The organism is Allobosea sp. GW821-FHT12C12, assembly GCF_058807355.1.
Genome location: NZ_JBXAQP010000004.1, coordinates 56,687 through 167,063 on the forward strand (window position 1 = coordinate 56,687; position 110,377 = coordinate 167,063).

The 110,377-nt window shown below is 68.4% G+C and carries 111 protein-coding genes (2 of these 111 cut by a window edge); 54 read left to right on the forward strand and 57 right to left on the reverse strand.

Annotated features, from left to right (window positions below):
• The 11 genes in view from AC1RRW_RS06950 to AC1RRW_RS07000 are tightly spaced (at most 40 nt apart) and all read right to left on the reverse strand, a layout consistent with a single transcriptional unit that may run on beyond the window.
• Positions 1-1,461, reverse strand: partial view of a baseplate multidomain protein megatron gene (locus AC1RRW_RS06950; RefSeq protein ID WP_492899905.1) — the 5' portion only. It extends 2,451 nt beyond the left edge of the window; 1,461 of the gene's 3,912 nt are visible here — the first part of the coding sequence; it begins with the start codon at positions 1,459-1,461; its stop codon lies off the left edge, out of view.
• Entirely contained in the window at positions 1,461-1,907 is a 447-nt protein-coding gene (locus AC1RRW_RS06955) for an NlpC/P60 family protein (RefSeq protein ID WP_492899906.1), read from the reverse strand. The genes AC1RRW_RS06950 and AC1RRW_RS06955 overlap by 1 nt, the downstream gene beginning before the upstream one ends.
• Complete coding sequence (locus AC1RRW_RS06960; protein WP_492899907.1) at positions 1,904-2,782, reverse strand: phage/gene transfer agent baseplate hub protein; 879 nt, start codon at positions 2,780-2,782, stop codon at positions 1,904-1,906. Before AC1RRW_RS06960 ends, AC1RRW_RS06955 begins: the two co-directional genes overlap by 4 nt.
• A gap of 10 nt (positions 2,783-2,792) precedes the next feature.
• Entirely contained in the window at positions 2,793-3,434 is a 642-nt protein-coding gene (locus tag AC1RRW_RS06965; protein ID WP_492899908.1) for a phage distal tail protein, Rcc01695 family, read from the reverse strand.
• A 40-nt stretch (positions 3,435-3,474) separates the two neighbouring features.
• A complete protein-coding gene (locus tag AC1RRW_RS06970) occupies positions 3,475-4,104 on the reverse strand; it encodes a phage tail tape measure protein (protein WP_492899909.1) in 630 nt (209 codons plus the stop codon).
• A gap of 37 nt (positions 4,105-4,141) precedes the next feature.
• Positions 4,142-4,348 carry a phage tail assembly chaperone gene (locus AC1RRW_RS06975; RefSeq protein ID WP_492899910.1) on the reverse strand — a complete coding sequence of 69 codons (207 nt, stop codon included), beginning with the start codon at positions 4,346-4,348 and terminating at the stop codon, positions 4,142-4,144.
• Positions 4,345-4,701 (reverse strand): gene transfer agent family protein, encoded by a 357-nt coding sequence (locus AC1RRW_RS06980; RefSeq protein ID WP_492899911.1) that lies wholly within the window; start codon positions 4,699-4,701, stop codon positions 4,345-4,347. The genes AC1RRW_RS06975 and AC1RRW_RS06980 overlap by 4 nt, the downstream gene beginning before the upstream one ends.
• Positions 4,702-4,711: 10 nt before the next feature.
• Positions 4,712-5,122, reverse strand: coding sequence for a phage major tail protein, TP901-1 family (locus AC1RRW_RS06985; protein ID WP_492899912.1), 411 nt, complete (start codon positions 5,120-5,122; stop codon positions 4,712-4,714).
• Positions 5,123-5,152: 30 nt separating this feature from the next.
• The gene (locus AC1RRW_RS06990; protein ID WP_492899913.1) at positions 5,153-5,563 is read right to left on the reverse strand and encodes a DUF3168 domain-containing protein; all 411 of its coding nucleotides are present in this window, start codon (positions 5,561-5,563) and stop codon (positions 5,153-5,155) included.
• A complete protein-coding gene (locus tag AC1RRW_RS06995) occupies positions 5,560-5,904 on the reverse strand; it encodes a phage head closure protein (protein WP_492899914.1) in 345 nt (114 codons plus the stop codon). Before AC1RRW_RS06995 ends, AC1RRW_RS06990 begins: the two co-directional genes overlap by 4 nt.
• 4 nt (positions 5,905-5,908) lie before the next feature.
• A complete protein-coding gene (locus AC1RRW_RS07000; protein WP_492899916.1) occupies positions 5,909-6,478 on the reverse strand; it encodes a head-tail connector protein in 570 nt (189 codons plus the stop codon).
• Positions 6,479-6,552: 74 nt separating this feature from the next.
• Between AC1RRW_RS07000 and AC1RRW_RS07005 the strand changes: the two genes are divergently transcribed.
• Both AC1RRW_RS07005 and AC1RRW_RS07010 read left to right on the forward strand, forming a co-directional pair.
• Positions 6,553-7,347, forward strand: coding sequence for a S1 family peptidase (locus AC1RRW_RS07005; protein WP_492899917.1), 795 nt, complete (start codon positions 6,553-6,555; stop codon positions 7,345-7,347).
• Positions 7,348-7,427: 80 nt separating this feature from the next.
• On the forward strand, positions 7,428-8,267 hold the full coding sequence (locus AC1RRW_RS07010; RefSeq protein ID WP_492899918.1) for a S1 family peptidase: 840 nt from the start codon (positions 7,428-7,430) through the stop codon (positions 8,265-8,267).
• Positions 8,268-8,279: 12 nt separating this feature from the next.
• Here the strand turns inward: AC1RRW_RS07010 and AC1RRW_RS07015 are convergent, their stop codons facing one another.
• The 13 genes from AC1RRW_RS07015 to AC1RRW_RS07075 form a co-directional block, all read right to left on the reverse strand.
• On the reverse strand, positions 8,280-9,518 hold the full coding sequence (locus AC1RRW_RS07015) for a phage major capsid protein (RefSeq protein WP_492899919.1): 1,239 nt from the start codon (positions 9,516-9,518) through the stop codon (positions 8,280-8,282).
• Positions 9,519-9,553: 35 nt separating this feature from the next.
• Entirely contained in the window at positions 9,554-10,075 is a 522-nt protein-coding gene (locus AC1RRW_RS07020; RefSeq protein WP_492899921.1) for an HK97 family phage prohead protease, read from the reverse strand.
• 157 nt (positions 10,076-10,232) lie between these two features.
• A complete protein-coding gene (locus AC1RRW_RS07025; protein WP_492899922.1) occupies positions 10,233-10,454 on the reverse strand; it encodes a hypothetical protein in 222 nt (73 codons plus the stop codon).
• Positions 10,451-11,638, reverse strand: a complete 1,188-nt coding sequence (locus tag AC1RRW_RS07030) for a phage portal protein (RefSeq protein WP_492899923.1) — start codon at positions 11,636-11,638, stop codon at positions 10,451-10,453. The genes AC1RRW_RS07025 and AC1RRW_RS07030 overlap by 4 nt, the downstream gene beginning before the upstream one ends.
• A 63-nt stretch (positions 11,639-11,701) precedes the next feature.
• Complete coding sequence (locus AC1RRW_RS07035; RefSeq protein ID WP_492899924.1) at positions 11,702-12,106, reverse strand: DUF2335 domain-containing protein; 405 nt, start codon at positions 12,104-12,106, stop codon at positions 11,702-11,704.
• A 117-nt stretch (positions 12,107-12,223) separates the two neighbouring features.
• A complete protein-coding gene (locus AC1RRW_RS07040) occupies positions 12,224-12,499 on the reverse strand; it encodes a hypothetical protein (RefSeq protein WP_492899925.1) in 276 nt (91 codons plus the stop codon).
• A 40-nt stretch (positions 12,500-12,539) separates the two neighbouring features.
• Complete coding sequence (locus AC1RRW_RS07045; protein ID WP_492900217.1) at positions 12,540-13,844, reverse strand: DNA-packaging protein; 1,305 nt, start codon at positions 13,842-13,844, stop codon at positions 12,540-12,542.
• Positions 13,786-14,127 carry a hypothetical protein gene (locus tag AC1RRW_RS07050; RefSeq protein ID WP_492899927.1) on the reverse strand — a complete coding sequence of 114 codons (342 nt, stop codon included), beginning with the start codon at positions 14,125-14,127 and terminating at the stop codon, positions 13,786-13,788. The genes AC1RRW_RS07045 and AC1RRW_RS07050 overlap by 59 nt, the downstream gene beginning before the upstream one ends.
• Before the next feature lie 201 nt (positions 14,128-14,328).
• Positions 14,329-14,568 carry a hypothetical protein gene (locus AC1RRW_RS07055; protein WP_492899928.1) on the reverse strand — a complete coding sequence of 80 codons (240 nt, stop codon included), beginning with the start codon at positions 14,566-14,568 and terminating at the stop codon, positions 14,329-14,331.
• A complete protein-coding gene (locus AC1RRW_RS07060) occupies positions 14,568-14,768 on the reverse strand; it encodes a hypothetical protein (protein WP_492899929.1) in 201 nt (66 codons plus the stop codon). The genes AC1RRW_RS07055 and AC1RRW_RS07060 overlap by 1 nt, the downstream gene beginning before the upstream one ends.
• Before the next feature lie 122 nt (positions 14,769-14,890).
• Positions 14,891-15,472, reverse strand: coding sequence for an LOG family protein (locus AC1RRW_RS07065; protein ID WP_492899930.1), 582 nt, complete (start codon positions 15,470-15,472; stop codon positions 14,891-14,893).
• Positions 15,469-16,851: a M20/M25/M40 family metallo-hydrolase gene (locus AC1RRW_RS07070; protein WP_492900219.1), complete on the reverse strand. Its 1,383-nt coding sequence runs from the start codon at positions 16,849-16,851 to the stop codon at positions 15,469-15,471. The genes AC1RRW_RS07065 and AC1RRW_RS07070 overlap by 4 nt, the downstream gene beginning before the upstream one ends.
• A gap of 125 nt (positions 16,852-16,976) precedes the next feature.
• On the reverse strand, positions 16,977-18,545 hold the full coding sequence (locus AC1RRW_RS07075; RefSeq protein WP_492899931.1) for a helicase HerA-like domain-containing protein: 1,569 nt from the start codon (positions 18,543-18,545) through the stop codon (positions 16,977-16,979).
• Positions 18,546-18,679: 134 nt separating this feature from the next.
• Here AC1RRW_RS07075 and AC1RRW_RS07080 point away from each other — a divergent pair, with 134 nt between their 5' ends.
• The 7 genes from AC1RRW_RS07080 to scpA all read left to right on the forward strand — a co-directional run bounded on the left by AC1RRW_RS07080 (position 18,680) and on the right by scpA (position 25,103).
• Positions 18,680-19,066, forward strand: a complete 387-nt coding sequence (locus AC1RRW_RS07080) for a hypothetical protein (RefSeq protein WP_068185236.1) — start codon at positions 18,680-18,682, stop codon at positions 19,064-19,066.
• 175 nt (positions 19,067-19,241) lie between these two features.
• Positions 19,242-21,233 (forward strand): methylmalonyl-CoA mutase family protein, encoded by a 1,992-nt coding sequence (locus tag AC1RRW_RS07085; protein ID WP_492899932.1) that lies wholly within the window; start codon positions 19,242-19,244, stop codon positions 21,231-21,233.
• A 161-nt stretch (positions 21,234-21,394) separates the two neighbouring features.
• The gene (locus AC1RRW_RS07090) at positions 21,395-21,571 is read left to right on the forward strand and encodes a type II toxin-antitoxin system RelE/ParE family toxin (RefSeq protein WP_492899933.1); all 177 of its coding nucleotides are present in this window, start codon (positions 21,395-21,397) and stop codon (positions 21,569-21,571) included.
• A gap of 1 nt (position 21,572) precedes the next feature.
• Positions 21,573-21,857 carry a helix-turn-helix domain-containing protein gene (locus AC1RRW_RS07095; RefSeq protein WP_492899934.1) on the forward strand — a complete coding sequence of 95 codons (285 nt, stop codon included), beginning with the start codon at positions 21,573-21,575 and terminating at the stop codon, positions 21,855-21,857.
• Positions 21,854-22,681 (forward strand): bifunctional hydroxymethylpyrimidine kinase/phosphomethylpyrimidine kinase, encoded by an 828-nt coding sequence (thiD, locus tag AC1RRW_RS07100; RefSeq protein ID WP_492899935.1) that lies wholly within the window; start codon positions 21,854-21,856, stop codon positions 22,679-22,681. Before AC1RRW_RS07095 ends, thiD begins: the two co-directional genes overlap by 4 nt.
• Complete coding sequence (locus AC1RRW_RS07105) at positions 22,678-22,941, forward strand: hypothetical protein (protein ID WP_492899936.1); 264 nt, start codon at positions 22,678-22,680, stop codon at positions 22,939-22,941. The genes thiD and AC1RRW_RS07105 overlap by 4 nt, the downstream gene beginning before the upstream one ends.
• Positions 22,938-25,103: a methylmalonyl-CoA mutase gene (scpA, locus tag AC1RRW_RS07110; RefSeq protein WP_492899937.1), complete on the forward strand. Its 2,166-nt coding sequence runs from the start codon at positions 22,938-22,940 to the stop codon at positions 25,101-25,103. Before AC1RRW_RS07105 ends, scpA begins: the two co-directional genes overlap by 4 nt.
• A 154-nt stretch (positions 25,104-25,257) precedes the next feature.
• Here the strand turns inward: scpA and AC1RRW_RS07115 are convergent, their stop codons facing one another.
• Genes AC1RRW_RS07115 through AC1RRW_RS07130 form a run of 4 tightly spaced genes read right to left on the reverse strand, consistent with a single transcriptional unit; the run spans position 25,258 to position 29,211 of the window.
• Positions 25,258-26,046, reverse strand: coding sequence for an ABC transporter permease (locus AC1RRW_RS07115; RefSeq protein WP_492899938.1), 789 nt, complete (start codon positions 26,044-26,046; stop codon positions 25,258-25,260).
• Complete coding sequence (locus AC1RRW_RS07120; RefSeq protein WP_492899939.1) at positions 26,043-26,936, reverse strand: ABC transporter permease; 894 nt, start codon at positions 26,934-26,936, stop codon at positions 26,043-26,045. Before AC1RRW_RS07120 ends, AC1RRW_RS07115 begins: the two co-directional genes overlap by 4 nt.
• Complete coding sequence (locus AC1RRW_RS07125; RefSeq protein ID WP_492900220.1) at positions 26,933-28,078, reverse strand: ABC transporter ATP-binding protein; 1,146 nt, start codon at positions 28,076-28,078, stop codon at positions 26,933-26,935. The genes AC1RRW_RS07120 and AC1RRW_RS07125 overlap by 4 nt, the downstream gene beginning before the upstream one ends.
• 26 nt (positions 28,079-28,104) lie before the next feature.
• Entirely contained in the window at positions 28,105-29,211 is a 1,107-nt protein-coding gene (locus tag AC1RRW_RS07130; RefSeq protein WP_492899940.1) for a polyamine ABC transporter substrate-binding protein, read from the reverse strand.
• A gap of 156 nt (positions 29,212-29,367) precedes the next feature.
• Here AC1RRW_RS07130 and AC1RRW_RS07135 point away from each other — a divergent pair, with 156 nt between their 5' ends.
• Positions 29,368-30,105, forward strand: a complete 738-nt coding sequence (locus tag AC1RRW_RS07135) for a DUF3750 domain-containing protein (RefSeq protein WP_492899941.1) — start codon at positions 29,368-29,370, stop codon at positions 30,103-30,105.
• Positions 30,106-30,308: 203 nt separating this feature from the next.
• On the opposite strand, the gene AC1RRW_RS07140 is transcribed toward AC1RRW_RS07135, so the two are convergent.
• Both AC1RRW_RS07140 and AC1RRW_RS07145 read right to left on the reverse strand, forming a co-directional pair.
• On the reverse strand, positions 30,309-31,316 hold the full coding sequence (locus AC1RRW_RS07140) for an alpha/beta hydrolase (protein WP_492899942.1): 1,008 nt from the start codon (positions 31,314-31,316) through the stop codon (positions 30,309-30,311).
• A 90-nt stretch (positions 31,317-31,406) separates the two neighbouring features.
• The gene (locus tag AC1RRW_RS07145) at positions 31,407-32,537 is read right to left on the reverse strand and encodes an alpha/beta hydrolase (protein WP_492899944.1); all 1,131 of its coding nucleotides are present in this window, start codon (positions 32,535-32,537) and stop codon (positions 31,407-31,409) included.
• Positions 32,538-32,676: 139 nt separating this feature from the next.
• Between AC1RRW_RS07145 and meaB the strand changes: the two genes are divergently transcribed.
• The 3 genes from meaB to AC1RRW_RS07160 are packed head-to-tail and all read left to right on the forward strand — an operon-like array spanning position 32,677 to position 35,748.
• Positions 32,677-33,663 carry a methylmalonyl Co-A mutase-associated GTPase MeaB gene (meaB, locus tag AC1RRW_RS07150; protein WP_492899945.1) on the forward strand — a complete coding sequence of 329 codons (987 nt, stop codon included), beginning with the start codon at positions 32,677-32,679 and terminating at the stop codon, positions 33,661-33,663.
• Positions 33,664-33,670: 7 nt separating this feature from the next.
• Entirely contained in the window at positions 33,671-34,327 is a 657-nt protein-coding gene (locus AC1RRW_RS07155; protein WP_492899946.1) for a pyroglutamyl-peptidase I family protein, read from the forward strand.
• A gap of 41 nt (positions 34,328-34,368) precedes the next feature.
• On the forward strand, positions 34,369-35,748 hold the full coding sequence (locus AC1RRW_RS07160) for a TIGR03808 family TAT-translocated repetitive protein (protein WP_492899947.1): 1,380 nt from the start codon (positions 34,369-34,371) through the stop codon (positions 35,746-35,748).
• A 3-nt stretch (positions 35,749-35,751) separates the two neighbouring features.
• On the opposite strand, the gene AC1RRW_RS07165 is transcribed toward AC1RRW_RS07160, so the two are convergent.
• Genes AC1RRW_RS07165 through AC1RRW_RS07175 form a run of 3 tightly spaced genes read right to left on the reverse strand, consistent with a single transcriptional unit; the run spans position 35,752 to position 37,341 of the window.
• A complete protein-coding gene (locus AC1RRW_RS07165) occupies positions 35,752-36,051 on the reverse strand; it encodes a type II toxin-antitoxin system PemK/MazF family toxin (protein ID WP_492900221.1) in 300 nt (99 codons plus the stop codon).
• Positions 36,052-36,069: 18 nt separating this feature from the next.
• Positions 36,070-36,297, reverse strand: coding sequence for an antitoxin MazE-like protein (locus AC1RRW_RS07170; protein ID WP_492899948.1), 228 nt, complete (start codon positions 36,295-36,297; stop codon positions 36,070-36,072).
• Positions 36,298-36,342: 45 nt separating this feature from the next.
• Complete coding sequence (locus tag AC1RRW_RS07175) at positions 36,343-37,341, reverse strand: asparaginase (protein WP_492899950.1); 999 nt, start codon at positions 37,339-37,341, stop codon at positions 36,343-36,345.
• A gap of 151 nt (positions 37,342-37,492) precedes the next feature.
• On the opposite strand from AC1RRW_RS07175, the gene AC1RRW_RS07180 reads away from it, so the two are divergent.
• The 8 genes from AC1RRW_RS07180 (at position 37,493) to AC1RRW_RS07215 (ending at position 46,590) form a co-directional block, all read left to right on the forward strand.
• Positions 37,493-38,335 (forward strand): alpha/beta hydrolase, encoded by an 843-nt coding sequence (locus AC1RRW_RS07180; protein ID WP_492899951.1) that lies wholly within the window; start codon positions 37,493-37,495, stop codon positions 38,333-38,335.
• Positions 38,336-38,386: 51 nt separating this feature from the next.
• Positions 38,387-38,623, forward strand: a complete 237-nt coding sequence (locus AC1RRW_RS07185; RefSeq protein WP_492899952.1) for an Lrp/AsnC ligand binding domain-containing protein — start codon at positions 38,387-38,389, stop codon at positions 38,621-38,623.
• A gap of 151 nt (positions 38,624-38,774) precedes the next feature.
• Positions 38,775-41,072, forward strand: coding sequence for an NADP-dependent malic enzyme (locus AC1RRW_RS07190; protein WP_492899954.1), 2,298 nt, complete (start codon positions 38,775-38,777; stop codon positions 41,070-41,072).
• 156 nt (positions 41,073-41,228) lie between these two features.
• The gene (locus tag AC1RRW_RS07195) at positions 41,229-42,827 is read left to right on the forward strand and encodes a peptide ABC transporter substrate-binding protein (RefSeq protein WP_492899955.1); all 1,599 of its coding nucleotides are present in this window, start codon (positions 41,229-41,231) and stop codon (positions 42,825-42,827) included.
• Complete coding sequence (locus tag AC1RRW_RS07200) at positions 42,824-42,949, forward strand: hypothetical protein (protein ID WP_492899956.1); 126 nt, start codon at positions 42,824-42,826, stop codon at positions 42,947-42,949. Before AC1RRW_RS07195 ends, AC1RRW_RS07200 begins: the two co-directional genes overlap by 4 nt.
• Positions 42,949-43,869 (forward strand): ABC transporter permease subunit, encoded by a 921-nt coding sequence (locus tag AC1RRW_RS07205; protein ID WP_492899957.1) that lies wholly within the window; start codon positions 42,949-42,951, stop codon positions 43,867-43,869. The genes AC1RRW_RS07200 and AC1RRW_RS07205 overlap by 1 nt, the downstream gene beginning before the upstream one ends.
• Before the next feature lie 3 nt (positions 43,870-43,872).
• Positions 43,873-44,991, forward strand: a complete 1,119-nt coding sequence (locus tag AC1RRW_RS07210) for an ABC transporter permease (RefSeq protein ID WP_492899958.1) — start codon at positions 43,873-43,875, stop codon at positions 44,989-44,991.
• Positions 44,992-46,590 (forward strand): ABC transporter ATP-binding protein, encoded by a 1,599-nt coding sequence (locus AC1RRW_RS07215; protein ID WP_492899959.1) that lies wholly within the window; start codon positions 44,992-44,994, stop codon positions 46,588-46,590.
• A 36-nt stretch (positions 46,591-46,626) separates the two neighbouring features.
• Here AC1RRW_RS07215 and AC1RRW_RS07220 read toward each other — a convergent pair whose 3' ends face one another.
• Positions 46,627-47,742: a branched-chain amino acid ABC transporter substrate-binding protein gene (locus AC1RRW_RS07220; protein ID WP_492900222.1), complete on the reverse strand. Its 1,116-nt coding sequence runs from the start codon at positions 47,740-47,742 to the stop codon at positions 46,627-46,629.
• 26 nt (positions 47,743-47,768) lie between these two features.
• On the opposite strand from AC1RRW_RS07220, the gene AC1RRW_RS07225 reads away from it, so the two are divergent.
• Positions 47,769-48,470, forward strand: a complete 702-nt coding sequence (locus AC1RRW_RS07225; protein WP_492899960.1) for a CGNR zinc finger domain-containing protein — start codon at positions 47,769-47,771, stop codon at positions 48,468-48,470.
• Between the two features lie 321 nt (positions 48,471-48,791).
• Here the strand turns inward: AC1RRW_RS07225 and AC1RRW_RS07230 are convergent, their stop codons facing one another.
• A complete protein-coding gene (locus AC1RRW_RS07230) occupies positions 48,792-49,355 on the reverse strand; it encodes a carboxymuconolactone decarboxylase family protein (RefSeq protein ID WP_492899961.1) in 564 nt (187 codons plus the stop codon).
• Positions 49,356-49,484: 129 nt separating this feature from the next.
• Between AC1RRW_RS07230 and AC1RRW_RS07235 the strand changes: the two genes are divergently transcribed.
• Complete coding sequence (locus tag AC1RRW_RS07235; protein WP_492899962.1) at positions 49,485-50,342, forward strand: D-amino-acid transaminase; 858 nt, start codon at positions 49,485-49,487, stop codon at positions 50,340-50,342.
• A gap of 59 nt (positions 50,343-50,401) precedes the next feature.
• Here AC1RRW_RS07235 and guaD read toward each other — a convergent pair whose 3' ends face one another.
• Positions 50,402-51,715: a guanine deaminase gene (gene guaD / locus AC1RRW_RS07240; RefSeq protein WP_492899963.1), complete on the reverse strand. Its 1,314-nt coding sequence runs from the start codon at positions 51,713-51,715 to the stop codon at positions 50,402-50,404.
• Positions 51,716-51,992: 277 nt separating this feature from the next.
• Between guaD and xdhA the strand changes: the two genes are divergently transcribed.
• From xdhA to AC1RRW_RS07305, 13 genes are all read left to right on the forward strand, one after another.
• The gene (xdhA, locus tag AC1RRW_RS07245; protein ID WP_492899964.1) at positions 51,993-53,468 is read left to right on the forward strand and encodes a xanthine dehydrogenase small subunit; all 1,476 of its coding nucleotides are present in this window, start codon (positions 51,993-51,995) and stop codon (positions 53,466-53,468) included.
• On the forward strand, positions 53,461-55,809 hold the full coding sequence (gene xdhB / locus AC1RRW_RS07250; RefSeq protein ID WP_492899965.1) for a xanthine dehydrogenase molybdopterin binding subunit: 2,349 nt from the start codon (positions 53,461-53,463) through the stop codon (positions 55,807-55,809). Before xdhA ends, xdhB begins: the two co-directional genes overlap by 8 nt.
• A gap of 220 nt (positions 55,810-56,029) precedes the next feature.
• Positions 56,030-56,887 (forward strand): xanthine dehydrogenase accessory protein XdhC, encoded by an 858-nt coding sequence (gene xdhC, locus AC1RRW_RS07255; protein WP_492899966.1) that lies wholly within the window; start codon positions 56,030-56,032, stop codon positions 56,885-56,887.
• Positions 56,884-58,422 carry an ABC transporter ATP-binding protein gene (locus AC1RRW_RS07260; RefSeq protein ID WP_492899967.1) on the forward strand — a complete coding sequence of 513 codons (1,539 nt, stop codon included), beginning with the start codon at positions 56,884-56,886 and terminating at the stop codon, positions 58,420-58,422. The genes xdhC and AC1RRW_RS07260 overlap by 4 nt, the downstream gene beginning before the upstream one ends.
• A complete protein-coding gene (locus AC1RRW_RS07265) occupies positions 58,415-59,479 on the forward strand; it encodes an ABC transporter permease (RefSeq protein WP_492899968.1) in 1,065 nt (354 codons plus the stop codon). The genes AC1RRW_RS07260 and AC1RRW_RS07265 overlap by 8 nt, the downstream gene beginning before the upstream one ends.
• Positions 59,476-60,399, forward strand: a complete 924-nt coding sequence (locus AC1RRW_RS07270) for an ABC transporter permease (RefSeq protein WP_492899969.1) — start codon at positions 59,476-59,478, stop codon at positions 60,397-60,399. Before AC1RRW_RS07265 ends, AC1RRW_RS07270 begins: the two co-directional genes overlap by 4 nt.
• 31 nt (positions 60,400-60,430) lie before the next feature.
• Positions 60,431-61,513 carry a BMP family ABC transporter substrate-binding protein gene (locus AC1RRW_RS07275; RefSeq protein WP_492899970.1) on the forward strand — a complete coding sequence of 361 codons (1,083 nt, stop codon included), beginning with the start codon at positions 60,431-60,433 and terminating at the stop codon, positions 61,511-61,513.
• Positions 61,514-61,814: 301 nt separating this feature from the next.
• On the forward strand, positions 61,815-62,972 hold the full coding sequence (locus AC1RRW_RS07280; protein ID WP_492900223.1) for an ABC transporter substrate-binding protein: 1,158 nt from the start codon (positions 61,815-61,817) through the stop codon (positions 62,970-62,972).
• A 169-nt stretch (positions 62,973-63,141) separates the two neighbouring features.
• Positions 63,142-64,068, forward strand: coding sequence for a branched-chain amino acid ABC transporter permease (locus tag AC1RRW_RS07285; protein ID WP_492899972.1), 927 nt, complete (start codon positions 63,142-63,144; stop codon positions 64,066-64,068).
• A complete protein-coding gene (locus tag AC1RRW_RS07290) occupies positions 64,065-65,072 on the forward strand; it encodes a branched-chain amino acid ABC transporter permease (protein WP_492899973.1) in 1,008 nt (335 codons plus the stop codon). The genes AC1RRW_RS07285 and AC1RRW_RS07290 overlap by 4 nt, the downstream gene beginning before the upstream one ends.
• Before the next feature lie 7 nt (positions 65,073-65,079).
• A complete protein-coding gene (locus AC1RRW_RS07295) occupies positions 65,080-65,829 on the forward strand; it encodes an ABC transporter ATP-binding protein (protein WP_492899974.1) in 750 nt (249 codons plus the stop codon).
• Positions 65,830-65,988: 159 nt separating this feature from the next.
• The gene (locus tag AC1RRW_RS07300; protein WP_492899975.1) at positions 65,989-66,687 is read left to right on the forward strand and encodes an ABC transporter ATP-binding protein; all 699 of its coding nucleotides are present in this window, start codon (positions 65,989-65,991) and stop codon (positions 66,685-66,687) included.
• 11 nt (positions 66,688-66,698) lie between these two features.
• Positions 66,699-67,157, forward strand: a complete 459-nt coding sequence (locus AC1RRW_RS07305) for a cupin domain-containing protein (protein WP_492899976.1) — start codon at positions 66,699-66,701, stop codon at positions 67,155-67,157.
• A gap of 21 nt (positions 67,158-67,178) precedes the next feature.
• Here AC1RRW_RS07305 and AC1RRW_RS07310 read toward each other — a convergent pair whose 3' ends face one another.
• Positions 67,179-67,541, reverse strand: coding sequence for a tudor domain-containing protein (locus AC1RRW_RS07310; RefSeq protein WP_492899977.1), 363 nt, complete (start codon positions 67,539-67,541; stop codon positions 67,179-67,181).
• Positions 67,542-67,738: 197 nt separating this feature from the next.
• Here AC1RRW_RS07310 and AC1RRW_RS07315 point away from each other — a divergent pair, with 197 nt between their 5' ends.
• Positions 67,739-68,116 (forward strand): PilZ domain-containing protein, encoded by a 378-nt coding sequence (locus tag AC1RRW_RS07315; RefSeq protein WP_492899979.1) that lies wholly within the window; start codon positions 67,739-67,741, stop codon positions 68,114-68,116.
• A 55-nt stretch (positions 68,117-68,171) separates the two neighbouring features.
• Positions 68,172-68,537: a PilZ domain-containing protein gene (locus AC1RRW_RS07320; protein WP_492899980.1), complete on the forward strand. Its 366-nt coding sequence runs from the start codon at positions 68,172-68,174 to the stop codon at positions 68,535-68,537.
• Between the two features lie 4 nt (positions 68,538-68,541).
• On the opposite strand, the gene AC1RRW_RS07325 is transcribed toward AC1RRW_RS07320, so the two are convergent.
• Positions 68,542-69,786, reverse strand: a complete 1,245-nt coding sequence (locus AC1RRW_RS07325; RefSeq protein WP_492899981.1) for a flavin-dependent oxidoreductase — start codon at positions 69,784-69,786, stop codon at positions 68,542-68,544.
• Between the two features lie 206 nt (positions 69,787-69,992).
• Here AC1RRW_RS07325 and AC1RRW_RS07330 point away from each other — a divergent pair, with 206 nt between their 5' ends.
• The 3 genes from AC1RRW_RS07330 (at position 69,993) to AC1RRW_RS07340 (ending at position 72,240) form a co-directional block, all read left to right on the forward strand.
• Positions 69,993-70,349, forward strand: a complete 357-nt coding sequence (locus AC1RRW_RS07330; protein ID WP_492899982.1) for an HU family DNA-binding protein — start codon at positions 69,993-69,995, stop codon at positions 70,347-70,349.
• Between the two features lie 78 nt (positions 70,350-70,427).
• Positions 70,428-71,603: a vWA domain-containing protein gene (locus AC1RRW_RS07335; protein WP_492899983.1), complete on the forward strand. Its 1,176-nt coding sequence runs from the start codon at positions 70,428-70,430 to the stop codon at positions 71,601-71,603.
• A gap of 100 nt (positions 71,604-71,703) precedes the next feature.
• Positions 71,704-72,240, forward strand: a complete 537-nt coding sequence (locus AC1RRW_RS07340; protein WP_492899984.1) for a hypothetical protein — start codon at positions 71,704-71,706, stop codon at positions 72,238-72,240.
• Between the two features lie 3 nt (positions 72,241-72,243).
• Here AC1RRW_RS07340 and AC1RRW_RS07345 read toward each other — a convergent pair whose 3' ends face one another.
• Positions 72,244-72,666, reverse strand: coding sequence for a universal stress protein (locus AC1RRW_RS07345; protein ID WP_492899985.1), 423 nt, complete (start codon positions 72,664-72,666; stop codon positions 72,244-72,246).
• 190 nt (positions 72,667-72,856) lie between these two features.
• On the opposite strand from AC1RRW_RS07345, the gene AC1RRW_RS07350 reads away from it, so the two are divergent.
• Positions 72,857-74,113: an MFS transporter gene (locus tag AC1RRW_RS07350; RefSeq protein WP_492899986.1), complete on the forward strand. Its 1,257-nt coding sequence runs from the start codon at positions 72,857-72,859 to the stop codon at positions 74,111-74,113.
• A gap of 18 nt (positions 74,114-74,131) precedes the next feature.
• Here AC1RRW_RS07350 and AC1RRW_RS07355 read toward each other — a convergent pair whose 3' ends face one another.
• Both AC1RRW_RS07355 and AC1RRW_RS07360 read right to left on the reverse strand, forming a co-directional pair.
• Positions 74,132-74,452 carry a 2Fe-2S iron-sulfur cluster-binding protein gene (locus tag AC1RRW_RS07355; protein ID WP_492899987.1) on the reverse strand — a complete coding sequence of 107 codons (321 nt, stop codon included), beginning with the start codon at positions 74,450-74,452 and terminating at the stop codon, positions 74,132-74,134.
• A 98-nt stretch (positions 74,453-74,550) separates the two neighbouring features.
• A complete protein-coding gene (locus tag AC1RRW_RS07360) occupies positions 74,551-74,889 on the reverse strand; it encodes an Hpt domain-containing protein (RefSeq protein WP_492899988.1) in 339 nt (112 codons plus the stop codon).
• A gap of 259 nt (positions 74,890-75,148) precedes the next feature.
• Here AC1RRW_RS07360 and AC1RRW_RS07365 point away from each other — a divergent pair, with 259 nt between their 5' ends.
• Both AC1RRW_RS07365 and AC1RRW_RS07370 read left to right on the forward strand, forming a co-directional pair.
• Positions 75,149-80,596 (forward strand): apolipoprotein A-IV repeat region-like domain-containing protein, encoded by a 5,448-nt coding sequence (locus tag AC1RRW_RS07365; protein WP_492899989.1) that lies wholly within the window; start codon positions 75,149-75,151, stop codon positions 80,594-80,596.
• A 149-nt stretch (positions 80,597-80,745) separates the two neighbouring features.
• Positions 80,746-81,780 (forward strand): MerR family transcriptional regulator, encoded by a 1,035-nt coding sequence (locus tag AC1RRW_RS07370; protein WP_492899991.1) that lies wholly within the window; start codon positions 80,746-80,748, stop codon positions 81,778-81,780.
• On the opposite strand, the gene AC1RRW_RS07375 is transcribed toward AC1RRW_RS07370, so the two are convergent.
• The 6 genes from AC1RRW_RS07375 to AC1RRW_RS07400 all read right to left on the reverse strand — a co-directional run bounded on the left by AC1RRW_RS07375 (position 81,752) and on the right by AC1RRW_RS07400 (position 87,535).
• Positions 81,752-82,102: an omptin family outer membrane protease gene (locus AC1RRW_RS07375; protein WP_492899992.1), complete on the reverse strand. Its 351-nt coding sequence runs from the start codon at positions 82,100-82,102 to the stop codon at positions 81,752-81,754. The two genes, AC1RRW_RS07370 and AC1RRW_RS07375, sit on opposite strands and share 29 nt — an antisense overlap.
• 168 nt (positions 82,103-82,270) lie before the next feature.
• Positions 82,271-82,867 (reverse strand): ABC-type transport auxiliary lipoprotein family protein, encoded by a 597-nt coding sequence (locus tag AC1RRW_RS07380; protein WP_492899993.1) that lies wholly within the window; start codon positions 82,865-82,867, stop codon positions 82,271-82,273.
• A 3-nt stretch (positions 82,868-82,870) separates the two neighbouring features.
• On the reverse strand, positions 82,871-84,277 hold the full coding sequence (locus AC1RRW_RS07385; RefSeq protein WP_492899994.1) for an MlaD family protein: 1,407 nt from the start codon (positions 84,275-84,277) through the stop codon (positions 82,871-82,873).
• An 18-nt stretch (positions 84,278-84,295) separates the two neighbouring features.
• Positions 84,296-85,105 carry an ABC transporter ATP-binding protein gene (locus tag AC1RRW_RS07390; RefSeq protein WP_492900224.1) on the reverse strand — a complete coding sequence of 270 codons (810 nt, stop codon included), beginning with the start codon at positions 85,103-85,105 and terminating at the stop codon, positions 84,296-84,298.
• Between the two features lie 16 nt (positions 85,106-85,121).
• Entirely contained in the window at positions 85,122-86,267 is a 1,146-nt protein-coding gene (locus AC1RRW_RS07395) for an ABC transporter permease (RefSeq protein ID WP_492899995.1), read from the reverse strand.
• Between the two features lie 86 nt (positions 86,268-86,353).
• A complete protein-coding gene (locus AC1RRW_RS07400) occupies positions 86,354-87,535 on the reverse strand; it encodes an MFS transporter (RefSeq protein WP_492899996.1) in 1,182 nt (393 codons plus the stop codon).
• Between the two features lie 130 nt (positions 87,536-87,665).
• Between AC1RRW_RS07400 and AC1RRW_RS07405 the strand changes: the two genes are divergently transcribed.
• Positions 87,666-88,634, forward strand: coding sequence for a hypothetical protein (locus AC1RRW_RS07405; protein WP_492899997.1), 969 nt, complete (start codon positions 87,666-87,668; stop codon positions 88,632-88,634).
• On the opposite strand, the gene AC1RRW_RS07410 is transcribed toward AC1RRW_RS07405, so the two are convergent.
• The 4 genes from AC1RRW_RS07410 to AC1RRW_RS07425 form a co-directional block, all read right to left on the reverse strand.
• Positions 88,622-90,019 (reverse strand): FAD-binding oxidoreductase, encoded by a 1,398-nt coding sequence (locus AC1RRW_RS07410; RefSeq protein WP_492899998.1) that lies wholly within the window; start codon positions 90,017-90,019, stop codon positions 88,622-88,624. The genes AC1RRW_RS07405 and AC1RRW_RS07410 overlap by 13 nt on opposite strands.
• A gap of 1 nt (position 90,020) precedes the next feature.
• A complete protein-coding gene (locus AC1RRW_RS07415) occupies positions 90,021-90,818 on the reverse strand; it encodes an ABC transporter permease (RefSeq protein WP_492900225.1) in 798 nt (265 codons plus the stop codon).
• A gap of 238 nt (positions 90,819-91,056) precedes the next feature.
• The gene (locus AC1RRW_RS07420) at positions 91,057-91,872 is read right to left on the reverse strand and encodes an ABC transporter ATP-binding protein (protein WP_492899999.1); all 816 of its coding nucleotides are present in this window, start codon (positions 91,870-91,872) and stop codon (positions 91,057-91,059) included.
• A gap of 79 nt (positions 91,873-91,951) precedes the next feature.
• Complete coding sequence (locus AC1RRW_RS07425) at positions 91,952-92,986, reverse strand: ABC transporter substrate-binding protein (protein WP_492900000.1); 1,035 nt, start codon at positions 92,984-92,986, stop codon at positions 91,952-91,954.
• A 236-nt stretch (positions 92,987-93,222) separates the two neighbouring features.
• Between AC1RRW_RS07425 and AC1RRW_RS07430 the strand changes: the two genes are divergently transcribed.
• From AC1RRW_RS07430 to AC1RRW_RS07445, 4 genes are all read left to right on the forward strand, one after another.
• The gene (locus tag AC1RRW_RS07430; protein WP_492900001.1) at positions 93,223-94,629 is read left to right on the forward strand and encodes an FAD-binding oxidoreductase; all 1,407 of its coding nucleotides are present in this window, start codon (positions 93,223-93,225) and stop codon (positions 94,627-94,629) included.
• Positions 94,626-95,594, forward strand: coding sequence for an SDR family oxidoreductase (locus tag AC1RRW_RS07435; RefSeq protein ID WP_492900003.1), 969 nt, complete (start codon positions 94,626-94,628; stop codon positions 95,592-95,594). The genes AC1RRW_RS07430 and AC1RRW_RS07435 overlap by 4 nt, the downstream gene beginning before the upstream one ends.
• A gap of 9 nt (positions 95,595-95,603) precedes the next feature.
• A complete protein-coding gene (locus AC1RRW_RS07440) occupies positions 95,604-96,404 on the forward strand; it encodes a creatininase family protein (RefSeq protein ID WP_492900004.1) in 801 nt (266 codons plus the stop codon).
• A gap of 74 nt (positions 96,405-96,478) precedes the next feature.
• Positions 96,479-97,285 carry an MBL fold metallo-hydrolase gene (locus tag AC1RRW_RS07445; protein ID WP_492900005.1) on the forward strand — a complete coding sequence of 269 codons (807 nt, stop codon included), beginning with the start codon at positions 96,479-96,481 and terminating at the stop codon, positions 97,283-97,285.
• A 43-nt stretch (positions 97,286-97,328) separates the two neighbouring features.
• On the opposite strand, the gene AC1RRW_RS07450 is transcribed toward AC1RRW_RS07445, so the two are convergent.
• The 4 genes from AC1RRW_RS07450 to otnK all read right to left on the reverse strand — a co-directional run bounded on the left by AC1RRW_RS07450 (position 97,329) and on the right by otnK (position 102,322).
• Positions 97,329-97,730 carry a type II toxin-antitoxin system HicB family antitoxin gene (locus tag AC1RRW_RS07450; RefSeq protein WP_492900006.1) on the reverse strand — a complete coding sequence of 134 codons (402 nt, stop codon included), beginning with the start codon at positions 97,728-97,730 and terminating at the stop codon, positions 97,329-97,331.
• 338 nt (positions 97,731-98,068) lie between these two features.
• Positions 98,069-99,616 carry a malonate--CoA ligase gene (locus AC1RRW_RS07455; protein WP_492900008.1) on the reverse strand — a complete coding sequence of 516 codons (1,548 nt, stop codon included), beginning with the start codon at positions 99,614-99,616 and terminating at the stop codon, positions 98,069-98,071.
• Positions 99,617-99,653: 37 nt separating this feature from the next.
• Complete coding sequence (locus AC1RRW_RS07460) at positions 99,654-100,985, reverse strand: malonyl-CoA decarboxylase (protein ID WP_492900009.1); 1,332 nt, start codon at positions 100,983-100,985, stop codon at positions 99,654-99,656.
• A gap of 65 nt (positions 100,986-101,050) precedes the next feature.
• The gene (otnK, locus tag AC1RRW_RS07465; RefSeq protein WP_492900011.1) at positions 101,051-102,322 is read right to left on the reverse strand and encodes a 3-oxo-tetronate kinase; all 1,272 of its coding nucleotides are present in this window, start codon (positions 102,320-102,322) and stop codon (positions 101,051-101,053) included.
• Positions 102,323-102,616: 294 nt separating this feature from the next.
• Here otnK and AC1RRW_RS07470 point away from each other — a divergent pair, with 294 nt between their 5' ends.
• The 5 genes from AC1RRW_RS07470 (at position 102,617) to AC1RRW_RS07490 (ending at position 108,875) form a co-directional block, all read left to right on the forward strand.
• Complete coding sequence (locus AC1RRW_RS07470) at positions 102,617-104,122, forward strand: ABC transporter substrate-binding protein (protein ID WP_492900012.1); 1,506 nt, start codon at positions 102,617-102,619, stop codon at positions 104,120-104,122.
• 187 nt (positions 104,123-104,309) lie between these two features.
• Positions 104,310-105,254: an ABC transporter permease gene (locus AC1RRW_RS07475; RefSeq protein ID WP_492900013.1), complete on the forward strand. Its 945-nt coding sequence runs from the start codon at positions 104,310-104,312 to the stop codon at positions 105,252-105,254.
• A gap of 23 nt (positions 105,255-105,277) precedes the next feature.
• Positions 105,278-106,144 (forward strand): ABC transporter permease, encoded by an 867-nt coding sequence (locus AC1RRW_RS07480; protein WP_492900226.1) that lies wholly within the window; start codon positions 105,278-105,280, stop codon positions 106,142-106,144.
• 189 nt (positions 106,145-106,333) lie between these two features.
• A complete protein-coding gene (locus AC1RRW_RS07485) occupies positions 106,334-108,133 on the forward strand; it encodes a gamma-glutamyltransferase family protein (RefSeq protein ID WP_492900014.1) in 1,800 nt (599 codons plus the stop codon).
• A 13-nt stretch (positions 108,134-108,146) separates the two neighbouring features.
• Positions 108,147-108,875 carry a DUF1028 domain-containing protein gene (locus tag AC1RRW_RS07490; protein ID WP_492900015.1) on the forward strand — a complete coding sequence of 243 codons (729 nt, stop codon included), beginning with the start codon at positions 108,147-108,149 and terminating at the stop codon, positions 108,873-108,875.
• Between the two features lie 9 nt (positions 108,876-108,884).
• Here the strand turns inward: AC1RRW_RS07490 and AC1RRW_RS07495 are convergent, their stop codons facing one another.
• Together AC1RRW_RS07495 and AC1RRW_RS07500 are read right to left on the reverse strand one after the other, a co-directional pair.
• On the reverse strand, positions 108,885-109,976 hold the full coding sequence (locus tag AC1RRW_RS07495) for an alanine racemase (protein ID WP_492900016.1): 1,092 nt from the start codon (positions 109,974-109,976) through the stop codon (positions 108,885-108,887).
• A protein-coding gene (locus AC1RRW_RS07500) for a RidA family protein (RefSeq protein WP_492900017.1) crosses the window boundary here: on the reverse strand, positions 109,973-110,377 show its 3' portion. It continues 54 nt past the right edge of the window; the window shows 405 of its 459 coding nt (coding positions 55-459); its start codon lies beyond the right edge, outside the window; it ends in the stop codon at positions 109,973-109,975. The genes AC1RRW_RS07495 and AC1RRW_RS07500 overlap by 4 nt, the downstream gene beginning before the upstream one ends.

Here is a 110,377-nt window from a genome sequence, read left to right on the forward strand (position 1 = left end):
GGCCAGCGCAATCAGCCCGTCGACCATCGGATAGCCGGCCGCGCCGCGCACCCGCGTCAGCCCGACCATTTCCGAGCCGAGCACGAAGCCGTGGACGCCGCCGGCGGCCTGCGCCAGCGCGGCGCAATGCATCACGAGCCGGCGATAGCTCCATTCGCCCGGCTTGGCGCAGGAGACCTGATCGCCGGCGACGGACATATCGGCGGGCGCGACCGTGCCGAGAAAGGCCGCGACCTGCGCCGCCGCGTCGCTCGCGCCGTCGACGCTGCCGGGGCTTCCGGGCGCGGGATCGCAGGTGATGCGGCCGCGCCAGGGATAGCGCGGCTGGCTCGCGGCTCCGGTCACCGGGTCCGGCAGCGCGTTGTCGACGGGGATGTCCATCATCACGAACGGATAGAGCACGACCTCCAGCCCCATCACGTCGCGCAGGCGGCGGATCAAGCCGATGACGCTTTCGTCCGAGGGCGTGCCGCCGAAGGCCGGGCGGCCCTCGATCTGGCTGACGATCCGCGCCATCGGCCGCGACAGGCCCGCGACCGACCATTCCGCGCCGATCGTGGGTTTGAGCGGGATCTCGACGCGGGGCGCGATCGTGCAGGCGCCGGCGCGCAGATCGTCGCCGAACCAGGAGATCACCAGCGCGACGCGGCGCAGGTTCGGGCAGAGCGCGAGAAGGTGAGCCAGCGAGGTCTCGACGTCGGAGGGGCCGTAGAGCTGATGGCGCGTCAGGCTCTCGGTCGCGCCGGGCTCGGGCTCGTGGCTGACGGCCCGCGTTTCGTAGACGAACTCGCCGGCGCCGGGGATCAGCGTCACGGCGCGCACCATGCTGCCGAGCCCGTCGACCGCGCGCACCACCTCGAAGGAGAATTGCGGCACGCGGTTGCCGTAATCGGCCAGCGGGAAGCGCTCGAACACGACATAGGCCGTGTCGCGGTAGGCCGGCGCGGCGCCCTCCTCCTTGGCCGCGATCAGCGGATCGAGTTCCTCGTTCGGATAGCCGGAATGGACCCGCATCGTCACGGTCGTCACGTCGAGCTCGCGCCCGTCGGCCCAGACGCGGCGGACGAAGGCGATCGGCCCCTCGCACAGCGCGACGGCGAAGTTGGCGTAGTAGCTGTAGGTCGTCTCCCTGGTCTTCTGGCCGCCCATGCTCTTGCCGCCGCCCTTGGCGCGGTTCCTGGTGACGTTGACCTGCTCCTCGAAGCGCGTCGCCCAGATCAGTTGCCCGCCGACCCGGGCACGGCCATAGACGCGCGGGATCGCCGCGCCTTCGGTCGAGGCCAGACCCTCGGCTTCATTCAGGCGCGGGCCCTCGATCGGCTTGCCGCCGCTGTTGAGAAGCGACTGGTCGATCCGCGCCCCGGCGATGCCGCCGATGGCCTGGCCGATGATCGCGCCGATCGGGCCGCCCAGCGCGTTGCCGAGCGCCGCGCCTGCAACCTGGAGAACGAGCGTTGCCATCAGTCGGCGACCTCCGGAAAGGAAAAGGCATGGCTGAGATGGCGTCGCCACCACGGCGTCAGCGCGACCTCGGCGACGCAGGCCCCGTCATGAGCGTGGATGATGCGGCCGTCGTCGCTCAGGATCGCGCAGTGCCTGGCCGGAAGATGCGAGCGCCAGCGGAAGAGCAGCACGTCGCCGGGCCGTCCCGCATCGGGCGGAACCGGCCGCAGATGGCGCAGCGCCGCCGCAGCAAGGCTCTCCTCGCCGAGGCTTTCGGTCCAGAGCGGCGAATAGGCCGGCACGGCTTCGGGCTCGTCGCCAAGCAGCTCGCGCCAGATCCCGCGCACCAGGCCGAGACAATCGCAGCCGACGCCGCGCAGCGAGGCCTGGTGATGATAGGGCGTGCCGAGCCATTGCCGGGCGGTGGCGACGATATCGTCCCGCGTGAGCACGGCAGGACTCATCGGAACAGGCTCCCGCCGTCGAGCGCTCCATCGCCCGGCCCGGCGCCGCCGATGATGAAGTCGTTCCCGGGCATGTGCGGGAAGCCGCGGAAGTTGATCCCGTTGCCGAATTTCGCCTGGCAGGTGAAGAAGCTCTTGTCGCAGCCCGGCGTCACCTGGAAGACGTCTCCCGCCGCGATCGGCGCGGGCGGGGCCTGCCAGAGCTGCAGCGTGCCCAGCCCGTCGGCTGCATGGCGCTTGATCTCGGTGACGAAACCGGCATTGCCGCCGCCGGTGAAGACGAGCCGTCCGCCGCTGAAATGCGCGTCCGGATAAGAGGCGAGCGCCGGCGCGCCCAGCGAGAGACGGCCGTCGCTCGTGGCCACGGCTGCCGTGACCGGCGTCAGCGTCACGCCGCAACGTGCGTCGCCGAGATCGGCCGAGCAGGCGCGGGTGTAGAGCCGGCCGCGCTCCTCGTCGAAGGCCTTGGCCAGGCCCCGGACCTCGGCGCTGAAGGCAAGGTCGCCCCGCCTGATCTCGCCGACGAAGCCGGTTTCGAGCAGCAGCCGCTGCGAGACGGCGGCCCAGTTCACCAGCCAGATCGAGACGCGGGCATCGTCGTAGAGCCCGCGCGCCAGGTCGGCCTCGTTGAGGCCGACAGCCGCGAAGGCGCCGGAAACCTCGCCGCCGCCGACCGCGAAACCGAGTTCGGCCGCGCCTTCGGCAGCCTCCAGCCCGGTCGTCTCGCGAAAGGTGACGCCGTCGAAGGTCAGCGGACGATCATGGTCGGTGAAGCCGAGCACGAGCCCGTCGCGCCGGGTCAGGCTCCAGCATCGGCACAGCGTGGTCGCGGCGCGGGCGAGGTGTCCGGCGAGGGCGGCGGGGATATCTCGCATGGGAACTCCTTCAGGCGATGATCTCGACGACCGGGATGCGCGGGATCTCGCCGGCCTCGAAAGCCGAGAGATCGACCTCGATCGCGTCGATGTCGAAACGCACCGGCACGTCGAACAGGAAGCCGGCGGTGACGAGGCTGCCGGACGGCGGGATATGCCCCGGCGCGAAGGTGACGAGGCCGGTCGCGGCGTTCGTCTCGGCATGGCTCGGCTGCGACTGCACCACCCCGTCGACGGCGAGAAAGACCTCGCCATGCCAGGGTTTGGTGACGGTGCGCCGGTAGGTCGCGATGCCGGCGCCATAGTCCTTGGCGAGCTGGAATGTCGCGGTGACGCCGTCGCCGACGCCGAGCGTCTGGTCGAGCGCGGTCGGCGTCTGCGAGGGCGGGCAGCTTTTCCAGTCGAGCTGGTCGCGCCACCTGAAGCCGTAGAGCCGGCCGCGCCGCTCCTCGAAGAAGGCGACGATGGCCGCGAGCGCATCGAGCGTGCGGACCCCGACGCCGGCGTCGTAGCGCCGGCGCGAATGAGCCCAGCGGGTGTTGCGGACCTCGCGGCCAGAGGCCAGCGTGACGATCTGCGTCAGCCGTTCGGGGCCGCCGCGCGCGCCGCGCGAAATGTCGAGCGGGAAGCGGATATCGTGGAAATCGGTCATGAGCCGGCCCTCTCGCCTGTCGGTTCCATGGCGCGGCGCGTCACAACGCCCGGCTGCCGCGCGCCACGGCGCGTGCGATCGCGGCCGAGACCTGCGCTTCCGAGCGGCGGAAGCTGTCGGCGTCGGGCGTCGAGACCTGAACGGTGACGTTCATCGGGCGCACGCCTGAGCCGCCCGCGCTGACGCCGAGCTTGCCGTCCGGACCGCGCGAGAGCGGAAGGATCGCCTCCGCGCCGGCCTCGCCCATCAGCCCGAGGCCGCGCCCGAGCGGGAAATAGGAGGGCTGGGCGATGACGCCGCCATCGGCGAACGGCGCGACCGAGATGCCCGCGCCCTTGCCGCCGAGCCCCGACAATCCGGTGAGGTTGGACAGTCCGCCGCTGAACAGCCCGGTCAGGCCCTTGACGCCGGTCGTCAGCAGGCTCGACAGGCCGCTGGTCAGCGGCTGCAGCGCCGTCTTCAGCAGACTCTGGGTGATCGATTTGCCGACGCTGCGCAGCACGTCCTCGAAGCGCTTGCCCTCGACGATGCCCTTGGCGAAGGCGTTGGTGATCGCCTTGCCGAAGCCGTCGGCCGACTTGCTCAGGCTCTTGGTCAGCCGATCCATCGAGCGCAGGTCGGAGACGCGGGAGGAGGAACCGGATTCACCGATGAAATCATCGTCGGCCATGGCGATCGAAAGCTCCTGATCGAGGGAAAGCGCGGCGTCATGCGTCCGGAAAAGCCGCCATCAACCGCGCCAATGTCTCGCGGCGCGGCGCATCCATGGACGGCGCGCGCTCATGCGCCCGCAGCGCCGCGGCGATTTCGCGCGGCGTCGCGGCCCAGAAGGCGTCGGGCGTCCAGGCCAGACGGCCAAGTCCGAAAGCCATGATGTCGCGCCATGGAAAGGGCTCGGCCGCCGGCGGGGTCAACTCGCCGGCGGCCGCGGAGGGCGCGGAGCCCGACTGTCCTCGCCTGCGCCTCCGAAGGTCGCGTCGAGCAGCGCGATCGCGGCCTGGATCGCGCCATTCAGCCCGCCCTCGAAGGCGAGCCCCGCGACCTCTTCATCCGCGATCCTGCTGCCGGCTCCGCGCAGGCCTGCGCCGAGAATGCGGGCGATGTCCCGCGCCGAGAGCCGGCCGCCGACGAAGCGCTCGCCCAGCGCCGGCAGGCTGTCGACGGCAAAGGCCTGCTCGAGCTCGGCGAGCGCGCCCAGCGTCAGCCGCATCGGCAGCGCCTGCCCATCGACCATCAGGGCTGTCTCGCCCCGGTAGCGGTTGCTCATGGCTGGCTCCTCACAGCACTGTGAAGGAAAGCGCGCCGGCGGAATCCAGCGACAGCTCGAAGGTCACCTCGGCGGCATGATCGCCGCGATATTCGAGGCTGGTGATCTGGAACGGTCCGGTGATGGCGCCGAAATCGGGCACGATCACCTGCCAGTTGCGAATCGCGCCGTCGAAGAAGATCTGCCGCAGCAGCGCATCCGAGGCCTCGTCCTTGAAGACGCCGGCGCCGCTGATGCTGGCCCGGCGTGCGCCGGCTCCTGCCAGCAATTCGCGCCAGCGTCCGGCCGATTCCGCATGGGTGACGTCGACGCTCTCGGCGTTGAACGCGATCTGGCGGGCGCGCAGCCCCGCGACGGTGACGAAGGCCCCGCCCGCATCCTCCGCCTTGAGCAGCAGATCTTTGCCCTTCTGTGCCGACATCCGGCCTCTCCTTCGTGATGTTCGAGTGAATCAGAGCGTCTCGGTCACGGCCCGCAGCCTGATCGTGACGAAGGCGAGCCCCGTCCTGGGATCGCGGGCGAGCCGGCTCGCCTGCCAGCGGAGATTGATCAGCCGGTGCCCGGACAAGGTCAGCTCCGCCTCGTCGAGCGCGTTCGCGACGCAAGCCGCCGCCTGCAAGGCCTGCTTCGCGGAGGCGCTCTCGTCGGCCCAGACGACGAGCGAGACATTCTGCTCGCAGCCCTTGTCGCTGCCGGTCGACCAGTCGCGCGCATCGGCCTCGCCATGGACGACATAGACGCCACGCGCCGCGCGCGGCGCCTCGTCGTGAATGCGGCCCGCTCCGATCAGTGCGGTCAGCGCCGTGTCGGCCGCCAGCCGCGCCTGCAGCGCGGCGCGCAGCGCCAGGATCGCGTCGCTCATGCCGAAATCTCCTCGACCAGGCAGATGAGCCGCCGCCTGCCGCCATCGGGGTCGGCGACCGCTCGGATGTCGTAGAGGCGCGCGCCGTCGCGCAGGCGCTGGCCGGAATCGACGCCGTCGCGCCAGCGCATGGCGATCCGATGCGTCGCGACCTGTTCGGGCCGGCCCATGCGCCAGCGTTCGCCGCCGCCGAGCCATTCGACCTGCCCCCAGACGGCCGCGACCGTGGCGAAGGCCTGGGTCGTTCCACCGATCCCGTCCGGCGCAGCGACCGGCGCCTCCAGCACGAGCCGTCGACGCAGCGCGCCGACCGGCGTCTTCCCGTTTCCCGAAGCGGACATGGCGTCAGAGCCTCATGCGGCGGAAGGGCGCGACCAGCGCCATGATCTCGGCGGGCAGCGCCGCCGCGTCTCGGCCGACGACATCGCCGCGCTCCTCGAACCAGCGCGCCGCCAGCCTGAGCACGGCCTGGCGCAGCAGCGCCGGCACTGCGGCGGCCGTATCGCCATAGCCGGCGACGACGTCGATCTCGATCGCGCCGCGCTGACGCCCGATCGCCGGCACGCCCGAGGCCACACGGATCACCGGCGGATCGGCGCTGGCATCGAGCCGCAGCGCGCCGCTCGGAACGGTCTGGGCGGTCCCTTGCGCGTCGTAGACGCGGGCGGCCGTGATCGAGCGGACGGGCGACAGCGGCAGGCGGATCTCGCCGCTGTCGGGCCAGCGGTCGAGCACGACCCGCCAGTCCTGGTCGATCAGCATCCGGCCCGACGCCGCCTCGATCATCAGCCTTGCGGCCGTGATCAGCGTGCCGAGCAGGCCGTCCTCCTCGTCCTGGTCGAGCCGCAGGAACAGGCGGGCGTCGGGCAGCGAGACGGGCTCGGCCACGGGTGGGGTCAGCGCGATGGGCGTCATGGTCGCTCCGATTGCGGGTTCAATTCAGGTCTGCGACGCGCTATCCAGCGCTTCCCCTCGCGAGGAGCGCGCCAGTGCATCTCAATTTTCGGCACGTCGGATCTCGGGTCTTTGCCGCGGCGCTGGCTTGCGCCGGCGCGCTCGCGGCGCAGGACGCATCGGCGGTCGTCGGCGGGCGCGAGGGCGGCCCGGCCGCGGCCTCGACCCTTATGGTGCTGAACGCGCGCGGCGGCGTCTGCACCGGCATCGTGCTGTCGTCGCGCGCCATCCTGACCGCGGCGCATTGCGCTGCCGGCGGAATCGACCTGCGCATCCACTGGAAGGATGGCGGCGGCGAGCCGGTTCTGATCCCGCCCGCTGCGATCGCGCTCCATCCCGAATTCGACGCCAAGGCGATCACCGCCCGCCGCCGTTCGATCGATCTCGCCCTGCTGCGCCTGTCCGCGCCGCTGCCGGCGCGCTTCCAGCCGGCCGAACTGGTCGACGGCGCGCTGCCCCGGGCCGGTTCCGGTCTCGCGCTGGCGGGCTATGGCGTCGCCCGCGAGGGCGATGCCCGCAGCACCGGCACCTATCGCTCGGCCGATCTCGTCGCGGTCGAACCCTATGGGCCCGGCCGCATCCTGCTCTGGGCGGCCGATCCGTCGGGACTCGGCAAGCGCCCGGGAGGCAGCGCCTGCCTCGGCGATTCAGGCGGCCCGATGATCGCGGACGACAGCGGCATCGTCGCCGTCACGAGCTGGTCGACAGGCCCGGCCGGCAAGAATTGCGGCCTGCTCAGCCAGGGGGTGCTGGTCGCGCCGCAACGCGACTGGATCGACCGCACCCTCTCGCAATGGGGCGAGAGCGCCGCCTGGACGACGCGTCGCTGACGGAAACATTAGCTGACGGAAACACTGGACTGCGGCGCGCGACGTCATAGACTGATCAGCATCGTCACCTGGTCCCGATCATGCCCGTCCGCGCTCTCACGCTCGCTTTCGTCGCCGCCATCAGCGCCGCCTCGCCCGCTCTCGCGGTCGTCGGCGGCAGCCTCTCCCGCGACATCGACGGTGCGCGCGCCTCGACGCTGCGGGTCGAGACCAGCCGGGGCGAGCTATGCTCCGGGGCGGCGATCGGACCCGAACTCGTCATCACCGCCGCGCATTGCCTGATGGCAGGCGGCGCGGTCAGCGTCGTCAGCCTCGATCCGCGCTTCCGCCCGCGGCGTCACTCGGTCGCGGCGGTGCTGCCGCATCCGAGTTTCGTGCCGGGCACGACGCCGCGCACCCAGCCGGGCGCCGATCTCGCGATCCTGCGGCTTGTGACGCGCCTGCCGGCCGACATCGAGCCTCTCACGCTCGGCGGCGGCCTGTGGCAGGGCGAAACCGTCACCATGGCCGGCTTCGGTCTCGCGATCGAGGACAACAAGGCCACCGCGCGCCGCCTGCGCGAGACGCGGCTGATCAATGCCGGCAGCTACACCACGGCCAACACGGTCAAGGTCGCGGTCGATGTCGAGGCGCGCGGCGAAAGCCCCGGAGCCGGCGCCTGTCGGGGCGATTCGGGCGGACCCGTCCTGCGCGGCGGCTCGTCCTCGCGCGATCTCGTCGGCGTGGTGAGCTGGTCGAGCGGCCCGCTCAACTCGCGAACCCGGCGTATCTGCGGCGGCTTCACCGCGATCACGCCGATCGGCGAGCATCGCCCCTGGATCACCGAGGCGAGCCAGCGTCTCATGGCTTTCGGGGCTGACGGGCGGCAGGGCGAACCCGTGCCGCCACAGGCCGGCTACAGCTGGTGGTTTTCGCGATAGGCCGAGCCCGGCTCAGACCGCGAACTTCAGCCCCTTGATCGCGGCGAAGTCCTGCACGCCGCCGCCGACCCGCTTGGTCGTGTAGAACAGCACATAGGGCTTGGCGGAATAGGGATCGCGCAGGATGCGCACGCCCGCCCGGTCGACCACGAGATAGCCGCGCCGGAAGTCGCCGAACACCACCGAGACCGCGTTGGCGGCGATGTTGGGCATGTCCTCCGCCTCGACCAGCGGGAAGCCGAGCAAAGTCGCCGGCGCGCCGGCCGAAGCCGGGGGCTGCCAGAGGTAATTGCCGTTGGCGTCCTTGAACTTGCGGATGACGGCCTGAGTCTTCCGGTTCATCACGAAGGAGGCGTTCTGGCGATAGCCGGCCTTCAGCGCATAGACCAGGTCGACCAGGATGTCGGAGGGGTTGGAGGCCGCGAACGCGCCGGCGACGCCGGAGTTCAGCACGCCGATATTGCCCCAGCTCCAGCTCGCATCCGCGACGGTCGGATAGGCCAGGAAGCCCTTGGGCTTGTCGACGCCGTCACCGGAGACGAAGGCCGCGCCCTCCTGCTCGGCGAAGGCGGCCTCGACCTCCTCGGCGATCCACTGGTCGATGTTGACGATGGCGTCGTCGAGCAGCGTCTGGGTCGCGGCCGGCATGGCGTAGAGCTCCATCGCCGGAAAGGACAGCTCGGCCAAAGTCGGCGAGTTGCTCTGCGGGCGGGCCGCTGCCTCGGCGACCCAGCCCGAGGCCGGTCCGGTGGTCGAGAACGCCTTCTTGTAGGCGCCGGACGAGATCGTCCTGACCGTGGCGATGGCGCGGATCGGCGAGATGTTGGCCAGGCGGCGCAGGATCTCGCTCTCGACCGTCGAGGGCGCGAGATAGCCGCCATCGGGGCCCGAGCCGGCCGACAAAGCCTTGGCCTCGAGCCGCTTCAGCCCACCGGCCTCGCCGTTGCGGACATAGGCCGTGAAGGCCGTCTTGTGCTCATGGGCGAGCGGGTCGCGCGGCGCATCCTGGCCGAGCGCGGGGCGGGCGCGGTCGAGCGCGACGCGGTCGATCCGGCGCTTTGTCTCGTCGAGCGCCGCGTCGATGCGCGCCACCTTCTCGTCGAGCAGCGGATCGGCCGCGCCCCGGCTCTCGATCTCGGCCAGACGCTCGTCATTGGCGAGGCGGTAGCTCTCGAAGGTGTAGCGCAGATCGTCCTGGGCCGGATCGAACGCGGCGGACTTGGTCTCGGGGGCGTGAAGCAGCGTGGTCATGGTCTCTCCTGCTGTGAAGGTCATGGAAACGATGGTCAGGCGTGACAGAGCGCGGCCGCCCCCGGCAGCGCCTTGACGGCGGAGACGCGGGCCTGCGGCAGCATCGGAAAGGTGACGAGCGAGATCTCCCAGAGATCGATCCGCTCGAGCCGGCGGTAGCCGGTGCGCGGCTCGGTGCGGGCCTTTTCGGGCCGGAAGCCGATCGAGAGCCCGTCGACCGCGCCTTCGCGCATCAGCGCATGGATTTCGCGGGCCCGCGCCACCGCCAGCGACAACTGGCCCCGGACGAAGAGCCCGCGCGGATCCTCGATCAGGCTGATCCAGCGGCCGAGCGGCTCGGCCGGATCATGCTGCCAGAGCAGCTTTACGCCGGCCGGCCCGCGCCGGACCAGGCTTTCGCGAAAGGCGCCGGGCTCGACGATGTCCTTGCAGAGATCGGCGATGCGGAACAGGCTGGCATAGCCCTCGAACAGGCCGTCCGGCCTGATCCGTGCCGGCGGCAGGGCCAGGTATTTCGTCTCGCGGGCGAAGGGGCCGGTCGCAAGAGCGGCCCTCATCGGCTGTCCTCCCCGGCCTTGCCGTTGCGGCGTTCGAGCCTTGCGAGCGTGCCGAGGAAGCGCCCGAAGGTCGCCGCTGGCGTCGTGCCTGGCTTCGGCGTCGGCTCGGATGGCCGCGGCCCCCTTCCGGCCGGGGCCCGCTTGTCGCCGGATCGCGTCATGACTTGTCCTCCAGTTCTTGGCGTGCGTTAAAATCCTGGCGTGCGTTGAAGCGGTTGAGCTCGCGGACGAAAGCGTCGAAGCGCTGGTTGGCGGCGGTCATTTCGCGGAGCATCAGCCAGGCGAGACCCGAGGCAGCCGCCGCCCAGAGCAAGAGGCTGAGATGGCCGACATCGGCCTTGCCGACGAATGCCGTCAGGATCGGGTCGAGCGCGTTCATGTCCGGGTCTCCGTCTCGACGGGACCGGCGCGGCCATAGCCGACGGCCTCGCGCTTCTCGTCGGCGCTGAGGAAATCGGCCGAGCCGACCCGCCGCCACAGCGATTCCCGCTCCTCGGCCAGCGCCTCGATCGCGTCGAGATCGGGCGCGAACGTGAGGGCGTCGCCGAAGGCCGGCCCGAGCCATTGCGCCAGCGACTGCGCCGTGCGCCTGACGAGCGGGATCGCGGTCTGCCTCCAGAAGGCGCGGTTGGCCTCGGCGAAATTGGCGTGGGTGTTGTCGCCCGGCAGGCCGAGCAGCAGCGGCGGCACGCCGAAGGCGAGCGCGATCTCGCGGGCGGCGACGCCCTTGGCGGCGACGAAATCCAGCTCCGCCGGCGTCAGCGAGAGCGGCTTCCAGTCGAGCCCGCCCTCCAGCAGCAGCGGCCGGCCGGCATTGCGGGCGCCCTGGAAGCTCTCCTCCAGCTCGCCCTTGAGCCGCTCGAACTGCGCCTCGGTCAGGCTCGCGCCGTCGGGCCCGTCATAGACCAGCGCGCCCGAGGGTCTCGCCGCATTGTCGAGCAGGGCCTTGTGCCAGTTGCTGGCGGCGTTGTGGATGTCGAGCGAACAGGCCGCCGCCTCGATCGGCGAAAGCCCGTAATGGTCGTCGACCGGATGGAACAGCGTCAGGTGCAGGATCGGCGGCAGAGAGCCCTCGTCCTGCCGGAAGCGCACCGTGTCGCCGCCGACCGTGTAGTCATAGGCCTCGGGCCAGCCGTCACGGCCGGGCACGATCCGCATCCGGTCTGGCCGCAGCGCATAAAGCTCGCGCGGCTCCGCGCCGACGCTGGCCGCCTCGACATAGGCGTTTCCGGCGACGAGCAGATGGCCATAGAGCATCTCGCGAAAGGCGATTCCGCCCTGGCGCGGATTGGGCCGGTCGATCAGCGCGAGCGCCGGGTGGCCAGGCTCTTCCCGCGCCCCGACCCTGGCGACGAGCGGCATCTGCGCCGCCGCCTCGGCGATCAGCCTGACGCAGCGATGCACGACCGGATTGCGCTCATAGCCCTCGCGGGCCAGCGCCGCATAGTCGCGCGGCGTCCAGACCGGCCGCCCGGCCTCGTGCAGCGCGATCAGCGGCCCGACGCGCGAGCGCTTCCGATCCGGCGCGGCGGCGCCGCGCAGGTTGCGTAGGAAATTGAGCATGGGGGCTCCCGAAACAAAAAAGCCGCCCAGTGGGCGGCTTGGACAGTCAGATGGCTGCCGGGGCTATCGCTTCTTGCGTTGCGGCTTCTGCGGCGGAGGTGGCGGCTTCTGTATTTTGCTAAGCAGATATTCTCGTCCGCCGATGAAAATCGAAACGATGCCGAGAAGGGTAGCGCCGCCCAACAATCCGCCCGCCACAGGATAGCCGGAGGTGGCGATCCAACCTGACGTGGCAAGAGCGCCAAGTGTCACGAGCAGCGCACCGATCTGGCCAATCATCCGCTCACGAGTCTCGGATCGCAACGCTTCTCTCTGCATGTCTTGTACATGCGCAAGATCGCTTTCCGCCATATTGACAATACGCTCCGCAAACCCAGGCGAGACGCCTTCGTATTCGGTCAAAACCCGCGGCGAGGGGAGCGGTCCTGAATGATGCTCGATATGCTCTCGAACGACCGATACAACCATCGCACGCTTCTCGCGGGGAAGGTCCGGTATTTTCTGTTGAAGTTCGGCCTCTATCGTTTTCGACGCGAGCGCGTCACATCCGACGTGCCGCCAATGCCCCTGCTTGGTTCAGCGCGATCACGTCTTTCTGTCACGAAGGCGAACCTTCTCGCGATCGACAGCACGGCCTAGACTGTCGCCGACAGATTTCCAGGCTCGGTTGATATTATCTCGCCTCGGCTCTTCGTACCGAGGGAGGCCACCCAAAAATACCAGCGGCGCGGAAAATCCGAGCAACAACCCCGCCTTCAAGCCAGTCGTTTTCGTAAGCGGCTTCACATCGACATCCATGCGGCGCACTCCGTCCCGCTCCATAAGGCGCGCTTGGTGTTTAACGCTGCGTTTGATGCTCATTGAAATGCGTATCCGTAGCTGGAAGTCAATCAGAGCCTGCTCATATTCCCCTCACCCGCGGCCGCCCCTTCGCCGCCAGCATCAGATGCGTCAGCGCCCAGACCAGCGCGTCGAGCCGGTCGGGCGAGCGGCCCGAGCTCAGGCCCGTCGGGCCGAAATCGCACATCTCGTCCTCGAGCTGCGGAAACCGCCCCGCATGGCGGACGCGACCCTGCGCATAGAGCGCCGCCACCGGCTCGGCCCTGAGATACTTGCCGCGCGTCGCCCGAACCGCCGTGACCGGCACGCCAGGATCGACCTCGCGGATAACGGAGGTCGCCATCTCGCCGCCCTGGTTCACCTCGACGACGAGCGCATCGGCCTCGAAGCGACGGTAGAGCGCGATCGCCTTGGCCGCCCATTCATGCGGCCGAGCGCCGGACACGGTGCCGTCCTCCAGCACATGGCCGATGCCGTCGCCATCGATGCCGGCGACGACGAGTCCGCAGGAATCGGCCCGCTGCGAGGACGAGGCCGGCGGATCGACCGCGACGACGATCCGCGCCAATCCGGTCGGCGCGGCCTCGCGGCAATCCTCGATCATCGCCCGCGTCCAGAGCGCGTCCGCGCTTTCCTCGACGATCTCGCCGTCGATCTCCTGCCGGCCGAGCCGCGTTCCGCCATAGGTCTTGGTGATGCCGCGAATGAACTCCGGCGCGAGATTGTAGCGGTTTGCGGCGGTCGCGGCCCGGCTGACCGCCACATGCGGATCGGTCAGAAGCCGCTTGAGCAGCGGCACGGGGCGCGGCGTCGTGGTGACGATCTGGCGTGGCCGGTCGCCGAGGCGCAAGCCGAACTGCAGCATGTCCCAGCACTCCTGAAGATTGGGCCATTTCGCCAGCTCGTCCGACCAGGCGGCGGAAAATTGCGGCCCGCGCAGCCCTTCCGGATCTTCGGCCGAGAACACCTGCGCGATCGCGCCGTTCGGCCATTCCAGCCGCCGGCGCGACGGATACCATGTCGGCCGCTCCCAGCGCGTATGGATCGAGAGCAGCCCGGAGACGCCCTCGATCATCACGTCGCGGACCTGGCCTTGCGTCTCGCCGATCAGTGCGATGCGGCCGGTGGGCGCATCGGCAAAGGGCGGAAGTCCAAGCGCCATGCCCTTGATCCATTCCGCCCCGGTGCGGGTCTTGCCCGCGCCGCGTCCGCCGAGAACCAGCCATATGGACCATTGCGCCGTTTCCGGCGGCAACTGGTCGGGCCGGGCCCAGATCAACCACTCGGCGAAGATGACCTCACATTGATCAGGCGTCGCCTTCGGCAGTAGCCGCCTGAGAAGAGGGATCCGCCTGTTCGGCGGCAAGGACTTCAAGACGTCGTGCAAGCTCCTTTCGAAGCTCTGCAACGTGGCGCAGTCCGGCGGCGGGCGAGAGTTCATCGGTCGATTTGCCCTCCTGGCCCGCGGCCGCGCCGTCCAGCGCGACGAGTTCGCGCACCGTTCGGGCGAGCACCGCCAGCGCCTTGGCGTCTGATTCGGCGGCGGCCGCGCCCTTCGGCGATTCGTCGAGGCGCGCCTCATGCGCCTCCAGTTGCCGCCTGGCAGCCCGCCAGAGCCTGGAGACCACGGCCTTGCGGCCGACGGGCAAGCGCCTGCCCCTCGCGGCCGGCGGAGCCGGCGCGTCGTCGTCTTCGTCGGTCATGGCGGGAACCTCGATGGGCGGGATCGTGAGATGGCCGGACATGCAAAAGCCGCCGGCGGGAGAGCGCGGCGGCCTGGCGTCCGGTCACATTTCGTGAGCGTTCCTGATCTCTACCGGATCAGCGTCACGATGTCAAGGGATATTTTCCTATTCGTCACTTTTCATTGGATAGCGCGTTATTCGCGGAGGGCCGGCCCAAATCCAACGATCGACAAGGATCATGTCGATGACATCGGCATCGAGCCAGCCATCCATCGCATCGGGCAGTGTGAACGGCATGTCGTCGGGAGCAAACCAGCCCGAGCCGTAAGGGTAGCGGTCACCTTCAAACTCGCAGCCGTGCCGCTCCAGGAGCGCAAAAACGTCGGCCTCGCGATAGAACGGCATCAGGCTCGCAGAGCGATGCGTTTATCCACCCGCCGCTTCTCGGCTCGTCTCGCCTGCATCGCTCGCAGCATCGCGACTGCATCTGGCACACTGCGCTCGGCAACCTCGCGATCGACGTGGGCAACATAAAGCCCTGGCACATCTGGCGACGTGAAAACGTGCTGCGTGCCGACAACACGATGCTCGATGCGAATATCCATCGGACTTGCCCGCTTCCTGCGTGCCGGACATTATGCGCGCAACTGCAAGAACACGCAAATATGCTGTCCCTCACTGCAATATGGGCACAGATCATGCGCGAACAAGACAGCATCGCCGGCGATCACACCTCCTCCTTCTCCACCCACTTCATCGTCTGCGCCGGAACGTACTGCTCCATCCGGTCGAGCAGCGTCTCCGGCTGGGTGTCCGTCATCGCCATGGCGCGGTGGGTCTGCTTCAGGAAGCCGGCCTCGACCGTCTGGTCCAGGAATACGGCCAGCGGATCGTAGAAGCCCGCGACGTTCAGCAGGCCGAGTGGCTTGGAATGGATGCCGAGCTGGCCCCAGGTCCAAATCTCGAACAGCTCCTCGAATGTGCCGATGCCGCCAGGCATGGCGACGAAGCCATCCGAAAGCTCGGCCATCCGCGCCTTGCGGATATGCATGGTGTCGACGATCTCGAGCCGGGTCAGGCGATGGTGGCCGACCTCCTTGTCGCGCAGCGCGCGCGGGATCACGCCATGGACCTCGCCGCCGGCCGCCAGCGCCGAATCGGCGACGATGCCCATCAGCCCGACCGCGCCGCCGCCATAGACCAGCACCAGCCCGCGCCGGGCGATCTCGCGCCCCATGGCGCGCGCGCCCTCGGCGTAGACGGGCTCGTTGCCCGGATTGGAGCCGCAGAAGACGCAGACGGATTTCATGAAGCGAGAGCCTGCAAGATGCGCGCCCAGGAGCGCTGGCCCTTGTGAAACGAGGAGAGGTCGTATTTCTCGTTCGGCGAATGGACCCGATCGTCCTCCAGCCCGAAGCCGACGAACAGCGTGTCGAGGCCGAGCGTCTTCTTGAAATCGCCGCCGACCGGGATCGAGCCGCCGGTTCCGATGGTCACGACCCTGCCGCCCCATTCGTCGGCGAGAGCCTGCCGCGCCTTGACCAAGGCCGGCGTGTCCACCGGCACGGCGATGGCGGGCGAGGCGCCGTGCGCGATGAATTCCGCCGTCACGTCGGCCGGCAGCCGCTCGCGCACGAAGGCCTGGAAGGCGGCCGCGACCTTGGACGGATCCTGCTTGCCGACGAGCCGGAACGACACCTTGGCCGAGGCCTGGCTCGCGATCACGGTCTTGGTGCCCTCGCCGATATAACCGCCCCAGATGCCGTTGACGTCGCAGGTGGGACGCGACTGGATCTGCTCGATCAGCATCCGGCCCTTCTCGCCGATCGAGTGCTTGAGCCCGATCCCGCCAAGGAAGTCCTCCTCGGTCAGGTCGAGATCGGCCCAGTCCGCCTTCTGCTGGTTGGTCGGCTCCTCGACGCCGTCATAGAAGCCCGGCAGCGTGATCCGCCCGGTCTCGTCATGCAGCGCCGCCACGATCTTCGCCAGGACGTGGATCGGATTGGCCGCGGCGCCGCCGAACAGGCCAGAATGCAGGTCGCGGTCGGCGCAGGTGATCGTCACCTCCTGATAGACCATGCCGCGCAGCGAGGAGGTGATCGCCGGCGTCTGCCGGTCCCACATGCCGGTGTCGCATACCAGCGCGAAATCGGCCTTCAGCGCCTGCGCATTCTCGCGGATGAAGGGCGGCAGGTTGGCCGAGCCTGATTCCTCTTCCCCCTCGACCAGCACGGTCACGCCGACCGGCAGGTCGCCGGTCTCGGCGAGCGTCGCCCGCATCGCCTCGACGAAGGTCATGATCTGGCCCTTGTCGTCGCAGGCGCCGCGCGCCGCGATGACCCGGCGACCGGGCTCGATCTCCTTGACGACCGGCCTGAACGGCTCGCTCTCCCAGAGATGCAGCGGATCGACCGGCTGCACGTCGTAGTGACCGTAGAACAGCACATGCGGCGCGCCGGGTTTCGGCCGATGCGCCAGCACGATCGGCTGGCCGGGCGTGTCTCGAACCTCGGCGGCAAAACCCAGCGTTTCGAGATCGTCCCGGAGCCACTGCGCGGCGCGGCGGGTCTGCACATTGAAGGCCGGATCGGTGCCGATCGAGGGGATTTCGAGCCAGGCCGACAGCCGCGCCAGCGCGGTTTCGAGATCGGCATCGAGGCGGGAAAGGATCGCGGGAAGCTGTGACATGGCGCTCATGGGGACGTGCGCTCCCGGTCAGGGAGCCGATTCAGGTTGCGTCATCATGACAAGCCTTGACGGTGGCGTCAGCAGCCCGCCACGCATGGCAAGTCTGTCGGCTCTGGCAAAATCTGTCAGCGCCGCCCGCCCATCATGCTGCCGAGCACGCCGCGGAGGATCGCGGTGCCGACCTGCCGGCCGATCGAGGTCGCGGCCGAGCGCGCCGCCGAGGTTATGATCTTCTCTGTCATGCTCTGGGGCATCGCGCCGCCACGGCTGCCGGGGCCGGTCTTGGGACGCGGCGCATTGGAATTGCCGCCGATCCAGCCGCCGATCGTGTCCATGATGCCGCCACCGCCGGCGGTTCCGGCCTCGACCGGCGCGTCCTGCGTCTCGAGGTTCCTGCGCTTGGCAAGCTCCTCATAAGCCGAGTCGCGGTCGACCATGGTGTCGTATTTGCCCTTGTAGCCCGACTCGTTCAGCGCCTGCTGACGGATCTGCGCCGAGCAGGGTCCGACCTGTCCCATCGGCGGGGCGATCAGCGTGCGCTCGACCATGGTCGGCGTGCCCTTGCCCTCCAGCATAGAGGTCAGCGCCTCGCCGACGGCGAGTTGCGTGATCGCCTCCTCGGTCTTGAACTTGGGGTTCTGGCGGAAGGTTTCGGCCGCGGCCTTGACCGCCTTCTGGTCGCGCGGGGTGAAGGCGCGCAGCGCATGCTGGACGCGGTTGCCGAGCTGGGCCAGCACGGTATCGGGGATGTCGAGCGGGTTCTGCGTCACGAAATAGACGCCGACGCCCTTGGAGCGGATCAGCCGCACCACCTGCTCGACCGCCGTCAGAAGCACCTTCGGCGCGCCGTTGAACAGCAGATGCGCCTCGTCGAAGAAGAAGACCAGCTTCGGCTTGTCGAGATCGCCGACCTCTGGAAGCTGCTCGAACAGCTCCGACAGGAGCCAGAGCAGGAAGGTCGCGTAGAGCCGCGGATTGGCCATCAGCTTGTCGGCCGAGAGGATATTGACGATGCCGCGGCCGTAGCGGTCTGTCTTCATCAGGTCGTTGATGTCGAGCGCCGGCTCGCCGAAGAATTTCTCGCCCTTCTGGTTTTCCAGCACCAGCAGCGCGCGCTGGATCGTGCCGACCGTCTGGGCGCTGACATTGCCGTATTTCGTCGTCAGATCCTTGGCGTTGTCGGCGATGAAGGTGAGGATCGCGCGCAGATCCTTGAGGTCGAGCAGCAGCAGCTTCTGCTCGTCCGCGATGCGGAAGGCGATGTTTAGCACGCCTTCCTGGGTGTCGTTGAGATCGAGCAGGCGGGCGAGCAGCAGCGGCCCCATTTCGGAAATCGTCGCGCGGACGGGGTGGCCCTGCTCGCCGAACACGTCCCAGAACACCGTGCTGAACTGGTCCGCCTCGTATTTGACGCCGATCTCCTCGGCGCGCTTGACGAAGGGCGGCCTGGAATCGCCGGGAGCGGCGATTCCCGAGAGGTCGCCCTTGATGTCGGCCGCGAAGACCGGGACGCCGTTGCGCGCGAAACCTTCGGCCATGACCTGCAGCGTCACCGTCTTGCCGGTGCCGGTCGCGCCCGTCACCAGGCCGTGGCGGTTGGCGAGCCTGAGCAGGAGGTTTTCCTCCTTCCAGCTCTTGCCGATCAGGATCGCGCCCGAGTCCGTCTTTGCTTGGCCGGTATCCGCTTGCGCCATGATGTCCGCCTGTCATGTTATCGAAACCAGCAGGGTGTAGCGAAACGCAGGCGACGGCGGAAGCCCGATGCGGGGTTGATTAGATCGTTAATATGTGAACTATCGCGCGACATCTCACCAAAAGGATCAAGACGATGGATGAACTGATCTCCCGCATCATTGCGGTCTCCGGCCTTAACGAGGAGCTCGCGCGCAAGGCGATCGGCATCATCCTCGCTTTCCTGCAGAAGGAGGGCCCCCCGGCCGAGATCGGCCAGCTGATGACCTCGCTTCCCGGAGCGCAGGAACTGGCCGACGCCGAGGGCGGCGCCAAGGGCGGCCTGATGGGCATGGTCGGCGGCATGATGGGTGGCGGCGGCGGGGTCATGGCGCTCGGCGGCCAGCTAATGGGCGCGGGCCTCTCGATGGGCCAGATCCAGTCGGTCTCGAAGGAGATGTTCGCCGTCGGCCGCGAGAAGGCGGGCGAGGACACGATGGGCGCGATCGTCGGCGCGATCCCCGGTCTGGGCCAGTTCGTCTGAACCCGACCATCGCCTGAAAAGAGCTGCGGCGCCGCCCTCTCCGGGCGGCGTTTTGTTTCACATGCCGCCTTTGCACATGCGGCTTGCGACGAAGTAGGCATGGCGGCGAGGCCAGACCCATGGCAATCACCGCTTCGCGGTTGCACAATGGCGGCGAAAGGGAGCATTGGCGCAGATGAACTCGGCCCCGGCATCCGATCTCGGCTTCATGGACGCGTTTCCGACGCCGGCGATCGAGCAGTGGCGCGCGGCCGTCGACAAGGTGCTGAAGGGTTCCGATTTCGAGGAGCGGCTGGTCGGACGCACGGCAGACGGCATCCGCGTCGAGCCGCTCTATCCGGCCGCCACGCCGTCCCTGCGGCCGCTGCGAGCCGAGACAGGGCGCTGGCAGGTCAGCGCCCGCGTCGATCATCCGCGGCCCGAGCAGGCTTGCGCGCTGGCGCTTGCCGATCTGGAGGGCGGGGCCGATACGCTCGTGCTGAGCTTTTCGGGCGCCCGCGCCGCGCGCGGCTACGGCCTCGTCGCGGACGATGTCGCGGCCCTCGACGCGGCGCTCGACGGCGTCCTGCCCGACCTGATCCGCCTGCGCCTCGATCCCGCGCCGCAGGGCCGCGTCAATGCGCTGCTGCTGGCGGCGCTGGTCGAAAGCCGGGGGCTAGATCCGGCAACGACAGCGATCGATTTCGGGCTCGACCCGATCGGCGTGCTGGCGAGCCAGGGCCGCTTCGCCGCCGCCTGGCCGGAGATCGACCGTCGGCTCGCGGACATTATCGCGGCGCTCAAGGCGCGCGGCTTCGCCGGACCGTTCGTCACGGCCGACGCCCGGCCCTATCACGAGGCCGGCGCGAGCGAGGCTCAGGAACTCGGCGGCGCGCTCGCCACGGCGATCGCCTATCTGCGCACGCTCGAAGCGCAAGGCATGCCGCTGACTGATGCGCGCGACGCGATCTCCTTCGTGCTGGTCGCGGACACCGACGAGTTCCTGACCATCGCAAAATTCCGGGCGGCGCGGCTGCTCTGGGATCGCGTCCAGGGCGCCTGCGGCCTGACGCCGAAGCCGATGGTCCTGCATGCGGAAACGGCCTGGCGCTCGCTGACGAAACGCGACCCTTGGGTCAATCTGCTGCGCGCCACCGTCGCGACCTTCTCGGCCGGCGTCGGCGGCGCGCACTCGCTGACGGTCCTGCCCTTCACTGCCGCGCTTGGCTTGCCCGACGGTTTCGCCCGCCGCGTCGCCCGCAACACCCAACTCGTCCTGCTGGAGGAAGCCAGCCTCTGGCGCGTCGCCGATCCGGCTGCCGGCGCCGGCGGTTTCGAGGCGCTGACGCAGGCGCTCTGCGAACAGGCCTGGAGCAAGCTGCAGGATCTGGAGCGCGAAGCCGCCGAGGGCCTGCCCGGCATCATCGCCGCGCTGGCGAACGGCCATATCCAGAAGGGCCTCGCCCGCGAGCGCGAGACACGCGGAAGGGCGATCGCGACGCGGCGCGAACCGATCACCGGCACGAGCGAATATCCCGATCTGGCCGAGGCTGCCGTCAGCGTGCTGGCCGTGGAGCCGACCAAGCAGGCCAAGGCGAAGCTGCCTCTGGCCGAGGCCTCGGACCAGAAGGCGGACGACCTGATCGCACGGCTCGCCGAGGGTGAGCCGCGCTCGCGGGTGCTGCCCGCGCCGGAAGCCGGTTTCGAGGTCGAGCCCCTGCCCTCCGTTCGATGGGCCGAGCCCTTCGAGGCGCTGCGCGATCGCGCCGACGCGGCGCCGGAGCGACCACGCGTCTTCCTCGCGACGCTCGGCAGCGTCGCCGGTTTCACCGCCCGCGCCGGGTTCGCCCGCAACCTGTTCGAGGCGGGCGGCATCGCAGCGCCCGGCCATGACGGCTTCGCGGCCGTTTCAGGGACCGATATCGAAGCGCTGGTCGCGGCCTACCGCGCCTCGGGCGCGCGCCTCGCCTGCCTCTGCGGCTCCGACGCAGCGTATGAGGCCGAAGCGGCCGCAGCGGTGTCGGCCCTTCGTTTGGCCGGTGCGACGGTCTGGCTGGCCGGCAAGCCCGGCGACACCGAAGGAGCACTGCGCAAGGTTGGCGTGGAGTTCTTCGTTTTCGCCGGCTGCGACGCGGTGGCAGGACTGGAGCAGGCGCAGGCAGCCATCCTGCCGGCCTTGCCAAAATAGCGCTTTTTTGCTATGGAAAATAACTCGGGCTGGTCGTTTCAGTTCTTGAACGGCTTAGTGCGCGACGAAGCAGATTCGCTTCCCGCGGACATGAGTTCGAAACTGCTCCGCTACGGATCACTGATCGTCAGAGAAGGGCTTAGCGCGCTACCGCCACAGCAGTGAAATCGTCGGGCGACAAGCTCTGGGAACTGCGTCTGACCGGCCGCGACGGAATTGCCCGCGCAATTTATGTCACAGCAATTGGAAAGCGCGTCTTGGTCGTCAGGATTTTCATCAAGAAGACCGAGACATCGCCACACGAACTGCGTTTGGCACGATACGCGCCAAGGAGATAGCATGATCGATATTATGGAATGGGGACGTGAGAAGCTCAAGAACGACCCCGAATTCAAGCGCGAATACGACGCGCTTGAGGAGGAGTTCGCTCTCCTGACTTCATTGCTTCGCGCCCGCACCCGCGCCGGACTGACGCAGGAAGAACTCGCCCAGCGCATGGGCACGACGCAGTCCGTCGTCGCCCGGCTGGAGAGCGGCCGGGGCAAGCCCTCGACGCGCACGCTGGAGCGCTACGCCAAGGCGACCGGCACGAAGCTGCGCATCACGCTGGAAGTCGCCGGGTGAGCACGGCCTTCCCCATCGCGCTGACCATCGCCGGCTCGGATTCGAGCGGCGGCGCCGGCATCCAGGCCGACCTCAAAACCTTCGCGGCGCATCAGGTCTATGGCGCGAGCGTGATCGTGGCGCTGACGGCGCAGAATACGCGAGGCGTCACTGGCATCCACGCCGTTCCGGCCGATTTCGTCACGGCACAGCTCGACGCGGTCTTCTCCGATCTCGACGTGGCAGCCGTGAAGATCGGCATGCTGGCGACGGCGGAGCTGATCGAGACCGTCGCCGCCGGTCTCCTCCGGCACAAGGCCCGCAACATCGTGCTCGATCCGGTGATGGTCGCGGCCTCGGGTGCGCGGCTGCTCGAAGAGGCCGCGATCGCGGCGATCCGCGAGCATCTCTTTCCGCTTGCCACGCTCGTGACCCCGAACCTGCCCGAGGCGGCCGCCTTGCTCGACGAAGGGCCGGCCGAGACCGACCAGGCGGTCGACGCGCAGGCCGAAAAGCTCGCGGCGCTCGGCGCGGCCAACGTCCTGATCAAGGGTGGGCATGGCGGCGGCGAGGTCAGCAGCGACCTGCTTCGGCTCTCAGGCGGCATGCGTCAGCGCTTCGACGCGCCGCGCGTCGAAACCCGGAACACGCATGGCACCGGCTGCACGCTGTCCTCGGCGATCGCGGCGAACCTCGCCAGGGGGCTGGCGCTTCCCGAAGCAATCGGACATGCCAAGAGCTATATCTCGGCCGCCATCGCCGCCGCCGACCGGGTTCGCGTCGGCCATGGCCACGGGCCGGTGCATCATTTCCACCATTGGTGGGACGGGGCGTCGGTTGAATGACGGCCGATCCCGGCTCCTCCCATCCGCTGCGGATGCGCCGCGAGATCGCGCTGCTCGAGCACATGGACGGCCGGCCCTGGCGCAAGGCCGCGATAGGCGCCGGCGTCGGCATGATCTTCATCGCGCTGCTGATCATGGGCGTGGCAGCCAGGCTCGACTACTTCATGTATCATCCGCTCGCCGTGACCACGGCCGCGCTCGCGATCGCGGCGCTGGCCAGACGCCGCGCGGCGTTGGCCAAACTGGAGAAGCGGGCATGAGCGCTATCCCCGATTTCACGACGCTGGCTTTTAGCGGCGCCGACACGCCGCCATCCGTCTCCGACGCCCAGAGCGAGCCCTGGCTGACACCTGAAGGCATCCCGGTAAAGCCGGCCTATGGTCCAAAGGATCGCGACGGCCTGCCCTTCGTCGATACGCTGCCGGGCATCGCACCCTATCTGCGTGGCCCCTACCCGACGATGTACGTCAACCAGCCCTGGACGATCCGGCAATATGCCGGCTTCTCCACGGCCGAGGACTCCAATGCCTTCTACCGGCGCAATCTCGCCGCCGGCCAGAAGGGGCTGTCGGTCGCCTTCGATCTCGCCACCCATCGCGGCTATGACAGCGACCATCCGCGCGTCGGCGGCGATGTCGGCATGGCCGGCGTCGCGATCGATTCGATCTACGACATGCGCACGCTGTTCTCCGGCATCCCGCTCGACCAGATGAGCGTCTCGATGACGATGAACGGCGCGGTACTGCCGGTGCTGGCGCTCTACATCGTCGCAGCCGAGGAGCAGGGCGTGCCGGCGGCCAAGCTCTCGGGGACGATCCAGAACGACATCCTCAAGGAGTTCATGGTCCGCAACACCTATATCTACCCGCCCTCGCCCTCGATGCGGATCATCGGCGACATCTTCGCCTACACCTCGGCCAACATGCCGAAATTCAACTCGATCTCGATATCCGGCTATCATATGCAGGAGGCTGGAGCGACGCAGGACCTCGAGCTCGGCTACACGCTCGCCGACGGCGTCGAATACATCCGTGCCGGGCAACGGGCAGGCTTAGGCGTCGACGTCTTCGCGCCGCGGCTCTCCTTCTTCTGGGCCATCGGCATGAACTTCTTCATGGAGGTGGCGAAGCTGCGGGCCGCCCGGCTGATCTGGGCCAAGCTGGTCAAGGATTTCGGCGCGCAGAACGAGAAGTCGCTCCCCTTGCGCACCCATTGCCAGACCTCGGGCTGGTCCCTGACGGCGCAGGACGTTTTCAACAACGTCCCGCGCACGATGATCGAGGCGATGGCGGCGACGCAGGGCCACACCCAGTCGCTGCACACCAACGCGCTCGACGAGGCGCTGGCGCTGCCGACCGACTTCTCCGCCCGCATCGCCCGCAACACCCAGATCCTGCTGCAGCAGGAGAGCGGCACGAGCCGGATCATCGATCCCTGGGGCGGCTCCTACTATGTCGAGCGTCTGACCGCCGATCTCGCCGCCAGGGCCTGGAGCCATATCCAGGAGGTCGAGGCGCTGGGCGGCATGGCGAAGGCGATCGAGGCCGGCATTCCAAAGCTGCGCATCGAGGAGGCCGCGGCCAAGACGCAGGCCCGCATCGACGGCGGCCAGCAGGCGATCATCGGCGTCAACTGCTTCAAGCCCGAGAACGAAGCGGCGATCGACGTGCTCAAGGTCGACAACGCCTCGGTCCGCGCCCAGCAGCTCGACAAGCTCCGGCGGCTCAAGGCCGAGCGCAACGAGGCGGAGACGCAAGCCGCGTTGACAGCGCTGACCAATGGCGCGCAAGGCGGCGGCAACCTGCTCGACCTCGCGGTCAAGGCGGCGCGCGCCAAGGCGACCGTCGGCGAGATCTCGATGGCGATGGAGCAGGTGTTCGGGCGCCACCGCGCCGAGATCAAGTCGATCTCGGGCGTCTACAAACGGGAGGTCGGCACGATGAATCCCGCCGTGACGCGCGTGCAGGCGATGTGCGAGGCGTTCGAGGAGGCGGACGGGCGCCGCCCGCGCATCCTCGTCGCGAAGATGGGGCAGGACGGGCACGACCGCGGCCAGAAGGTGATCGCGTCGGCCTTCGCCGATCTCGGCTTCGACGTCGACATCGGGCCGCTCTTCGCCACGCCTGACGAGGCGGCGCGCCAGGGCGTCGAGAACGACGTCCACATCATCGGCGTCTCCTCGCTGGCGGCGGGCCACCTCACGCTGGTGCCGGAGCTGAAGGCCGCGCTCGCTCAGGCCGGCCGGCCGGACATCATGATCGTGGTCGGCGGCGTCATCCCGCCACAGGATTTCGACGCGTTGATGCAGGCGGGCGCCAGCGCGATCTTTCCGCCGGGCACGGTGATCGCCGATGCCGCCGAGAAGCTGCTGGAGGAGCTGAACGATCGTCTGGGCTATGCCCAAAGGGACGCGGCGGAGTGACAACGCATTCGGACAGACTAAATCGCGGCTGACGGCTGCGAGTTTGCGGACCACGGTCCTGTCCCCTGCGACGGGGCGGAATGAGCCCCTCGCCTGATGCGCAATCTCGCGGAAGCGATCCGAACGGCGCCCGAGGCCGGCGTTGACGCGGCATTTATCCGCGCGCGAACCTCTCCCGCTTCATCAGCAGCGAGGCCGCGATCACCACGATCGCGACGCCCGCGATCAGCAGCGTGCAGGCGGCGTTGATCTCGGGCGAGACGCCGAGCCGGACCGCCGAATACAGCCGCATCGGCAGCGTCGTCGCGCCGGGGCCCGTGGTGAAGCTCGCGATGACGAGATCGTCGAGTGAAAGCGTGAAGGCAAGCAGCCAGGCCGCCGCCACGCCGGGCGCGATCAGCGGCAGCGTCACGGTGAAGAAGGTCACGAGCGGCGTCGCGCCGAGATCGCGCGCGGCCTCCTCCAGCGCGGTGTCGAAGCGCGCCAGCCGCGCCCGCACCACGATCGTCGCGAAGCCAAGCCCTGGCGTGGCGTGCGCGATCGTCACCGTCCAGAAGCCGCGCTCGACATCGAGCGAGACGAACAGCAGCATCAGCGCCAGCCCCGTGATCACCTCCGGCATGACCAGCGGGGCCAGCACCATGCCGGAGAACAGCGTGCGTCCGGCAAAGCGGCCATGCCGCGCGAGCGCCAGCGCGGCCAGCGTGCCCAGCACCGTCGCCAGCGTGGCCGAGACGAAGGCGAGCCGCAGGCTGAGCCAGGCGGCGTCCAGCAGAGGCTGGTTCGACAGCAGCGCGCCGTACCATCGCGTCGAGAACCCGCCCCAGACCGTCACCAGCCGCGAAGCGTTGAAGGAATAGGCGACCAGCGCCACGATCGGCAGATAGAGGAAGGCGAAGCCGCCGATCAGCGCCAGTACGAGGCCGGGGCCGAGCCGCCTCATGACGCCTGTCCCCGCGTCCGCTGAAGCAGCATCAGGGGCAGGACCAGCACGACGAGCAGCACAACGGCGACAGCGGATGCCAGCGGCCAGTCGCGGTTGGAGAAGAACTCGGTCCAGAGCGCCTTGCCGATCATGGTGGTGTCGGGGCCGCCGAGCAGGTCGGGAATGACGAACTCGCCGATCGCCGGAATGAAGACCAGCGCAGAGCCCGCGAGGACGCCTGGAAGCGATAAAGGCAGCGTCACCGAGAGAAAGGCGCGCAGCCGCGTCGCGCCGAGATCGGCGGCGGCCTCCAGCAGCGTGGGGTCGAGCTTCTGCAGGCCGGTGAACAACGGCAGCACCATGAATGGCAGGTAGGAATAGACCATGCCGATCAGCACGGCGGCTTCGGTGTTGAGCAGGCGCAGCGGTTCAGTCGTCAGGCCGAGCCAGAGCAGCGCCATATCGAGCAACCCTTCCGGCCGCAGGATGCCGATCCAGGCGTAGACGCGGATCAGGAAGGAGGTCCAGAACGGCAGGATTACCAGCACGATCAGCGCGCTTTGCCAGCGCGCGGGCGCGGCCGCCATCGCGTAGGCGAGCGGATAGCCGATCGCGAGCGCCGCCAGCGTGGTCAGGCCGGCGATGCGCAACGAGGTCAGGTAGCTCCGCCAATAGAGGTCGTCGCTCGCGATCAGCCGGAAATTGTCGAGATCGAGCGCTTCGAGGAAGCTATCCAGCTCGGCGAACCCCTGGAAATGCGGCGCGTAGGGCGGAATCGCGGTGTCGGCGTCCGACAGCGCCATGCGCAGCACGATCGCGAAGGGGATCAGGAAGAACAGCATGAGCCAAAGATAGGGGATCGCCGGCACGAGCCGGCCCAGCCGCCCGCGCGGCGCGCCCGCGCTCACGGCCGCAGCACCATGCCGGCCTCGACATCCCAGGAAAGCCAGACCTCGTCCTCCCAGGCGAAGGGCCGCACGATCCGGCGGCTGCGGTTGGCGAGCGAGACTTTCAGCAGCGCCTCGCCGACCATGACCTGCACCATGGTGATGTCGCCGAGATAGCCGATGTCCCAGATCGCGCCGCAGACCTTGTTGCAGACCTGCGCCGGCTCGTCATGAGACAGCGCGATCTTTTCCGGCCGCAGGCCGACCATGACGTCGTCGCCGGCTGCCAGCGTCGGCGCGTCCTCGTCGAGCTCGACCATGCCGGCGAGCGTCGTCTCGACCGAGACGAGAGCGCCCGCGACGGCCGTGACCCGTCCCTCCAGGATGTTGATATCGCCGACGAACTCCGCGACATCGCGGTTGGCCGGCGCCTCGTAGATCACGTCCGGCGGGCCGATCTGGATCAGCCGGCCATGGTCCATCACCGCCATCCGGTCGGCCATGGTCATGGCCTCGTCCTGGTCGTGCGTCACCACCATGAAGGTGGTGCCGAGCTCGTGCTGGATGTTGACCAGCTCGAACTGCGTCTCCTCGCGCAGCTTGCGGTCGAGCGCCGCCAACGGCTCGTCGAGCAGCAGCAGGCGCGGCCGCCGCGCCAGCGCCCGGGCGAGCGCGACGCGCTGGCGCTGGCCGCCGGAGAGCTGGTCGGGCCGGCGGGAGCCCAGCCCGTCGAGCTTCACCAGCGCCAGCATCTCACGCACGCGCTCCGTGATCTCGCCTTTGGGCAGGCCCTGCCGCTTCAGCCCGTAGGCGACGTTGTCGGCCACGCCGAGATGGGGAAACAGCGCATAGGACTGGAACATCATGTTGACCGGCCGCAGATGCGGCGGGGCCTGCGTGATCTCGACGCCGTCGAGCAGGATTTGCCCCTCGTCGGGCTGCTCGAACCCCGCCAGCATGCGCATCAGCGTGGTCTTGCCGCAGCCGGACGGACCCAGCAGCGCGAAGAACTCGCGCGGATAGAGCTTGAGCGACAGATCGCAGACCGCCGTGACGGCGCCGAACCGCTTCTTCACGTTCCGGAACTCGACCAGCGGCTGCGCGGCTGGATCGTTCCAGGGTTGGAAGGACCGGCGCAGGCCTCCGAACGAGGCCTTGCGCATCGCTCCGCCGCGCCCGCCCTCGACGCTCACTTGCCGGTCTTGACGCGCGTCCACAGCCGGTTGACCGTCCTCTGCGCCTTCTGGTCGTAGGGCGTGATCGTGTAGAGCCGGCCCATCACGGCGTCGGTCGGATAAATGCCGGGATTGTCGCGCACGGCGGCCGAGAGCAGCGGTTTCGAGGCCAGATTGCCGTTTGCGTACTGGATAAAGTCCGAGTTCTTCGCAGCCATGGCCGGGCGATTGACGAAGTCGATGAATGTCAGCGCGGCCTCCGCATTGGCGGCATCCTTCGGGATGACGAAGGAATCGAACCACATCAGCGCGCCCTCCTTCGGAATGGAATAGGCGACCTGGACGTTGTTCTTGGCCTCCTCGGCGCGTTTCTTCGCCTGCAGGACGTCGCCGGAATAGCCGACCGCGAGGCAGATATCGCCGTTCGCCAGCGCGTTGATGTATTCCGACGAGTGAAACTTCTGGATATACGGCCGGATCTTGCGCAGCAAATCGCCGGCCTTGTTCAGATCGGCCTCGGCCTTGGAGTCGGGGTTCAGCCCGAGATAGCGCAAGGCGGCGGGAAACATCTCCTCGACGGCGTCGAGCACATGCACCCCGCAATTGGAGAGCTTCTTCAACTGGTCCGGATCGAACAGTATCTTCCAGCTGTCGATGACGGCGTCCGGCCCCAGCCGCTCCTTCACCTTGGCGACGTTGTAGCCGATCCCGGTCGTGCCCCACATGTAGTTCACGGCGAACCTGTTGCCCGGATCGTATTTCGCCAGCCGCCCCTGGATCTCCGGCCAGGCGTTCTTCAGGTTCGGGACCTTGGCGGCGTCGATCGGGGCGTAGAGCCCGAGAGGGATGTGGCGCGGCAGGAAGGACGCCGTGACCACGATCAGGTCGTAGCCGGTCTTGCCGGCGAGCAGCTTGGTCTCGACCGTCTCCATCTGGTCGAAGGTGTCGTAGACGACGGTGACGCCGGTCTCCTTCCTGAAGGCGTCGAGCACCTCGGGATCGACATAGTCGGACCAGTTGTAGATGCGCAGTTCCTTGTTCTGCGCCTGCACCGGCCCGGCCGCCATCAGCGCCAGCGCCGCGCCCGCCAGAATGCCCTTCAGCCAACCCTGCCCCGCCATCTTGTCGTCTCTCCCTGGCGCTTCGCCGCGCCCGTCCCCGCTCCGCCGAGAAGCTAGCAGCTTGGCCGCGCGCCTCAATGAATTTCGATCGGCCCGAAATGCCGCGGCCCGTCATCCGATCTTGCGATGCAACAAGCCCGCCACGTATCGTGGCCCATGCGCTTCGCCCGACGCTTTCTTCTCGCCTTCACCCTGCTGTTCCTGGTCCCGCTCGCCACCCATGCGGCGTGGTGGTCGTGGCAGCCGCTCGCCGGCGACTGGCGTCGCGCCGACTGGTCGAGCGCCAGATTGCTGCCGGCGGCCGCGATCGAGCCGGAAGCGACCATCCATGTCTTCGCCGCCCGCGTCGGGCGCTGGCGCGGCATCTTCGCGCATCATTCCTGGGTGGTCGTGAAGGAGAAGGGCGCGCGCGCCTATACGCGCTTCGACGTCGTCGGCTGGGGCACGCCGGTGCGCGTCAATCATCGCGAGGCCGATGGCCGCTGGTTCGGCAATGCGCCGGAACTCGTGACGGAGGTGCGCGGCGAGGCGGCCGAGCGCCTCATCCCGCGCATCCGCGCCGCCGTCGAGAGCTATTCCTACAAAGCGCCGGGAAGCTATCTCGCCTGGCCCGGCCCGAACTCGAACAGCTTCGTCCAGCATGTGCTGGCCGAGGTGCCGGAACTCGGACAGGCCCTGCCGCCGACCGCGATCGGCAAGGATTTTCGCGACGCCGGCCTCTTCGCCGGGCTCACGCCCAGCCGCACCGGCATCCAGGCCTCGCTCTACGGGCTGGCCGGGATCACGCTCGGCTGGGTCGAGGGCGTCGAGATCAACCTGCTCGGCCTGGTCGCCGGCTTCGACCTGCGCAGCCCTGCGCTGAAACTGCCGGGCTGGGGACGGATCGGAGTTTAGTCTCTCTCCGCCAAAGCCTTTCCGTCATGGCCGGACTCGTCCCGACCAGCCACGTCTTGCGCCGTCGAGAGCTATGTCCAGGACGTGGATGCTCGGCGCAAGGCCGAGCATGACGGGTCGAACTTCGCGCTCGCGACCATCGAGAAGCGCGGCGGCCTGCCGCGGATCTGAGACGCCGCCCTGCAGTGCGTGCCGTCGCGGCCTCAGGCTCCGGCGCGATCCATCGCCCGGCGCACCACCTGCGTCACCTCGCTGTCGGAGAGGAAGAGATCGTGCCGCAGCATGCTCCAGCCGCGCCCGGAGGTATCGGCGACGCGCACGCCCAGCGCCTCCAGCCTGACGCGATCGGCCGCGCCGGCGCGCGCCACACCGCCGGCGATGCGGGCGGAGACCGCCAGCGCCCTGTCGCCCGGATCGATGATCAGCGTCATCCGCCGCGCCAGCGGGCCGAGCTTGGAGACGGTCTGCTCGAAGGCGTCGATGTCGATATCGGGCGAAGCGAAGACGATCGAGCTGATCCGGGCCGTGATGTCGGCCGACTCGCGCAGTTCGCGCAGGCCTTCCAGCGTGAGGAAGGTGCCCATCGAATGCGCGACGATATGAATGCGGCCGACCGTCGGATTGTCGACGAGCGCGCGCAGCGCCTGCGCGAATCCGTCGCGCGACCAGAGCGCGCTCTCCCGGTCATAGGCATAGTCCAGAAGTCCGCCGCCCGAGGGCCAGCTGAACAGGGCGGTGCGGCCCTGGAACTCGAGCGCATGCGAAAGCTGGCCGGCGCTGCGCGCAGCCGATTCGAAGGTCTCGTTGTAGCCGTGGACATAAAGCAGCACGTCGCGCCCGGTAGCGGCTTCGCCAAAAGCCCGCGCCGCATCGCTCGTCGCGCGCTTGCCGAGGCCGAGCACGGCCCAGTCGCCGCTGACCGCGGACGCGACCTGACCCGATATGCCGCGCCCGGGCGGAGCAAGCTGCGCCTCGGCGAAGCTCAGGCCGGCGCGCTCGCGTCCGAAGAAGGGCGCCCGCCCGCCGGTCGGCTTGCGCGTGGTCGCGACGAGCAACACCGGCTCCTTGCCGAGCGCCGAGGCGTCGGCTCGCGTCGGCTCGGAAAAGGGCGACACGGCGGCCTCGGTCTGAGCGCAGGCGGCGAGCGTCGTGGACAGCAGCGCCAGCAGCACCGAGCGCCGGCAAAGGGATGCGTGCCTTAAATCGGGCATGGGCGGAACCTGTCCGGACGTGTGGGAACGGCCGAGTTGGCCAGCCGCGCCTTAACGACAGGCTAACGCGGCCAGATTGCGGCGATCGTTCTACCGTCCGATGACGGCGCCCGGCGCTGACACCACCAGATTGACCGTCGAGCCTACGGTGCCGACGACACCGCTGGCGACATCGCCCAGCCTGTCGCCGAACCCGGGGCCGGCCGTCGCGATGCCGCCATCCGCCTGGAGCCTGCGGCCGATGAGTTGCACGACCTTGGGCGAGGCCGCGAACTTGGCGTGGTTGAGCCGGTCGCTGGTCGAAACCTCGGAGAGGTCGATGATCGTCGCCCCGGCCCTTTCGAGATCGGCGACGATCTCGGTGTCCTTCGCCGAAATCGCTCCCAGCCGCGTCTTGTCCCCGGCGAAGCGGCGGGAGAAGGCGAGCGCGCGATCGTCGGCCGAGACGAAGACCGTGACCGGGCGCTTGATCTGGCGCATCTGCGTCTTGAAGACGTCGAGATCGACGTCGGGAGCGGCCAGCATGACGTCGCGCAGCTTGCCGCCGAAATTGCCGTCGCCGCGGATGGAGGCCTGCCGCAGCGCCTCCAGCGTCAGGAACGTCCCCATCGAATGCGCCAGGATGTCGATGCGGGTCGAGCCGATGTCGCGGGAGATGGCGCGCAGGTTGAGCTCGAGAAAATCGCGCGAGTAGATCGCGCTCTCGCGGTCGTAGGGGTACTGCAGGAGCTGGCCGCGCGACGGCCAGGTGAACAGCACCGCCACGCCCTTGAAGCCCGCGTCGTGGACGATCTGGGCGAAGCGATAGGCGGCGTCGGCGAAGTTCGTGTTGTAGCCATGGACGAAGACGAGCACGTCCCGCTCCGAGGCCGGCCGGCTCTGGATTTCGCGGCGGACCCGCTCCAGCGTTCCCTGCAGGGCCAGCGGTTCGACCGAGGCGACGGCGAAATGCTGGGACGGCACGGTCTGGCCGCCGCTGCCCGGCAATTCCAGCTCTCCCGGCTTGTGCGTGCGCGGAACCGTGATGTCGAGCTTGGCGAAGGCGAGCTTCGGGCCGCGCTCGCCGGTGAAATATTGCGGCTGGTCGGCGGCCTCGCGGGTCGTCGCGACGAAGATCCGCACGGTGCCGGCGATCTCGTCCGGCTTCGCGGCCGACAGGATCAGCGTGCGCGGCGGCCCGCCGCAGGCCGCCAGGACGAGCGGAGCCAGCAACGCCAACATGACAAAACGAAACCGGCAGGCCGCGCGCATGACGAAACAGGTCTCACCAAACCGGCCGATCATCAAGATGCAAGCGTGACACAGCGACGACGGCAGGTTGCGCTTGTCGGAGCGGCGGCAGGCTTGCTACTGGCCTGTGATGTCCGCCGTCGCCGCGCCGCTCGCAGCTCTCGCCGACGCCGTCCTCGCCGGCGAGCGGGCGGCCCTGGCCCGCGCCATAACCCTGGCGGAATCGCGCCGGGCCGACCATCGCGAGCAGGCGCGAACGCTGATCCAGGCGCTGCTGCCGCATACCGGCGGCGCGATCCGCGTCGGCATGACCGGCGTGCCCGGCGTCGGCAAGTCGACGACGATCGACGCGCTCGGCAGCTTTCTCACGCGACAAGGCCACAAGGTCGCCGTGCTCGCCGTCGACCCGTCCTCGACCCGCACCGGCGGCTCGATCCTCGGCGACAAGACGCGTATGGCGCGGCTCGCGGTCGATCCCGACGCCTATATCCGGCCCTCGCCGTCCTCGGGCACGCTCGGCGGCGTCGCGGCGAGGACGCGCGAGACGATGCTGCTCTGCGAGGCGGCCGGCTTCGACGTCATTCTGGTCGAGACGGTCGGCGTCGGCCAGTCGGAGACCGCCGTCGCCGACCTGACCGACTTCTTCCTCGTGCTGATGCTGCCCAATGCCGGCGACGAATTGCAGGGCATCAAGAAAGGCATCATCGAACTCGCCGACATGATCGCGGTCAACAAGGCCGATGGCGCTGGCGCCGCCGCAGCCAAGGCTGCCGCCGCGCAGTATCAGGCGGCGCTGCATATCCTCGCCCCCGCCTCCCCGCTCTGGACGACGCCGGCCGTCACCATCTCCGGCCTGACCGGCGAGGGCCTGGACGCGATGTGGGCCAGGATCGAAGACCACCGCGCCCGCCACGAGTCCAGGGGCCTGATCGCGGAAAGGCGCCGGCGGCAGGACGTTAAGTGGATGTGGGCGCTGGTCCAGGACCGGCTGGAGGCGAAGCTGCGCCACGACCCTGCCCTGAGGGCGCGCATGCCTGCGCTGGAAGCGGCGGTTGCGAATGGCGAACTCGCCGCGGCGGCCGCCGCCGACGAGATCGCGCAAGCGCTGGGCTTGTGAGGCGGTTATGAGCGCGCGACCGGACATCCTGATCACCGGGTTCGGCCCGTTTCCCCACGTCCGGGTCAACCCGACGACGGAGCTCGCGCGCGCCGTGGCTCTGCAACTGACCCGCTCGGGCATCGGGGCTGATCTGCTGGTGATGGAAACGAGCTATGCCGTCGGCTTGCCGAATCTGAAGGCCCACCTGGCTCGAACCCGGCCGAAGGCGGTGCTGATGCTCGGGCTCGCCGCCCGCGCCCGCTTCGTCAGGGTCGAACTGTTCGGGCGCGGCCATGCCAGCCGTCTCCACCCCGATGCGGCAGGCGCGACGCCGGCCGGGGCGCCGGCTCGCCGAAGCGCCCTGCCCCTGCTCACAACCGGAAACCCGGCCGGCTCGCTCGCCGCGTTCAGGCGCGCCGGCATCCGCGCCCGCCTCTCGGCCTCGGCCGGCCGCTATCTCTGCGACGCCTGCTATGCGGCGGCGCTGTCCTGGTCGATCGGGCGCGGCGTTCCGGTGATCTTCATCCACGTGCCATGGCCGCGGCCAAGCCCGGGGCAGCGAAAGAGCGGCAGCGTGGCTCCGTCCAGGCCGGATCGCCTCAGGCTGACCGGGGCGCTGGCGCGGCTCGGATGCTCGCTGGCGCGGTCCGGCCGACAGGCGGAGCGGCCACGACAGCGATGACGGCACGGCTCTTGAACCAATCCCGGTTCGAGGAGAATTCCATGCCCGTTTCGCGACGCTCCCTGATGGGAATGGCTCTTTTTGGCACGGCCGGCCTCTCCGCGCAGGCCGGGTTGGCACAGTCGCCGCCTCGCGCCGCCACGCCCGCTCCGCTCGGCCAGTTCGGTCTCGAGGCGACGACGCTCGGCCTGCGCCCCGGCTCGGCCGACGACCAGTCGCGCGTCCTGCAGAACGCGCTCGTCGAGGCCGCCAGGAGCAATGCGCCGTTGATCGTTGCGCCGGGACGCTATCGCATCGCCGACGTCGTGCTGCCGGAGGGCGCGCGGCTGCTGGGCGTTCCCGGCGCCAGCCAGTTCATCGCCGCGCAGGCCGGGCCGATGCTGGTCGCCAGGCGGATCAAGCGCGCCGCGCTCGCGGGGCTGATGCTGGACGGGCTCGATATCCGCACAAGTCAGCGCAACGGCTTGCTCGTAGCCGACGAGGTTCTGGACTTCAGCGTTCAGGACTGCGAGTTTGGCAATGCCGGCTCGGTCGGGCTGATGCTGAACCGCAGCGCCGGCGGCATCCGGCAGAGCCGCTTTCGCGGCATGCGCGAATCGGCGCTGTTCTCGCTCGATTCGCGCGGGCTCTCGATCGAGGCCAACCAGGTCGAGGATTGCGGCAACAACGGCATCCAGCTCTGGCGCGGCCAGCCCGGCGACGACCAGTCGATCGTGCGAGGCAACCGGATCAACCGCATCCGCTCGGACGCCGGCGGCGATGGGCCCAACGGCAACGGCATAAGCCTCTACAAGGCCGGCGGCGTCATCATCGAGGGCAACACCCTGCGCGACTGCGCGCTGACCTTCATCCGCAACAATTCCGGTTCCGGCGTGCAGATCATCGGCAATCAGGGCCGGCGCTGCGGCGAGGTCGGGCTCTATTCGGAATTCGCCTTCGAGGGCGCGATCATCACGGGCAATCTCGTCGAGGACTGCGCCCAGGGAGCCAACATCACCAATCTCGACCATGGCGGCAGGCTGTCCGTCTTCGCCAACAATATCGTCCGCAACGCCCAGCGCGGCTTTGCGCCGAAGGGCAAGGAGCTGATCGGCGGCATGGGCGTGCATGTCGAGGCGGAAGCCACGGTGACCGGCAACGTCATCGAGAACGCCAGCGAGATCGGCATCTCGCTCGGCTGGTCCTGGGGCATGCGCAATCTCGTCGCCACGGGCAACATGGTTCGCAAGACCGGCATCGGCGTCTCGGTCTCGCTGGTGCCGAAGGAGCGCAACGCCCTGATCGCCAACAACGTCATCACGGAGGCGAGCAAGGGCGCGGTCGTCGGGACGGAGTACGGCAAGGTCGTGACGGGCGACCTGACGAGGGCGGCAGATCAGCGCGCTGCCGGCGTCAGGGTCGAGAACAACGCGGTGGGGTGAGGATCAGCGGGAGAGGCCAAGGATGAAGGCCAGCCGAACATCGATCTCTGACATTTGTTCTGATGTTAGCGGGCCGATGACCGGACCGCACTTGTCTCGCGGAACGGCGATGATGTTGCCGATCATGACGGTGCTCGGATGTCTCAGGCCGTTTCGGCTATCCGGTTCAACTTGAATACGCAACGCCATGAAAGGCCCCGTGCCGCTCAAGGGGCAAACCAACACTTTCAGCGTTCCCGGAACCCCGTCATTCTGAACGATTACGGCCGGGCGCGGCTTTCCAGATTCGCCCGGTACCGCGATGGTAACGAGGTCCGCGTTTCATTCATCGTCAAAAGGCCAGGCGCCGACGGCCTCTACAAACTTCATGACCTCGACCTCTTCAGGGTCGTTGTTGATCATCTCGATCTCGCGCTTCAATTGGGCCTGAAATGCAGGGTTCTTTGGATCGAAGGCCCAGATCCGCACCTCCTTCAGCCCGGCCGCCTTCTTGGCCGCCCGGTAGCGAGCCTGCTTGCTCAGCCCATCCTTGATAGCCGGGCGCGGCATGGCGATCTCCTCTATCTCGAAAGGCGACGCGCGACCTTTCGCGGGTCAAATTGACGCCGCCCTCACATGTCCGACCTGGATGCCGTTCCAGTTGCTCAGCATGCTCTCCCGCAATGGCGCGAAGGCCGCGCCTTGCGCGTCGTCCAGCGGCAGGAAGCGCGCGATCAGCGCCGCCATCACGACCTCGGCGGCGCGGCCCGCGCCATCGTCGCATTTCAGCGCGATGCCGTAGCCGAGTTCCGGCAGGGAGCCGCAATAGACGCCCTCCGCCCCGGTCTTGACGAAGGCGCGCGCGCCCAGCAGGTCCATGGCGCGGGTGTCGAAGCGGCCGGCGCCCGCCACCATGAAGGGATGGGCCGCGACCGCCTTGCGGATTCGGGCTGCCGCCTTGGCGCGCTCCGGCCCGAAACCATGGCCCGTGCCGAAGCGGGCGAAGCCGAGCGCCAGCGCCTGCAAGGGCACCGCATAGGTCGGGATCGAACAGCCATCGATTCCGGAGCGCTCCGGCAGATGCGCCGCGCCTGTCGTCTCTTCCAAAGCGCCGCGCACCGCCTGCTGCACGGCATGGCCGGCCTTGACGTAGCCGGCCGGGTCCTCGTCGAGCCCACAGGCGAGACAGACGAAACCGGCATGCTTGCCCGAGCAGTTGTTGTCGAGCGCGCTCGGCTCGGCCCCTGCCCTGGCCATGGCGCGCGCGGCCGACTCGTTCATCGGCCAGTGCGCGCCGCATTCGAGACAGCCTGCGTCGCGCCCGGCCTTCTTCAGCATCGACAGCGACGCCTCGGCATGGGCCGGCTCGCCGGAATGCGAGGCGACGGCGAGCGCGATCTCCGGTTCGCTCAGGCCGAAGCGGTCGGCCGCGCCGCTCTCGAACAACGGCAGGGCTTGCAGCGCCTTGACCGCCGAACGCGGAAACACCGGCCGCGCGACGTCGCCGAGCGAAAGCACGACGCCGCCATCCGCATCGACCACGATCGCCGCGCCGCGATGACGGGATTCGACGACTTCGCCGCGCAGAACCTCGGCAAGAACGGGATTGTCCATCGTCACCTCCAGGGCTTGAAACCGCGGTCGGCGGGCTGGCCGCCTTGTGGCGTTTGGCGCTCGACCTGTCAAAAGCGATGGCGCAAAATGGCTGCGCCTGCAAAGGGAGGGCCGGTTCGCCCGCTTCCATCCGCCCGATCCGAAAGAACCGATGCAACCAGAATCAGCCACGTCGCCGGACTACGAGACCGAGTACGACAACCGCGCCCGTGTGCCGGAGCATCCGGCCCTCATCGCCGGCTGGGCCTCCGACGCCGCCGCCTACCGCGCGGAAGCCGTCAGCGAACTCGGCGTCGGCTATGGCGCAAGCGAACGCCAGCGCTACGACCTCTTCAAGCCGCAGACAGCCAAGGGCGAGGCGATCGTCCTCTTCATCCACGGCGGCTACTGGCAGGCGCTCGACCGCAGCTTCTTCTCGCATATGGCGCGCGGACTGAACCGGCGCGGCGTGCCCGTCGCCGTCGCGGGCTACGATCTCTGCCCGCAGGTCGAGCTCGGCCACATCGTCTGGGAACTGCAGCAGGCGGCGGCGGCGCTCTGGCATCGCTACAAGCTGCCTGTCGTCGCGGCCGGGCATTCGGCCGGCGGCCATCTCGCAGCCTGCCTGCTTGCGACCGACTGGAAGAACGTCGATCCGGAGCTTCCCGACCAGCTCGTGCCCGCCGCCTATGGCGTCTCGGGGCTCTACAACCTCAAGCCGCTGACCGAGACGAGCGTCAATGCGGCGCTGCGCCTCTCCTTCGCGGCGGCGGAGCTGGAAAGCCCGCTGTTCTGGCCCGCGCCCTCGCGCCTGATCATGGACGCCGTGGTCGGCGGCGCCGAGAGCGACGAATATCTCAAGCAGAGCCGCAGGCTCGCCGATGTCTGGGGGCTGGAGGGCGTGCAGACGCGCTATGAGGAGATCGCCGGCGCCAACCATTTCACGGTGATCGCCGGGCTCGCCGACCCCGAGAGCGCGATGACCGCGCGGCTGGCGGCGCTCGCCGGCGCTTGATCTTCAGGCTGGAGGCTCTATCCAGAACGCTTGCGGATTCCGGAGCGCGCGATGCAGACCTTCTTCGTCGAGATCAAATGCAAGCTCGGCAGGACCTATGAGGTCGCCAGCGAACTCGCCGACCGCGAGATCGCGTCGGAAATCTATTCGACCGCCGGCAATTACGACATCCTTGCCAAGTTCCATGTCGGGACGGATGTCGATATCGGGCATTTCGTGGCGCAGAAGGTGCAGTCGATCCCCGAGATCGCCGACACCCACACGATCATCACCTTCAAGGCGTTCTGAGCCCGCCGCCTCATCGGCTTGACGCGTTCTGGTCCGCATGAACGGCCTGCCGCTTCGGACCAAGCATTATTGCCTCCACCGCGCTTGACGCAGCACGCTTTTCCGCGCGACCTCGTAACCTCGGGAATGGCGGCGCGAAGGAAGCGTGGGGATGGCCAAGAGCAGCTTGTCGACAGATCTGCGCTCGGGCGCGCTGGTCTACCACCGCGTTCCGCGCCCCGGCAAAATCGAGATCCAGGCGACCAAGCCGCTCGGCAACCAGCGCGACCTCGCGCTCGCCTATTCGCCGGGCGTCGCCGCCGCCTGCGAGGCGATCGTCGACGATCCCTCGGAGGCCGCCGAGCTCACCTCGCGCCAGAACCTCGTCGCCGTCATCACCAACGGCACCGCCGTGCTGGGACTGGGCGACATCGGCCCGCTCGCCTCCAAGCCGGTGATGGAGGGCAAGGCGGTCCTGTTCAAGAAATTCGCCGGGATCGACTGCTTCGACATCGAAATCGAGCAGAAGAACATCGAGAAATTCGTCGAGGTCGTCGCGGCGCTGGAGCCGACCTTCGGCGGCATCAACCTCGAGGACATCAAGGGTCCTGAATGCTTCGAGATCGAGGAGCAGCTCAAGGCCCGGATGAAGATCCCGGTCTTCCATGACGACCAGCACGGGACGGCGATCATCGTCTCGGCCGCGATCCTGAACGGACTCGACCTTGCTGGCAAGCATATCGGCGACGTCAAGATCGTTGTCTCGGGCGCCGGCGCCGCCGCGCTCGCCTGCCTCAACCTGCTGGTCGAACTCGGCGCGAAGCGCAGGAACATCTGGGTCACCGACCTCGAAGGCGTCGTCCACAAGGGCCGCAACACCCTGATGGACCGCTGGAAGGAGATCTATGCGCAGGAGACCGACGCCAGGACGCTCGCCGAGGTGATCGGCGGCGCGGACGTCTTTCTCGGCCTGTCGGCCGCCGGCGTGCTCAAGCCCGAGATGGCCAGGGGCATGGCGGAGAAGCCGCTGATCCTGGCGCTCGCCAACCCCAATCCCGAGATCACGCCGGAGGATGCGCTGGCCGTGCGTCCCGACGCGATGATCTGCACCGGGCGCTCGGACTATCCGAACCAGGTCAACAACGTCCTGTGCTTCCCCTACATCTTCCGCGGCGCGCTCGACGTCCAGGCGACCACGATCAACGAGGCGATGAAGCTCGCGGCCGTCCGCGCCATCGCCGCGCTGGCGCGGGAGGCCACCTCCGACATCGCGGCGCGCGCCTATGGCGGCGAGGCCTCGACCTTCGGGGCGAGCTCGCTGATCCCCAACCCGTTCGATCCGCGCCTGATCCTGCGCATCGCGCCGGCCGTCGCCGAGGCCGCGATGGCGACCGGCGTGGCGCGCAAGCCCCTGCCCGACATCGAGGCCTATCGCGAGGATCTGTCGCGCTTCATCTTCCGCTCCGGCTTCATCATGAAGCCGCTCTTCGCCAAGGCGAAGGCCGACCCCAAGCGCGTGATCTATGCCGAGGGCGAGGACGAGCGCGTGCTGCGCGCCGCCCAGGTCGCGCTGGAGGAAGGGCTCGCCATTCCGATCCTGATCGGCCGGCCGAGCGTGATCGAGACCCGCGTCAAGCGCTTCGGCCTGTCGATCCGGCCGGGCAAGGATTTCGAGCTGGTCAACCCCGAGGACGATCCGCGCTATCGCGACTATGTCCAGACCTATCTCGACATCGCCGGACGGCGCGGCGTCACGCCCGACGCCGCGCGTTCGCTGGTGCGCACCAACACCACCGTCATCGCGGCGCTCGCCGTCGCGCGCGGCGAGGCCGATGCGATGATCGCGGGTCTCGAAGGCCGCTATCTCTCGCGGCTCAGGCACATCAAGGACATCATCGGCCTGCAGCCCGGCGTCTGCGACATCTCGGCGATGACGCTGATCGTCACCAACAAGGGCGCGTTCTTCCTCGCCGACACCCACGTCAAATCCGAGCCGACCGCCGAGGAGATCGCGGACATGACTGTGCTGGCGGCGAGCCATGTCCAGCGCTTCGGCATCGAGCCCAAGATCGCGCTGCTCTCGCATTCGGATTTCGGCGCGGCCGATACGCCGTCCTCGCTGAAGATGCGCCGGGCGCTCGGTCTGATCCGCGAGCGCGCGCCGGAACTCGAATGCGACGGCGAGATGGAGGCCGACACCGCTCTGGTCGCGATGATCCGCGAGCGCGTGCTGCCCTCCTCGCGCCTCAAGGGCGTCGCCAACGTGCTCGTCTTCCCCAATCTCGACGCCGCCAACATCGCCTACCAGTTCGCCAAGGTGCTGGCCGACGCGCTACCCGTCGGACCGATCCTGATCGGCGCGGCCAAACCCGCCCATATCCTGACCGGCTCGGTGACGGCGCGCGGCGTCGTCAACATGACGGCGGTCGCGGTGGTGGAGGCGCAGGAGCGGGCTGCGGTGGCGTCCTGACATCCAGGCATGTCCGGCCGGGCCGCCTCGCCACCGGCGAAACCGCGCCTTTGATCTGAGAGGCATGACGTCGATTTCGGCTTGGCAGCCTCTCGCTACCTTGCCCATACTCCCCTGCAGGAGCGGGCTCGTCCCGCATCGTCAGGGAGGCTCGCCATGTCCCGCGTGACCCGCCGCGCCATCGCCGTGCTCCCCGTCGCCATGCTCTGCTTCAGCGCCACAGGCGCGATGGCGCAGGTCGTCTTCCATCGCGGCAATGACGGCGACCCCGAGACGCTCGACCCGCACAAGACATCGACGGTGACCGAGGCGCATCTGATGCGCGACCTGTTCGAGGGTCTGGTGATCCACTCGATGAAAGGCGAGGTGATCCCGGGCGCGGCCGAGAGCTGGACGACGAGCGCGGACGGCAGGATCTACACATTTACCCTGCGCGCCAACGCCAAATGGTCGAATGGCGACCCGGTCAGGGCCTCCGACTTCGTGTTCTCGCTGCGCCGGATGGTGAACCCCGAGACCGGCGCCAAATACGCCAACATCCTCTATCCGATCCTCAATGCCGAGACGATCAACAAGGCGGGCGCGACCGCCAGGGTCGAAGACCTGGGCGTCAAGGCGCTCGACGAGCGCACACTCGAGATCAGGCTGGAACGGCCGACGCCGTATTTCCTCGAGCTGCTGACGCACCAGACCGGCCTGCCGGTGCATCCGCCCTCGGTCGCCAAGGCCGGCAAGGATTTCGTCAAGCCTGAGAACTGGGTCTCGAACGGGGCCTATGTGCTGAAGGAGAGCGTGCCGAACTCGCATATCAGACTCGACCGGAACACGGCCTTCCATGACGCCGGCAACGTCAAGATCGACACGGTGATCTACTACCCGGCCTCCGATCTCGCCGCGGCGGCGCGCCGGTTCCAGGCCGGCGAACTGCACATGACGACCGACATCCCCGCCGACCAGATCAAGCAGTTGCGCGCGAAGCTCGGCGACCAGGTCAAGGTCGCGCCCTATCTCGGCACCTATTTCCTGATCATAAACTCGGCGAAGAAGCCCTTCGACGATGTTCGCGTGCGGCGCGCGCTCTCGCTGGTGATCGACCGCGAGTTCATCGCCGACGAGATCTGGGCGGGGACGATGCTGCCGGCCTATGGCGTGATCCCGCCCAATATCGGCAATTACGGCGAGCGGGCCGAGGCCGATTTCAAGCTCGCCTCCCCGCTCGACCGCGAGGAGGAGGCGAAGAAATTGCTGGCGGCGGCCGGCTTCGGGCCGGGCGCACCGCTCAAGCTCCAGTTGCGCTACAACACCACCGACAACAACCGCCGCACCGTCATCGCCATCGCGGAGCAGTGGAAGGCGATCGGGGTCGAGACCTCCTTCATCAACACCGACGGCAAGACGCATTTCGCCTTCCTGCGCGACGGCGGCGATTTCGACATCGCCCGTTACGGCTGGATCGGCGACTATTCCGACCCGCAGAACTTTCTCTTTCTGTTCCTGAGCGACAACACCGGCTTCAATTCGGGCAAGTACAGTAACCCGCAATTCGACGCGCTGATGAAGGCGGCCGCCGACGAGACCGATCTCGCCAGGCGCGCCGCGATCCTGCGCGAGGCCGACAGCATCATCGCCGCGGAGGTGCCTTGGATCCCGGTGCTCTACTACTCGTCGAAGAATCTGGTCTCGCCGAAGCTCGTCGGTTTCGAGCAGAACCTGCGCGGTGCGCTGCCGACGCGGTTCATGAGCCTGAAGCCTTGATCGCAGAGCACGTCATGGTCGGGCGTGACCCGACCATCTCGGGCAAGACGATGCAGCCTCTTTCGGCGCGAGATGCTCGGGACAAGCCCGAGCATGACGTCCATGGCAAGGCGCGCACCTGATGCTCCCCTTCATCCTGCGCCGCCTCGCCGCCGCGCTGCCGACGCTGTTCGTCGTCGTCAGCCTGTCCTTCGTGCTGATGCGGCTGGCGCCGGGCGGGCCGTTCGATCTCGAACAGCCGCTGGAAGCGAGCGTGATGGCTAATCTGCGCCGGATCTACCGGCTCGACCAGCCGCTGCACGTCCAGTACCTGACCTATCTCGGTGCTTTGCTGCGCAGCGATTTCGGTCCGTCCTTCTATTTCCGCGACTTCTCGATCGGCGAGCTTTTCGCGCAGGGGCTGCCGGTCTCGGCGAAGCTCGGAGCCTCGGCTCTGGGTCTTGCGCTCGCGATCGGCGGGCCGCTCGGCGCGCTTGCCGCCTTCCGCCAGAACGGCGCGGCCGACCACGCCGTGATGGGCGTCACGACGGCTGGCATCACCATCCCGAATTTCGTCGTCGCGCCGGTCCTGCAGATCGTCTTCGGGCTGACGCTGGCCTGGCTGCCGGTCGGCGGCTGGGATGGCGGGGCCGCGCGCAACATGGTGCTGCCTGTGCTGACGCTGGCCTTGCCGCAAATCGCCGTGATCGCGCGGATGACCCGGGCGGCGATGATCGAGACCCTGCGCGCCAACCATATCCGCACCTTGCGGTCGCAAGGGCTGTCGGCAACGACCATCGCGCTGCATGCGGCGCGCGGCGCGGCGCTGCCCGTCGTCTCCTATCTCGGCCCGGCGGCGGCGGCGCTGCTGACCGGCTCGGTCGTGGTCGAGACGGTCTTCGCCATTCCAGGCATGGGCCGCTATTTCGTCGAGGGCGCGCTGAACCGGGACTACACGCTGGTCATGGGCACGGTCGTCGTCGTCGCGGTCTTCGTGCTCGTCTTCAACCTCGTCGTCGACCTGCTCTACGCCCTGCTCGATCCGCGCGTCAGGCTGGAGTGAGCGATGGGCGACGCCGCTCTCACGACAATGGGCCCCGGCCGCTCGCTCTGGCGGGATGCGGCCTTTCGCCTGCGCCGCGACCGCGCCGCCATGGCGAGCCTCGTCCTGCTCGGGCTGATCGCGCTCGCCTGCCTGATCGGCCCGTATCTGACCGGCCATCCTTACGACCGCGTCTATCCCGACCATGTCCGCGCGCCTGCGAGCCTCGAGGCCTATCCGAAGGCCGACGCCATCCCTGCCGCGGTGCAGCGCATCGCGGCGCGGATGCGCGTGGCGGCAACCGATATCGTCGTCAGCGGCGATCGCGTGACCCTGACCCTCTCGGCCTCGCGCCCCGTCGACACCCGGCTGCTGGTCTATTTCGAACGCTCCGACTCATTCGGGCCCGCCAGGCTCGCCGCAACAGGAACGGATGGCCGCGAGATCCAGGTCGAGGTTCCGCTCAAGCGCCTGCGCTTCCTGTTCGGCGCCGACGGCAACGGCCGCGACCTGCTTACCCGCACGCTGGTCGCCGGCCGCGTCTCGCTTGCCATCGGGCTGCTGGCGACCGGCGTCGCGCTCGTCATCGGCGTCGCCTGGGGCGCGACGGCCGGCTATCTCGGCGGGCGGATCGACATGCTGATGATGCGCATCGTCGACGTGCTCTACGCCCTGCCCTTCATCTTCTTCGTGATCCTGCTGGTGGTGTTCCTCGGCCGGAATTTCATCCTGATGTTCCTCGCCGTCGGCGCGATCGAATGGCTCGACATGGCCCGCATCGTCCGGGGCCAGACGCTCTCGATCAAGCGGCAGGACTATGTGCTGGCGGCGCAGGCGCTCGGCGTCTCCTCGGGCGGCATCATACGTCGCCACGTCATTCCCAACACGCTCGGGCCGGTGATCGTCTATGTCACGCTGCTGGTGCCGAAAGTGATCCTGCTGGAGAGCTTCCTGTCCTTCCTGGGGTTGGGCGTGCAGGAGCCGATGACGAGCTGGGGCGTGCTGATCGCGGACGGCGCGCGCGCCATCGAGGGCGCGTGGTGGACGCTGGCCTTCCCGGCCGCCTTCCTGGTGGCGACGCTCTTCGCCCTCAGCTTCCTCGGCGACGGCCTGCGCGACGCGCTCGATCCGAAGGATCGCTGAGTGACGCCCCCTCCTCCAATCCTGTCCATACGCGACCTAAAGGTCCGCTTCCGCGCCAATGACGGCATGGTCGAAGCCGTGCGCGGCGTCGACCTCGATATCCAACCCGGCGCGTTCGTTGCGATCGTCGGCGAATCCGGCTCCGGCAAGAGCCAGACCGCGATGGCCGCGATGGGCCTGCTCGCCTCCAACGGCGAGGCGACGGGCTCGGTCTCCTATCGCGGCGCCGAACTGCTCGGCCTGCCGCCCCGCAAGCTCGACGCCTATCGCGGCAAGACGCTCGCGATGATCTTCCAGGAGCCGATGACGTCGCTCGATCCGCTGTTCCGGATCGGCGGCCAGATCGCCGCGCCGCTGCGCCGCCATCGGAAGCTGTCGCGCAAGGCCGCGCGCGAAAAAGCGCTCGAGCTGCTGCGGATGGTTCGGATGCCGCATCCGGAGCTAAAGCTCGACGCCTATCCGCACGAGCTGTCCGGCGGCCAGCGCCAGCGCGTCATGATCGCGATGGCGCTCGCCAACGACCCCGACATCCTGATCGCCGACGAGCCGACGACCGCGCTCGACGTGACGATCGAGGCCGAGATCCTGGCGCTGATCGCGGAGTTGCGGCAGCGGCTCCACATGGCGGTGATCCTGATCAGCCATGATCTCGGACTGGTGCGCCGCTATGCCGACCATGTCCATGTGATGAAGGACGGCAGGATCGTCGAGAGCGGGCCGACGCGGGCGCTGTTCGAGGCTGCGGCGCATCCCTACACCCGCGCGCTGCTGGCGGCGGAGCCGCATGGGAGCAAGGCCGCGCCACCGGCCGGCGTTCCCGTGCTGCTTGAAGCGCAAGACCTGCGCGTCAGCTACGACCTGTCGCGCGGCCTGTTCAGGCGCGACAGGACCGTCCTCCATGCCGTCGACGGCGTCTGCCTGACGCTGCGGCGCGGCCAGACCATCGGCATCGTCGGCGAATCCGGCTCCGGCAAGTCGTCGCTCGGCCGGGCGGTGCTGCGGCTCCTGCCGTCATCTGGCAGCATCCGCTTCGAGGACCGCGCTTTGCAGCCGCTCGACCGCGCGGCGATGCGGCCCCTGCGCAAGAGTCTGCAGGCGGTCTTCCAGGACCCCTATGGCTCGCTCTCGCCGCGCATGACGGTGGGCGAGATCGTCGGCGAGGGGCTGCTGGTGCATGCGCCGCAGCTCAACCGCGCCGCGCGCGACCGGCGCGCTTGCGAGGCGCTCTCGGAAGTCTCCCTCGATCCCGCCTTGCGCGACCGCTATCCGCACGAATTCTCCGGCGGACAGCGCCAGCGCATCGCGATCGCGCGGGCCATGATCCTGCATCCGGCGCTGGTGGTGCTCGACGAGCCGACCTCGGCGCTCGACCGCACCGTGCAGGCCAGCATCGTCGCCCTGCTCAAGGCGCTGCAGACCAGGCACGAGCTGTCCTATCTCTTCATCAGCCACGACCTCGCCGTGGTCCGCGCCATGGCCGACTGGATCATGGTGATGAAGGACGGCCGCGTGGTCGAGGAAGGGCCTGCGGACGCGATCTTCGCCGCGCCGCAGGCCGACTATACCCGCAAGCTGCTGGCGGCTGCGCTGAAGTGCTGACGCTGCCGGCCGGCTTCGACCGGCAGCGCCCGGATCTCAGTTCTCGACATAGGTGATCCTGCCGTCCGCGCCCTTCTTCCAGGTGTAGACGGTGTAGTCCGGGTTCGTCCTGTCGCCCTTCTTGTCGTAGGCGATCTCGCCGATCACTGTCTTGAACACCATACCGGAATGGATCGCGGCGGCGATCCGCTTCGGGTCGAGCGATTTCGCCTGCTCGGCCGCCTGCTTGATGATCTCGACCGAGGCGTAGGCGTAGAGCGTATAGGCTTCGGGGTTGAAGCCCTTGGCGGCGAAACGCTTGACCACCTCGGCAGCGCTCGGACGGGCCCGCGGGTCGGGCGGAAACGTCATCAGCGTTCCTTCCGTGCCCGGTCCCCCGATCACGGCGAACTCGTCGGAGGTGATGCCGTCGGCGCCCATCGCCACGGTGCTGACGCCCTGGTCGCGCATCTGGCGGATAATCAGGCCGAGTTCGGTATGCAGGCCGCCCCAGTAGATCAGGTCGATTTTGGCCGCCTTGATCTTGGAGACGAGCGCCGAGAAATCCTTCTCGCCGGCGTTGACGCCTTCATAGAGCACCTCCTTCACCCCGGCAGCGTTGAGGCTCTTGCGCGTCTCGTCGGCGAGCCCCTGGCCATAGGTCGTCTTGTCGTGGAGGACGGCGATGGTCTTGCCCTTGAAGTTGCGGGCGATGTAGGCGGCCGCGACCACGCCCTGCTGGTCATCGCGTCCGCAGGTGCGGAAGGTGTTCCACAAGCCCCGTTCGGTGAAGCGCGGATTGGTCGAGGCCGGGGTGATCTGCAGCACGCCGTTCTCGGCATACACCTCCGAGGCAGGGATCGAGACGCCGGAGTTGAAGTGGCCGACGACGAGCTTGACGCCGTCGCCGACGAATTTGTTGGCGACGGAGACGCCCTGCTTGGGATCGGAGACGTCATCGCCGATCACGACGGTGAGTTTCTGCCCGAGAATGCCGCCGGCGGCGTTGATGTCCGCGGCCGCTTGCTCGGCGCCGTTCTTGAGCTGAGCGCCGAAGGCGGCGTTGGCCCCGGTGATCGGGCCGGCGACGCCGAGCTTGACCTGGGCCTGAGCGCTTACCAGCGAGACCAGCAGCGCGCCGGCCGCGAGCGCGGCCCTGACTTGGTTCCTGATCATTCACGTTCCTCCACGGTTGATCCGTGGCGAAGACTAAGCATCTTGATTTAACCTGTAAATTAGATATAGATGGTTACATGGAAACGAATCGCACAGGTGGCCCGAGCCGGGCCGGATCGCTGCCGCTGGTTGCAAGCGAGCTCGCCCTCGACTTCACCAACACCTCTTCGGGGCGCGGCGCGCCGACCCATCTCGAGCATCTTCGCGAGGCCGACGACGTCCTGATCTGGGCGCGTCACGCCAAGGCGATAAGCGACAGTGATCGCGATGCGGCGCTCGCGCTCGTTGCGCGGAACGCCCCGCTCGGCGCGCAGCTGCTGCGCGAGGCGCTCAGCCTGCGCGAGACGATCTACCGGATCGGCCTGACGCTGGCGCGACGGCAGACACCGCAGGAGGAGGACCGCAGCGCGCTTGCCGGCATCCACGCGCGTTGTCTGGCGAAAGCGAAATTGTCGCCTTCAGGCGACGGTTTCGTTTGGCGCTGGGATCCGGGCGAGGCGCTGGTGGAGGCGGTGCTCGGGCCGATCGCGCTATCGGCCCTGACGGTGCTGACGCAGCAGAACCTCGCCCGCATCAAGCAATGCGAGGGCGACCACTGCGGCTGGCTGTTCTTCGACACCACCAAAAACCGCCGCCGCCGCTGGTGCGAGATGGAGGTCTGCGGCAACAGGGCGAAGGTGCGCGCCTTCCGGCAACGACGCTTCGAGGCGACGAAGGCTGGTTGAGCGAATTTCGCGGGCAGGGCCGGCGGATTGATTTCGGTCGGACAAGACGGCATGCGGCGAGATCACTCGGCGGCCGCGAACAGCTTCTCCTTAGAGACGCGCCTGACGTCCGCGCCGGCCGCCGTCTTCCCGGTCAGGTTCCGGCTCCAGGCGACGACATCCATGTCGAAGGCTTTCGCATAGCGCGACGCGCTGGCCGAGCTTGCCCAGGCCGACGAGGCCGAGCCACTGGCTGCGGCTCTGCGTGTCCGGCATGTTTCCCCGCGCCAAGCTAGGGGCGCCGCGCAGGCTTGGCCAGTGCGACGGAGGAAGGCCTGCGCGTCATCGCACCGGCGGCAGTTCGGGGCCGGAAGGGGCCGCCGTGCGGGCACAGTTCATCACCGTCGCCAGCAGCTGGTAGTAGCCCATCAGCGCGGCCAGTTCGACCACGCCCTGCTCGCCGAAACGGCCGGTCAGCGCGGCATAGCTCGCATCGGAGAGTCTTTTGCTCCGGTCGATCTCGGCGACGCATGACCAGATCAGCGCCTCGTCCTCCGTCATGTCCGGCGGCTGCCGGTCTTCCCCAAGCGCCGCGATGACATGGGCCGGCAGGCCGGCCTCGGCGGCGATCCCGGCATGGATCGCGTATTCGACCGGCTGGTCGTAGCGCCGCGCCGTGAACAGGATCGCGATCTCGGCGAGCCTGACGCCGAAACACAGCTCCCTGCGCATGAAATCGCCGACCGGCGCGAGCCGCAGCATCAGGTCCGGGCTGCGGTGCAGCGGCACGAAGGGGCCGAAGACCGGCTGGTCGCGGATGGTCTTGAAGACCTCGGCCGCGTCGCGCTGCGCCTGCGTCTGGTCCGCGTCTGTCAGCGGGGGCATGCGGTCCGGTCCGGCGGTCATGGGCGAATCCTCTCCTCGTGGGCGACAGTGTTGCGCGAAACGCCGATCCGCAAGCCGGTGACGGGGCTCGTCTCGCCCGCGCGGCTCGGCTAGGAGAGATTCATCGAAAGCCCGCACGCGAGTCAGCCCATGAGCCGCATCGTCTACGTCAACGGCGCCTATCTTCCCGAGGAAGAGGCGACGATCTCGATCTTCGATCGCGGCTTCATCTTCGGCGACGGCATCTACGAGGTCTCGGCCGTGCTCGGCGGAAAGCTCGTCGATTGCGAGGCGCATCTGTCGCGGCTCGAGCGTTCCTGCGGCGAGATCGGCCTGTCCCTGCCGTGGCCGAAGGCGGACCTGGTCGCGATCCATGAGGAACTGATCGCGCGCAATGCGATGAAGGAGGGCGGCATCTATCTGCAGGTCTCGCGCGGCGCGGCCGACCGCGACTTCGCCTTTCCCAAGGATGTGAAGCCGACGCTGGTGATGTTCACGCAGGAGCGCAACCTCAGCGACGCGCCGGCGGCCAAGACCGGCATCAAGGTCGTCACCTGCCCCGACATCCGCTGGGCCCGGCGCGACATCAAGAGCGTCAACCTGCTCGCGCCGGTGCTCGCCAAGCAACTCGCGGCTGAGCGCGGCGCGCAGGAGGCCTGGATGCTGGAAGGCGACCTGGTCACGGAAGGCGCGTCCTCGACGGCATGGATCGTCAAGGACAAGACGCTGATCTCGCGCCCGCTCTCCGAGAAGGTTTTGCCGGGCATCACGCGCAAGGCGCTTCTGGCCTTCCTGGCCGAGACCGGCTTCATCTTCGAGGAGCGCGAATTCACGCTGACCGAGGCGCTCGACGCCGAGGAGGCCTTCATCACCTCGGCCAACAGCTTCGTCATGCCGGTGGTCCAGATCGACGGCCACACCGTCCACAACGGCGCGCCGGGGCCGGCGGCGATCCGGCTGCGCGAGATCTATCTCGACTTCGCGCGGAAGGGCGGAGTGCTGGGGTGAGCGGATTGCCGAATGCCGGCCTGCTCAACGAAAATCATGACTGTTGAACATGCCGCGGATCAGCTTCGACCGATTGCGGCCCGCTCCCCCATAACATAGGTCGCGACGACATTGCGCTCGTCGCCGAGCGTGACCAGCACGAACAGCTCCTCGGCCAGCGTCCGGGCCGTCTCCAGCCGGTGCGCCATGGCGCACTGGGCCGCCGGATCGAGCACCACGACGTCCGCCTCGCGGCCGGGCTCGAACGAGCCGATCAGATGGTCGAGCCCGAGCGCCCTGGCATTGCCCAGCGTGATCGCGTGCAGGGCGGTCAGGGCCGAGAGCGACTGGCCCTGCAACTGCAGCACCTTGTAGGCCTCCGACATCGTGCGCAGCATCGAATAGGAGGTGCCGCCGCCGATATCGGTCGCGACCGCGACAGGCACGCCCTCGGCACGCGCACGCGCCCAGTCGAATAGTCCTGACCCCAGGAACAGGTTCGAGGTCGGGCAGAACACCGCCACCGTGCCGGTCTCGGCGAAGCGGCGCCATTCGCGGTCGGTCATGTGGATGCAGTGGCCGAGCAGGCTTTTGGGCCCGAGCAGGCCGTAATGCCGGTAGATGCCGGCATAGTCGCCGGGCTCCGGGTAAAGTTCGTTGGCGAGCGCGATCTCCGCCTTGTTCTCGTTGATATGGGTCTGGACGTGACAGTCCGGATGCTCGGCGGCGAGTCGGCCCGCCGCCTGCAACTGCTCCGGCGTCGAGGTCACGACGAAGCGCGGGCTGATGACGTAGAGCTGCCGGCCCTTGCCGTGCCAGCGCGAGATAAGCGCCTTTGAATCCGCGTAGCCGCTTTCGGCCGTATCGGTCAGGGCTTCGGGCGCATTGCGGTCCATCATCACCTTGCCGGCGAGCATGCGGGTGTTGCGGCGCTCGGACTCCGCGAACAGCGCCTCGACCGACTGCGGATGGACCGAGCAGTAGATCGCCGCGGTGGTCGTGCCGTTCGCCAGAAGCTCGTCGAGCAGGAAGAGCGCCAGCTTCTCGGCATGGCCTTGCCGGGACAGCTTCTGCTCCTCGACGAAGGTGTAGGTGTTGAGCCAGTCCATCAGCTGCGCGCCATAGGAGGCGACAACTTGAGTCTGCGGCATGTGCAGATGCGCGTCGATGAAGCCCGGCATGATCAGATGCGGCCGGTGGTCGACGATCTCGGCGTCCGCCGGCAGCGTCCCGAGCAGATCGGCGGCCTCGCCGGCCGTCTTGACCAGCCCGTTCTCGATCACGAGAAGGCCGTCCACGACGTAGCGATGGGCCGCCTCGCCCCGCGTTTGCGGATCGGCGACGAACCAGAGCAGGCGGCCGCGCAGAATCCTGATCGACTTCGTATGGCTCATCGCATCGGAATCCCGGCCCAGATCCGCGTCATCTCTGCATCAAATCAGTGCTTCCGGCCAAGGCTGGAACATGCCTAATCTGCGAGCATGATTTGGCTTGTCCGAGTTTCGCAGGGTCGCGCCACCCTGTCCCCTTCCCCCAGCTTGCGGTGGGGAAGGGCTGGGGATGGGGGGGCGGGCAGGACATGGCTCGACGCCCACACGAATCGGCGACGGCCTGGACTCTCCCCCCCACCCCGCCCCTCCCCACCGCGGGCGGGGGGAGGGAGAAGACGCCATGCGTGAGAGCCTGCGCTTCTATCTCGGGGACCGGCTGGTCGAGATCGCCTCCTGCGATCCGACGCTGACCGTGCTCGACTGGCTGCGCCTCGACCGGCGCATGACCGGCAGCAAGGAAGGCTGCGCCGAAGGCGATTGCGGGGCCTGCACCGTGGTCGTCGGCCGGCTCGACGGCGGCAGGCTGCGCCACGAGGCGATCAACGCCTGCATCCGTTTCCTGCCGACGCTGGACGGATGCCATCTGCTCACGGTCGAACATCTGAGAGGTGCGGACGGCGCGCTCCATCCCGTCCAACAGGCGCTGGTCGATCATCACGGCTCGCAATGCGGCTTCTGCACGCCGGGTTTCGTGATGTCGCTCTTCGCGCTCTGGCTGAACGAGGAGGCGCCTGATGTGGCGCGCATCGAGGACGCCCTGGCGGGCAATCTGTGCCGCTGCACCGGCTACCAGCCGATCATCGCGGCGGCGCGGGCGATGTATCGGTTCGGCGACCGGGCGAAGGATCGTCCTGCGCAGGGCCGCGCCGAGATCGCCGCGAAGCTCGTTACGCTGACGGATGGCGAGACGCTCGCCCTTGGCGGCGACGGCCGGCGCTTCCTCGCACCGGCGACCACGGAGGCGCTGGCGGATCTCGTCATCGCCCATCCCGAGGCCACGCTCGTAGCCGGTGCGACCGATGTGGGCTTGTGGGTCACCAAGGGCATGCGCCGGCTTAACCCCGTAATCTCTCTCGGCAGGATCGAGGCCTTGCGCGCCATCGACGAGAAGGACGACCATTTGCGCATCGGCGCGATGGCGAACCATGTCGATGTCCGCCGCGCGCTGGCGGAGATATCGCCGCAACTCGACGAGCTGATGCGGCGCTTCGGCGGCGAGCAGGTCCGCAACGCCGGCACGATCGGCGGCAACATCGCCAACGGCTCGCCGATCGGCGACCTTCCGCCCGCGCTGATCGCGCTCGGCGCGCGGCTGGTGCTGCGCAGGGGGGCCGAACCCCGCGAGATCGCGCTGGAGGACTTCTTCCTCGACTACGGCAGGCAGGACCGGCGGCCCGGCGAATTCGTCGAGGCGGTGCTGGCGCCGAAGCTGGAAGCCGAAGCCCTTTTCCACGTCTCGAAAATCAGCAAGCGCTTCGACGAGGATATCTCCGCGCTGTGCGGCGCCTTCCTGATCCGGCGCGACCCGGGCGGCATCGTCACCGAGGCGCGGCTGGCCTATGGCGGCATGGCCGGCATCCCGAAGCGGGCCAAGGCGGCGGAGGCGGCCCTGCTCGGCCAGCCATGGAGCGGGAACGCGGTCGCCGCCGCCATCGCCGCGCTGCCGCGGGACTTCACTCCCCTCTCCGACATGCGCGCCTCGGCCGGCTACCGGCTCACCGTCGCCGGCAACCTGCTGCGGCGTTTCCTGATCGAGACGACGCAAGCGACCCCGACGCGCGTCGCCGGCCTGCTGGCGGAGGCCGCCCATGGCTGACGCGCGCAAGCGGCTCGATCTCGCGCCTCCCCAGCCGCTGGTCGGCTCGGCGATCCGGCACGATTCGGCGCAGAAGCACGTTGCGGGCGAGGCGCTCTATATCGACGACCTCGCCGAGCCGGCCGGCCTCGTCCATGCCTGTCTCGGCCTCAGCACCATCGCGCATGGCCGGCTGCTCGCGCTCGATCTGGATCCGGTGCGCGCCGCGCCCGGCGTCCTCGCGGTGCTGACCGCCGCCGACATTCCCGGCGTCAACGACATCTCCTCGACGCACAGGCACGACGAGCCGGTCTTCGCGGTCGATGCCGTCCTGCATCACGGCCAGCCGCTCTTCGCGGTGGTGGCACAGACGCGCGACCAGGCCCGACGCGCGGCGCTGCTCGCCAAGACGAGTTGCAAAGAAGCCGCGCCCATTCTCGATGTCGCCTCCGCCCGCGCCGCCGGCGGCGACCTCGTCACCGAGCCGCTGAAGCTCGAACGCGGCGATGTCGCCGCCGCCATGGCCGCCAGTCCGCGCCGGCTGAAGGGTTCGATGGCGATCGGCGGGCAGGACCATTTCTATCTGGAGAGCCAGATCGCGCTCGCCATCCCCGGCGAGGACGACGACATGCAGGTCTTCTCCTCGACCCAGCATCCGACCGAGGTCCAGCACATGGTCGCCGCCGTCCTCGGCGTCGGCTCGCATGCGGTGACGGTCGAGATCCGGCGCATGGGCGGCGGCTTCGGCGGCAAGGAGACGCAGTCGAACCTGTTCGCCTGCGTGGCGGCGCTCTGCGCCCGCAAGGTAGGGCGCCCGGTGAAGCTGCGGCCCGACCGCGACGACGACATGGCCGTCACCGGCAAGCGCCACGACTTCGTCTGCGACTACGAGATCGGCTTCGCCGATGACGGACGCATCCTCGCGGTCGATACGATCTTCGGCGCTCGCTGCGGATGGAACGCCGACCTGTCCGGGCCGGTGACCGACCGCGCCCTGTTCCATGCAGACAACTGCTACTTCTATCCGGCGGTTCGCGCCCGTTCGGAACCCTTGCGCACCAACACCGTCTCCAACACCGCCTTTCGCGGCTTCGGCGGGCCGCAAGGCATGGTCGGGGCCGAGCGCTTCATCGAGGAGGTCGCCTTCGCCACCGGGCTCGACCCGCTGGAGGTGCGCCGCCGCAATCTGTATGGCGGCGAGGATCGCGTTCTCACGCCCTATCACCAGCCGGTCGAGGACATGATCGCCGGCGAGGTCATGGCCGAGCTGGAGCGCTCCTGCGACTACCGCGCCCGGCAGCAGGCGATCGCCGCCTTCAACACGACGAGCCCCGTGATCAGGCGCGGCATCGCGCTCACGCCGGTCAAATTCGGCATCTCCTTCACCGCGACCTGGTACAATCAGGCCGGCGCGCTGGTGCATGTCTACACCGACGGCACCGTGATGCTGAACCATGGCGGCACGGAGATGGGCCAGGGGCTCTACGTCAAGGTGGCGCAGGTGGCGGCGCAGGCCTTCGGCATCGGGCTCGACCAGGTCAAGATCACCGCGACCACGACCGGCAAGGTGCCGAACACCTCCGCCACCGCCGCCTCCTCCGGCTCGGACCTCAACGGCATGGCCGCGCTCGACGCCTGCGAGACGATCAAGGCGCGGCTGGTGGAGTTCGCCGCCCGGCACTGGCAGGAAAAACCCGACGCGATCCTGTTCAAGCCCGGCCATGTCGCGGTCGGGGCGCGCGAGATCGCCTTCGCCGAACTCGTCGGGCTCGCCTACATGGCCCGCGTCCAGCTCTCGGCGACGGGCTTCTACGCGACGCCGAAGATCCATTGGGACCGCAAGACCGGGCGCGGCCACCCGTTCTACTACTTCGCCTATGGCGCGGCGGCGGCCGAGGTCGCGATCGACACGCTGACAGGCGAATACAAGGTCGAGCGCGTCGACATCCTGCATGATTGCGGCGCCTCGCTGAACCCGGCGATCGACAGAGGGCAGATCGAGGGCGGCTTCGTCCAGGGCATGGGCTGGCTCACCACGGAGGAGCTGGTCTGGGACGAAAAGGGCGTGCTGAAGACGCATGCGCCCTCGACCTACAAGATCCCGGTCGCTTCCGACCGCCCGCGCATCTTCAACGTCGATCTGCTCGACAACGCGCCCAATCGCGAGCCGACGATCGGCCGCTCGAAAGCGGTCGGCGAGCCGCCGCTGATGCTGGCGATCTCGGTGCTGCACGCGCTGTCGGATGCCGTGGCGAGCGTGGGCGGGCACAAGATCTGCCCGAGGCTCGACGCGCCCGCCACGCCGGAGCGGGTGCTGGCGGCGGTTGAGCGGATGCGGGCGGAGGTCTCGGCCAACCCATGAACGTCGCAAGCAGGACGACGAGCCGCGACCTGTCCCCTTCCCCCCGCTTGCGGCGGGGAAGGGTCAGGGATGGGGGGGCGTGCAGGACGAGCCCACTCGCCGGTCGCAAAGCGGCGGCCCATACTCTCCCCCCCACCCCGACCCTCCCCACCGCAAGCGGGGGGAGGGAGTTTCGTTGCGCCTCGTCCAGCAGGTTCGCGTTACTTCGCCTGGCGCAGCGATGACCACTTTCCCCGCCTTCCTTGCCCGCCACCTCACCGAGGGCGTCATCCTCGTCCGCATCGCCGACGCGCAAGGCTCCACCCCCCGCGAGGCCGGCGCGACCATGGCCGTCAGCGCAACCGCCACAGCCGGCACGATCGGCGGCGGCCAGCTCGAATTCCACTGCGCCGATGTCGCCCGCGCCATGCTTGCCGGAGGCGACGGGGCGCGAACACTCGACATCCCGCTCGGCCCGCAGATGGGACAGTGCTGCGGCGGACGCGTCCAGGTCTCGCTGCGGCGCGCGACCGCCGCCGATCTCGCGATCCTGGCGGCCCGCGACAAGGCCGAGGCCGCCATGCGCCCGGCCGTTCCCATCTTCGGCGCGGGTCACACTGGTCTCGCTCTGGCGAAGGCGCTCGCCCCCCTGCCCTTCGCAGTCAGCCTGATCGACGACCGCGACGGCGTCATGGACGGCCTTCCGGCGGCGATCACCTGCATCCGCATGGCGGACCCCGTCGCGGCCGTCGATGCCGCGCCGGCCGGAGCGGCTTTCGTCATCCTGAGCCACAGCCACGCGCTCGACTACCGCCTGACCGAGGCCGCGCTCCAGCGCGGCGATGCGGCTTATGTCGGCATGATCGGCTCCGCGACCAAGCGCGCCCGCTTCGAGGCCGGATTTCTGCGCGCTGGGGGACGGCGCGAAGCGCTCGCCCGCCTGACCTGCCCGATCGGCGGCGCGGATGTGGACGACAAGCGGCCGGAGGTGATCGCCGCCTTGACGGCGGCCGAGCTGGTGCGGAGCTTGCTTGGCGGCAAGGAGCCGGCTTCGTCGGCCGCGACCGCGCCAAGGACGGGAGAGACGAGCCGATCATGACCCCGCCCCGCCTCGCGCTCGCCCACATCTCCAAGCGCTTTCCGGGCGTGAAGGCCAACGAGGACATCAGCCTCAGCGTCCGCCCCGGCGAAATCCATGCCCTGCTCGGCGAGAACGGAGCCGGCAAGTCGACGCTGGTGAAGATCATCCACGGCGTGCAGCAGGCCGACGAGGGCACGATCCAGTGGGACGGCGAGCGCGTTGCGATCCCCTCGCCCAAGGCGGCGCGAAAGCTCGGCATCGGCATGGTGTTCCAGCACTTCTCTCTGTTCGACGCGATGACGGTGATCGAGAACATCGCGCTCGGCCTCGACGAGGCGGTCGACCGCGACGAACTGAAACGCCGCGTCGCCGCGATCCTCGACAGCTATTCGCTGCCGCTCGATCCCGAGCGCGCGGTGCATACGCTTTCGGTCGGCGAGCGTCAGCGCATCGAGATCGTGCGCTGCCTGCTGCAGAAGCCGAAGCTACTGATCATGGACGAGCCGACCTCGGTGCTGACGCCGCAGGAGGTCGAGAAACTGTTCGGCACGCTGCGCCACATCGCGGCGGAAGGCTGCGCGATCCTCTACATCTCGCACAAGCTGCACGAGATCAAGGCGCTCTGCGAGGCCGCGACGATCCTGCGCGGCGGGAAGGTCGTCGCGACCTGCGATCCCAGGGCCGAGAGCACCAAGCGGATGGCCGAGCTGATGATCGGCGCGGAGCTGCGCCAGATCGAGCGCAAGCCCGGCGGCGGCGCGGGCGCGGTCCGGCTCGCTGTGAACGGACTCTCGCTCGACGGCGAGCCGCCTTTCGGCGCCGATCTCGAGGACATCACGTTCGAGGCCCGCGCCGGCGAAATCCTCGGCATCGCCGGCGTCGCGGGCAACGGGCAGTCGGAGCTTCTGACCGCGCTCTCTGGGGAGCGGCTGGCCGGCTCGGCCGACGCCATCAGGCTCGACGGCAAGCCGATCGGCCGCGACGGCGCCGGACCGCGCCGCGCGCTCGGTCTCGCCTGCGTCCCCGAGGAGCGCAACGGCCATGCCGCCGTGCCGGATTTCCCGCTCGCCGACAACGCCGTGCTGACCGCGCGCCACCGCCTGCCGCTCGCCCCGTTCGGCATCATCGGCCGGGGCGACGTGACGCGCTTCACGACCGCCGTGATCCAGCGCTTCGATGTCCGCGCCACCGGGCCGGCCGCGCTCGCCCGCTCGCTCTCGGGCGGCAATCTGCAGAAGTTCATCATGGGCCGCGAGATCGGCCAGACCCCCTCCGTCCTCGTCGTCTGCCAGCCGACCTGGGGCGTCGATGCGGGCGCCGCCGCGGCGATCCGGCACGAGCTGGTCGACCTCGCGGCGAAAGGCTCGGCCGTCGTGGTGATCTCGCAGGACCTCGACGAATTGCTGGAACTGGCCGACCGGCTCTGCGTCATCAACGAAGGGCGGCTCTCGGTCGCGCGCGAGGTCGGCACGCTCGGTCTCGACGAGATCGGCCTGATGATGGGTGGCGTGCATGGTGCGGCTGCTCCGCACGGAGCCGACGCCCATGCCTGAATGGCGACGCCGGCGCGAGCCCAGCACCGCGATGCTCTATGCCAGCCCGCCGATCGCGGTCGGCCTGACCATGCTGATCGGCATGCTCGTCTTCACCGCGATGGGCTATGACGGCTTCCACGCCGTGCGCGACATCTTCCTGACGCCGTTCCTGGAGCCGCGGCGCTGGCCCGATGTCGGCGTCAAGGCGGCGCCTCTCGTGATGATCGCGCTCGGCCTCGCCATCGGCTTCCGCGCCAATGTCTGGAATATCGGCGCGGAGGGGCAATACGTCATGGGCGCGGTCGCGGGCACCGGCGTCGCGCTCGCGACGCATGGCCTGACCGGCTGGTGGATCCTGCCCGCCATGGCGCTCGCCGGCGTGCTCGGCGGCATGGCCTGGGCGGCGGTTCCGGCCTTCCTCCGCGTGAAGCTGCAGGTCAGCGAGATCCTGACCAGCCTGATGCTGACCTATGTCGCCGTGCAGGCGCTCTATTACCTCGTGCGCGGCCCGTGGAAGGACCCGGACGGCTTCAATTTCCCGCAGACGAAGATGTTCAGCGCAGCCCAGACCCTGCCGGCGATGACGGAGGGCTCGCTCGTCCATCTCGGCATTCCGCTGGCGCTCGTCATCGCGCTGGTCGCCTGGCTGCTGATGGAGAAGACGATCGCCGGCTATGCCGTCAAGGTCGTCGGCCTCGCGCCCGCCGCGGCGCGCCATGGCGGCTTCAGCTCGGATCGTGTGACATGGGCCTCGCTGCTGGCCGGCGGCGGGCTTGCCGGCCTCGCCGGACTGTTCGAGGCCGCAGGACCCTTCGGCCAGCTCACGCCGCAATTCCCGACCGGCTACGGCTTCACCGCGATCATCGTCGCCTTTCTCGGCCGGCTGAACCCGCTCGGCATCGTCTTCGGCGGGGTGGTGCTGGCGGCCACCTATGTCGGCGGCGAGATCGCCCAGACCACCGTCAGGCTGCCGCAGGCCGCGACGGGGATGTTCCAGGCGCTGCTGCTCTTCGTGCTGCTCGCGACGGACGTGCTGGTGAATTACCGGATCGGGTGGAAAACGAGGGCGGCATGACAACCGCCATCCTTGTCTCGATCTTCATGACGCTCGTCGCGGCGTCCACCCCGATCCTGCTCGCCGCGCTGGGCGAACTCGTGGTGGAAAAAGCCGGCGTGCTCAATCTCGGCGTCGAGGGCATGATGCTGGTAGGAGCGGTCGCGGGCTTCGCCGTCGCCTACGGCACCGGCAGCACGGGAGCCGGGCTGGTCGCGGCGCTCCTCGCGGGCGTCGCAACGGCAATGGTCTTCGCCGTCCTGACGCTGTCGCTGACCGCCAATCAGGTCGCGACCGGCCTGGCCCTGACGATCTTCGGCATCGGCGCGTCCTCGCTGATCGGCGCGGGCTTCGTCGGCCGCACCATCACGCGGCTCGGGCCGGCCTTTCCCGAAGCGCTGTCGGGCCGCCCCCTGCTACGCGCTCTCCTCGGCCACGATATCGTGGTCTATCTCTCACTCGCGCTGGTGCTGGCCGTCGGTTTCTTCCTGAACCGGACGCGGCCGGGGCTGATCCTGCGCGCGGTCGGCGAGAACGACGCCTCGGCCCACGCCATCGGCTACCCGGTCATCGCGATCCGCTACGCCGCGATCGCTTTCGGCGGCGCGCTGGCGGGACTTGCGGGGGCGTATTTCTCGCTGGCGCTGACGCCGATGTGGGCCGACAGCCTGACCGCCGGGCGCGGCTGGATCGCGCTCGCACTCGTCGTCTTCGCGGCCTGGAAGCCGGGCCGGCTGCTGCTCGGAGCCTACCTGTTCGGCGCGGTGATGACGGCCGAACTCCAGTTCAAGGCCGCCGGCGTCACCTGGCTGCCGCCCGAGGCGCTGGCGATGGCCCCCTATCTTGCGACGATCGCAGTTCTGACCATGATGTCGCTTGGACCCAAGAGCGGCCGGGCGAACGCGCCGGCCTGCCTGGGCAAACCCTTCTCGGCGTCCTGACGCCGCCAACCACAACGGGGAGACCACGACCATGACCTCGATCATCACCCGCCGCAGGTTCAATTTCGGCGCCGGCGCCTCTGCCGCCGCCCTGCCCTTCGCCGCGGGGCGCGCGCCGGCGCAGGCGCCGCTCGGCGTCGGCTTCATCTATGTCGGACCCGTCGGCGACCATGGCTGGACCTGGACGCACGACCAGGGCCGGCTCGCCGTCGAGAAGGAGTTCGGCGCGAAGGTCAAGACGAGCTTCATCGAGAAGGTGGCAGAGGGGCCGGATGCGGCCCGCGCCATCCGGCAGCTGGCGCAGGCCAACAACCAGATCATCTTCACGACCTCGTTCGGCTTCATGAACCCGACCATCCAGGTCGCCAAGCAGTTCCCGAAGCTCTTCTTCGAGCACGCTACCGGCTATCAGCGCGCCGACAACGTCGCGACCTACAACGCCCGCTTCTATGAAGGCCGCGCCGTGATCGGCACGATCGCCGGGCACATGTCGAAATCGGGTCAGGCCGGCTACATCGCTTCCTTCCCGATCCCCGAGGTGGTGATGGGCATCAACGCCTTCCACCTCGCGGCCAGGAAGGTGAACCCGAACTTCAGGACCAAGGTGATCTGGGCCTCGACCTGGTACGACCCGGCCAAGGAGGCCGACGCCGCCAAGGCGCTGATCGACCAGGGCTGCGACATCATCACCCAGCACACCGACTCGGCCGCGGCCCTGCAGGCGGCCGAACAGCGCAACGTCTTCGCCTTCGGCCAGGCCTCGGACATGAAGGCCTTCGCGCCGAAGGCGCATCTCTCGGCGATCGTCGACGACTGGTCGGGCTACTACATCTCCCGCGTGAAGGCGGCGATGGACGGCTCGTGGAAGACCGGCGACGTCTGGGGCGGCATCAAGGACGGCATGGTCAAGATCGCGCCCTACAACGATGCGGTGACGCCCGCCGCCCGCGCCGCCGCCGACGAGGTAACCAAGGCCATTGTCGCGGGCACGCTCCATCCCTTCACCGGCGAGCTCAAGGACCAGAAGGGCGTCGTCCGGCTGAAGGAAGGCGAGAAGGCCTCCGACGAGACGCTCTCCAAGATGGACTGGTATGTCGACGGCGTGCAGGCGTGAGCTGGCCTTGCTCGCAGCCACACCCTCCCCGTCGTCCCGGACGAAGCGAAGCGGATATCCGGGATCCATCACGGAGCGCCGCCCTCGCGATGGATCCCGGTCGGCGCGGCCGAGCCGCTTGTCGGGGATGACGGGAAGGACAATCAAAGGGTTAAGGAATTCCCACTCCCGAACCCCTTGCAGATATTTTAAGCTTGAAACAATATGCCCTCGTCGCGCGGTTTTCGGAGGTTGAGGGACCCCTGTCGCGCTCGCTGCTTTCTCGCTCGTCCCGGGAGGACCCGACATGACATCCAGATACATGCCCAGCCTTGGCGCCGGCCTGTTCGCGCTGGCCGCGGCCACCGCGGCCCAGGCCCAGGAGCCGATCAAGATCGGCGTCGTCAGCGTGCTGACCGGGCCCGGCGCCGCGCTCGGCCAGCAGCTCCGCGACGGCTTCCAGCTCGCGGTCGACAAGAACGGCGGCAAGCTCGGCGGCGTGCCGGTGCAGGTCACCGTCATCGACGACGAGCTCAAGCCCGACGTCGCGGTCGGCAAGGTCCGCGCCTTCATCGAGGGCGGCAAGGTCGATTTCGTCGTCGGTCCGATCTTCTCCAACATCCTCGGCGCGATCGCGAAGCCCGTGCTCGATTCCGGCGCGATCCTGATCTCGCCCAATGCCGGCCCGTCGACCATGGCCGGCAAGGCCTGCAACGAGAACTTCTTCGTGACGTCCTACCAGAACGACCAGGTCCACGAGGTTCTGGGCAAGTACGCTCAGGATCAGGGCTTCAAGCGCGCCTACATCATCGCGCCGAACTACCAGGCCGGGAAGGACTCGCTCGCCGGCTTCAAGAACTACTACAAGGGCGAGATCGTCGACGAGGTCTATGCTCCGCTGACCTCGATGGATTTCGCCTCGGACCTCGCCAAGATCGCCTCGACCAAGCCCGACGTGGTCTTCGCCTTCCTGCCGGGGGGCTTGGGCGTCAATTTCGTCAAGCAGTGGTCGCAGGCCGGCCTGCAGGGCAAGATCCCGTTCCTTTCGGCCTTCACCGTCGACGAATCGACGCTGCCGGCGCAGCAGGACGCGGCGGTCGGCCTGTTCGGCGGCATGACCTGGGCGCCGAACATGGACAACCCGCAGTCCAAGGCCTTCGTGTCGGCCTATGAGGCAGCCTACAAGATCGTGCCCGGCTCCTACGCCATGCAGGCCTATGACGCCGCCATGCTGATCGACTCGGCCGTCAAGGCGGCCGGCGGCGCGGGCGACAAGGACAAGCTGCGCGCCGCGCTCAAGAAGGCCGACTTCACCTCGCTGCGCGGCAAGTTCAAGTTCAACACCAATGGCTACCCGATCCAGGACTTCTACCTGGTCAAGGTCGCCAAGCGCGCCGACGGCAAGTTCCAGACCGAGATCGCCCAGAAGATCTTCACGGACTATGCCGACCCGCATGCGAAGGATTGCGCTCTCAAGTAAGGCAGCCTTGTCCCGACGCCGTCATCCCGGACAAGCGGCCGCAGGCCGCGCCGATCCGGGATCCATCGCAAGGCGCCGCGGTGCTCCATGATGGATCCCGGAGCTCCGCTTCGCTGCGTCCGGGATGACGGCGGAGTATGATCGCAAAGGCAGATCGAGCCGACGATCCATGACCACCAGCCTCCTCATCGTCCAGATCCTGAACGGGCTCCAGCTCGGCATCCTGCTGTTTCTGGTCGCGGCGGGGCTGACGCTGGTCTTCGGCGTGATGGACTTCATCAACCTGGCGCATGGCGTGCAGTACATGCTCGGCGCCTATCTCGCCGTGACCTTCGTCTCGCTGACCGGCAACTTCGTACTGGGCCTCGTGCTGGCGCTGCTGGCCGCGCTCGTCGTCGGGCTCGCGCTCGAATTCCTCGTCTTCCGGCATCTCTACGAACGCGACCATCTCGACCAGGTGCTGGCCACCTTCGGCCTCATCCTGCTGCTCAACCAGGGCGTCAAGATCGCCTGGGGCGCGGCCCCGCTCTCGGTGCCGGCGCCGGAGTTTCTGACCGGCTCGGTCCGGCTGATGGACGGCATCCTCTATCCGACCTACCGCTTCGCGCTGATCGGCTCGGGGCTGGCGGTCGCCGGCCTGCTCTGGTTCATCGTCGAGAAGACGCGCACCGGCATGCTGCTGCGGGCCGGCGCGTCGAACGCGTCGATGGTCTCGGCGCTCGGCGTCGACATCCGCAAGCTGTTCATGATCGTCTTCGCCTTCGGGACCATGCTGGCGGGGTTCGCCGGCGCGATGGCCGCTCCCATCCTCTCGGTCGAGCCCGGCATGGGCGATTCGATCCTGATCCTCGCCTTCGTCGTCATCGTCGTCGGCGGCATCGGCTCGATCCGGGGCGCGTTCGTCGGCGCGCTGATCGTCGGCCTCGTCGATACGCTCGGGCGCTCCTTCATGAACGACCTGCTGAGACTCTTCATGAGCGCGCCCTCGGCGCGGGCGACCGGGGCCGCGCTCTCCTCGATGTTGATCTATCTCGTCATGGCGATGGTGCTGTTCGTGAGGCCCGAGGGCCTGCTGCCGGCCAAGGGCCGCTCATGAGCGCCGCGCCCGCCCTGCCGGACGCTGCGCTCGGCGAGCCGCAGGCCGTCGCCCTGCCGGCGCGCGAACGCCGGCCGCTCATCGCGATCGTGCTGTTCCTCGCGCTCGCCGCCGTGCCCGTGGTCGTCTCGCTCGGCCTTCCCCCGCATTGGCTGACGCTGGTGACGCGGGCGATGATTTTCGCGATCGCGGCGCTCTCGCTCGACCTGATCCTCGGCGTCGGAGGGCTGGTTTCCTTCGGCCACGCCGCCTTCATCGGCATCGGCGCCTATGTCACCGGGATCATGATCACCGAGGGCCGCACCGAGGCGCTGCTGATCCTGCCCGTGATCCTCGTGCTCTGCGGCCTGTTCGCCGCCGTCACCGGCGCGGTCTCGCTGCGGACCAAAGGCGTCGCCTTCATCATGATCACGCTCGCCTTCGGCCAGATGGCGTTCTTCCTGGCGCAGGCGCTCTCGGCCTATGGCGGCGACGACGGTCTCACGCTGTCCGACCGCAGCACGCTTCTCGGGCTCAAGCCCTTCGCGAACCGGACCTCGTTCTACTATGTCGTGCTTGGCATGCTGGCCGGCTGCTATCTCCTGATCAGCGTCATCGTCGCATCGCGCTTCGGCCGAACCTTGCGCGCGGCGCGCGAGAACGCGACGCGCGTCACGGTGACCGGCTTCGACGTCTCGCTCATCCGGCTGATCGCCTACGTCATCTCCGGCATGATCGCGGGGCTGTCGGGCTTCCTGCTCGCCAACCAGACCGAGTTCGTCAGCCCGGCCTACATGTCCTGGGCGCGCTCGGGCGAGCTGATCTTCATGGTCGTGCTCGGCGGCGTCGGTTCATTGCATGGCGCGATCATCGGCGCGCTGGCATTCCTCTTTACCGAGGATCTTCTGTCGCGCTGGACCGAGCACTGGAAAGTCATTTTCGGGCCGATGATCGTGCTGTTCGTGCTGTTCACGCGCGGCGGTCTGGTCGGCACCATCGGCAGGCTCGGTCGCCGCCATGACTGAGCCGGCCATGACTGAGCCGGTTCTCGCCCTGTCGGGCCTGCGCAAGTCGTTCGGTGCGCTGAAGGTCACCGACGGCGTCAACCTCGATGTCGCGCCCGGCGAGCTGCATGCGCTGATCGGCCCCAACGGCGCCGGCAAGACCACGCTGGTCCACCAGATCTCCGGCATGCTGCGGCCAGACGCCGGCAGCATCCGCTTTCGTGGCGGCGACATCACCGGCTTCTCGCCGGAGAAGCGTTCGCGCGCCGGGCTCGCCCGCACCTTCCAGATCACCTCGACGATCCCCTCGCTCTCGGTGCTTGAGAACGTCGCGCTCGGCGTGCAGGCGCGCAGTTCCTCCCCGCTGGCGCTGCTCCGCAACGCCGCCCGCGACGAGAGCCTGAACGCTCCGGCGCGCGAGGCGATCGCGGCGGTCGGCCTTTCCGAGCGCGCCGACGTGCTGGCGGGCCGGCTCTCGCATGGCGAGAAGCGCGCGCTCGAGATCGCGATGGCGCTGACGCTGGAGCCCGCCGCGATCCTGCTCGACGAGCCTTTGGCCGGCGTCGGACGCGAGGAGGGCGAGCGCCTGATCGCGCTGCTCAAGAGCCTGAAGGGCCGCTACGCCATGCTCTTGGTCGAGCACGACATGGAGGCCGTCTTCGCGCTGGCCGACCGCGTCACCGTGCTGGTCTATGGCCGTGTCATCGCCTCGGGCGATCCGGCGACGGTCCGCGCCGACCCCGCCGTTCGCGAAGCCTATCTCGGCGAGGAGGGCTGAGATGCGTGCATCCCACCTTGTCATTCCGGGGCTTCGCAAAGCGAGGAACCCGGAACCCACGACCCGGTTTGCCCTCCATAGCGCCGTTGCATTGTCGAGCCCGGTCGTGGATTCCGGCCTCGCTGCGCGCCGCGGAATGACAGCATTGGAAGCCCCGCCATGCTGACGGTCGAAGCCCTCGACGCCGGCTATGGCGAGGCGCAGATCCTGTTCGGCGTCGATCTCGCCATCGCCGAAGGCGAGGTCGTCACGCTGCTCGGCCGCAACGGCATGGGCAAGACCACGACGATCCGCGCCATCATGGGGCTGATCAGGCCGAAAGCGGGCCGGGTCAGCGTCGCGGGACGCGACCTGACGGGGGCCGCGCCCTTCCGTATCGCGCAGGCCGGCATCGGCCTCGTGCCGGAGGGCCGGATGATCTTCCCGACGCTCTCGGTCGAGGAGAATCTGATCGCGACCGCCGCCAGCCGCTTCGGCAAGCCGCGCTGGGACATCGCGCGAATCCACGACTTCTTCCCGCGCCTGAAGGAGCGCCGCGCCAATCGCGGCAACCAGCTCTCGGGCGGCGAGCAGCAGATGCTGGCGATCGGCCGTGCGCTGATGACCAATCCCCGCCTGATCGTCCTCGACGAGGCGACCGAAGGTCTGGCCCCGATCATCCGGCAGGAGATCTGGGCCTGCCTCGCGGCGCTCAAGGCCGAGGGTGAATCCATCCTCGTCATCGACAAGAACGTCGATGCGCTGGCCAGGATCGCCGACCGTCATATCGTGCTGGAAAAGGGCCGCGTCGTCTGGCGCGGCACCAGCGAGGAACTGCGCAGCGACACGGCGGTCAAGGACCGCTTCCTGCATCTGTGAGGAGAACGAACATGAAGCCGCTGACCGCCGGCGTGACCAGGGCCAATGAAGGCCTCGACGCCATTTCCTGGAACATACTCGGCCAGACCTATGTGCCGAAATCGCTGAGCCCGGATTCGTTTTCCTGGCACGCGACCTTCCCGCCGGGCACCTTCGTGCCGCCGCATATCCATCCGACGCAGGACGAGTTCATCTACATGCTGGAGGGCCGACTCGACCTCGTCCTCGACGGGCAGGAGAGCTTTGCTTCACCCGGCGATCTGGTCCGGCTGCCGCGCAACGTGCCGCACGGGCTGTTCAACAGGTCCGGCTCAGCCGTGAAATGCCTGTTCTGGGTCGCGCCGACGGGCCGGCTCTACGATCTGTTCTGGGGCATCCACTCGATGGCCGAGCAGAACCCGGTCGAGGTCGTGGCGCTCTCGGCCAGGCACGAGGTCGACTTTCTGCCGCCGCCGCCCGAAGGGGCGTGATCGGGAGCAGGTCGCGAGGCTTCAGCGCGAGCGGCAGCGCCCGGTCGTGGTGCGCTCCTTGTCGCCGTCGTCGTAGTCGATCGCGAGCGAACTGCCGCCGAGCGAGGCGATGCGCCCGGCATACCAGTTGCCGGAGCCGCGGAAATTGCACTCGATGCGGCTGCCGATCGTCCAGTCATAGGGACGCACGGCGCTGACATGAAGGGTCTCGCGGTCGCCGTCGTCGTACTGGATGGTGAGGCGATCGCCGGAAACGCTCCGCAGCACGCCGGGAAACCAGTAGCTGCCGTTCTTGAAGCGCGCGAGGACCCAGTCGCCCGGGCTCTGCGCCTGCGCGATCGCGGCGTCCCCGAGCAGCGCGCCGATCACCAGCCAAGCCTTCATCCCCGCACCCCGTCCGGTCAAGCGTCAGATGACGCAGAGGAATGTTTCCTTCATCCGCCGGCCGGGTTCTGTCAATCGGCGCGCTGCCATCCGCCGGTTAAGATTAAGGCGAGACGCTGCGTGAGTCCGGGACCCGGCTGGGTCATGATGGCGACTATCGACGGAGCCACGCTCCGTCCCCGACCGGGAGCCACGTCATGAAGCCCGAGCGTCGTCACGCCAAACGCAGCCGCCTCTACCAGCGCGCCAGCGTCGTCTTCAACGGCCGGCAGTCGATGCTCGACTGTTCGGTCCGCAATCTCTCCGAAACCGGCGCGATGGTGCGCCTGACGGACTGGATCGCATTGCCGGCGACCTTCGAGATCGAGACGCCCGGCGAAGCCGAAGGCCGGCGCGTGCGCCAGTGCTGGCGGCGCGGCGACGATGTCGGCGTCGCCTTCCTGACGGCGGAGGAAAGCCGGACTGCCGCGCCGCTCGACCTCGCCGCCTTCCGGGCCAGGCGCGCAGGCCAAGGCCCGACCGGCCGCAGGATTAACCTTTTCGCAAGCTCTCGCATGCAACCGGCCGCGCCATGACGCATGATCCTTCCGGTCGCATGCGGCCACGGCGAGCTTTCGGAGGCCTGCGATCATGATGACCGAGCGCAGACGCAGCCCACGCATGCGGACCCTGCTGAACGGCAACGTCAGCTTCAATAGAAGGGGCTCGACCCTCGACTGCGTCGTTCGCAACCTCTCGGATGGCGGAGCCCTGCTGCTGTTCTCTGATTCGGTCGCCCTGCCGCAGGCCTTCCAGCTCGAAATCCGAAATCGCCAGCGGGCCTATGCCGCGCGGGTGCGGTGGCGCGACGGCGAGCGGATCGGCATCGGCTTCGACGATCAGGGTGAGGAAAACGCCGAGATCGGCCCGCTCGATCTGGCGCGGCGGCTGAAGCAGTGCGAGAAAGCCAATGCGCGCCTGAAGCAGCGCATCACGCAGCTGACCGAGGGCGGCTGACCACTCAACCCTTCCGCGCCGGCTGTTCGGCTGCAAACCCGGCCTTGCCGGCGTAGGATTTCACGATCGTCTCGCGCTTGGCGTAGCTCAGCACGCGCTCGACATCCTCGAAGCCATTCGGGGCCAGCGCCTCGACCGCATCGATGACGCGCTCGGGACCGCCGACGCGGTTCATCGCCACGACCTCGGCCGTCGCCGGCAGCCGCACCGCCTCGTAGGCCGCGAGCGCATGGCGCGGATGCTCGGCCCGGACCAGCAGATCCGCGAGGCAGCGCGCATCGAGAATCGCCTGCGACGCCCCGTTCGAGCCGACGGGGTACATCGGGTGGGCGGCGTCGCCGAGCAGCGTGACCCGGCCGTGGCTCCAGCGCGGCAGCGGATCGCGGTCGCACATCGGGTAGTCCCAGAAGCCGGGCGAGGCCTGGATCAGCGCCAGGATATCGACGCCGGGCACCGTGAAGCGGCGCGCGAAGGGCAGCACGTCCTCGAGCCGTCCCGGCTTCGACCATGCCTCCTTCGGAGGCGGCCTGGCGGGATCGCCGGTGCGGATGTTGACGACCCAGTTGGTCAGCCGCGTCCGCGGCGTCGTGCCGGTAGCGATCGGATAGAGCACGAGCTTTCCCGCCATGCCGCCGGCTATGATCATGCTTTCGCCGTCGAGGAAGACCGGCCAGTCGCAGGCGCCGCGCCACATCTGGACGCCGTTCCAGCGCGGCGGACCCTGGTCGGGGAAATAATGGGCGCGGACGGTGGAATGGATGCCGTCGGCGGCGATCAGGATGTCGCCGCGCGCCGTCTCGCCGGCCTCGCCGCGACGCGAATCGACGAAATGCGCGGTGACGCCGCCCTCGTCCTGCACAAAACCCTGCAGGCGGCGGCCGGTGCGCAAGGCATCCGACCCGAGCCTCCGCACCACGGCATCGCGGATCACGCCCTGCAGCCGGCCGCGATGGATCGAGAACTGCGGCACGGGCGCGCCCGCATGCAGACCGCGCGGCTCGCGCCAGACGGTCTGGCCGAAGCGGTTCATGTAGATCAGTTCGCGCGTCCGGATGGCGACCGCGTCGAGCGCCGGCAGCAGACCGAGTTCGGACAGTTCGCGAATGGCGTGCGGCAGCGTGTTGATGCCGACGCCGACCTCGCGGATATCGCCCGATTGCTCGTAGACGGTCGTGCCGATGCCGCGCTCGTGCAGCATCAGAGCGAGCGTCAGGCCGCCGATCCCGCCCCCGACGATGATGACCTTCATGCCCACTCCCGCAGCCGTATTATTTCACGCTTGAAATAATCCTTCGAGCCTTGTCAATCGCCGCCGGGCCCGTCGTCATTGGCCTGCGCAAGCTAGATTACCGCCACTGGCGCGGGAACGAAGCGCTTTCCTGTGCGTATCTAGCGCCGTGGCGGTCGCGTTTCTGCCGCCGCTGTGCCAACTGGCATGTTCCGCGCTGAAAACCATTGCGGCGCAAGGCCCCCGCGCAAGCGGGGAGCGGAGCATCACGCCGCCCGCGGCGCGGACCACACCTTCTCAAGGAGGATTTCATGACCAAGAACGAATTGATCGCCGCCATCGCCGACGAGACGGGCAAGACCAAGACCGACGTCTCCGCCATCCTGGCTTCGCTCGGCGCCGTCGTCGCCAAGACGCTGAAATCCGGCGACGACGTCACGCTCGGCGGCGTCGGCAAGCTCACGGCGGCCAAGCGCGAAGCCCGCGAGGCCCGCAACCCCTCGACCGGCGCGACGATCAAGGTTCCGGCCAAGACCGTCGTCAAGTTCAAGGTGACCAAGGATCTCGCCGACGCCGTGGCGTGATCGTACGGGCAAAGCGGCGCCTGCGCCTCATGCGCCGGCGCCGCTTGACCACGCCGTCCATGCCGACACAGTAGCGCGATGTTCCTGCGCCTGTTCACCGATCTCCGCGCCGCCAGGGTGCCAGTCACGCTGCGGGAGTATCTCGCCCTGATCGAGGGCGTCGAGGCCGATCTCGCCGAGCATCGCGTCGACGAGTTCTACTATCTGGCGCGCACCTGCCTGGTGAAGGACGAGCGCCATCTCGACCGCTTCGACCGCGTCTTCGCCCAGGTCTTCAAGGGCATGGAGACGCTTGGCGAGGCTTTCGAGAAAGCCGGCATTCCCGAGGAATGGCTGCGCAAGCTCGCCGAGAAATACCTTACCGAAGAGGAAAAGGCGCAGCTTCAGGGGCTGGGCTGGGAGAAGCTCTGGGAGACGCTGAAACAGCGCCTCGACGAGCAGAAGGGCCGCCATCAGGGCGGCTCGAAATGGATCGGAACCGCCGGCGCCTCACCCTATGGCGCCTATGGCTACAATCCCGAAGGCGTCCGCATCGGCCAGGACGAGAACCGCAATTTCCGCGCGGTGAAGGTCTGGGACCAGCGCGAGTTCAAGGATTTCGACGACACGCGCGAGCTCGGCGTCCGCAACCTGCGCATCGCGCTGCGCCGCCTGCGCAGGTTCGCCCGCACCGGCGCGGCCGAGGAGCTCGACCTCGACACCACGATCTCGGAGACGGCGCGGCACGGCTATCTCGACGTGAAGCTGCGGCCGGAGCGCCGCAACGCGGTCAAGGTGCTGCTCTTCCTCGATGTCGGCGGCTCGATGGACTGGCATATCGAGCTGGCCGAGGAGCTGTTTTCGGCGGCGCGGGCCGAGTTCAAGCATTTCGAGCATTTCTACTTCCACAACTGCCCCTATGAGCGCGTCTGGAAGGAGAACCGCCGCCGCCATAACGAGGGGATTTCGACCTTCGAGCTGCTGCGGACCTATCCGGCCGATTACCGGGCGGTCTTCGTCGGCGACGCCTCGATGAGCCCCTACGAGATCGCGATGCCGGGCGGCTCGGTCGAGCACTGGAACGAGGAGGCGGGCCAGGTCTGGATGGAGCGCCTGACCGGGCGCTTCCCAAAATCGGTCTGGCTCAACCCGGTCCAGCAGCACCTCTGGAGCTATACCCAGTCGATCCGCCAGATTTCCGGGCTGATGGGCGGGCGGATGTTCCCGCTGACGCTGGACGGGCTCGACGGAGCGATGAAGGCTCTGGCGCGGTAGCGCCGACCGGCGCAAGCCGCTAAGGCTCGCTGCCATGCGGCCCCATCATCCAGACGACGTCCCCCTCCCGTCCTGGCGCCAGCGTCCCAGGCCGATCGGCTTGGCGCTGGCCTACCAGCTCGACGGCAACGTCCTGTCGATCGACTCCCCGCGTAGGATCGACAGGGTCCCGCTCGCAACCGTCGACCGGGTGCGCTTCGTCTATGCGCCGAGCAACGTGACCGCCGGAGCCTACAAGACGCAGCTTCGGCTGCGCGACCGCCGGACCATCACCTTCGGCAATCTGTCCTGGCGCTCTCTGACCGACATCGATCGCGACGACGCCGGCTACCATGCATTCGTCACCGCGCTCTCGGCGGCGATCGCGCAGGCCAATCCCAAGGCTCGCTTCGTCGCCGGAAAGCCCTTCCCGGCATGGGCCGCGCTGGCGCTGGTCGGCGGGGCCGCGCTGGTCATGCTCGCCTGGTTCAGCGCCCGCGCATTCAGCCAGGGCCAGACTCAGGCCGGCTGGCTCGGCCTCCTGCTCGCCGCCGCCTCGGCCTGGCAGGTCTGGCCGATGGTGAAGCGCAACCGGCCAAGGGAGTTGGCGGTCGGCGAGGTGCCGGACGAGCTGGTGCCGGGTCGGGCGTCCGGATAGCGCCTACCTCACCACGAGCACCGAGCATTTCGCCCGCCGCACGATGGTCGAGGCGTTCGAGCCGATCACATAGGCCAGGATGCCGGGCTCGTGCGAGCCGATCACGATCAGGTCGGCGCCGCTGGCGTCCGCCTCCGCCAGAACCTCGCCATGGACCGAGCCGACCAGCACCTTGGCCGAGACCCGTTCGTCGGGCAGCGCGATCCTTGCCGCGATGGCGGCGAGCTTGGCCTCCGCATCGGTCTGCTGCTCGGCGTCGAAATCGGCCGGGACGAACTCCATGTAGGTGATCGGCACCAGCGAGCGCACATAGACGAGGCGGACCGTGCCGCCCGACGCCTCGGCGAAGGCGACCGCCGAGACGATCGCGGGTTCGGCGAGATCGGCTTCGGCGAGATCGACGGGAACCAGAATCGACTTGTACATCGCATCCTCCTGGCTGTTGGCCGGGCCCATCCTAGCAAGATCGGCGTGCCGCGCCATCGGCCGGCATGGCCGCCATGTTGCGCCTGAATTGACGCCGCGGCCATGCGGACTAAGAGTGTCGCCGCATGCGGGGCGCGCGCCGCGCCGCCGGGACGGCGCCGGTTCGCCGCCGCTTCTGCCGGGCCGCCCGATGACCGATCCTCTTGCCAAGACCGACCTGCCCGAAACCGCGCGAGGCCCGCGCGCCCTGCTGCGTTCGCCCGCCGTGTTCCTGATGGCGCTGGCCTTCACCAACTGGCTCGGCTTCGCAAGCTGGTCGGCGCTGATCAACAACTTCGCCAAGGAAGCCGCCGGCTTCAGCGGACAGGATATCGGCATCCTGCAGTCCGTCCGCGAAATCCCGGGCTTCCTCGCCTTCACCGCCATCGTGCTGTTCTGGATCATGCGCGAGCAGATGCTGGCCTATCTCAGCCTGGTCGCGCTCGGCATCGGCGTCGCCATCACCGGCTATTATCCGACGCTGGGCGGACTGCTGCTGACGACCACGATCATGTCGCTCGGCTTCCATTATTACGAGACGGCGCAGCAATCGCTGCAGTTGCAGCTTCTGCCGAAGGCCGAGGCGCCGCGTCTGCTCGGGCGGATCGCCGGCGCATCGGCCATGGCGCAGCTCCTGGCCTTCGGATCGATCGCGGTGATCTGGCGCGTCTTCCAGCCGTCCTACATCTCCGTCTTCCTCGGCGCCGGTCTGCTCACGGTCGCGCTGACGCTGGTGGTCCGGCTCGCCTTTCCGCGCTTCCAGGGCGCCGTGCCGCAGAACAAGGGCTTCGTGCTGCGGCGGCGCTACTGGCTCTACTACGCCCTTACCTTCATGTCGGGCGCGCGCCGGCAGATCTTCATGGCCTTTGGCGGCTTCCTGCTGGTCGAGCGCTTCGGCTACGACGTCTCGGCGACCGCGACGCTGCTGCTGGCGACCTACGGCATCAACACCTTCATGGGCCCGATGCTCGGGAATCTCGTCGGACGCTTCGGCGAGCGCGCCACGATCCGGCTCGAGAACATTTCGCTGGTCGCGGTCTTCGTCGGCTATGCGTTGGCGAGCCAGGGCCGTTTCGCCGGCTGGGGCGTCTATGTCGCAGGCGCGCTGTTTATCGTCGACGGGGTCTTCTTCACGCTGACCATGGCGCAGCGGACCTATTTCCAGAAGATCGCCGACCCGGCCGACATCGCGCCGACCTCCGCGGTCGCCTTCACGATCAACCACATCGCGGCCGTCGTGCTGCCGGTGACCTTCGGCCTGCTCTGGATCAGGAATCCGGCCTTCGTCTTCTATATCGGGGCGGCGATCGCGACGGCGTCGCTGTCGCTCGCCTTCCTGGTGCCGCGCCATCCGGCGCCGGGGAAGGAAACGACGCTGGCGCCGGCCGTGCCGGCCGCGGCCGAATAGCGCTCGGTCTTTCCAGCTTCAGCCCTGCCGCGCCGGCGTGCGCACGACGAGGCCATCCAGTTCGTCCCGGACCCTGATCTGGCAGGACAGCCGCGAGGTCGGCCGGACGTCGAAGGCGAAATCGAGCATGTCCTCCTCCATCGACTCCGGGCCGCCGGTTTTCGCGGCCCAGGCATCGTCGACATAGACATGGCAGGTCGCGCAGGCGCAGGCGCCGCCGCATTCGGCCTCGATGCCGGGCACGCCGTTTCGGACGGCGACCTCCATCACGGTCGAGCCGGTCTCGCCCTCGACGGTGCGGTTCTCGCCCTTGGCGTCGATGAAGGTGATCTTCGGCATCGTGAACTCCGGCGGCCCTGACACAGGCTCCGCTTAGAGCATTTCAAAGGCGGGAGGCAAGGTAAGGAGGAAACCGTTTTCGCCGATGCGCGCCGCGATCAGGCGGCGCATTCCAGCCGCGAGATCACCGCCCGGACCTCGGCCGCGGCCAGCGCCAGCGTGTCCATCGCGGTTTCCGCCCGGCGGGCATCGGTCGCGGCGAGATGCCGCTCGATCGCGTCGGCCGCATCGGCGACATGCCAGGCGCCAATGGCGCGGGCCGCGCCTTTCAGCGTATGGGCGGCGTCCATCTTGGCCTGCGCATCGTCGGCGGCGTGGATCGTGCGCAGATGGCGGACGCATTGCTGCGCGAAGAGCGCCAGCAGCTCCCGTTCGAGTTCATGGTCGCCGCCGGTCTGGCGGGCGAGATGGACGAGATCGATGGCGGTCTGGGGCATAACGGGCTCTGGACGAGGACTTTACGAACACGCTGGCGCAGGCTTGGATCTCCTCCAAGAAGCGCCAACATGGTGAACGAGGCGTTAACGACGTTTGTGAATCGCGCGGTCAAATGGGTTTCCATCACTTTGCCGGTCCACTACCCTTCCAATTGGTAAATGATGGGCGCAGAGTCCGTCGCGCCACGCTTGCCGGAGGCGGCATGTGCAGCGCGACCTTCGCGGAATGCTCATCGAGTAGCGTGGCGAGGCGGTACCCATGACCCGGCAGAACAAGCTCCAGGACCCGACCGAGGCCGCGATGTCGGCGATCGAGGAGGCCCTGCGGCTCGACCAGCCAAAGGCCGAGACCGAGGGGACCGAGCCGAAGCTGCCCGCGACCACCGAGAACGACCTCAAGCTCGACCTGCCCAAGATAGATGCGCCCAGGCTCGACTTGCCGAAGGTCGAGCCGCTGCCGGCGGCCGAGCCGATTGCCGCCGCGCCGCGCTCGCCGCGGCCGAAGCCCGTGATCGCCCCCGACACCAGCCGCGTCGCCAACGACGACCGCCGCGATTCGAGTTCGCTGGTTCAGGCCTTCTCGGCGCGTCCGTCCTCGCGCCCGATCTGGTTCGCGCTCGCCGCCTCGCTCGCCTGGCTCGGCGGCGCGGCCTTCCTGCTGGTGAGCCGGTTCGGCTCGTTCTCGGCCGGCCTGCCCGAAGGGCTCGCCGCGTTCGGCATCGGCGAATGGACGCTTCTCGCGCTCGCGGTCGGCGCGCCGGTGATCTTCTTCTTCGTGCTGGCGGCGCTCTATCGCCGCACCCAGGAGATGCGCCTCGTCTCGCGCGCCATGACGGAGGTGGCGCTGCGCCTGGCGGAGCCCGAGGTCGTCGGCGCCGACGCGGTGCTCTCGCTGAGCCAGACCATCCGTCGCGAGGTCGCGGCGATGGGTGACGGCATCGAGCGCGCCGTGGCGCGCGCCGGCGAGCTGGAAACCATCGTGCGCGGCGAGATCGCGACGCTTGAGCGCGCCTATGCCGACAATGAGATCCGCCTGCGGGCGCTGATCGACGAACTGGTGACGCAGCGCGAGGCCGTGGTCGGCAACGCCGAGCGCGTCAAATTCGCGATCAGCGGCGCCCATGAGGGCCTGTCGAAGGATCTCGAGAACGCCAGCCGCGTCATCTCCGACGCCGTCAACGCCGCCGGAGACCGCGTCACCGGCTCGCTCGGCGAGAAGGGCGACCAGATCACGCTGGCGCTGGGACGCGCCGGCGAACGCATGGTCGACGAGATCACGGGGCGCGGCAACGACCTCGTCGAGCGCCTGCAATCGACCTCGGGCGACGTCAGCACCCGGCTCTCGGGCGCGAGCCAGGATCTGGCCGTGCTGCTGGACGGCCGCGCCGCCGAGATCTCAGCCTCGCTCGAACGCACCGGCGCGGTGCTGACCGAAGGGCTCAAGACGGGCGCCAGCGACGTCACCAGGGCGATCAGCGAGACCGGCGCGCAGGTCGCCGACACGCTGACCGCGCGCGTCGCGAGCGTCAACGAGACGCTGCGCCAGACCGGCGAGAACCTGGCGCAGGAGATTTCCCTGCGCGGCGGCGAGGCGGCCGAACGCTTCGAGACCAGCAGCCGCGACATGGTGGCGCTGATCGACGGCCAGAGCGAAAGCCTGCGCCTGCGCCTGACCGAGACCGGCGAGAGCCTGCGCAGCGCGCTGGCCGACGAGGGCGAGAACGTCACCACGCGCCTGACCGAGGTCGGCCGCGGCGTCAACGGACTTCTGACCCGCCACAACGAGGCGATCGCGGCGCGCCTGCTCGAAGTCGGCGAGAACCTCAACACCACGATCGGCGCACAGGGAGAGACCCTGCTGACGCGCCTCAACGACACCGCCCGCACCGTCGACGACCTGCTGCGCGAGCGCGGCGACGCGATCCTGCTGCGCGCCGACGAGGCGGGCAAGGCGATCGGCGACACGGTCTCGCGCCATGGCGAGGAGTTGACCAAGCGGATCACCGAGGTCGGAGCCAACGTCCACGGGCTGTTCACCGAACAGGGCGGCAGCCTGGTGACCCGGCTGTCGGAGACCGGCGAGACCGTGCACCAGATGCTCGACCGCCAGGCCGAGACGCTGGTGACCCGCGTCACCGGCGCCGGCTCGGATGTCGGCGCGCTGCTCGACCAGCAGGCGCAGAGCCTGGTTTCGCGTGTCACCAGCGCCGGGACCGATGTCGGCGAGGTGCTCGACCGCCAGTCGGAGACGCTGGTCGCGCGTCTGAACGGCGCGGGCGGCGACGTGAACATGCTGCTGGAGCAGCAGCGCGAGAGGCTGGTTTCGGGCCTGTCGGAAACCGGCGCCAAGGTCGGCGCGCTGCTGGAAGAACAGGCCGGCGCGATGACCGTGACGGTTTCGCAGGCCGGTCTCGAGGTCAAGGATCTGCTCGCGGCCGAGAGCCAGGCGATCGTGGCCCGCGTCACCGATGTCGGCCGCTCGGTCCATACCGTCCTGTCCGAGCGCAGCGGCGCGCTGATCACCCGGCTGAGCGAGACCGGCGATGCCGTGACGCTGCGCCTCGACGAGCAGGGCGCGGCGCTGTCGGCCCGCGTCGCCGACGCCAGCGAGGCGGCGCGTTCCGCGCTGGAATCGCAGCAGAGCGGCTTCCTCACCCGCCTCGGCGAGACCGGCCAGGAGGTCGGGGCGCTGCTCGACAGGCAGCGCGAGAGCATGATCGGCGATCTCGTCAGCACCGGCCGCGAGGTCCACACCCTGCTCGGCGAGCAGAGCGAGGATCTGGCGCGGCGCATGACCGAGGCGACGAAGACGCTGACCGAGACCATCAACGTCGATGGCCGCCATGTCGCCGAACGCGTCACCGAGGCGACGCTGGGCCTGCGCGAGACCTTCACCGTCCATGCCGAGGAGGCGCGCACGGCGCTGACCGGCGCCGGCAGGGAGATCGTCCTGGCGCTCACCCAGCAGGGCGGACGCGTCAACGAGGCCCTGGCCAGCAACGCCGAAGCGATGCTGCGGCTGGTCGAGGGCCGCTCGGAGGCGCTGACGCAGGCCTTGACGAGCCGGCACGAGGCGCTGGCCGATCTGTTCGATCGCCAGGGCCGCGAGATCGAGACCGGGCTCGGCGACAGGCTCGCCGCCTTCGAGGCGATCCTGGTCGGCCGCGGCGGCGCGCTTGCCGACAGGCTCTCGGAGGATGCTCGCGGTCTCTCGGACACCATCACCAGCCGTCTGGCGCAGGTCGAGCGGCTCTTCGCCGAGGAAGGCCGCCAGCTTGCCGATCGGGTCGGCGCGGTCTCGCAGGAAGCCGCCGAACTCATGGCGAGCCGCACCTCGGAAGCCGCGGCCGCGATGGAGAATCAGATCCGCGTGTTCGAGGAGCGTTCCGGCGCCAAGAGCGCCGAGATCGGCAAGTCGCTGGACGGACTGATCGCCCGCATCGACGGCAATCTCGGCTCTCGCGCCACGGCGCTGAACGAGGCGCTGGTCGAGCGCACGGTCGACATCGCCCGCGTCCTGGCCGAGGGCGGCCGCGAGGTCACCCGCGCGCTCGCCGCCAAGGCCGACGAGATCGGCGAGGTCGTCACCTCCAAGAGCGAATCCCTCACCCGCACGCTCAGCGACAAGGCCGACGCGATCAACGCGACGCTCGGCGGCCGCGCCCTGCAGATCGCCGATACGCTCGACCAGAGCGTCGGACGCTTCGAGGAGCGCGTCGTCAACCGGCTCGACACCGTCTCGGGCACGCTCGATTCGCGCGGCAAGGAGATCGCCGACACCCTGCAGAACAAGTCCGACGCGATCTCGCTGGCGCTAGGCGCGCGGGCCGAGGAGTTGCGGACCCTGTTCGACGACAAGGGCGGCGGCATGGTCACCGCGCTGAGCCAGCGCGGCGAGGCCATCGCCAGCGAGGTCGCCAGCGTCGGCGAGACCGTGGTGCGCGCCATCGAGAGCCGCGGCTCCTCTATCGTCGAGGGGCTGCGCGATCGCGGCGCCGAGATCACCACGGCGCTGGACACCTCCTCGGCCGGCCTGCGCGAGACGCTGGAATCGGGCACGCGCGGCTCCGTCGATGCGCTGGTCACGACCAACGAGCAGTTGCGCGACGAACTCGGCGGCATGCTCGGCCGTCTCGCCGAGGCCAACAAGCTGATGCAGCAGATCGTCGGCGGCGCCTCCAAGAACCTCGGCGCCATTGAAACCGGCCTGACGACGCGGGTCGGCGAATTGCAGGCGATCGTCTCGACCGTGATGGACGAAACCGGCAAGGCGGCCCACCAGGTCGCGTCGCAGGTCGAGGAGCTGAAGGGCTTTTCGGAAGGCACGCTGCGCGAGACCACAGCGCTGGTCGGCCAGCTCGACGGCAAGAGCGCGGCCCTCACCGAGGTCACCCAGGCGAGCACGGCCGCGCTGCACGCCGTCGCGACGCGGCTCGAGCAGGTCGAGAGCCGCGTCGGGCGCGCGCTTGCCGGCCGCAAGGAGACGCTGGAGGAGCTGCACGGCCTGATCGCCAGCCGCACCGACGACGTCGAATCGATCACGCGCTCCTTCGCCGCGCTGATCGACGAATCGCTCAACACGGCCGAAGCCCGCGCCCGCCAGATCGGCGGCGTGCTCAGCGACTCGGCCGAGGCGACCGCCAGCGCGATTTCGCAGCAGTTCGAGATGATCCGCTCGACCACCGGCAAGGAGCGCGAGCGCACCGCCCACGCCCTGCGCTCGGCTTACGAGCAGGTCGCCAACGAGGTCGGCGGAGAACTCGCCAAGGTCACCGAGCGCTTCCAGGGGACAGCCGACGAGATGCGCACGGTCACGGCCGACATCCAGCGGGAGCTGGAAGCCACCCGCGCGGACCTGCGCCGCGGCGTGCTCGACCTGCCGCGCGAGACGCAGGAATCGACCTCGGCCATGCGCCGCGTCGTCGCCGAGCAGATCAAGGCGCTGAACGAGCTGACCGAGATCGTCACCCGCTCGGGGCGGCGCAACGACGTCGCCATGCCGAATGAGGGTCAGGCCCGGCGCGCCCCGGCGCCCGCCGCCATCGCCGCGCCGGCCTACACCACGACCACGACGGCGCAGGCCCGGATGCCGGCGGCGTCCGAGCCGCTGCTGCGGCCCTCGCTCGACGCTGCGCCAGCGCGCATCGAGACCCGGCAGGAGCCCCGCCAGGAGGCGCCGCGTCCCGAGTCCCGCCCTGCCCCGGCCGCGCCGCGCGGCGCGACGCCGCTGCCCGAACTGCCGCGCCGATCGAGTCAGCCCGAGCCGCAGACGCCGCCTCCGGCCAAAGCCGGCTGGCTCTCCGACCTGCTCAACCGCGCCTCGCGCGAGGACAGGCCGGCCGAGACGACCAAGCCGACCGCGCATTCGATCGAGCGGCTCGACTCGCTTTCGGTCGACATCGCCCGGATGATCGACCACGACGCGGCCGTCGAGCTCTGGGACCGCTACAAGCGCGGCGAGCGCAACGTCTTCACCCGACGGCTCTACACGCTGCAGGGCCAGCAGACGTTCGACGAGATCAGGCGCAAATACCGCCGCGACGCCGAATTCAAGGAGACGGTCGACCGCTATATCGACGAGTTCGAGCGCCTGCTCGGCGAAGCGGCAAAGGACGACCGCGACTCGATGGTGGCCAAGACCTACCTGACCTCGGAAACCGGCAAGGTCTACACCATGCTGGCCCATGCCAGCGGCCGCTTCGAGTAAAGCGGGACAGTCGCCGGGACATTCAGAAGGCCGCCTTTCGGGGCGGCCTTTTTGCTCGAAGGGCCCGGTCGTCTCGCTCGAATGCCGAGTTGACCCGGCCCATGGGGCCGGCCCGATAAGGCGTGAGGTCAGCCGTTGAGAGGTGATTCGTGAAGATTTCCGCGCAATTCCTTTCGCCCTCCGAAGCAGCCGAACGGCTTGGCGTCTCGGCCAAGGCCCTGCGGCTCTACGAGCAGCGCGGGCTGATCGCGCCCGCCCGCAGCGCCGCCGGATGGCGCGCCTATGGCGCCCGCGACATGATCCGTCTGAGCGAGATCCTGGCGCTGCGCGCGCTTGGACTCAGCCTGTCGCAGATAGCGCGGGTTCTGGGCGGAGATGCGCGGGCTCTGGAGCCTGCGCTGGCCGCGCATCAGGTTGCCCTCGAAAGCAGAAGCCGCCAGATCGCCGAGGCGATCGACCGGATCCGCGCGACGCGGAGCGATCTGGCGCGAGGCGAGACCCTCGCGGCCGAAGACCTTTCCCGCCTGCTGCGTCCGGACGATGGGGCGGGCGTCGCCTTCACGCTGCCCTGGCCCTGGGGCGGCGAGCGCTTCGAATTGCGGGAGATCAAGCCGCTCACCCACATCATCGGCCCCCTCGGCAGCGGCAAGACGCGACTGGCCCGGAAGCTGGCCGAAACGGTGCCGAATGCCGCCTTCCTCGGGCTGGACCGTCTTGCGGATGATGGCGCGGCGGCGCGATCGCGGCTGGGCGCGAACCCGGCGCTCGGGGAGCGGGTCGATCAGGCGCTGGCCTGGCTCATCGAGGATGGGGCGACCCCGTCCGGGGCGCTGCTCGCGCTGATGGCCGGGCTGGAAGTCGAAGGCCCTGACGCGCTGGTCGTCGACATGATCGAGCAAGGGCTCGACCAGGCGACGCAGGAGGTCCTGATCGCCCATCTGCGCCGCCGAGCCGCGACGGGGCGGCCGCTCTTCATTCTGACGCGATCATCTTCGATCCTCGACCTCGCGGCCGTCGGCCCCGACGAGGCGATCATCCTCTGCCCCGCCAATCATGCGCCGCCGAGCCGCGTTGCGCCCTGGCCGGGCGCGCCGGGCTACGAGGCGGTGGCGACCTGCCTCGCCTCGCCCGAGGTCAGGGCGAGGACCGAAGGCGTCATCGCCTGGCGGCAGCAGGTCGCCTGAGCGTCCAGTTGTCGGGATCTTGGTATCCGAAGAACCAATCCCGATTGCGCATATCCGCCTCGGATGAAACGGCGGCCCAGAGACTGCCGCGCAGCGTCAGTCCCTCGAAAGGCTGCACGGCGGCACGGCCTCCCAGCGTGACGGCCCTGGCTTTCCAGTCGAACTGGCTGATCTTGTTCTTCCGGTTGCCGGGGTCGTAGACGTTCTCGGTCGAACCGGCATCCAGATAGCCGACGAACGGGGTGAAGGCGAAGGTTTCCGCGCTGGAGCCCTCCGTCCGCCCCGGTTCTGAGGACTGCGCCAATGCCGCGCCCGACAGCATCGCGATCCCGAACGACGTCAGCGCGCACCCAACGTCGCGATCATGGCCACCTCCCAATCTGAGGTAGCAGATACGAATGATCTCAACGGTGGGTTAACCATGCCGGCGGCGATCGACCGCCGGAGCCTGCTCGTCCACTTTACGATCGACCAGCGAAATCGCCTCCCGTTATCGCGCCCAGCGCACGATCTCGATCAGCACCTGCGACAGCGCCCGGTCGAGCGCCTGCGCGGCCGCCGCGCCGTCGACGGCGCTCGCCGGCACGCGCGCCGCGAAGAGTTTCGCCCGCTGGACCTTGCCGGTGCGATCGCCGACGAGCTTGGCGGTGATCTCGACCGCGGCCGCGCCGCTGGCGGCGTCGATGTTGAAGCTGCGAATGTCGGTGTTGAGTTGGAGATCGGGCACGATGCGCTCGCCAGGCCTGGCGACCGAGCCGAGGCGGCTGCCGTTCTCGAAGGTCTGGATCAGCCGGGTCTGGACGAGCCTCGGCACCCGGTCGGCCCATTGTCCGCCGCCGAGGAAGGAGAGAGACCCGGCCGAATCCTTGACGATGATGCGGTCTGAGTCGAGCGTCTGCACCGTCGTCGGCTCGGCCACGACCAGGGCCGCGCGCGAGCCGCCGACCCGGCCGAAGCCGGAGGGAGCGGACAGATCGAAGGTCGTCGTCGCGCCGCCGCCGCAGCCGCCGAGCATGGCGGCGCCGGCAAGCAGCAGGGGCAGCGCCAGCCGGCGCAGGCCGGCCGGGAAAGTCGTCTGGTCGGTCATGAGCTAGCGTGCGCCATTGTACTGGGGAAGCGGCGGCTTGCCGCCGAAGATGAACTGCTGCGGGTTGCGCTCGAGATTGCGCAGCGTCCGCGCCAGATCGGTGAGTGTCCGCCGGCCGTCGGCGGCGAGCGATTCGATGTCGCGCAGGCCGGGTCCGGTGAAGCGGTTGATGCCGGCGGTGATCGATGCGGTGCGCCCGTCGAGATTGTCGGCGAGCGTCCGGATCGACTGCGCCGCCTTGGTGATCTCGGCGAAGGTGCCCTTGCCTTCCTCGCCGGCGGCCGAGTTCAGGAAGGCCTCGGCCCCTTTCAGCACGCCCTCGATCTGGTCGGCGGCGCGGTCGAGCTTGCCGGTGATCGAGGCGACGTCCTTGACCGCCTTGTCGACCGAGGCGCTGTTGCCGCCGAGCGCGGCGGTGAACTTGTCGATGTTGTCGAGCGCGGAGGCGATCTTGTTTTCTTCCAGCGTCCGGTTGAAGCGGTCGGCCAGCGCCGCGATGTCGCGCACCGCGCGCGAGACCTCGCCGCCGGAATTGCCGAGCACGGCGGCGAAATTCTGAACGTCGTTCAGGGTCGCAGCGAGCTTCCGCGCATCGACGGCGCCGTTCAGCTTCTCCGTCAGCGACGCGGTCTCGCGCGCCGCCTTCGAGACGTCGCCGCCGGATTCGCCGAGCGCGCGGGTGAACTTCTCGACATTGTCGAGCGTGCTGGTGATCTTCTGCTGATCGATGGCGCGCACGACCTGCGTCAGTTCCTCGCTCAATGTACCGAGCTTCTGGCTGAGCGGCGAGATCGTCTCGGCGATCTCGCCGAAGCTCTGCATCAGCTTGCCGACGCCATCGGAATTCTCGCCGAGCGCGGCCGAGAACTTGCGGACGTTGTCGATCGTCTGGTTGATCGGCGAGGCGTTGGTCTTGACGATGCCGTCGACGCTGTCGAGCACGTTGTTGGCGCGGTTGGCGATCGAGCGGACCGTCTCGAGCAGATCCTGGAATTCCGAGCGCTCCGCCATGATCACCGGAAGATCCTGCCCCTGCGGGGCCACGAGCGGAGGCGCGTCCTTGTCGCCGCCGAGAAGCTGCAGCGCGACGACGCCGGCGAGCCCTTGCGCCTCGATGCGCGCCTTGGTGTCGGTCTTGAGCGGGGTCGAACTCTCGACCGAAATCACCGCGAAAATCTGCTTGGGATCGTCCGGCCTGAGCTGGATGCGCGTGACCTCGCCGACGCGAAGGCCGTTGAACAGCACGCTGGAACCGCGCCCGAGCCCGGTCACCGAGCCCTCGAAGATGATCCTGACGTCGCGTTTGTCGCGCCCCGCGCCGCTGTTGAACCAGTAGACGAAGCCGAAACCCGCCGCGAGGACCGCGAGCGTGAAGAGACCGACAAGTGCGTAGTTGGCCCTGGATTCCATGGTCTGAACGCTATGTCCTCATTGCTTCGACGGCAGCCGGGCGCGGGCCCGCTCACCGCCGAAATAGGCCTTCAGCCAAGGATGGTCGGACGCCAGCATGGTGGCGAGCGGGCCGACCGCGATGACCCGCTTGTCGGCGAGCGCGGCAATCCTGTCGCAGGCGGAATAAAGGCTGTCGAGATCATGGGTTACCATGAAGACCGTCAGCCCCAAAGTCTGCTTCAGCGTGACGATCAGTTCGTCGAATTCGGCCGCGCCGATCGGATCGAGACCCGAGGTCGGCTCGTCGAGGAAGACGATCTCGGGATCGAGCGCAAGGGCGCGCGCCAGCGCGGCGCGCTTGATCATGCCGCCGGACAATTCGGAAGGCGCCTTGTCGGCCGCATCGGGCTTGAGGCCGACGAGATCGAGCTTGACCATCGCCATCTCGTCGAGGAGCCGCGGCGAGAGCTTGAGATATTCCCGCATCGGAACCTGGATGTTCTGCTTCACGGTCAGCGCCGAGAACAGCGCGCCATGCTGGAACATCACGCCGAAGCGGCGCTCCAGCGCGCGCCGGCTTGCAGGATCGAGATCCTCGACGTTCTGGCCCAGAACCTCGATGGTTCCGCGCCGCTGCCGGACAAGCCCGAGGATGGTGCGCGTCAGCACCGACTTGCCCTGCCCCGAGCCGCCGACGAAGCCGAGGATCTCGCCGCGCATCACGTCGAGATCGAGGCCGTCCATGATGACTTTCTCGCCGAACTGCACCTTGAGATCGCGCACGCGGATCACGGCGTCGGCCTCCGCCGTCGCTTCGTCCGGCGTTTCGATCCTGTCCCGGGTCATCGCCACGCCGCCGGCTTCAAAACGCGATCGACGCGAAGAACATGGCGAAGAGGCCGTCGACGACGATGACCATGAAGATCGCCTTCACCACCGAGGCCGTGACCTGCCGGCCGAGCGATTCGGCAGAGCCCTTGACCGCAAGCCCCTCGATCGAGGCGATCAGGCCGATGACGAAGGCCATGAAGGGCGCCTTGATAAGCCCGACCACGAAATGCTTCCAGGTGATCACGCCCTGAAGCCGGGCGAGAAAGGTGTCGATGCCGATGCCGCCATAGAGCCAGGCGACGAGCGCGGCCCCGGTCAGGCCCGACATCGCCGAGATGAAGGTCAGGATCGGCAACGAGATGATCAGCGCCAGAATGCGCGGCACCACCAGCACCTCGATCGGATCGAGCCCCATCACGCGCAGCGCGTCGATCTCCTCGCGCATCTTCATCGAGCCGATCTCGGCCGTGAAGGCCGAGCCCGAGCGGCCGGCGATCATGATCGAGGTCAGCAGCACGCCGAGCTCGCGCAGGATCAGGATGCCGGTCAGGTTGACCACGAAGGCCGTCGCGCCGAACTGCTGGAGCTGGAAGATGCCCTGCTGGGCGACGATGCAGCCGACCAGGAACGAGATCAGCATGATGATCGGCGCGCCGTTGAAGGCGATCAGCTCGATCTGGTTGATCAGCGACGGACCACGGAACTTGCGCGGACCGAGCAGCACGGACAGCGAGCCGACGACGACCTCGCCCAGAAACATCGCGCCGCCGACCATGTCGCGGCCGAAGCGGACCATCGCCGCGCCGATATTGACCAGCACGCTGACAACGCCGAAGCCGCCGGGCGGCGAGATCGCATCCTCGCCATGGATCTGGACCTCGGCCAGCAGCACGCCATGCTCGGAGCGCTGGCTTTCGATCTCGATCGCGCCTCCGGCCTCCTCGCGCTCGGCCTTGAGCCGGTTCAGGACATAGGCGCCGAGCGTGTCGAGCCGCGCGACCGCCGAAAGGTCGATCCGGGCCGCGCCCACCTTCGCCAGCCTGTCGCCGATCTCCTCGATCAGCGCCTCGATGCGCGGCGCATGCTCGGCGCTCCACGCGCCGGAGAGCGCAATGGCGAGCGTGCCTGCATCGTCGCGAAAGACCGCTTGCGGATCGGCGGTGTCGAGGGTCGCCATGATACTCCGTGATGTCCCCTGCCCGGCGCGAGATGGCCCCGAGGGACCGCCTCCAACACCTTGCAGACCATGCCGGTTCCACCCCTTCAGCCTGTATCGCCGGGCAGATTGCGCTTGGCAAGCGCAGCAAAGACACAGCCGAGAACTGCCAGCGGCGTCATGGCGAGAAAGACGAGCGCGCCGTGATTCTGGAACACGGGCCCGGAGATCAGGGTGGCCGCGGCGGTGGCGAGCGCGCTCACCGCGACCAGCCGGCCCTGGGCCGCGGCCCGCCTGCCCTCGGGCGCAAGAGCGGAGACGACCGCCATCGCGCCGAGGTGAAGACAGCCGAAGGTCACGCCATGGAGCCCCTGCAGGATCAGGATCATCCAAGGGCCGAGATCGAACGCCATCAGGGCGAAACGGACCAGCGCCGCGACCCCGCCGGCCACGATCCAGGTCAGGCCCGCGAGGCCGCGCGCGACGATGCCGCCGGCCACGAAGAACAGCAGGATCTCGGCGCCGACGCCGACGGCCCAGAAGCCGCCGATCGCCTGCTCGCTATAGCCGAGATTGCGCCAGTGCAGCGATCCGAAGGCGTAAAGCGCGCCATGTGTGGCGTTGATGCAGGCGACGGCGGCGATGGCCCACCAGAAGGCGGCGCCAAAGCCGGCCCGCGGCGCGCCGGCCTTCGGCGGCTCCACGACCCCTGCCGGCGGAGCCGGGGCGGCGAGCGCCAGGAGCGCCGCGCCGGCGAAGCAGGCCGCCATGGCGAGCGGCACGATCTCCGCGCCCTGCCGCGCGATCAGCACGCCGCCGAGCAGGTTGGCGGCGAAGAAGCTGACCGAACCCCAGACCCGGACGCGGCCGTAGTCGATGCCCGTCCTGGCGCGGACCTGCGCGGTCGTCAGCATGTCCGTCAGGGGAATGACGCCGGCCGTCGCCAGCGCGCTCAGCGCCATCAGCAGGCCGATCATCCAGGGGTCCGAACGGACGAGCAGCGCGGCATGGAACAGAGCCCCCGCGAGGTTGAGACCGGCCAGGAGCAGCACGGGCGAGAACCGGCCGTCGCCGAGCCCGGACACGGTCGAGGCCGCGACCACGCGCGCCACGATCGGGATGGTCAGCAGCACTCCGATCGCCACATCGGACAACCCGCGCGAGGCGAGCCAGAGCGGGAAGAACGGAATGTAGACGCCGACGGACAGGAAGGTCAGCGCATGCAGCAGCGACAGCCGCACCGCCACACCCCTGCGCGAGGAGAACGCCGTCGTGAGGGCGGACCGCATCTGCTTCGCCGAATCCTTTGGCCGTATCCCCTTGGCAGCAATTCCTTAATCAGTCGCGAGGCAGGCTTCGCGATGGTGCATCTCGACTGACGAACGCCGATTCGGCCAGTCCTTCAAAAGCAGGTTTGTCATGAGCGAGGCGCGTTCGCTGACACCGCTGAGCGAGAACGACTACGAGGCGATCAGCGAGGCCGTGATGGAGACGGCGCGCGGCCGCTGGTTCATGGCCGAATTCGCCAAGCGCAACCGTCAGGCCGACACCGCGCAGCTCCTGACCGCGATCGGGCGCATCGAACGCGCCGTCGGCGTCGCGGCTGCCGAGCCCGCCGCCGACACGATTTCATACGAGGCCGCCGCGCTGATCGCCGATCTGCGCCTCGATCTCGAGCGCATCAGCGGCCGCAACGACGCCGCGTCCTCGGGACTCGCCCAACGAATCGAGACCTCGTCCGCCCAGATCCTGACGGCGGCCGAGACCATCCAGGAGGCCTCGTGGCGGCTGCGCGAAGCCGGCGAGACCGACGATCTCTGCGACCTGCTCGACCGCCGCACGACCGAAATCTTCGCCGCCGCGGCCATCGTCGAGGGCACGGCCCAGCAGATCGACAAGATCGCCGACACCATCGCCATGCTGGATTCCAGCCTGCGCGCCTTCGCGGACCGGGCCGAGGGGGCGCCCGAGGCCGACGAGATGGAGATCGTGACCTGGAGCGATCCGGTCCAGGAGATGCCTGCGGCGATGCCGGCCGCCGCCTATGACGACATCGAGGTCGTCGAGATCGGCGCACCGGCCGCCGACCCCACAGACGGCATCGCCGGCCTGACGATGGCTCCGACGCTGGAGCGCAGGATCGGCTCGATCCAGAACCTGACCGACGACATCGTCTTCGAGGAGCCGCCCGCGGCCGCGTTGCCCGAAAGCGATCTCGATTTCGTCGAGCCGGCTACGGCGAGCGCGCCAGCCGGCGAGATCGAATCCGAGACCGCCATCCTCGAGGCCGCCGCCGCGGCGAGAGCGGCAGCCGCCCCGACCTCGGAATCGGACCTCCACGCGCTCGACGCGATGCCGGCGGACAAGAAGCTCGCCTATTTCGCCTGAGCGCCCGCGGATGGCGAAAAGCTCGCCATCTTGCCCGGATTGAGCAGGCCGTGCGGATCGACCTCGCGCTTGAAGCCGAGCTGGTCGGCATCGGCGCGCTTGTGGCGGCTGCCGGCCTCCAGCGAGACGACATGGGGATTGGCGATCATCACGCCGGCCGCCTCGTGCAGCGCGATGACCTCGTCGAGACGCTCGGGCGTCGTGTAGCGTAGGATCGGCAGCGCGCTCGCCGTGACCCTGCCGCCGAAGCGGATGAACTCGTGATGCGCCAGCACCTCGTCGGGAAAACGCGCGATCATCTCGGCGGCGCTCTCGACCAGCCGGTCATGCGGGAACAGGCATTGCAGATAGGTGATCGAGCGGTCGCTCTTCAGCCATTGCAGCGTCGTATGGTTCCAGGCGTATTCGTAGAGCGGCGCCGTCCCGGCCCCCTCCTCGGACGGACCCTCGTAGGTCACCGCGCCGCGCGCGCCGATGATCGCCTTGAACGGCCCGAGCGAGGCTTCCGCGATCATGCAGATCAGGATCGCCTTGCCTTGCGGGCAATGCTGCTTGAGCGCGCCGAAATAGGACGGGATCGGCCATGAGATCGGCGTCACCAGCTTCTTGACGACCCCGTCGGCGAGCGCGACCTCATGGCCTGCCTTGAACGCATCCATGTAGTCGTCGAAGGCGACGATCATGTCGATCCAGGGCCAGGCCGGGGCCAGCGGCATCTCCAGCGCCGTGATGATGCCGGTCGTGCCGTAGGCGCGGTTGACCTTCTGGGCCGCGTCGTCGCGCAGCTCCAGAATGCGCGGCTCTTCCTCGACCGTGACGATGCGCGCGGCGAGAATGTTGCCGGGCTCGCGCAGGCCGCCCCAGGTCACCGAGCCGACGCCGCCCGAGCCGCCGGCGACGAAGCCGCCGAGCGTCGCCGAGCGCTTGGTCGAGGGGTGCATCCTGAGCTCGAAGCCGGCCTCGCGCGTCGCCATGTCGACGTCGATCAGGCGCGAGCCGGCCCCCGCCCGAACGATGCCGGGCTTCTGCCATGCGATGCCGGTCAAGGCCGTGATGTCGAGCAGCACGCCGCCCTGGAGCGGCACGGCCTGGCCGTAATTGCCGGTGCCGGCGGCGCGCACGGTCAGCGGGATGCGCAGCTTCGCGCAGGCCGCGGCGATGCGAACCACCTCGGCCTCGTCGCGCGGGCAGGCGATGATGTCGGCGGATTTGTCGGCGAGCTCGCGGTTGAGGATCGGCGAGTACCAGAAGAAGTCGCGCGAGCGCTTGCGCACCGCCCGAGGCTCGTCGACGAGCTGGATGCCGGCGAGTTCGGCCTTCAGGGCCGCGATGTCGTAGCGCGAGGGCTGCGCCGGCCTCGGCTTGCGCTCGGATACGGCGCTCATCTCAGTTCTCCCGCTTCAGCGCGCTCTCGTGCCAGCGCCGCAGCAGCAGATGCGAGATCCAGCTCGTCGCCAGGAAGATCGCGATGCCCGACAGCGAGATCATGATCAGCGCCGCGAAGACGCGCGGGATCTTGAGCTGGTAGCCGGCCTCCAGGATCCGATAGGCCAGACCCGAGGCGCTGCCGCCGGTGCCGGCGACGAATTCGGCGACGACCGCGCCGATCAGCGCGAGGCCGCCGGAAATCTTCAGCCCGGCCAGGAAATAGGGCAGCGCGGCGGGCAGCTTGAGATGGCGCAGGGTCTGCCAGCGGGTCGCGCCGTAGAGCTGGAACAGGTTGATCAGGTTGTGGTCGGCCGAGTTGAGGCCCAGGATCGTGTTCGACAGGATCGGGAAGAAGGCGACGATCCAGGCGCAGATCAGCAGCGAGAGATTGATGTCGCCGGCCCAGATGATGATCAGCGGCGCGATCGCCACGATCGGCGTGACCTGCAGGATCACCGCATAGGGCAGGAGCGACATCTCCAGCCATTTCGACTGGGTGAAAAGCACGGCGAGCGCGACGCCGACGACGACCGCGGCCGCCAGCGCCATGAAGGTGATCCGCAGCGTGATCCAGAGCGAGCCCGACAGCGTGCCCCAGTCGGCGACCAGGGTCTGGCCGATCAGGACGGGGCCGGGCAGGATGTAGGGCGGGACGCCGTTCCAGCGCACGGCGAATTCCCAGAGCGCCAGCGCCAGCACGCCGATGACGATCGGCGCGAGGATGCGCGGCCAGGCGGTTGCGGGCAGGCCGAGGATGCGCGGCTGGGCGGCGAAGACCGGGCGCGCTTGCGCGTCCGTGCCATCATGGGCGGCATGAGGTTCGACAACGGCCGTCACGACACGGCCTCCCACCCACAGTCCTCACCCTGAGGAGCAAGCGCAGCTTGCGTCTCGAAGGATGCTCGGGTTCGTTCCGAAACCTGCTGGGGCATCGTTCGAGACCGCCCTGCGGGCCTCCTCGGGATGAGGGCTGAGTGTGTCGGAAGATCCCTGCTCACGACCCGATCGCCTCCTTGAGCTTGCCGGAGACGACGCGGCAGAGATGGGCGTATTCCGGCGAGGTCCGGAACAGCTCGTCGCGCGGATAGGGCGCGTCGACGTCGAGATCGGCCATGACCCGGCCGGGACGCGCCGCCATCACCACGATGCGCTTCGAGAGATAGACCGATTCGAACACCGAATGCGTGACGAAGACGGCGGTGAACTTTTCTTTCCACCACAGCTCGAGCAGGTCGTCGTTGAGACGGTGGCGGGTGATCTCGTCGAGCGCCGCGAAGGGCTCGTCCATCAGCAGGATTTTCGGCCTGAGCACGAGCCCGCGCGCGATCGAGACGCGCATCTTCATGCCGCCGGAGAGTTCGCGCGGATAGGAGCGCTCGAAGCCCTTCAGTCCGACCAGCGCCAGCATCTCTGCGGCGCGGTCCTGCGCCTCGCTCTTGCGGACGCCCTTCAGGGTCAGCGGCATCATGACGTTGGCGAGCGCGCTCGCCCATGGCATCAGCGTCGGGTCCTGGAAGACGAAGCCGAGATCGCGCTCAGGCTTGCCGCCGACGTCATGTCCGGTCGCCGGCCACTCGATCGCGCCACTGGAGGGCGCGCCGAGCCCCGCGATCATGCGCAGCAGGGTCGACTTCCCGCAGCCGGACGGGCCGAGCAGGCTGACGAACTCGCCTGCGCCGAGATCGAGATTCACGTCGCGCACGGCGAGCGTGCCGTTGGCGAACTGCTTTGAGACGCCGCGGATCGAAACCAGCGGCCGGCCGCCGCCGGCGTGCTCCTTGGCATGTGTGCTCAGAAAGGCCGTGTCCAAAGCCTGATGATCCGTTGATTGGCGCCCACTTTGTCATTCCGGGTTCGCGCCTTTGGCGCGCCCCGGGATGACAAGCGGGTTACGCCTTCCCGACGCCCTTGTTGATGAACTCCAGGCTGTAGGCCTTCTTGATGTCGACGCCGGCCGGGAAGACGCCGACATCGGCCATCTGCCTGTAGAAATTGGCCCAGCGCACATCCGTCATCGCGCCGATGCCGAGCGTCATCGCGTCGCCCGAGAGCACGATGCCCTTCTCGTTCATCACCTTGACGGCGTAGTCGATCTTCTCCTGATCCATGTCGGGATTGTCCTTCAGGATCTGGGCGTTGGCGGCGGCGTTGGCGGGGCCGGCCTTGATGTACTCGGCCCAGCCTTCGAGCGAGGCGGTGACGAAGCGCTGGACCAGATCCTTTTTCTCCGCGACCATCTTCTGCGAGATGTTGATCGTGGTGTTGTAGTTCTCGAAGCCGGCGTCGGCGATGAGATGCACCACCGGCGTGACGCCGCCCTGCTTCAGGATGGCGAAGGGCTCCGACGACAGGAAGCCCTGCTGCGAGATCGTCTTGTCGGCGAGGAACGGCGCCATGTTGAAGGTGTAGGGCCTGATCTGCTCGTCGGTGTAGCCGAACTTCGCCTTGAGGAAAGGCCAGTAGCTGGTGCGGCCGGCGGCGCCGACCAGGATCGGCTTGCCCTTCAGCGCGGCAAGGGAATCGTTGCCCTGCCCCGGATGCGAGATCAGCACCTGCGGATCCTTCTGGAAGATCGAGGCGATGCAGAGGAAAGGGATGCCCTCCTGCGCATAGCGGATCGCCTCGAAGGAGTTCGACATGATCATGTCGACGCGGCCGCCGAGCAGAAGCTGCGAGGGGTTCTGCTGCGGGCCGCCGGGCCTGATCTCGGCGTCGATGCCGTATTTTTTGTAGATGCCATTGGCGGCGGCGAGATAGAAGCCGCCATGCTCGGCCTGGGCGCGCCAGTTGGTCTGGTAGGAGACCTTGTCCAGCGTCTGGGCGCTGACGCGCGCGCCCGGCGCCGGCACGAGCACGGACGCGGCCGAGCCGCCGATCAGGCCGAGCGCGGCGCGCCGGCTCATCCGATACTTCATCGTCGTCATGCTGGTGACCTCCCTGAAGACTGTTCGGCGAAAGATGCCTGAGATCGCGGGCGAGCAATAGACATGCCATGCAGTCGGGCGCGCTGGAAATGCGGCATGCGGCGCTTGCGCACAGAGAATGGGCAATTGCCGCTATCGACGGCAATCCTCCTCCATCATGGCGCGACTGCGCGCCGGCCCCTTTCGCAATGCCGTCATCCGGTTAAGCTGTCGCCCGCTCCTGCGACCGGAACGCCATGTCTCTTCATTTGAAGGCCCGCCCAGCCCTCGCCGCGCTTCGCGCCGACCTCGCCGACCTGACGATCCATGACGACGCGCCGAGCCTGCGCATGCACAGCCGCGACTTCTTCTGGTTTTCGCCGGTGCTCAAGCCCGATCTCGACGGCAAGCAGGCCGAGCTGATCATCCTGCCGCGCGACAAGGCCGAGGTCATCCGCGTCGCGTCTGCCTGCGCGCGCCATCGCGTGCCGCTGACGGTGCGCGGCGGCGGCACCGGCAATTACGGTCAGGCCGTGCCGCTGGAAGGCGGCGTCGTGCTGAACCTGACCCGGTTGAACCGCATCGTCTCGACCAGGCGCGGCGCGGGCCGTTTCGAGGCCGGCGCGAACCTGCTCGACATCGACAAGGCGCTCTGGCCGCAAGGCCAGGAACTGCGCATGCATCCCTCGACGCGGGCGCAGGCCACGATCGGGGGCTTCGTCGCCGGCGGCGCGGCCGGCGCGGGCTCCTGCACCTGGGGCCAGATCGACAACCTCGGCGCGGTGATCGCGCTGGAGGTGATGACGGTCGAACCGCAGCCGCGGCTGATCGAGCTGCGGGGCAAGGACATCCTCAAGGTGATGCACGCCTATGGCGTCAACGGCATCATCACCGAGGTCGAGGCGCCGCTGGCGCCGGCGCATGACTGGGCCGAGCGGATCGCCACCTTCGACAGCCTGAAAGCCGCCGCCGCCTTCGGGCAGGCCTTCACCGAATGCGACGGCATCGCCAAGAAGCTGGTCAGCATCCACGCGCCCGCGATCGCGCCCTATCTGCGAAGGCTTGCGCCCTATCTCGGGCGGGACAAGGCCTTCGCCATCCTGATGGCATCCGAACCGCAGGGCGACGAACTCGACCGGCTGATCGCGGAGACGGGCGGCGCCGTGACCTTTGCCCGCGACGCCAAGGCCGCCCGCGCCGCGGCCTTCGGCGAACATCGCGAAAAGGGTGCGCCGGGGCCGCTCTACGAATATACCTGGAACCACACGACCCTGCATGCGCTGAAGGTCGATCCCGCGATCACCTATCTGCAACTGCGCTTTCCGCCCGGCCGGAACCTCGATCTGCTCGACTGGGCCGAGGAGCATTTCCGCGAGGATGTGATCTTCCACATCGAGTTCCAGCGCCGGCAGGGCCGCGTCTATCATTCGAGCCTGCCGCTGGTGCGCTTCACCACGGCGGAGCGCCTGCACGAGATCATGCGTCTGGCCGAGGAAGCCGGCATCCAGGCCTCGAACCCGCATACTTGGGTGCTGAACAATGCCGGCTGGAAGCGCACCGACGCGCCGCAGCCCGAGTTCAAGCGCCTCGCCGATCCGTTCGGGCTGATGAATCCCGGCAAGCTGCTCGGCTGGGAGGCCGAGGCCAAGGCTGCCGCGCAATGACATCGGCGGCACGCGGCTGGTCCGCCACCGACATTCCGGACCAGACCGGCCGTCGCGCCATCGTCACCGGACCAAGCGGGCTCGGCTACGAGACCGCTCTTGGGCTGGCCGGCGCGGGCGCGGAGGTGCTGTTTGCGGGTCGCGACCCCGACAAGGGTGCGCGCGCCGTTGCGGCCATTCGCGCAGCCGCGCCGATGGCCAAGGTCAGCTTTGCGCGGCTCGATCTTGCCGATCTGGCTTCGGTAAAGGCGTTCGCGGACGACCAGCTGCGCGCCGCCAAGCCGCTCGATATACTGACCAACAATGCCGGCGTCATGGCGCTGCCGGCCCGGAGCCTGACCGCCGACGGCTTCGAGCGGCAGTTCGGCGTCAATGTCGTCGGGCATTTCGCGCTGACCGGCCGGCTGCTGCCGTTGCTGCGAAAGGCTGCCGCGCCGCGCGTCGTCCAGCTCGGCAGCCTCGCCCATCGCCGCGGCCGGATCGATTTCGACGATCTGCACGGCGAGCGCCGCTACGATCCCTGGAAGGCTTACTGCCAGTCCAAGCTCGCCATGCTGATCGTCGCGCTGGAACTCCAGCGCCGCGGCGACCGGCATGGCTGGGGGCTGACCAGCCTGGCGGCGCATCCCGGCTGGGCGACGAGCTCGCTCATCCGCAACGGCCCCGCGAGCGGCCGCTCCGGACCCGCCGCGCCGCTGTGGCGGCTGGTCACGTTCGTCGCGCCGATGCTCAGCCAGTCGACGGCGGCCGGCGCGCTGCCGACCCTCTATGCCGCAACCGCGCCGCAGGTGGAAAAAGGCGGCTATTACGGCCCCGATGGCTGGCGCGAGATCCGGGGCTCGCCAGCCAGAGCCAAGATCGTCGGCGAGGCGAACGACGGAGCGGTCGCGGCGCGGCTTTGGGACGCGCTCGAAACGGCGGCCGGCGCGCCTTTCAAACGATATGAACTGTCGAGACAGGGTTAGGACGAGAGCATGAGCGCGCGCCTCTGGGGTGACCTGAAGACCACTGACTTCCACGGGCTGGACCCGGAAACGACGGTGGCCGTGCTGCCGCTGGCGGCGATCGAGCAGCATGGACCGCATCTGCCGGTCTCGGTCGACACCACCATCATGAACGCGATGCTCGGCCTCGCCATGCCGCTGGCGCCGGCCGGGCTCGACGTGCTGGTGCTGCCGACCATGGCGGTGTGCAAATCGAACGAGCATCTGCATTCGCCGGGCACGCTGACGCTGGGCTGGGAGACCGTGACGCGGACGTGGATCGAGATCGGCGAAAGCGTGAAGCGCGCCGGCCTGCGCAAGCTCGTGATCGTGACCTCGCATGGCGGCAACATCGACCCGATGAAGGTCGCCGCGCGTGAATTGCGGGTCGATCACGGCATGCTGGCCGTGACGACCGCCTGGCGCGCCTTCGGCCTGCCGCGGGGCGTCTTCGCCGAGCTAGACGCCAATCACGGCATCCATGGCGGCGACATCGAGACCTCGCTGATGCTGCACTTCCGGCCCGACCTCGTCGATATGGGCAAGGCCGCGCCGTTCAGACCCTCGACCGTGACGATGATCGAGGAGGGCTATGCCTGGCTCCGGCCGACAGGCCTGCACGCCATGGCCTGGATGGCGCAGGACGTCAATCGCTCGGGCGCGGCAGGCGATGCGAGCCTCGCCACGGCCGAGAAGGGAAAGGCCACGGCGGAACTGCAGGCGAAAGGCTTCGTCGAATTGCTGGCGGATGTGGCGCGGTTTCCGCTGGAGAGGCTGTATCGGGCGGAATGAATGCGGCGTTGACGGCGCATTATCACGCCGCCGTGGCGTGTCGTTCACGGAAATGAACTGGCCACTCATCGAGGATGAGCCAGATCATTCAGCCACGCTTCCCCGAGACGATGACCGCCATGCGCATTCGCCTGATCCGAAACGCGACCCTGAAACTGGACTATGCGGGCAGGACGTGCCTGATCGACCCCGATCTGGCGCCAAAGCACGGCCGGCCATCCTTCACCGGACGCTCACCCAATCCGATGGTCGATCTCCCTATGCAGGTCGACGACGTGCTCGCGGGCGTCGAGCATGTCATCGTCTCCCATCTCCACGCAGACCATTTCGACGCCGTCGCCAAGGACGTGCTCCCGAAGACGCTGCCGCTGATCTGCCAGCCCGGCAACGAGACCACGATCGAGGCAGCCGGATTCAAGGCGGTGACGCCGCTGACGCGGCCGATCGCCATCGGGCCCATCAGCCTGACCGCACAGCCGGCCCAGCATGGCACCGGGCCTGTCCTGGACAAGATGGGCTCGGTCATCGGCTTCACATTGGAAGCGGCCGGCGAACCGGCCCTCTACTGGTGCGGCGACAGCGTGCTCTACCCGCCGCTGCTCGCTGCCGTCGCGGCAGCGAAGCCCGAGATCATCGTCACGCATTCCTGCGGCGCGCTCCGGGACGGGACGCTGATCGTGATGGACTCAGAGCAGACGATCGCGCTTTGCGAAGCGGTTCCGGATGCCATCGTCGTGGCGGTGCATATGGAGGCGCTCGACCACGCCACGGTGAGCCGCGCGGCGTTGCGTGCGGCCGCCGAGGCTAGTGGGATCGGGCCGGAGCGCCTGCTCATTCCCGAGGATGACGAAACGCTGGAGTTCGGGCTGCGCCGCGCCTGAGTTCCTGCAGGAACAGCGATCGGCTGATCCTACCACCCGAATTTCACGCCGCCCGAATTCGTTTCCGGGCCGCTTCGGCAAGAAATGACGATCGCGACATGCCTGCCGCTTTCGCCGCTGCGTCGACCGCACCCAGCAGGTTCTCGTCCATCGAGATATTGATCCTGACGGCCCTGGACGGCAGTTCGAACGGCACGAGCGCGAGCACCGCACCCTCCGCGGCTTCCATGAATGCCGGATCGCGCCGCAACTCGTTCAAGGTACGCAACACCGGCATCGGATCACTATCTTCTTCCATTCCACCGGCATGGAAGGTCAGGGCTTCCGAGCCTTTGCGGATCGCGTCCTCGGCGCTTGCGCCACCGCTGATGCAGCCTGGAAAGTCCGGGAAGGAAATTCCGAAATGACCGTTCTCTTCGTGAACGAGCGCATGGGCCAAGGGCATAGGACATATCCTGCTAAGGCGGCTACGGGCTGCTTCACCATGGCCAACCGGCCTGAAGAAAGATCGAGCGGAGCGTTCCGGGTGGAAATTCCTTTGCCCCCATATCGACCGTAACCTTTCCGGATTTGGTCGGGTGGTCAGTACTGGACGTGATCGCCCGGCCCTTTCCGCTTGATGCGCCAGCCATCGTCCCTGAGCCGCGTCACAACCTCTCGCGGTGTCATGGGGCCACGCTTCTGGCTCATCCCAACCCATCCTCGACTAGTGTGTATTTATACACACGTCTGGCATTTGTCCATCTCCCGACGATGGTGCGCTCGCACAGTCCGGCCCGCCCCCTACTCCCCCGCCCTCATCGCCCGCGCATAGATATCCTTGTAGCTCTCGCGCAGCAGGTTCTTCTGGACCTTTCCCATGGTGTTGCGCGGCAGGTCGTCGACGATGAAGACCTGCTTGGGCAGCTTGAACTTGGCCAGTCGCTGCTCCAGCGTCTTGGCGATCGAGCCCGCGGTGATCGTCGCGCCGGGCCTCACCACCACGACCGCCGTGACGCCCTCGCCGAAATCGGGATGCGGGCAGCCGATCACGGCGCTCTCGATCACGCCCGGCATTTCGTCGATCTCGACCTCGACCTCCTTGGGATAGACGTTGTAGCCGCCGGTGATGATCAGGTCCTTGCCGCGCCCGACGATGTGGACGTAGCCTTGCCTGTCGATCTTGCCGAGATCGCCGGTGATGAAGAAGCCGTCGGCACGGAACTCGGCGGCGGTCTTCTCGGGGTTGCGCCAGTAGCCCTTGAAGACGTTGGGACCCCTGACCTCGATCATGCCGATCTCTTCGGCTCCCAGAACCTTCGCCGTTTCCGGATCGGTGACGCGCGCCGACACGCCCGGCAGCGGAAAGCCGACCGTGCCGGCGACGCGCTCGCCGTCATAGGGGTTGGAGGTGTTCATGTTGGTCTCGGTCATGCCGTAGCGCTCGAGGATGGCGTGGCCGGTGCGCTCGCGCCATTCGCGATGCGTCTCGGCGAGCAGCGGCGCGGAGCCGGAGACGAAGAGACGCATATGCGCGGTCGCGGCCTTGGTCAGCCGCGCATCCTGCAGCAGCCGGACATAGAAGGTCGGCACGCCCATCATGCAGGTCGCCTTCGGCAGATGCGCGAAGACCTGGTCGGGGTCGAATTTCGGCAGCAGGATCATCGACGAGCCGGAGAACAGCACGCAATTCGTGGCCACGAACAGGCCATGGGTGTGGAAGATCGGCAGCGCGTGCAGCAGCACGTCGTCCTTGGAAAAGCGCCAGTAGTCGACCAGCGCCATTGCGTTCGATGCGAGGTTGTCGTGGGAGAGCATCGCGCCCTTGGAGCGGCCGGTCGTGCCCGAGGTGTAGAGGATCGCGCCGAGATCGTCGGGTCCGCGCGCGACATCGGCGAATGCGGTTTCGGCCACGAGGCCCTTGTCGGCCAGCGTGCCGGCCGACACGTCGTGCGAGCGCCAGACGCCGAGCGTCTCCAGCCTGGCGCCGGCATTGTCGGCATAGGGCTTCAGCGCCCGGGCCTTGGCCGGATCGCAGACGAAGACGGCCGGTTCGGCGTCGCCGAGGAAATACTCGATCTCGGCCGGGGTGTAGGCGGTGTTGAGCGGCAGGAAGATCGCGCCCGCCCGGATCGCACCGAGATAGAGCATCAGCGCCTCGATCGACTTCTCGACCTGCGCCGCGACGCGGTCGCCGGGCTTGACGCCGAGCGAGACCAGCACATTGGCGAAGCGGCCCGAGACGTCGATCATGTCGGCATAGGTGTAGTGGCGGCCGTCATCGAGCCGGGCGAAGGGCGCATCGGGCGCGGGCATGCGCGCGCGGACGAGGTCGAACAGGCAGTTGCCCATGATTTCGGGTCCTTTCAGGCGTTTCCGGTCGTCTCGGTCAGACGTTTGCCGGGCGCAGCAGCCTCTTCGCGCCGGCCGAGGCGACGACCGTATTGCGGGTGGCGAAGGCCTCGTGATTGATCTCGATCTCGTCGAGATCGTAGCGGTAGTTGACCATCACGCCATGCGACTCGCGCAGACCCCGGGCCGAGAGATTGCCGCCGACATTGATACGCTCCAGCCGCGCGCCGTTGCCGAGATGGAAGCGCGCGACGGGGTCGATGACGCGGCCGGACGCGGTCCGCGCCCGCAGCAGGTATTGCGCCGTCATCTGGCCGAGCAGCTTGTCGCGGCGGGCCCGCGTCGCCTCGTCTAGCGAGATCGCCTCGCCGGGCGAGCGTCCGAGCTCGGCGCGCTCCTCGTTGGACATGCGGAAATCGCCGGGCTCCTCGACCAGCCCCGAGAGCCAGCGCGCGAAACCCGGCAGCGGCGAAAGCGTGACGAAGGTGTCGAGATTGGGCAGTTCGCGCTTCAGGTCCTCGGCGACCTGCTTGATCAGGAAATTGCCGAAGGAGATGCCGCGCAGGCCCTCCTGGCAGTTGGAGATCGAGTAGAATACGGCGGTGCTCGCGGCCTGCGCCGGCAGAACCTCGCGGTCTCCCGCCAGCAACTCGCCGATGCTGCGGGGGATCTCCCCGGTCAGCGCGACCTCGACGAAGATCAGCGGTTCGTCGATCAGTTGCGGGTGGAAGAAGGCGAAGCAGCGCCGGTCGGCCGGCTCGAGCCGGCGGCGCAGATCGTCCCAGCCCTGGATCTCGTGCACCGCCTCGTAGCGGATGATCTTCTCCAGCACGTTCGCCGGCGTGCGCCAGTCGATCCGGCGCAGCACGAGGAAGCCGCGGTTGAACCAGGAGCCGAAGAGATGACGGAAGTCGCTGTCGACGGCGGCGAGTTCGGGATGGGCCTCCGTCGCCTCGAACAGGCTCTCGCGCATCCTGACCAGCACATGAGTGCCGCCGGGCGCGAGATTGAGACGGCGCAGCAGTTCCTGCCGGCGCGGCTCCGAGGCCAGATGCAGCGCCGCGATGTTGGCGGCGGACGGATCGTCGCGATAGGCGTCGATCGCCTTGCCGAGCCGGCCGTGGTCAGGGCCGAAGCGCTCCTGCAGCATGGCGAAGAAGCCCTGCCGTCCGTGCCGGTCGAGCCGCTCCCAGGCGTCGAGCACGGCCTGCGCCAGCGCCATGCCCGAGGCTTCGCCGCGTCCCGAGAGCAGATCCTCGCAAAGCTGCGCGATCGGCCGGCTGCGGCCGGCGAAGCGCTCGAACCCGATCAGCGCCCGGCCGCGATCGGCGACGCTGGTCAGGAGATCGCCGAGAAACGCCATATCCATGGAAAGTCCTTTTCGACGGCGGCATCCTACATGGCTTTGCGACAGCCGGAACCAGGCACAGCCGTTCAGGCCAGCAAGCCCCATGCCTTCAGGAAGAAATCGGGCGCGCCGAAATTTCCGGACTTCAGCGCGATGACCATCTCCGGCCCGTCGACGACGCGGGTCCAGGGCACGCCGGGGTCGATCTCGGGGCCGATCTCCAGCGTGCGGATGCCGAGCCCCTGCACGACCGCGCCGGAGGTCTCGCCGCCGGCGACGAGCAGCCGGGAGACGCCGCCTTGCGCCAGCAGTTCAGCCGTCCCGGCGAAGGCGTGCTCGACCGTCGCGCCGGCCTTGTCGCGGCCGAGCCTGCCCTGGATGGCGGAAACCTCCGCCGGGTCGTCGCTCGAATAGAGCAGGAAGGGCTTGTCCCGCGGCTGCGCCAGCGCCCATTCGGCCAATGTCGCAGCGCTCTGCCGCCCCGAGGCCAGCGCCATCGGATCGACCTTCAGCGCCGCGTAGCCCGCCGCGACGGCCGCCTTGATCTGGCCACGCGTCGCCGTCGAGCAGCTGCCGGAGATGATGCCGGCGCGCCCGGCCGGCGCGCCGAGCCGCGTGGCGACCTCGCGCTCCGGCAGCAGCCCGGCCTTGCGGAAGTTCCGCGGCAGTCCCATCGCGATGCCGGAACCGCCGGTCAGCAGCGTCTCGCCGGCGACGGCCTCGCCCAGCGCCATCAGGTCGGCATTGGTCAGGGCGTCGGTCACCATGTAGCGCACGCCCTCAGCAGCTAGCGCCGCGATGCGCGCCCTGACGGCGTCCGGCCCGGCGAGAACCGTCGCGTAATCGACGAGCCCGACCTCGGCTTTCGTCTGCGCCGCCATCAGCCTGACCAGACTCGCATCGCGCATCGGCGTCAGCGGATGGTCCTTCATCGAGCTTTCGTGAAGCGGCACGGAACCGACGAAGAGATAGCCTTGGTAGATCGAGCGGCCATTGGCGGGAAAGGCAGGGCAGATGATCGCGCTTCTCGCGCCGAGCCGCTGCATCAGGGCGTCGGCGACGGGGCCGATATTGCCCTGCGCGGTCGAGTCGAAGGTGGAGCAGTATTTGAACAGGATCTGCCGCGCACCGGCCGAGAGCAGCGCCTCGCAGGCGGCCAGCGAGTCGGCGATCGCCTCGGAAACGGGGTTGGTCCGCGACTTCAGCGCAACGACGACGGCGTCGGCCTCCGGCAGCGCGGCCCCTGCCTCGGGCGCTCCGATGACCTGCACCGTCCGCATACCGGCCCGGTTCAGCATCAGCGCGACATCGGTCGCGCCCGTCATGTCGTCGGCAATCACACCCAGCAGCATCGGCATCGGCCCCGTTTCAAACACGCTCTCGCGGCGTCCAGGCGCCGTGTCCGGCGTCCTGATAACAGAGATGACACGATGCGCGACAGTGCGGCAGGGTGGAGGACGCTCTCCGCCGATGCAGGGCATGGCCGCCGGATTGCCTGCGGCGCGCGTCCGCAAACGCCTGCGGCATGCCGGATGCATCCGCCATCGACGGCGCGTCGGAACTGCTGCAGATTGGTGCCGACTGGAACGAAATCGCCTGACGGTTTCGCCATAAACGGCAAGAATCATGCCCAGATCAAAGAGGGGACCACGATGAAGCTCTTGACCGCCCTGGCCTCGGCCACCTTCCTGACGCTGGCCGCGCTGCCCGCCTTGGCGCAGACGCCCTCGACCCTGCGCATCGGCCTGCAGGAAGACCCGGACGTGCTCGACCCGCACAAGGCGCGCACCTTCGTCGGCAGGATCGTCTTCAAGGGGCTTTGCGACAAGCTGCTCGATATCGACCCGCAGCTGAAGCTGACGCCGCGGCTTGCCACCGAATGGTCGTTCTCGGCCGATGGGCTGACGCTGACGATGAAGCTGCGCACCGATGCGAAGTTCCATGACGGCGAGCCCTTCGACGCCGAGGCGGCCAAGGCCAATCTCGAGCGCGCGCGCACCCTGCCCGACTCGCTGCGCAAGTCGGAGCTCGCCTCGGTCGACAGCATCGAGGTGGTCGACAAGAGCACGATCGCGCTGAAGCTCAAGCGGCCTGACGCGACGCTGCTCGCACAGCTGACCGACCGCGCCGGCATGATGCTCTCGCCGAAAAGCCTGTCGGCCGATGTCGGCGCCAGGCCGGTCTGCTCGGGCCCGTACAAGTTCGTCGAGCGCGTGCAGAACGACCGCATCGTGCTGGAGCGCTTCAAGGAGCACTGGGAAGCGCAGAACTACAATTTCGACCGGGTGCTCTACCGCTCGATCCCCGACACCACGGTCAGGCTCGCCAATCTGCGCTCCGGCGAGCTCGACATGCTGGAGCGTCTCGCCCCGACCGACGTGAAATCGGCGCAGGGCGACAGGGCGCTCAAGGTCGTGAGCACCGCGAACATCGGCTATCAGGGCATCACCATCAACACGGCCAACGGCGAGGCCGCCAACCAGCCGATGGGCAAGGACAAGCGGGTGCGCCAGGCGCTCTCGCTCTCGATCGACCGCAAGGTGCTGAGCCAGGTGGTGTTCGAGGGGCTCTACGAGCCGATGATCCAGCCCTTCAATCCGGGCAGCCCCTATGTCAGCGCCGAGTTCCCGGTGCCGGCGCGCGACGTGAACAAGGCCAAGGCGCTGCTCAAGGAAGCCGGCGCCGCCAAGGTCTCGGTCGAGCTCTTCGTCACCAACAACCCGGTCGACGCCCAGCTCGGGCAGGTCATCCAGGCGATGGCGCAGGAGGCCGGCATCGACGTCCAGATCAAGTCGACCGAGTTCGCCAGCCAGCTCCGCGACCAGCAGCAGGGCAAGTTCCAGATGAGCCGCATCGGCTGGTCCGGCCGGATCGACCCGGACGGAAACCTGCATCAGTTCGTGACCTCGAAGGGCAATCAGAACGACGGCAAATATGCCAACGCGGAAGTCGACAGGCTGCTCGACCAGGCCCGAACGGTCTACGACGTCGCCGAGCGCAAGAAGCTCTACGACGCCGCGCAGAAATACCTGCAGGACGAGCTGCCGATCATCTATCTCTACAACCAGACGGTGTTCTTCGCGCTGCGCTCCAACATGCAGGGTTTCGTCATCAATCCCGACGGCATGATCCGGCTCTCGGGGCTGAAGCGGCAGTGAACGGCGCGCCTGTCCCGCGCATGCGATGCAGCGCTGCCCAGTCCCCTTCCCCCCGCTCGCGGCGGGGAAGGGCTGGGGATGGGGGGGCGCGCGGAACAAGGCGCGACGCCGAAGCCCGGCGGCGACGGCCTGGACTCTTCCCCCATCCCCGGCCCTCCCCACCGCAAGCGGGGGGAGGGAGAAGAGCATGCTGACCCTCATCACCCGTCGCATCCTGATCTCCATTCCGACATTGTTGTTCGTGTCGCTGATGGTGTTCGCGCTACAGCGCGCGCTGCCGGGCGACCCGTTCCTCGTCATCGCCGGCGAGGAGCGCGATCCCGAGGTGATCGCCCGCCTGCGCGAGATCTACCGCATGGACGATCCGATCTTCGTCCAGTTCTTCGCCTGGCTCGGACAGGTGGCGCAGGGCGATTTCGGCCGCTCGCTGCGCACCGGCGAGCCCGTGCTCGGGCTGATCGCGCAGAAGCTGCCCGTGACCTTCCAGCTTGCCGTCGCCTCGATCATCGTCGCGATCGGCATCGGCATCCCGGCTGGCATTCTGGCCGCCCGGCACAAGGGCACCTCGATCGACTATTCCGCCAGCGCGCTGGCGCTGTCTGGCCTCTCGATCCCGAATTTCTGGCTCGGGATCATGCTGATCCTCGTCGTCTCGGTCGAGCTGCAATGGCTGCCGGCCTCGGGCTACGAGTCGATCTTCGTCGATCCGAAGGCCGCGATCGAACGGCTGATCATGCCGGCCTTCGTGCTCGGCGGCGGGCTCGCCGCTTTCATCATGCGCCATACCCGTTCAGCGATGCTGGAGGTGCTGCGGTCGGATTATGTCCGCACCGCCCGCGCCAAGGGGCTGGACGAGGACACGGTCGTCAACCGGCACGCGCTGCGCAACGCGCTGGCGCCGATCATCACGCTCTCGACGCTGCTCTTCGGCGAACTGCTCGCCGGCGCGGTGCTGACCGAGCAGGTCTTCACCATTCCGGGCTTCGGCAAGCTGATCGTCGACGCGGTCTTCAACCGCGACTACGGCGTCGTGCAGGGCGTCGTGCTCTGCACCGCGATCGGCTTCATCCTGATGAACCTGCTCGCCGATATCCTCTATGTCCTGGTCAATCCGCGGCTGAGGAGCGGCTGATGAGCGACGCCGCCCTCGAACCCATCACCGCGGCGGCGCGGACGGAGACGCCGCTGGCGCGGCGCCGCAGCACCCTGTCGAAGCTGCTGCGCAACCGCTCGGCGCTGATCGGCGGCACGGTCGTGCTGCTTTTCGTGCTGATGGCGGTGCTGGCGCCACTCCTGCCGCTCGCCGACCCGCTGAAGTCGAACTTCCTCGCCATCCGCAAGCCGCCCTCGGAGCTCTACTGGTTCGGCACGGACGAACTCGGCCGCGACCAGGTCTCGCGGCTGTTCCATGGCGCGCAGACCTCGCTGCTCGCCGGCATCGTCTCGGTGATGATCGCGCTCGCGATCGGCATCCCCTTCGGCCTGCTCGCCGGCTGGTATGGCGGCTGGATCGACATCGTCATCTCGCGCATCACCGAGGCGATGCTGGCCTGCCCGTTCCTGATCCTCGCCATCGCCTTCGCCGCGATCCTCGGTCCGTCCCTGACCAACGCCATGATCGCGATCGGCCTCTCGGCCGTGCCGATCTTCATCCGGCTGGTGCGCGGGCAGGTGATGAGCGTCAAGGCCGAGGATTTCGTCGAGGGCGCGCGCTCGGTCGGGGCCGGCAACCTGCGCATCATGCTGGTCCATGTCCTGCCCAACACGATGTCGCCGATCGTGGTGCAGTCGACCCTGTTCATGGCGCAGGCGATCATCCTGGAGGCGTCGCTGTCCTTCCTCGGCCTCGGCCAGCAGCCGCCCGCGCCGTCCTGGGGCCAGATGCTCAACGTCGCCAAGAACTTCATGGACCAGGCGCCGTGGATGTCGGTCGCGCCCGGCGTCGCCATCTTTCTGGCGGTCCTCGGCTTCAACCTGCTCGGCGACGGCTTGCGCGACGCGCTCGACCCGAAGGAAGGCTGAGATATCCTTTTTGATCGTTTCTTGCCCACCATCGTCATCCCGGGCTTAGCGAGGCGAAGGCCCGGGACCCGTTCCGGAACCCGTCCGGAAGCGGTTCTGGAATGGCTTCCGGATCGGCGCGGCTTCGCCGCTTGTCCGGGATGACGAACACGTTTGTTTGCGTTTGCCGCGACTTGAGGGACTTCCGCGATGTTCACCACCCGCCCCGAAATCCTCGGCACCTTCGGTGTCGTCACCTCGACGCATTGGCTCGCCTCGGCGTCCGGGATGGCGATGCTGGAGAAGGGCGGCAACGCTTTCGATGCCTGCGCGGCCGCCGCCTTCGTGCTGCAGGTGGTCGAGCCGCATCTCGTCGGCCCAGCCGGGGACATGCCTGCCGTGTTCTATTCGGCGGAGACCAAGAAGGTCGAAGTGCTGTGCGGCCAAGGGCCCGCCCCGATGGCCGCCACCATCGACGCCTTCAAGGCGCTCGGCCTCGCGATGGTGCCGGGCTCGGGCCTGCTCGCCACCGTCGTGCCCGGCGCCTTCGGGGGCTGGATGACGCTGCTGCGCGACCATGGCCGCCTGCCTCTGCGCGCGGTGCTGGAACCCGCGATCGGCTATTTCGAGAATGGCCACCCGATGCTGCCGCGCGTATCGGACACGATCGCCGGCCTGACCGACCTCTTCACCAACGAGTGGACCACGTCGGGCGCGGTGTATCTGCCCGGCGGCAACGTGCCGAAAGGCCGCGAGCTCTTCCGCAACCGCGCCGCCGCCGAGACCTATAAGCGCGTCCTGAGAGAGGCCGAAGCCGCCGGCTCCGACCGGCAGGCGCAGATCCAGGCCGCCTACGACGCCTGGTACAAGGGCTTCGTCGCCGAGGCGATGGACGCCTTCTGCCGCACCGTGGAGGCGACGGATTCCTCCGGCCGCCGGCACAAGGGCCTGTTGACCGCCGACGACATGGCGCGCTGGACGCCGACCTACGAGACGCCGGCGAGCGTCAGCTATCACGGCTGGGAGGTCTTCAAGGCCGGTCCCTGGAGCCAGGGCCCGGTCTTCCTGCAGACGCTGAAGATCCTCGAAGGCATCGACATCGGCGCGATGGGTCCGGCGAGCCCGCAATTCGTTCATACCGTCACGGAGGCGCTCAAACTCGCCTTCGCCGACCGCGAGGCCTATTACGGCGACCCCGATTTCGTGAAGGTGCCCTTCGCGACGCTGCTCTCGGATGACTACGCGCGCGGCCGGCGCAACCTGATCACCGAAAAGGCCTCGCACGAACTGCGCCCCGGCTCGATCGCCGGCCATGACGAGCAGGTCAGGCGCACGCTCGCGGGCGTGCGCATCGTCGGCTCAACGGCAAGCGGCGGAGCGACCGTCGGCGAGCCCACCATCGCCTCGATGGTCGCGGCCGGCCGGCGCGGCGACACCGTCCATATCGACGTCATCGACAGATGGGGCAACATGATCGCGGCGACCCCCTCGGGCGGCTGGATCCAGTCCTCGCCGGTGATCCCGGAACTCGGCTTCCCGCTCAACTCGCGGGCGCAGATGTTCTGGCTGGAAGACGGCCTGCCCTCCTCGCTCGCGCCGGGGAAACGGCCGCGCACCACCTTGTCGCCGACGCTCGCCTTCGAGAACGGCGAGCCGCGGCTCGCCTTCGGCACGCCGGGCGGCGACCAGCAGGAGCAGTGGCAGATGGGGCTGTTCCTGCGCCGCGTGCATCACGGCCTCAACCTGCAGGAGGCGATCGACATGCCGCTGTTCCACACGCAGCATTTTCCGCTCTCCTTCTATCCGCGCGAGGCCAGGCCCGGCCATCTCGCCGTCGAGGAAAGCCTCGGCGCGGCCGCCATCGCCGATCTGAGGGAGCGCGGGCACGCACTCGAGATCGCACCCGAATGGACGATCGGCCGGCTGACCGCTGCCGAGACAAGCCGCAGCGGGCTCTTGCGCGCGGCCGCGACCCCGCGTCTGATGCAGGCCTACGCCATCGGCCGCTAGGAGCCTTGCAGTCATGACATGGTCAATCGTCGCTCGCGACGCCGCCACCGGCGCCTATGGCGTCGCGGTCTCGACCTGCGCCTTCGCGGTCGGCTGGCGCGTGCCCTATGGCGGCGGCCGCATCGGCGCGCTCGCGACCCAGGCTTTCGTCAATCCGCTTTACGGCGTCGACGGTCTGCGCCTGCTTCAGGAAGGCCGCTCCGCCGTCGAGATCGTCGCCACGCTGACGGCGGCCGACGAGGGCCGGGCCCATCGCCAGCTTCACCTGATCGACCGCGACGGCAAGACCGCCTCCCATACGGGCGCGGCCTGCATCGACTGGTGCGGGGCGGTCGACGGTCCGCAGGTCTCGGTCGCCGGCAACATGCTGGCCGGACCGGAGGTCATCGAGCAGACGCTGAAGGCCTATGTCTCGGGTTCAGGCCTCGATTTCGACGAGCGGCTGCTGGTCGCGCTCGAAGCCGGCGAGAAGGCCGGCGGCGACAAGCGCGGCAAACAGTCCTGCGCCATCAGGATCTGGAACGGCGACCCGACGCCGAACCTCGACATCCGCATCGACGATCACGCCGACCCGCTGGCTGAACTGCGCCGGCTCTGGCGCGTCGCGCATCAGCGCGCGGTGCCGTTCGACAGGGCCCTGCCCTCGCGCGCCCGTCCGGCGGGCGTCACGGACCGGGCGGAACTGGACCGATTATGCGCGGAGTATGCGGCGGCGTGGAACGCGCGCCATCCCGAAGGCTGAGTGGGACGGTCAGCTCAGCCTGCCTCTCGCCGCCACCGGCAGCTCGCCCACCAGCCTGTCGCCGCGCACCGTCACCAGCCGGTCGACCATGTTGACCACGACGCAGACATGGTTCGGCACCACGCGCACGACATCGCCGACATGGGGCCGCTCGTTGCTCGCCGCGAGATCGAGAAAGCCGTGCTCCTCGGCGAATTTGGCGATGCGCGCGGCCGGATATTCGAGGATCAGCCCATGGCCGTCGAGGCCGCCGGTGTCGCTGGTCAGGGTCTTGGAGCCTGAATCGAGGATGCCGCGCTCGGGTCCGGCCCGGCTGACCACGGTGGCGTAGACCGTCAGCGCGCAATCTTCGAGCGAGGCGACCCCCGCGGCGACCTGCATGCGGTCGTTGAAGATCGAGGTGCCGGCACGATGTTCGGTCGCCCCCTTCAGCCTGCCGATATTGGGGATGTTGGGCGAGCCGCCGGTCGAGACGATGCCCGCTTCCAGCCCGGCATCGCGCAGGCCGGAATTGGCGGTGTCGAGGAAGATCTGCGTCCGCTCCCAGCCATCCTCGAGCGGATACATCAGGAAGCCGGCGAAGGTCAGGCCGGGCGATGCCGCGATGAGCCTGGCCAGTTCGACCGCCTCGCCCGGCGTCTCGACGCCGGCGCGCTTGCGGCCGGTGTCGCATTCGACCACGACCTCGAGATCGCGCCCGGCGATCTCCGCCGCCTGCGGCAGGCCCGCGATCGTCACCGGGTTGTCGGCGGCGACGATCATGCGGACGCGCCGCTGCAAGGCGCCGAGCCGGCCGAGCTTCTGCTCGCCCAGGATGTTGTAGCTGATCATGATGTCGTCGATGCCGCCATCGGCCATGATCTCGGCCTCGCCGAGCTTCTGGCAGGTGATGCCGCGCGCGCCGGCCTCGATCTGCAAGCGGGCCAGCTCCGGCGATTTGTGCGTCTTGATGTGCGGGCGGTTGGCGACGCCCCTGGCGTCGCAGACCGCCTGAAGCCGCGCGATGTTGGCCTCGACCACGTCGAGGTCGATCACGACGGCAGGCGTGCCGTGGACCCGCGCGATCTCGGCCTTCAGGCTTGAATGCCGGAGCGCGCTCACGGCAGCACCCGCACGATCACCTCGATCTCGACGGGCATGTTGCCGGGCAGCGAGCCCATGCCGACCGCCGAGCGGGCATGACGGCCGTTCTCGCCGAGCACCGCCACGAACAGGTCCGAGCAGCCGTTGATCACCTTGGGTTGGTCGCCAAATTCCGGCACGCCGTTGACCATGCCGAGCAGCTTGATCACCTCGACCTTGTCGAGCGAACCGGCCGCCTCCTTCATCGCGGCGAGCAGGCCGAGGCCCGTGCTCTTCGCGAACTCGTAGGCCTGCCCGGTGGTGAATTCCTTGCCGACCTTGCCGTTGGGGATCGAGCCGTCGGGATTGCGCGGCCCCTGCCCCGACAGGAAGACGAGATCGCCGACTCTCTTGAAGCGGACGTAATTGGCCATCGGCGG

Excerpts from the sequence above, each read along its gene's own strand:
- AC1RRW_RS07230 (WP_492899961.1), bottom strand. The coding sequence starts at position 49,355 with ATGACCGCCGGACCGGACCGCATGCCCCCGCTGACAGACGCGGACCAG.
- AC1RRW_RS07210 (WP_492899958.1), top strand. The coding sequence starts at position 43,873 with ATGGGCGACGCCGCTCTCACGACAATGGGCCCCGGCCGCTCGCTCTGG.
- AC1RRW_RS06965 (WP_492899908.1), bottom strand. The coding sequence starts at position 3,434 with ATGACCGATTTCCACGATATCCGCTTCCCGCTCGACATTTCGCGCGGC.
- AC1RRW_RS07305 (WP_492899976.1), top strand. The coding sequence starts at position 66,699 with ATGAAGCCGCTGACCGCCGGCGTGACCAGGGCCAATGAAGGCCTCGAC.
- AC1RRW_RS07395 (WP_492899995.1), bottom strand. The coding sequence starts at position 86,267 with ATGGCGACCCTCGACACCGCCGATCCGCAAGCGGTCTTTCGCGACGAT.
- AC1RRW_RS07380 (WP_492899993.1), bottom strand. The coding sequence starts at position 82,867 with ATGACCGACCAGACGACTTTCCCGGCCGGCCTGCGCCGGCTGGCGCTG.
- AC1RRW_RS07235 (WP_492899962.1), top strand. The coding sequence starts at position 49,485 with ATGAGCCGCATCGTCTACGTCAACGGCGCCTATCTTCCCGAGGAAGAG.
- AC1RRW_RS07175 (WP_492899950.1), bottom strand. The coding sequence starts at position 37,341 with ATGGACAATCCCGTTCTTGCCGAGGTTCTGCGCGGCGAAGTCGTCGAA.
- AC1RRW_RS07060 (WP_492899929.1), bottom strand. The coding sequence starts at position 14,768 with ATGGATATTCGCATCGAGCATCGTGTTGTCGGCACGCAGCACGTTTTC.
- AC1RRW_RS07185 (WP_492899952.1), top strand. The coding sequence starts at position 38,387 with ATGCAGACCTTCTTCGTCGAGATCAAATGCAAGCTCGGCAGGACCTAT.
- AC1RRW_RS07315 (WP_492899979.1), top strand. The coding sequence starts at position 67,739 with ATGAAGCCCGAGCGTCGTCACGCCAAACGCAGCCGCCTCTACCAGCGC.
- AC1RRW_RS07460 (WP_492900009.1), bottom strand. The coding sequence starts at position 100,985 with ATGGATATGGCGTTTCTCGGCGATCTCCTGACCAGCGTCGCCGATCGC.
- AC1RRW_RS07160 (WP_492899947.1), top strand. The coding sequence starts at position 34,369 with ATGCCCGTTTCGCGACGCTCCCTGATGGGAATGGCTCTTTTTGGCACG.
- AC1RRW_RS07040 (WP_492899925.1), bottom strand. The coding sequence starts at position 12,499 with ATGAGCATCAAACGCAGCGTTAAACACCAAGCGCGCCTTATGGAGCGG.
- AC1RRW_RS07010 (WP_492899918.1), top strand. The coding sequence starts at position 7,428 with ATGCCCGTCCGCGCTCTCACGCTCGCTTTCGTCGCCGCCATCAGCGCC.
- AC1RRW_RS07270 (WP_492899969.1), top strand. The coding sequence starts at position 59,476 with ATGACAACCGCCATCCTTGTCTCGATCTTCATGACGCTCGTCGCGGCG.
- AC1RRW_RS07015 (WP_492899919.1), bottom strand. The coding sequence starts at position 9,518 with ATGACCACGCTGCTTCACGCCCCCGAGACCAAGTCCGCCGCGTTCGAT.
- AC1RRW_RS07390 (WP_492900224.1), bottom strand. The coding sequence starts at position 85,105 with ATGACCCGGGACAGGATCGAAACGCCGGACGAAGCGACGGCGGAGGCC.
- AC1RRW_RS07140 (WP_492899942.1), bottom strand. The coding sequence starts at position 31,316 with ATGCCCGATTTAAGGCACGCATCCCTTTGCCGGCGCTCGGTGCTGCTG.
- AC1RRW_RS07265 (WP_492899968.1), top strand. The coding sequence starts at position 58,415 with ATGCCTGAATGGCGACGCCGGCGCGAGCCCAGCACCGCGATGCTCTAT.
- AC1RRW_RS07035 (WP_492899924.1), bottom strand. The coding sequence starts at position 12,106 with ATGGTTGTATCGGTCGTTCGAGAGCATATCGAGCATCATTCAGGACCG.
- AC1RRW_RS07275 (WP_492899970.1), top strand. The coding sequence starts at position 60,431 with ATGACCTCGATCATCACCCGCCGCAGGTTCAATTTCGGCGCCGGCGCC.
- AC1RRW_RS07190 (WP_492899954.1), top strand. The coding sequence starts at position 38,775 with ATGGCCAAGAGCAGCTTGTCGACAGATCTGCGCTCGGGCGCGCTGGTC.
- AC1RRW_RS07310 (WP_492899977.1), bottom strand. The coding sequence starts at position 67,541 with ATGAAGGCTTGGCTGGTGATCGGCGCGCTGCTCGGGGACGCCGCGATC.
- AC1RRW_RS07055 (WP_492899928.1), bottom strand. The coding sequence starts at position 14,568 with ATGCCGTTCTATCGCGAGGCCGACGTTTTTGCGCTCCTGGAGCGGCAC.
- AC1RRW_RS07020 (WP_492899921.1), bottom strand. The coding sequence starts at position 10,075 with ATGAGGGCCGCTCTTGCGACCGGCCCCTTCGCCCGCGAGACGAAATAC.
- AC1RRW_RS06960 (WP_492899907.1), bottom strand. The coding sequence starts at position 2,782 with ATGCGAGATATCCCCGCCGCCCTCGCCGGACACCTCGCCCGCGCCGCG.
- AC1RRW_RS07075 (WP_492899931.1), bottom strand. The coding sequence starts at position 18,545 with ATGGCGCAAGCGGATACCGGCCAAGCAAAGACGGACTCGGGCGCGATC.
- AC1RRW_RS07325 (WP_492899981.1), bottom strand. The coding sequence starts at position 69,786 with ATGAAGGTCATCATCGTCGGGGGCGGGATCGGCGGCCTGACGCTCGCT.
- AC1RRW_RS07375 (WP_492899992.1), bottom strand. The coding sequence starts at position 82,102 with ATGCTGTCGGGCGCGGCATTGGCGCAGTCCTCAGAACCGGGGCGGACG.
- scpA (WP_492899937.1), top strand. The coding sequence starts at position 22,938 with ATGAGCGCTATCCCCGATTTCACGACGCTGGCTTTTAGCGGCGCCGAC.
- AC1RRW_RS07260 (WP_492899967.1), top strand. The coding sequence starts at position 56,884 with ATGACCCCGCCCCGCCTCGCGCTCGCCCACATCTCCAAGCGCTTTCCG.
- AC1RRW_RS07445 (WP_492900005.1), top strand. The coding sequence starts at position 96,479 with ATGAGCCAGATCATTCAGCCACGCTTCCCCGAGACGATGACCGCCATG.
- AC1RRW_RS07180 (WP_492899951.1), top strand. The coding sequence starts at position 37,493 with ATGCAACCAGAATCAGCCACGTCGCCGGACTACGAGACCGAGTACGAC.
- AC1RRW_RS07455 (WP_492900008.1), bottom strand. The coding sequence starts at position 99,616 with ATGGGCAACTGCCTGTTCGACCTCGTCCGCGCGCGCATGCCCGCGCCC.
- AC1RRW_RS06980 (WP_492899911.1), bottom strand. The coding sequence starts at position 4,701 with ATGAGCAACCGCTACCGGGGCGAGACAGCCCTGATGGTCGATGGGCAG.
- AC1RRW_RS07470 (WP_492900012.1), top strand. The coding sequence starts at position 102,617 with ATGAAGCTCTTGACCGCCCTGGCCTCGGCCACCTTCCTGACGCTGGCC.
- AC1RRW_RS07435 (WP_492900003.1), top strand. The coding sequence starts at position 94,626 with ATGACATCGGCGGCACGCGGCTGGTCCGCCACCGACATTCCGGACCAG.
- AC1RRW_RS07345 (WP_492899985.1), bottom strand. The coding sequence starts at position 72,666 with ATGTACAAGTCGATTCTGGTTCCCGTCGATCTCGCCGAAGCCGATCTC.
- AC1RRW_RS07365 (WP_492899989.1), top strand. The coding sequence starts at position 75,149 with ATGACCCGGCAGAACAAGCTCCAGGACCCGACCGAGGCCGCGATGTCG.
- AC1RRW_RS07295 (WP_492899974.1), top strand. The coding sequence starts at position 65,080 with ATGACTGAGCCGGTTCTCGCCCTGTCGGGCCTGCGCAAGTCGTTCGGT.
- AC1RRW_RS07490 (WP_492900015.1), top strand. The coding sequence starts at position 108,147 with ATGACATGGTCAATCGTCGCTCGCGACGCCGCCACCGGCGCCTATGGC.
- AC1RRW_RS07475 (WP_492900013.1), top strand. The coding sequence starts at position 104,310 with ATGCTGACCCTCATCACCCGTCGCATCCTGATCTCCATTCCGACATTG.
- AC1RRW_RS07195 (WP_492899955.1), top strand. The coding sequence starts at position 41,229 with ATGTCCCGCGTGACCCGCCGCGCCATCGCCGTGCTCCCCGTCGCCATG.
- AC1RRW_RS07320 (WP_492899980.1), top strand. The coding sequence starts at position 68,172 with ATGATGACCGAGCGCAGACGCAGCCCACGCATGCGGACCCTGCTGAAC.
- AC1RRW_RS06970 (WP_492899909.1), bottom strand. The coding sequence starts at position 4,104 with ATGGCCGACGATGATTTCATCGGTGAATCCGGTTCCTCCTCCCGCGTC.
- AC1RRW_RS07095 (WP_492899934.1), top strand. The coding sequence starts at position 21,573 with ATGATCGATATTATGGAATGGGGACGTGAGAAGCTCAAGAACGACCCC.
- AC1RRW_RS07290 (WP_492899973.1), top strand. The coding sequence starts at position 64,065 with ATGAGCGCCGCGCCCGCCCTGCCGGACGCTGCGCTCGGCGAGCCGCAG.
- AC1RRW_RS07125 (WP_492900220.1), bottom strand. The coding sequence starts at position 28,078 with ATGCGCAAGGCCTCGTTCGGAGGCCTGCGCCGGTCCTTCCAACCCTGG.
- AC1RRW_RS07025 (WP_492899922.1), bottom strand. The coding sequence starts at position 10,454 with ATGAACGCGCTCGACCCGATCCTGACGGCATTCGTCGGCAAGGCCGAT.
- guaD (WP_492899963.1), bottom strand. The coding sequence starts at position 51,715 with ATGAGCCATACGAAGTCGATCAGGATTCTGCGCGGCCGCCTGCTCTGG.
- AC1RRW_RS07000 (WP_492899916.1), bottom strand. The coding sequence starts at position 6,478 with ATGACGCCCATCGCGCTGACCCCACCCGTGGCCGAGCCCGTCTCGCTG.
- AC1RRW_RS07450 (WP_492900006.1), bottom strand. The coding sequence starts at position 97,730 with ATGCCCTTGGCCCATGCGCTCGTTCACGAAGAGAACGGTCATTTCGGA.
- AC1RRW_RS07205 (WP_492899957.1), top strand. The coding sequence starts at position 42,949 with ATGCTCCCCTTCATCCTGCGCCGCCTCGCCGCCGCGCTGCCGACGCTG.
- AC1RRW_RS07115 (WP_492899938.1), bottom strand. The coding sequence starts at position 26,046 with ATGAGGCGGCTCGGCCCCGGCCTCGTACTGGCGCTGATCGGCGGCTTC.
- xdhC (WP_492899966.1), top strand. The coding sequence starts at position 56,030 with ATGACCACTTTCCCCGCCTTCCTTGCCCGCCACCTCACCGAGGGCGTC.
- AC1RRW_RS07385 (WP_492899994.1), bottom strand. The coding sequence starts at position 84,277 with ATGGAATCCAGGGCCAACTACGCACTTGTCGGTCTCTTCACGCTCGCG.
- AC1RRW_RS07400 (WP_492899996.1), bottom strand. The coding sequence starts at position 87,535 with ATGCGGTCCGCCCTCACGACGGCGTTCTCCTCGCGCAGGGGTGTGGCG.
- AC1RRW_RS07070 (WP_492900219.1), bottom strand. The coding sequence starts at position 16,851 with ATGTCACAGCTTCCCGCGATCCTTTCCCGCCTCGATGCCGATCTCGAA.
- AC1RRW_RS07405 (WP_492899997.1), top strand. The coding sequence starts at position 87,666 with ATGAGCGAGGCGCGTTCGCTGACACCGCTGAGCGAGAACGACTACGAG.
- AC1RRW_RS06955 (WP_492899906.1), bottom strand. The coding sequence starts at position 1,907 with ATGAGTCCTGCCGTGCTCACGCGGGACGATATCGTCGCCACCGCCCGG.
- xdhB (WP_492899965.1), top strand. The coding sequence starts at position 53,461 with ATGGCTGACGCGCGCAAGCGGCTCGATCTCGCGCCTCCCCAGCCGCTG.
- AC1RRW_RS06990 (WP_492899913.1), bottom strand. The coding sequence starts at position 5,563 with ATGAGCGACGCGATCCTGGCGCTGCGCGCCGCGCTGCAGGCGCGGCTG.
- AC1RRW_RS07485 (WP_492900014.1), top strand. The coding sequence starts at position 106,334 with ATGTTCACCACCCGCCCCGAAATCCTCGGCACCTTCGGTGTCGTCACC.
- AC1RRW_RS07360 (WP_492899988.1), bottom strand. The coding sequence starts at position 74,889 with ATGCCCCAGACCGCCATCGATCTCGTCCATCTCGCCCGCCAGACCGGC.
- AC1RRW_RS07350 (WP_492899986.1), top strand. The coding sequence starts at position 72,857 with ATGACCGATCCTCTTGCCAAGACCGACCTGCCCGAAACCGCGCGAGGC.
- AC1RRW_RS07030 (WP_492899923.1), bottom strand. The coding sequence starts at position 11,638 with ATGCTCAATTTCCTACGCAACCTGCGCGGCGCCGCCGCGCCGGATCGG.
- otnK (WP_492900011.1), bottom strand. The coding sequence starts at position 102,322 with ATGCCGATGCTGCTGGGTGTGATTGCCGACGACATGACGGGCGCGACC.
- AC1RRW_RS07410 (WP_492899998.1), bottom strand. The coding sequence starts at position 90,019 with ATGAGCGCCGTATCCGAGCGCAAGCCGAGGCCGGCGCAGCCCTCGCGC.
- AC1RRW_RS07155 (WP_492899946.1), top strand. The coding sequence starts at position 33,671 with ATGAGCGCGCGACCGGACATCCTGATCACCGGGTTCGGCCCGTTTCCC.
- AC1RRW_RS07335 (WP_492899983.1), top strand. The coding sequence starts at position 70,428 with ATGTTCCTGCGCCTGTTCACCGATCTCCGCGCCGCCAGGGTGCCAGTC.
- AC1RRW_RS06985 (WP_492899912.1), bottom strand. The coding sequence starts at position 5,122 with ATGTCGGCACAGAAGGGCAAAGATCTGCTGCTCAAGGCGGAGGATGCG.
- AC1RRW_RS07300 (WP_492899975.1), top strand. The coding sequence starts at position 65,989 with ATGCTGACGGTCGAAGCCCTCGACGCCGGCTATGGCGAGGCGCAGATC.
- AC1RRW_RS07130 (WP_492899940.1), bottom strand. The coding sequence starts at position 29,211 with ATGGCGGGGCAGGGTTGGCTGAAGGGCATTCTGGCGGGCGCGGCGCTG.
- AC1RRW_RS07285 (WP_492899972.1), top strand. The coding sequence starts at position 63,142 with ATGACCACCAGCCTCCTCATCGTCCAGATCCTGAACGGGCTCCAGCTC.
- xdhA (WP_492899964.1), top strand. The coding sequence starts at position 51,993 with ATGCGTGAGAGCCTGCGCTTCTATCTCGGGGACCGGCTGGTCGAGATC.
- AC1RRW_RS07280 (WP_492900223.1), top strand. The coding sequence starts at position 61,815 with ATGCCCAGCCTTGGCGCCGGCCTGTTCGCGCTGGCCGCGGCCACCGCG.
- AC1RRW_RS07430 (WP_492900001.1), top strand. The coding sequence starts at position 93,223 with ATGTCTCTTCATTTGAAGGCCCGCCCAGCCCTCGCCGCGCTTCGCGCC.
- AC1RRW_RS07105 (WP_492899936.1), top strand. The coding sequence starts at position 22,678 with ATGACGGCCGATCCCGGCTCCTCCCATCCGCTGCGGATGCGCCGCGAG.
- AC1RRW_RS07425 (WP_492900000.1), bottom strand. The coding sequence starts at position 92,986 with ATGACGACGATGAAGTATCGGATGAGCCGGCGCGCCGCGCTCGGCCTG.
- meaB (WP_492899945.1), top strand. The coding sequence starts at position 32,677 with ATGTCCGCCGTCGCCGCGCCGCTCGCAGCTCTCGCCGACGCCGTCCTC.
- AC1RRW_RS07085 (WP_492899932.1), top strand. The coding sequence starts at position 19,242 with ATGAACTCGGCCCCGGCATCCGATCTCGGCTTCATGGACGCGTTTCCG.
- AC1RRW_RS07170 (WP_492899948.1), bottom strand. The coding sequence starts at position 36,297 with ATGCCGCGCCCGGCTATCAAGGATGGGCTGAGCAAGCAGGCTCGCTAC.
- AC1RRW_RS07135 (WP_492899941.1), top strand. The coding sequence starts at position 29,368 with ATGCGCTTCGCCCGACGCTTTCTTCTCGCCTTCACCCTGCTGTTCCTG.
- AC1RRW_RS07440 (WP_492900004.1), top strand. The coding sequence starts at position 95,604 with ATGAGCGCGCGCCTCTGGGGTGACCTGAAGACCACTGACTTCCACGGG.
- AC1RRW_RS07065 (WP_492899930.1), bottom strand. The coding sequence starts at position 15,472 with ATGAAATCCGTCTGCGTCTTCTGCGGCTCCAATCCGGGCAACGAGCCC.
- AC1RRW_RS07355 (WP_492899987.1), bottom strand. The coding sequence starts at position 74,452 with ATGCCGAAGATCACCTTCATCGACGCCAAGGGCGAGAACCGCACCGTC.
- AC1RRW_RS07145 (WP_492899944.1), bottom strand. The coding sequence starts at position 32,537 with ATGTTGGCGTTGCTGGCTCCGCTCGTCCTGGCGGCCTGCGGCGGGCCG.
- AC1RRW_RS07080 (WP_068185236.1), top strand. The coding sequence starts at position 18,680 with ATGGATGAACTGATCTCCCGCATCATTGCGGTCTCCGGCCTTAACGAG.
- AC1RRW_RS06995 (WP_492899914.1), bottom strand. The coding sequence starts at position 5,904 with ATGTCCGCTTCGGGAAACGGGAAGACGCCGGTCGGCGCGCTGCGTCGA.